Genomic DNA, 112,142 nt, shown 5'->3' with positions numbered 1-112,142 from the left:
GCCTGGTGGGGCAGCGCACGGCCGCTGCGGGGCAGGTAGTTTTCAATGCCATGGCTGCGCCGGCCGCGCTGCGCAGCGTGCGGGGCGAGCTGGGGCAACTGGGCTTCGCGGTGCGCGAGCTGGCCGTAGAGGGCACCAACACCCTGCTGCTGGCTAGCCGGCCAGCCGCGTAATTTCGCCTCATGACTGCTACTCTGCCCACCGCTCTCCTGCTCAACGGCCGCGAATACGCCTACGCCGCCATCCGCGAATACCCCGCCCATCTCAACGCGCCGGTGAATGGCTACGAGGCCAAGGTGCTGGATTTTATCCGGCAATGGCTGAACGGCACGCAGGAATTCACGCTCACCACTTCCGGCTCCACGGGCACGCCGGCGGCCATTACGCTGCGGCGGCGGCAGCTGGAAGCCTCGGCCCGGCGCACGGCCGATTTCTTCGACCTTGGGCCGGGCGACCGGGCGCTTGTCTGCCTCAACTGCGAGTACATTGGGGGCATGATGATGCTGGTGCGCGGGCTGGAGCGGAATATGCACCTGACCATTGTGGAGCCCCACGCCGACCCATTTGCCCACGTCGAAGCCGAGGCGGAATTTGACTTTTCGGCCTTCGTACCGCTGCAATTGAAGGCGGTGCTGGCGGCCGGCCGCGCCCCGCGCCTCAACCCGATGAAAAGCCTGCTGGTGGGCGGGGCCCCGGCCGATGCCGCGCTGCAACAGGAGCTGCAGCCCCTCACGGTGCCCGTGTGGCTGACGTATGGCATGACCGAAACCTGCTCGCACGTGGCGCTGCGGCGGCTGAACGGCCCGCAGGCCAGCGCCAGCTTCCGGGTGCTGCCGGGCATTGCGGCCGGGCAGGACGAGCGTGGCTGCCTGACCCTGCGCGGCGACGTGACCGACGGCCAGCTCATCGTCACCAACGACGTGGTGCGCCTGCTGGAGGGCCACACGTTTGAGTGGCTGGGGCGGGCCGATTTCGTGATAAACTCCGGCGGCGTGAAGGTGCCGGCTGAGAAAGTAGAGCTGGTGCTGGACGTGGCGCTGACCGAAATTGGGGCGGCGCGGCGCTGCTTCGTGGCCGGCCAGCCCGATGCGCGGCTGGGCCAGGCCGTGACGGCATTTATTGAAGGACCGCCGCTTTCGGCCGCCCAGGAAAAGCAGCTGCAAGCGCTGCTGGCCGCCCGGCTGGGCCGCTACGAGCAACCCAAACAGCTGCGCTACGTGCCCGAATTTCAAACCACCGCCGCAGGCAAGCTCGACCGGCCGGCCACGCTGCGCGGCTTGTAGCCGGCGGCGGTCAGGGCGCGCGCAACGGGCCTGGGGCAATTGCTTGCTAGTTTTGACGGGCCCGACGAACGGGTCCAATTCCCTGCCGGTTACTTCATGACGCAACGGCTTTTCTTTCGGCACCTGGCTGGTTTGCTGGGGCTGCTGTTTCTTTTCGCGGGGCAGGCGGCGCGGGCCCAAACCGACTCTACCGCCACGGATTCGCCCGATTCGACGGTGGTGAACAGCAGCGGCCTCACGCCACCCCCGGCCGGGCTGCCCTCGTCGGAGTTCGAAACCTATAACATTGACGGCACCGGCGTGCGCTACACCGCCGCCCTCACCGGCCTGCTCACCACGGGCACGGTGGAGCGGGCCTATTTCAACACCAGCCACACGGGCAGCTTCGCGGTGAAGCACTGGCAGTTTCCGGCGGCGGCCAGCTACAGCTACGGCCGGCAGAGCGGGTCGCTCCGCGAGCGGGAACTGCTGCTGCTGGCCACGCCCGACTACCGCATCGGCAAGTGGAAGTTTTACAGCCTGGGTGAGCTGGAAACCAGCAACCTGCGGGCCATCGACCGGCGCGTGATTGTGGGCGGCGGCGTGGGCTACCAGGTGTATGCCGACACCACCAACAGCGAAGTGGCCCTGAGCACGTTTCTGCTCGATGAAAACACCTACTACGACATCGAGCCGGCCCTGCACCGGCACCTGGCCCGCAACTCTACCCGCCTCAAGCTGCGCCTGAACCGGGGTGTGTTCAACGTGTCGGAGCTGCTGTTTTACCAGCCCGCCGTGCGCGACCCCGGCGGCGACTACCGCCTGAACAGCTCTACGGTGGTGGCTTTCAAAATTTACCAGCATTTAGCCCTGAACCTTGCCTACACTTTTTCCTACGAAAGCGTTGTAGTGCAGGAGCGTAGCCGGGCCAATGGCACCCTCTCGGTGGGCTTTGCCTACAGTTCCGGAAAATAGCTAAACGCGGTTCATTTATTATTCTTATCATTGCTAGATTTTGTATAGCTGTCTGCTATTCAAAACGAATTTATCTGCCCTCTTTTTTTAATATCCCTTTTCTCGTAGTTTAATGAAGAAACATTTTACTCCTGCCATGAGCGGCCTCTTACTGGGCTCCATGCTCGTGCAAAGCTGTGCCACCATCATTGCCACGCCCTTCCAGACGGTGCGCGTGGTGGGCGCCCCTGCCGGCAGCACGGTGTACGTCAACGACAAAGAAGTTAAAACCAAGCCCATTGCGGGCAGCGCCGACGTTAAGGTGCGGGTGCGCCGCAAGAAAAACGCCGAAATCAAAATCAAGCACGACGGCTATAAGGAGCACTCTGAAGTGCTGTACCCCGAAAAGAGCAACGGCCTGACCTACCTGAACTGGGTGCCGGTGCTGGCTACGTTCAAAGGCATCAGCACTGACGAAGATGGCCTTGAAAAATTCAACCCGCTGATTTATGGCTGGGCGGTGGGCATTGGCGGGTATTTGGTTGACGTGATTTCGGGCGCCGGCAAAAAGCTCAGCAAAAGCGAAATCAAGCCCGTGATGCCGGCCCTGCCCAAGGCGGTGGCCAGCAGCCAAACCATTCAGTGCGGCACGGTGAACGTGCGGCTGAAGGGCGGCGACAAAATGGGCAACTTCATCGTGGGCAAAGACAACACCGATATTCTTTACTTCGGCAAGTCGCTCGACGTGGACGCCGACCACCTGAAAACCAACGTCAACGCCTCGCTGAAGGACCTGGGCTACGCGGTGCCTTCGACGGAAGGCAAGAGCATTTTCTCGGTGGGCAGCAACTCGCGCTACACCCTCCAGGGCGAGATGCGCGACGTGAAGTATGACATCTACGCGTCCAACATTTACGAATACCGGGCCCACTACGAAACGCGCTGCGCCGTGGAAGTGACCTGGAAACTGCAAAACCAGAACCGGGTGACGGTTTTTGAGCACAAAGACGCCGGCTCAAGCGTGAAGTTTGAGAAAGGCGGCAGCGCGGCCTTCGAAGATGCCTTTGAGAACTCGCTCTACGCCTTCCTCTCCAGCAAGGAAGTGGCCACGGCCCTGGCCAAACCCGCCGGCACCGGCGCCACGGCCGCAGCCGATGCCGACAAGCAGGCGCCCATTTCGGTGCACCGGGCCGCGCTGAGCAAAATCACGGCCGATAACGGCGTGAGCACGGCCGCCAAAAGCGTGGTCATCGTGGAAACGTCGGACGGCCACGGCAGCGGCTGCATCATCTCCAACGACGGCTACATCGTGACCAATGCCCACGTGGTGGGCGACGAGGAGCAGGTGAAAGTGCTGATGGCCGACGGCCTCACGGCCAAGGGCCACGTGGTGCGGGTGAACCCCGAAATGGACCTGGCGCTCATCAAAATCGACACCGATGGCCTCACGGCTTTCCAGGTACCAAGCGCCAGCGGGGCCGAAATCGGTGCCGACGTATTCGCCATCGGCACCCCGGCGGATAAGGAATTGGGCCAGACCATTACGAAGGGCATCATCAGCGGCCGGCGCAAAATCGAAGGCCATGCGCTGCTGCAAACCGACGTGAGCATCAACGGCGGCAACAGCGGCGGCGCTTTGGTGAGCCGCTCGGGCCAGCTGCTGGGCATTGTGAACGCCAAGCTGGTGGGCCACGGCATCGAAGGCATCGGCTTCGCCATCCCGGCCGAGCAGGTGACCGAGGCGCTGCAATTGAAGTTTATCGACTAAGTCGTCGTTCAACAGCAAATGGGTTACTCGTTGTTGGTGATTGGTTGTTAGCCAGGATGTTGCTTTCCTACTAACAACGGGCAACCAGCAACTAACACCCTGTGCGTTTTCCTGGTCCGGACGGCCGGCTGCTCCCTGCGAGTGGCCGGCCGTTTTGCTTGATGCAAGCGGAGCGGAGCGCGGCCGCGACTGCTTCAAAAGCCTTCCTGGGTGAACAACGGCTCTTTGTGCTTCACCACCCGCAGCAATTCGCCCAAAAACAGGTTGGCGCGGAGGTAGAAGACGGGGCCGTTCAGCTCTTTCTGCACGGCAGCAGGCACAAACACGGGCTGCCGCCACCCCACGCCCGTGCCAAAGCCGCTCCAATGAAATAGCCGGTACTGCGCCGCCACGGAGGGCTCGGCTACGCCCAGGAAGTCGCGCGGCGTTTTGTCGAGGTCGCCATCGTCGTTTTCGTAGAGCACGTACACCGAGCCGAGGCCGAGTTGGAGGTTGGTGCTGAGCTCCCAGCGGCGGGTTTCAAGCAGCACGTAGCCGGCATAGGCGGCCAGGTAGCGAAAGCGGAGCTGGGCGTTGGCGTCTTCGGCGGCATTCTCGGGCTTGGCGCGGCGGGTGGGCACGCCGGTGCTGAGGAAGTAGATGGCCGCGCCGGTGCGGAAGCGGCTTTTAAATTCCAGGCCCAGCTTCAGGCCGTTGATGGTGGTGAAGTGGTGGTTGATGATGGAATAGCGCGAGTCGTACTGCGCCACGAAGCGGTTGTGGGGCAGCCGCGGAATGGCGCGCCGGCCCACCACCGTATCGGGCGGGGGCAGCACGACCGGTGGAGCTGCCCGCGCCGTGTGCGTGGCCAACAGCCCACCCAGTACATAAGAAAACAACGCCATGACGGGCCGGAATACGTGAGAACGGGCCACTGGTTGCGCCCGCTGGGCAAGCACAACCGCCGGCTCCTGTCCGAGGTTATTTCGCCAGCTCGGCGTTGAGGGCCGCCACGGTGGCCTCGCCGGCACTGGGGCGCGGGGCGGTGCGGGTGATGATGCGCCCGTCGCGCCCGATGAGCCAGTAGGTGGGGAAGCTGCTCACCTGGTAGCGGGTGGCCACATTGTCGTTTTCGGGGCTGCGCAGGTGCACGCTGTTGGGGCCGGTGAGGTGCTCGGCGGCCAGCACCTGCTGCCACTTGTCGGCCTTGTCGCCCACCGAGATGTAAACGAAAGCCACGTCGCGGCCTTCAAATGTCTTCTTCAGCTCGTTGCTGGCCGGCATTTCGCGCATGCACGGCCCGCACCAGGTGCCCCAGAAATCAAGGTAGACCACCTTGCCGCGCAGGTCGCTCAACGAAACCGATTTGCCCTCGCTATTGACCAGCGTGAAAGCCGGTGCGGGCAGCCCAACCTTCACCGCCAGCTGCCGGCCGATGAGCGTGCGCAGGTCGCGGGCGTAGGTAGAGTCGTGGTTGTGGGTGCGGAAGGTGGGGTAAGCGGCCAGCACGCCATCAAGGTTGTCGCCGAGCTTCCAGCTGTAGAGCTGAAACATGGTGCGGTCGAGCGTGGCGGAGCTGGGACCGAAATCGGCCGAAGCCTGGGCGTAGAGGCGGCCGGCCGTGGCGGGGTCGGTGCTGAGCTTGCCGCTGGGCACGAGGCGGTTGCTGTAGGCATTCAGCATCCGCATGACGGCCGTGTTGCCATCAATACCCCGGTCTTTGAGGTAGGGGTCGAACTGTTTCAGCGGCAACTCGCGCAGAAAATCGAAATACGTGGCGGGCAAGGCCGGTTCCTGTTTGGCAAGGTAGCGGTAGGTACCGGGGTATTCGAGCAGGGCAATGGCCCAGTTCAGGTCGATGTCGAGGGCGGAGTTGCGCTGGAAATCGGCCGGCAGCGGGTGCGCTTTGGCGTAGGTGACCAAAAAATTGCGCCGGGCCTGCCGGAACGCATCGGCCTGCTGCCGAATCTGGGCCGGCGTGGTGGTGGCGGTGGTGAGCGGATGCGGCACTTTCACATCCCAGGGGCCGTACTCGAATTTCCAGAGCGACTGCGCGAGGTAGTTGTTCACGTCGGCGCCGCGCCCGGTGTACTTCAGGGTTTCGTCGAATTTTGGAAAATCGAGGGCCAGCCGCACCTGGTCGCCGGGGCTGAGGCAGAGGCTGGTGTGCTGGCCGCCGTAGGCGAACAGGATGGGCGTGCCCCCTTTCAGGTCCGGCACCGTCACCGTGAAATCGCCGGTGGGGCTGAGCGCGGCACGCACCTGCTGGTGGCCGTAGTGGTGGCCGTATTGCAGACGCACGGAGTCGCCGGCCGGGGCGTGGTCGAGGTGGCCGCTGAGGATGGCGGTGGTGGGCGGGGCGGGGGCCAGCAGCCGGAGCGCGGTGCTGGCGGCGAGTACGGGTAGCGAAAGCAGCATGATGGAGTAGTTTTTGGTGGAATATTGGGAAGTCGGATTGGAAAGGTAGGATTCGGGCGGCGGCCAATTGGTTGCTTCACCTCCGGCCTGCGCCGGCTGACCCGGCTCAACGGACGGTTCGCCCCGTTTGGGCTGGCGGGCAAGGTACTGAAAAACGTAAATTTGACTCAGTTATTTCACCCAATCAGCCCCTTATGCCCACGCCCGACTTCCTGTTTTCGATTGCCAACCCCGTGGCCATGCTGGGCTGGGGCCTGCTGGTGCTGGCCCCGCGCTGGCGCGGCACCCGCGCCGTGGTGCTGAGCGGGGCCCTGCCCCTGCTGCTGGCCGCCGCCTACGCCGCGCTCATCACGGCGCACTACCTGGGGCCGCACGGCGGCGAAGGCGGTTTCGGCTCGCTGGCCGAGGTGGCGGCGCTGTTCCGCGACCCGTGGGCGCTGCTGGCCGGCTGGGTGCACTACCTCTGCTTCGACCTTTTCACGGGGGCCTGGGAAGTGCGTGACGCCCAGCAGCGCGGCCTGCCGCACTGGCTGGTGGTGCCGGCGCTGGCGCTCACGTTTCTGTTCGGGCCGGTGGGGCTGCTGCTGTATTTCGGCATCCGCCGGTTCTACCCGCAGCCCACGCTGGCTACTGGATTTTCGGTTTAATCCTTCCCTTTATTCCCGGACACCATGAAAACCGCCCTGCTTTCGCATTCCGATTTTTCGCCGGTTGAGGCTCCGACTCCCACCGAATCGCCGGTGCGGGCGGCCCTGCGCGTGCTGCACCGCGTGAACCCCGTGCTGTCCGGGACGGGCTGGGCGAATGTGGCGCTGGCGGTGCTGGCCCTGGCCCTGCTGCCCTTCGACCACCGCGTGGTGACCGGGGTGCTGGTCTGGATTAAGCCCCTGAAATTCTGCCTCTCCATCATCGCCTTCGCCTGGACGCTGGGCTGGCTGCTGGCCGATTTGCCCCTGGCCGCGCAACGTAGCGTGCGCCGCCTGAGCTGGGGCGTGGCCGTGAGCATGGTGGCGGAGCAGGGAGTGATTTTCGTGCAGGCGGCGCGGGGCACCACCTCGCACTACAACATTCGCTCGGCGTTCGATGGGGCACTGTTTTCGGTCATGGGCATTTTCATTGCCGTGAATACGGTGATGACCATCTGGGCCGTGTACCTGGCGTGGCGACACCGCCCGCACGGGCCGGCCGGCTACGTGTGGGGCCTGCGCCTGGGGCTGCTCTTGTTTCTGCTCGGGAGCGTGCTGGGCGGCATGATGATTCACAACATGCAGCACGCCGTGGGCGCGCCCGACGGCGGCCCCGGCCTGCCCGGCCTGGGCTGGAGCACCCGCGCCGGCGACCTGCGCACGGCGCATTTCGTGGGCATGCACGCCCTGCAAGCCCTGCCGCTGCTGGGCTGGGCCCTGAGCCGCCGGGTGCCGCGCCGCGCCGCGCTGCTGACGTGGGCCGGGGCGGCGCTGTATGCCGGCGCGGTGGGCGGGCTGTTTGCGCTGGCCATGCATGGAATTCCGCTGATTGCCGTGCGCTAGAAGCTTACGTGCGCTAGAAGCTTATCCGAATAGGCTCCCAAAGGAGCTGTCATGCTCATCCGGCGTCCGCGCAGCCGAAGCATCTCTACCACGCTACTAACTCAATCCACTGGATTACTATTGCGGTAGAGATGCTTCGACAGGCTCAGCATGACGGCCTATTGGTATAAGCGCTAAGTTCTTTTTTTCCTTGCTTCGCCCATGCAAACGCTCCATCAGCTCAACATCCTTGTGCACGTCGTCTTCGGGACGCTGGCGCTGCTGGCGGGGCTGGGGCCGATGCTCACGGCCAAGGGCGGCCCGCTGCACGTGCGGCTGGGCAACTGGTTTTTGGGGCTGGCCGTGGTGGTGCTGGTTTCGGCGGTGCTGGGGCTGGCGGTGTTCAACTTCCGCCCCTTTCTCACCGTGATTGTCATGCTGAGCGTGTACCAGGCCTACTCCGGCTCCCGCGCCATGCGCACCCGCGCCACCGGCCCGACCGGGCGCGACGGTCTTTTTTCGGCGGTGTTTCTGCTTGGCGGCCTGGCGTTTTTGGTGCTGCTGCCGCGCATCCGGCTGGGATGGTCGCCGGTGGTGATGTACAGCACCCTGGGCGTTCTGCTGGCCATGACGGTCTACGATTTGAGCCGGTTTGCCTGGCTGAATAGCTGGCGGCGCGGGGCCTGGCTCTACGAGCACATCTGGAAAATGATGAGCACCTACGCGGCGCTGCTCTCGGCCTTCACGGGCACGGTGCTGGCAGGCTACCAGCCGTACAGCCAGTTTCTGCCGTCGGTGCTGGGCTCGGTGGTGGCGTTGGGGTTTATGGCAGCGGCCTACCGGCGGCGGCACCGCCGGGCGGGCGCGGCTTTGCCGCTGGCCCGCGCCTGAAGCCCCGTACCTTGCCCGCTGCTATGAACGACCGCCGGTTTCGCCTGTGGGGCATCCCCACGCTGGCCCTGCTTATTACCCTGCTCAACGGGCCGTATGCGGGCGCTGATGCGGGCCCACGGTTCGTCATCAGCCTGGGGGTTTCCCTGTATTTCACCACCGGCTTCTGGATTGGGAGCCGGGCGCTGTGGGCGTGGCTGCTGCGCCGCCTGCCCCGCGTGGACCAAACCCCGCGACGCCTGTGGGCCCTGGCGGGGCTGTCGGTGGTGTTTACGGCGGTGGCCACGGTGCTGCTCACCCTGCCGCTGCACTGGTGGCGGCCCGCGTGGTTCCCGTTGCGGCCGGCCGTGCTGCTGCGCCAGGCCCGCTTCGATTTGCTACCCACGCTGGTGGTCCAGACGCTGTACGAAGCCATCTACTTTTTTCAGCAATGGGAGCAAAACGTGCGCCGCGCCAACCAGCTGGCCAGCGCCAGCACCCAGGCTCAGCTCGACGCCCTGCAAAGCCAGCTCGACCCGCACTTTCTGTTCAACTCGCTCAATACGTTGTCGGCCCTCATCGAACCCGAGAATGAGCCCGCGCAGCAGTTTGTGGAGCAGCTGGCCGACGTGTACCGCTACGTGCTGCTGGCCCAGGGCCGCCCCACCGTGCCGCTGGCCGAGGAGCTGGCCTTCATCGAAACCTACCTGGGGCTGCACAAAGCCCGGTTTCGGGACAATCTGGTGGTGCAAATCGATATTGCGCCCGGCCTCCTGGCGCGGCACGTCGCGCCCCTCAGCGTGCAGCTGCTGGTGGAGAATGCCCTGAAGCACAACGTGGCCTCGCGCGAGCACCCGCTGCACCTGCGCCTGGCCGCCACGGCCGACCACCCCGACATGCTGCTCGTCGAAAACACGCTGCGGCCCCGCACAGCCGGCCTCGCGCCCGGCACCGGCACGGGCCTGGCCAACGTGCGCCAGCGCTACCACCTGCTCGCCCCGGCCCGGCCCGTGGAAATCCAGCAGCCGGCCGGCAAATTTGTGGTAAAGCTGCCGCTGCTATAATTCAATTCCATGACCGTTCTCCTCCTCGAAGACGAGTACCCCGCCACCGAGCGCCTGCAACGCCTGCTGCTGCAAGCTGCGCCCGAAACCCGGGTGCTGGCCGTGCTCGACACCGTGAGTGCCGCCCTGGCCTGGCTGGCCAACAATCCCGCCCCCGACCTCATCCTGAGCGACATTCAGCTGGCCGATGGCCTGAGCCTCGAAATCTGGGAGCAGGCCGTGGTGCCCAGCCCGGTCATCTTCACTACGGCGTTTGATGCCTACGCCATCCGCGCCTTCCAGGCCAATAGCGTGGCCTATTTGCTGAAGCCCGTGAAGCTGGCCGAGCTGCAAGCCGCCCTGGCCAAGCTTCACGCCACGCGAGAAGCTTGGCTCAATGAGGGATTAAAAATGAGGAATGAAGGATTGAGGCCGACCTCCGGTAATTCTTCCTTCTTCGTTTCGCATTCCTCATTAAGCATCGAGCGTTTGCTCGATGCGTTGCCCCGGCCCTACAAAACCCGGTTTCTGGTGCGGCAGGGCGAGCAGCTGCTGCCCCTGCCGGTAGCGGAAGCGGCCTGGTTTCTCAGCCGCAACGAAACCGTGACGCTGGTGGCCACCGACGGCCGCCGGTTCGTGCTCGACTACACCCTGGAGCAGCTCGAAGCCTTGCTCGACCCCGCCCAGTTCTTCCGCCTCAACCGCCAAATCATTGCCCAATTACCGGCCGTGCGCCGCCTGCACCCGCATTTCAACGGCAAGCTGCTGGTCGAATTGCACCCCGCCGCCCCCGAAGAAGTGCTGGTGAGCCGCGAGAAAGCCCCCGCCGTGAAAACCTGGCTGGAAGGCTGACGAACCTAATGCGCTAGTGCGCCTTCCAGGGCGGCCGTGGCCTTTTCTGAGTCGCTGGGCCGGGGAGCGTTGCCTTGCACGATGCGGCCATCGCGGCCGATGAGCCAGTACGTGGGCACGCCGCGCACCTCGTAGGCGCGCAGCGAAGCGGCGTCAAACGTGTGCGGGTCAATGAGGTGGCGGGCATTCGGGGCGCGCAGGTTGAGGCGGTCGAGGGCTTTGCGCCAGGCAGCGGGCTGCTGGTCGATGGACACGGCCAGAAAAACCACCTCGCGCCCGGCAAACTGCTGGCGCAGGCGGGCGGTAGCGGGCACTTCGGCCACGCAGGGCCCGCACCAGCTGGCCCAGAAATCGAGGTACACGACTTTGCCCCGGAAGTCGTGCAGCGAAACCGGCTGGTCGGCTTCGTCGCGCAGGGTAAAATCGGGGGCCAGGCGGCCGGGTTGCAAGGGCAGCAGCCGGCGGTAGCGCCTGCGCACGGTGCGCACGAAGGCGGAGTCGTGGGCGTAGCGCTGGTAGGCCGGCAGCAGCGGGCCCACAAAACCAGGGCCGTCGGTTTCGAGCTTGTCGTAGAGCAGCTGGGCCACGGCGTAGTCGGCGCAGCGGCCGGGGCCCAGCCGGCGCACAATGGCCGCGAAAGGCGCGCCACCGGGCCGCAACAGGCTATCGGCCAAGTTGTGTTGGTGCAGGTAGCTGGCCAGGTAGCTCCGGTATGGCTCGTTGGCAAGGGCCGAGTCGTTGGCCAGCGGCAGCAGCGCCTGGAAATCGAAGTAGCTGGCGGGCAAGGGGGCCGGCGCGGCGGCGCGGCGCGCCCGCTGGTTGAGCATTTGTGCCATGGGGTACAGCTGCAAATCATTGGCCCAGCCGTAATCGATGGCGCGGCGGGCATACGCCCGAAACGCGGGCGGCAGGGGATGGCGGCGGGCGAAGCTGTCCAGAAACGCCGTTTGCCGGTGGCGGTAGGCATCGGTGTAAGCCCGCATTTGCCCGGCGGTGAAGCCGCTGGCTTTGGCCACGGGTGTGGCCTCGTAGACATCATCGTCCTCAAAACGCCGGTAGTGCTGCGCCAAGTAGTTGCTGGTGCTGGCCCCCACGCCAGTGTAGCGGATGGTTTCATCGAGGTAGCGGGCGTCGAAAATGAGGCGCGGCGCATCGCCTTTGGCCAGGTACAGTGGAGTGTATTCCTGCCCGTGGTAGAGCCACACGGCCCCCAGGGCGGCGGCCGGCACCGGCAAGCGGAACGCCCCGGTGGGCGTAAGCCGGGCCGCGAGGCGATGCGTCCCTTCCCCGCTGAGCCAGTCGGTGCCGTATTCGAGCACCACGGTGGCCGCCGTGGGATGCAAAATTCGCCCGGTGAGCAAGGCGGCAGCGGGCGGCGCAGGCCGGGGGCCGGGCTGGGCCCGCGCAGTAGCCAGAGCCACCGTGAGCGTTCCGGCAACGCCAGCTACCAGCAAAAAAAGCCAGCGCAAACGGTAGCAAGCATTCACCATACAGACTCCTAAAAAGGAAAGATGCCCAAACCTACGCCGTGCCGCCCCGATTTCCGGTTTACCTATCCAGCCAGCTCTTGAACACGTTCACCTTTTCGCGGCTCACGAGTACCTGAGCGTCGGGGGCGACGGGTTTGAGCACGGTTTGGAGGCGGGAGTTGGTGTAGTGGATGATGTCCTGGATGGCCGACTGCTGGGCCAGGTAGGCGCGGTTGAGGCGGAAGAAGCGGCGCGGGTCCAGCAGGGTTTCGAGCTGGTCCATGGTGTAGTCGACCACGAATTTGCGGCCCTCGGCGGTTTGCAGGAAGGTGGCTTTTTCGAGGCTGAAGAAGTAGGCAATCTGGTCGAGGGGCACCACTTTCAGGTGTTCGCCCACGCGCACCACAAACTGGGTTTTGTAGCTGGCGGCGGGCGGCGCCTGCTGCATCTGCTGCACCAGCTGGGCCAGCAGGGCGGGGTCGAAGGCGGGCGCGGACGCAGTGGCGGGCAGGCGGGCGCGCAGCTTGCGCAGGGCGGCGGTCAGTTCCTCCTCATCAATGGGCTTGAGCAGGTAATCGACGCTGTTGACCTTGAAGGCTTGCAGGGCGTACTGGTCGTAGGCGGTGGTAAAAATGACCGGGCAGCGCACTTCCGTTTGCTCGAAGATTTCGAAACTGAGGCCGTCGGCGAGGTGAATGTCGAGGAACAGCACGTCAGGCGCGGGGCCGGCTTCGAGCAGCTGCACGGCCTGGCTCACGGCCTCGGCCGTGCCGAGGACCTGCACGGGGTCGGGCTGGCGGGCCAGCATATCGGCGAGGCGGCGGGCGGCGAGGGGTTCGTCTTCGACGATGAGGGCGCGGAGGGGCATATTTTTCAGCAAGCGGGAGTGGTATGAAGAGCAAATGAACGTCATGCTGAGCGTAGCCGAAGCATCTCGCGTGCAATAGTATTCGCTACTTCAACGATTGAGTTACTACCACAAGCGAGATGCTTCGGCTACGCTCAGCATGACGTTTCCTGTACACCATTACAGCACCAGCAGCGGCAGCGTCACCACGAATTCGCCGGCCTCCTCCCCTATTGCCAGCGGCCGGTCGGTCATGAAGGCGTAGCGGGCAGCCAGGTTTTTCAGGCCCAGGCCGGAGGACTCGCCCGGCGCGAGGCGGCGGGGGCGCATGGCGTTGCGCACCGTCAGGGCGTGGGCGGCCGGGTCCAGGGTCACGCGCAGGTGCAGCGGGCTGGTTTGGAAAGCAGTGTTGTGCTTGATGACGTTTTCGAGGAGCAGCTGCAGGGCCAGGGGCGGCACGAAGTACGGGGCCAGCGCGGCGGGCGGCAGGTCCATGTCCACGGCCAGGGCGTCGCCGAGGCGGGTTTTCTGGAGGTATAAATAGCTTTCGGCGAAGCGCACTTCATCGGCCAGCGGCACCAGCTCCTGGCTTTCGCTGTCGAGCACGTAGCGGTAGACCTGCGAGAGCTGGCGGATGAAGCGCACAGCCCGGGCGGGGTCGTTTTCTTCCACCAAACTCGTCAGCGCGTTCAGCGAATTGAAGAGGAAGTGCGGGTCTACCTGCCGGCGCAGCGAATCGAGGCGGGCAATGGCCGTTTCCTTTTCGAGGCGCTCGACCCGCACCGTGGCCTCGCGCCAGCCCAGCAGAAACGAGCGGGAATGCATAAACAGCGAGATAATTACCGTCATCACCAGCGGGGTCACCATTTGCCCGGCCACGTTGTGCTGGAAAATAAAAGTTGGCGACTTATGCCAGAGCAGCAGCGTGATGGCCTCACCCAGCACCACAATCACGCTCAGCGAGGCGAGCAGCGAGGCGCCCACCGTGAGCAGCAGCCGGCGCACGGGCCGCTCGTTCCAGCCCTGGTAGCGGTTCAGCCAGTCGGAGGTGTAGCCGTTGGCCAGCCACAGCCCCACGAAATAGCCCAGCGAAATGGCAAAGCTGATGAGGTAGTTCACCGGGTGGAGCCAGGGCTGGTGCTCGTTGGAGAACGCGAAGCCGGCCGTGCCCAGCAGTATCCACCAGCGCCGCTCCCAGATGCTGCGCAGCTGCGACGGCTGGGTGGTGGTGACCCAGGGCTGGGCCAGGCCCACTTCAGCAGCAGCCGGCGATGGAAAAGAAGAACGGGGCAAGGCCACGGGCGAAGGCAGGTGAGTTTGCATCAAAGTAAAGGGGAAGTGGCGCAGTAGCGCGGACGACAAGTCCGCGCTACGATTCACCGGGGCTACTTGCTGGCGGCTACGCCGGCCATGGTTTGGGCCAGCATGGCGTCGTTCATTTTCTCGCCCCAGGTCGGGCTCAGGGGCGTGGCGGGCTGGAAGGTGGCGAACAGCTCCTTGGCTTTGAGGTAGAGGGGCTGGGCTTTGTCGGCCCCGCCGCCGAACATCTCGGGCGTGTGGAAGGCGTTGTTGCCGAGCAGCAGGTAGAGGCGCGGGTTGTTCGGGGCCAGGGCTTTGGCCTGGCCCAGGGCCTCGGCCACGCGGCCGGAGTACACCATGCCGCGCGTCATGGGCGCTACCATGATGCGGCCCTGAAAGATGTAGGCTTGCAGGATGAGCAGTTCGGCCTGGTCGGCGCCGGGCAGCTTTTTGGCCTGGTCGAGGGCAGTTTGGGCCTGGTCGAAGAGCTTGTCTTTCTGCTCGTCGTCCTTGCCGGCGAAGCCCAGTTTGAGGTAGCCGCGGGCCTGGTAGTAGCGGGGCTCCCAGGCGGTGGGCGCGGCGGCGGCGGCCCGCTCCAGCTTGGCGAGGTTGGCCTGCACGTCGGCGGGGCGGGTGGCGGCGTTTTGCTCGGCGATGGTGGCCACCATCATCGTGGTGAAGGCCGGGGCGGGCGCGGGGGCCGCCGTGACCGTGGCCGTGGGGTTGGACTGGGCGGCGGCACCAAACGAGGCGGCGGCCAGGGCGAGGAGGAGGATGGGGGCTTTCATGGGAGTTGGGAGTGATGAGGTGTTTTCCGGTTTCGATGAGTCAAAGGTGGCAGGGCACCGGGCCGGGGAAAAATCCCCGTTACCGAAGCGTCGATTGAGGCGGATGAAGCGTTGGATGCGGCGACCGATGGCGCGCGGGCCGCTTTTTCTGGTTACCGACCGGGGCAACGGTTGGCGGCGCGGGGGCATCATCCGGGCAGTTCTCTCCATTTTTCCCTTCTCACTTCCATGCCTTATTCCCGCTCAGCCTTCGGCCTGCTGCTCCTCTCGTCTCCCTTCCGGAGCTTCGCCCAAACCCCCGATGCCGCCCCGGTGGCTCCCCCCCAGTTCTACGTGAGCCTCGGTGCCTACAGCAGCTTTTTCCAGGGCCTGGGCAGCTGGCGGCAGGGCGATACCGGCTTCCGGGTGCCGGTGCAGCTCACCGCCGGCTACCAGCTGCGCCCGCGCCTGGCCCTGGAGCTGGGGGTGGCCTACAGCGGCCGCACCGACCTTTACGCCTACGACGGCTTCTACTACGATGCCGCCGGCAACGGCTTCTACAACCAATTCACCACCACCACCACGGAGCGCATCACCTCCGTTTCGGCCCTGGCCCGCTACGCCCTCACGCGCCAGCCCGCCCACCGCCCCCCACATGCCGCCCGGCTCGGCCATCATCGGCACCACTTCGGAGCAGGCCTACGACCCGTCCGCGAACCTCTACGACTACGCCCAGACGAAGGCCGCGACCATGAACTACGTGAAGTCGCTGGCCAAGCAGCTTGCGCCCAAAGGCATCCGGGTGAATGGCGTGGCGCCCGGCCCCATCTGGACGCCCCTGCAAGTCAGTGGCGGCTCGACGCAGGAAAACCTGAAAGAATTCGGTGCCAAAACTCCCCTGGGCCGCCCCGGGCAGCCCGCCGAACTGGCGTCCATCTACGCGCAGCTGGCCGCCAACGACGCCAGCTACGCCACCGGCCAAATCTATGGTGCCGGCGGCGGTGGCGGCCAGCCATAAGCCGCATACCCTGCGCCAAGTGGCGCGGCAGTACCGCGGCAGGCGAAAAGGCGTAACGCGTGGGGAGAAGTCCGGACCTTGGCAAGAATAAACGGGGTGGGGCCAGAATCCTTACTAACTGCTATTACACAGCGCCTTCGTTCGAGTGCTACTCCCTATTAAGTAACAGCAGTTTTTAATGTATTGCTGGCTGCTTCACCCTCCCCGACAACCGCCCTATGATTGCAGCGGGCCTACGTGCCGGTACGTGTTGAGGAGGATGCCCGTGGCCGTGGCCTGCGAGCTGACGAACGCAAGCTCGCGCGGGTCGCGGTCCGAAAACAAGCGTTTGCCCCGGCCCAGCAACACCGGGTACACCAGCAGCACCACCTCGTCGACCAGGCCCTGGTCGAGCAGCAGGGACGTGAGCGTGGAACTGCCGCAGACGAGCAGGTCCGGGCCGTCGGTGGCCTTCACGTTGCGAATCCCCGCCACGATGTCCGGGCCCAGGTCCGCCGCCGGGCCCCAGTCGAGGCCGGCCGGCCGGTGGGTGGCCACGTATTTCGTGGCCGCGTTCAGCCCGTTCGCCATCGGGCCATCCCCGGCCGTGGGCCAGAAGCCGGCCCAGGCGTCGTAGGTGCGGCGGCCCAGCAGCAAATCGAAGGAGCTGCCGTATACCTCGACCAGGGCCGCCAGCCCCGCCGGCGTGCGGTAGGGCGTCGTCCAGTTGCCGTGCGCGAAGCCGCCGTCGTCGTCGTGCTGGATGACGCCGTCCAGGGAGATGTGCTCCATGATTCTGACCTTTCTCATGTGGTTTGCCAGTAGGGTAAATGGTTGCACAAGGTTAAGGCAAACGGCGCACATGGAAAAGGGTCAATCGTGCCAAACAGGCGGGCCGTTTGCGGCCGCTTGCCGTTGTTTTGCTGCTGGCGCTCTGTGCTGCCGGCGCGCCGCCCGCTCCTAATCCGGCTTCTCGTTCAAGTCCACCTTGCTCGTCTTGTTAATCGAGATAAACACGCCCACGAACAACATGCGCGGGGCGGGCGGCGTCACGGCCACGCTGCGGAGCTGGCCGCTGGCATCGGGCTGGCCGGCGAAAGTGTAGCCGTAGACGTTGTTCCGGCCCAGCGCGTTGGAGGCCGAGACGTAGACGATGGTGAACTGCCCGAACCAGTGGGTGAGGTAGCTCACGTTCAGGCTCAGGTCCTGGTAGGCGGGCAGGCGGCTTTGGTTGTAGCCGGGCAGGTTGGGGTTGTTGTAGGCGCGGGGCGAGCCGTAGCTGTAGGTGAAGCCGACCTGGGTGTGGACTTTCTGCACCCAATACTTGCCCACCACGCTCAGGTTGTGCCGGGCGGCGAAGGTGGGCACGGCCGTCACGGGGTCGGTGCGGAACTGGCGGCGCGTATCCAGAAAGCCGTAGCTGACCCAGTAGTCGGCCTTTTTGAAGGTGGTGCGGTCGCGCCACAGCACATCTAAACCACGGGCGTAGCCGCCGCCGCCGTTCTGGTAGGCAGCCGGGTTGTAGAGGTTGTTGGGGTCGAAAGTGGTGAGCTGGGTGTAGTTCTTCTGGTAGATTTCGGCGCGCAGCGTGCGGTCCTTCACCATGCGCTGGTAGGTCAGCATGTAGTGCTCGGCGCGCTCAAACTGCAGGGCGTGGCTGATGCGCAGCAAATCGGTGGTGGGCGACTGGTAGAAGTAGCCCCAGGCGGCGGAGAGCTGGCTATACTCGCCGGTTTTGTAGGCCAGCCCCGCGCGCGGGGCGGCGTTGAAGCGCCCCAGCAGGGCCGAATATTCGGTGCGCAGGCCGGCGCGGGCGGCCAGCTTGCGGCTCAGCACCAGCTCGCTTTCGAAGAAGCCGGCGGCGCGCTGCTCGTTCACGCCAAGGGCCAGTATGGGGGCGTCGGCCGTGGGCTGGTACTGCTGGCGGTAGCGCTGGGCGTAGCCTTCGAGGCCCATTTTGAGGTTGAACCAAGTGCTGGCCGAGTCGTTGGTGAGCACGAGGCGGGCCACGGCGGAGCGGTCGAGGTCGTGCACAGACTGCACATCGGGGCGCACGAGGTTGTCGTCCTGGGTCAGGGCCAGGCCGGTGTTCAGGCTCCAGCCGTGCACCAGCGGGGCGCGGTAGGTGGCGTTGAGGTAGGCGTTGTCGTTGGCCAGGGCCACGGGATGGCCGGCGGCAAATTCCGGGTTGGCGTCGGGCTGGCTCAGGGCCAGGCGCTGGCGGCTGTAGGTGCCGTACACTTTCAGCATGCCGGCCTGCCCTGCTTTGTGGGCCAGCCTGAGCGAGCCGCCCAGGGCCAGCGGGGCTTTTTCCCAGCCCAGGCTTTGCGGCACAAGGTTGTAGTAGGGCGCGAGGTTGGTGTAGTCGGCGCTCACGGCCACCGAGGTGCGGTCCCAGCGCCGGGTGCGGGCCAGGCTGCCGCCCACGCTCATCAGCGACACGGCGGTCTGCGTCTCCGGCGCAAGGTCGGTGGAGTTCAGGGCCACCACCGCGCTCAGGGCCTGCCCAAACTCGGCCGAGTAGCCGCCGGTGCTGAACACGGTGCCCTTGAACAGGAACGGCGAAAACCGGCCCCGCGAGGCCACGTTGGGCACCGCGCCGCCGTAGGGCGTTTGCACGGGCAGGCCGTCGAGGTAGGTTTTGGTTTCCGAGGCGGCGCCGCCGCGCACGAACAGCTGGCCCGTTTCGCCCACCCGCGTGGTGCCGGGCAGGGCGTTCAGCGCCCCGGCGATGTCGCCCAGCGCGCCGGCCGTGGTCACAATATCCAGCGGCTTGAGCACCGAGCTGCGCTTGTCGTCGCTGGCTTCGAAGGCCCCGGCCGTCACCACCACGTCGCCGAGGGCGGCGCGGCTGGCTTTCAGCCGGATATTGGGCAGGCTGATGGGGCCTCCGCCCAGGGTCACCGGCAGCTCCTGCGGCTCGTAGCCGATGAAGGTGGCCACCAGCACCGCCGGTCCGGCCGCGTGCTCGGTGGCGAAGCTGAACCGGCCCAGCGAGTCGGTACTGGCCCCGTCGAAGGTGGTTTTCAGGAACACGTTCACGCCCGGCAGGGGCTGGCCGTTGGGGTCGCGCACGGTGCCTTTTAGGGAAGTTGGGGAGGTGAGAAGCTGGGAAGCTGGCGTCGGTGCAACGGTTTGGGCGAGGGCAGCGGGGGCGGCGCTCAGCAGCAGGAGCAGCGGGAGTAGCGAAGTTTTCATGGTGGGCCGGCGAGTAATTGATGGCTCAAAGGTGCCCGGTGCCCAATCCAGGCTCAACTTTGTGTTGCCGAAGCGACGAATGGCCCGGATGAAGCGTGGCCCGGCCGGATAAACCGCCGCCCGGCAACCACCGGCCCCCGCAAGTTCGTGGCCCTGGCCGGCAGCGGTCCGCCTCGCATATTTGCAAGCAAACCGGCCATTTCCATACAAATGGTCTGCCGTTCGGTTGTAGCCCCCGGAACTTCCTGCCACGCCGCAACTGGCTTTTTTTCGCCTTCACGGCATCATCATTCCCACCCGCCCAGCTTGCGGCATCATCCATTTCCCGTCTTCATGGCTGATTCTCCTTCCATCGATTACCACGCCCTGTTTCAGGCGCTGCCCGGCTCCTACCTGCTGCTGGCGCCCGATGGCACCGTGCTCGACAACTCCGACCAGCACGTGGCCGTGTCGCTGCTGCCGCGCGCGCAGGCCGTGGGCCGCGACATTTTCGCGGCCTACCCCTCGGCCCCCGAAAGCCAGCAGGAGCTGGCCGCCTCCCACGAGCAGGTGCGCCGCACCCTGCGCCCCGACACCATGCCCCTGCTGCGCTACGACCTGGAGCGCCCCGCCGAGCAGGGCGGCGGCACCGAGGAGCGCTACTGGCAAATCACCCACTACCCGTTGCTGGACGGGCACGGCCAGCTGCAGTACATCCTGCAAATGCCGCAGGACGTGACCGAGCAGCACCGCGCCGCCCTGCACGCCGCCCAGGTCCAGACCGATTTGGACGAAGCCCAGGACCGCACCCGCTTCATCCTCGAAAACCTGCCCGTGCTCATCTGGACCTCCGATGCCACCGGCGAGCGCGACTACCTCAACTCCCGCTGGCTGGCCTTCACCGGCAAGCCCCTGGGCCGGCAAACCGGCTGGCAGTGGACCGAAGACCTGCACCCCGAAGACCAGGCCCGCGTGCTCGAAGTCTGGCAGCATTCCCTCGCCACCGGCGACCTGTATCAGGTAGAATACCGCCTGCGTCGGCACGACGACCAGTACCGCTGGATATTGGTGCGCGCCGTGCCCCGGCGCGACGATGCCGGCCGCATTACCATGTGGGTGGGCGGGGCCACCGACATTCACGACCAGCGCCAGATGGTGCAGGAGCTGCTGGTGGCCAACGAGCAGCAGGCCGCCCTCTCCGACCAGGCCTACCAGCTCTACCAAAAGGCCGAAAGCCAGCGCGAAACCTACGAAAGCCTGTTTCAGCAGGCCCCGGCCATGATTTGTGTGTTGCGCGGGCCCGAGCACCACTACGAATTCGTGAACCCGCGCTACCAGCAGCTGTTTCCGCACCGCCAGCTGCTGGGCCGCACCGTGGCCGAGGCCGTGCCCGAAGTCAAAGACCAGGGCTTTATCGATATTCTCGACAACGTGTACCAGACCGGCGAAACCTTCCACGGCAACGAGCTAAAAATGCAGCTGGAGCGCGACGCCAGTGGGGTGCTCAAAGACACGTATTTTAATTTTATCTACCAGCGATTCCGCGAGAACGGCCAGCCCGCCGGCATCATGGTCTTTGCTTTTGAAGTCACCGATTTCGTGCGGGCCCGCCAGGTACTGGAGAAACTGCGCGACACCGCCGCCAACGCCATCGACGAAGCCACGGCCGGCTAAACCCGCTGTATCTTTGCGGTCTTCTTTGCTCCTCTTTTTTTAGCTCCCGGCATGGCCCTCTCTTCTTTCGACTTTCAGCAGGCCCGCGTCAAGCAGGTGCTGTTCAAGTCGCGGCTGCGCTCGGTGCTCTACGGCGTGCGAGCCGCCGAACCGGAGCTGTTTTCTCTGCGCGATAACCCCCTGGGCCAGTGGCTGCAAACCGCCGTAAAACCCACGCTCGGCGCCTACCCCGAAGTACGCGAGATTGAGCACACCCTGCAACAGATGCTCCAGACCGGCCAGGACCTGGCCGCCCGCTACGCCCGTGGCCACATCGAAGAATCGCGCGCCGGCCTCGACCAAATCAACGGCTACGCCGACCACATCGAGACGCTCCTGACCCGGTTGGAACAGGAAACCCGCCGGGCGGCCTAGCCCCTGGCTACAGATTGAACAGCGCGGCCGCGTTGCGCGTGGTGGCATCGGCCACTTCGGCCACGTCCTTGCCCAGCAGCTCGGCCACGCGGCGCAGCACCAGCGGCAGGTAGGCGGGCTCGTTGCGCTTGCCCCGGTGCGGCACGGGCGCCAGGTAGGGGCAGTCGGTTTCGAGCAGCAAGTGCTCCAGCCCAATGCCGGGCAACACCTTATCGGCCCCGCCGTTTTTGAACGTGGCCACCCCGCCAATGCCCAGCATAAAGCCCAGCCTGATGACCTGCTCCGCCTCCGCCGGCGTGCCCGAAAAGCAGTGAAACACGCCGCGCAGGGTGCCGTCCTGGGCCGCTTCCACCAGGGCCACGGTTTCGGCGAAGGCCTCGCGGGTGTGCAGCACGATGGGCAGGTTGTGCCTTTTAGCCAGGTTGAGCTGAATTTTCAGGGCTTCCTGCTGCTCGGCCAGCAGGGTTTTGTCCCAGTGCAGGTCCAGCCCCGCTTCGCCTACGGCGGCAAAGGGCCGGCGGCCCAGCCAGGTTTCCACCTCGTACAAATCCTGCTCGAAGCTGCGCGTGACCGAGCACGGGTGCAGGCCCATCATGGCGAAGCAGGTTTCCGGGGCCTGGGCCTCCAGCTCCATCATCGCGTCGATGCTGGAATGGTCCACGTTGGGCATCACAATGGTGCGCACCCCCGCCTCCTGGGCGCGGCGCAGCGCATCGAGCCGGTCGGGCTTGAACTGTTCAGAATAAAGGTGGGCGTGCGAATCGGTGATGTGCATAGGAACGCAAAACTACCACCCTGGTCCCAGTTACGCGCTGCGCGCTAAACGGTGGCCAGCGCCGAGTGCCAGGCCCGCTCACTCGTAGCGCCGCCCCTTCCACACCACCGCCCCACCAAACAGCTGAAACCCCAGAATTGCCACCGCCAACGCCAGGGTGTAAAGCTCGAACAGCGGCAACAGCCACCAGCGCAGCCGCAGGCCGGCCCGGCGGTGCGCAAAATATGCCAACACGGCCTGCACCAGCACTTTCGCACCCCAAAAAACAAGCGCCAGTCCTGGCCCTGCCAGCCACGCCAGCCCCAGCAGCGCGGGCCAAAACCCGCTGAAAAACAGCAGCTCCAGCCGCAGGCGCAGCGGCAGCCCCTCCACCCCGCGCAGCCAGCGGCGGCGCTGCTTCAGCAAGTCCGGCCAGGTGGGCATGGGCAGCGAATCGGCCCTTACTTCGGCGTTGAATACCTGCCGAAAACCGTAGCCCGCCGCCAGCACGGCCCGGAACAGGGCAAAATCCTCGGTCACGGAGAAGGGGAGCGCCTCGTAGCCGCCGGTGGCTTCGTAGGCGGCGCGGGTCACCAGCATGTTGTTGCCCATGGCCGTCACGGGCCGGTCCAGGTCGCTCACCACCTGCACCATGCTCAACGACAGCAGCCAGTCGATGCCCTGCAGCTGGTGAAACAGCCGCGGCCCCCGCACGGCCGTGATGCCCGTAACCGTGCCCATACCCGGCGCGGCCGGGGCCAGCAGGGCCGTAATCCAGGTCGCGGGCAAGCTGATGTCGGCGTCGGTGATGAAGAAAAAATCGGTGGTGGCCTGCCGGGCCAGGTGCGCCAGCACGTTGGCCTTGCCGCGGGCCTGGCCCAGCGTTTCGGAGATGGAAATGACCCGAAAAGAACCCGCAAACCCCTGCATAGCCGCCTCGGCCACGGCCGCCGTGCGGTCGGTGCTGGCATCGTCGCCAACCAGGATTTCCAGCAGCTCCTGCGGGTAATTCAAGGCCCGCAAGCTGGCTAAGCAGCGCGGCAGGGCTGCCTCTTCGTCGCGGGCGGCGATGAGCACGCTCACGCGGGGCAGTGGCGCGGGCAGCGGCGCAACAGGTTTGGTGCCTTGCCGGGTGGCGAAGCGCCAGGCAGTGTAAGCCATGCCCAGCAGCCAGAGCACCAGAAAGCCCGGCAGGAAAGCCAGCAGCAAGCCCCTCACAGCGTCGAGAACTGATACCCCCTTTCCACGAAGTGCGCCAACACCCGCGGCAGCACAAACCGCAGCCGCGCGCTGGCCTTCCGGCTGTCGTGAAACACCAGAATGTCGCCGGGTCGAACCGCCGCCAAGGTGAACTGCAAACAGTTTTCCGGGCTCAAATCCGGGTCGTAGTCCCGCGTCAGCACCGACCACATCACCAGCCGAAACTCCGGCCGCAGCGCCTGCAAAAGCGACCAGGTGAGCCGGCCATACGGCGGCCGGAAGAGCCGCTTCTGTGCCCCAGCAGCGCCGGCCGGGTCCACGCCCACTTCGGCTAGCACGGTCTGGCAATCGGCAATACCGTCCAGATACTCAGCGCGGGCGGAGGCCCAGGCGCTGCGGTGGTAGTGGGTGTGGTTGCCCAGCCGGTGGCCCGCGGCAAGGGCGGCGCGGGCAATTTCGGGGTAGCGCTCCAGGTTCTGGCCCACGCAAAAAAACGTGGCCTGGGCGTTGTAAAGAGCCAATTGCTCCAGCACCCAGGGCGTTTCTTCGGGAATGGGGCCGTCGTCGAAGGTGAGGTACAGCACCGGCGCGCCGGCGGGCGTGTGGCGCGGGCCGGTCCACTCGCAGCCGGGCAGCAGCGCGTGCAGCAACCGGGGCGGGCGGGTGAGCAGGGCCGCGTCGAGCCGGGCACGCATGGGCATCAGGAGCGCACGATGCGCATAAACGGCACGCTCGTATCGGGCAGCGGGCCGAGCACGGCCGCCAGCACTTCGAGGAACGTGTCGGCGGTATCGGGCTGGCCACCGGCGGGGCCGCGGCCCAGGTGGCGGTGCATGTCGCCGGCCCACTCCCCTACCACGGTGGGCGTGCCAGTGGGGCCATTCAGGCCCAAAGTGGCTTCCAGGGTGAAGTAGCGGGGCCGCGTTTCTTCGGCTTCGGTTTCGGCGGGCTCGTCGTCTTCCTCGTATACGAGGGCCGAAAAATGCGCTTCCATGGTGGCCTGGGGCGGCGGCAGGTGAAACAGGGCCGTGACGCGGCCGGCCACTTCGTGCCAGCTCAGGCGCAGGCCTTTGGGCACAACTTTCTCGGCGGCAGACAGGTTTTCGGCGGCTTTGTCCCACACGTAGTGCAGCAGCTCGCGGGCCAGGTAAGGGTCGCTCAGCTCGCGGCGCACCGAAACCGGACGGCGCCAGGCCAGCTGCGGCAGCAGCACGTGGGCAAAATTATACGGGTGCGAACGGGCCATAACGCAAAAGTAACGCCGGGCTCAATGCGGAACGACGAACGAGGAATGAAGAAACGCGAAAAAGGCCTGTTGAGCCAAAATTTCTCATCCCTCGTTCTACATTGCCTTCAACAGGGCCTGCCACAGCACCTCGGCACTAGCTGCCCAGGAAAACCGGCTGAGGTTGGCGTGGCCCTGGGCCACGAGCTGCTGGCGCAGCGCCGCATCGGCCCACAGCCGGGCGAGGCCGGCGGCAATACTGGCAGCCTCGTGCGGGTCGACGAGGAGCGCGCCGCCGGCGCCGGCTACTTCCGGCATCGAGCTGACGTTGGAAGTAAGCACCGGGCAGCTGCTGGCCTGGGCCTCGACGATGGGAATGCCAAATCCCTCGAAATAAGGCACGTACACCGTGGCCCGCGCGGCGGCATACAGGCCGGCCAGCTCGGCATCGGCCACGCGGCCAGTGAAATGCACCGCGTTTTGGTGGCGCATCTGCTGGTAGGCGTTGAGAATGGGGCCGGCTTTCCAGGCTTTGCGGCCCACGATGAGCAGCTGCGCGGCGGCCACGGTCGGGCCGCCGTCGGTTTTAAACGCATCGAAGGCTCGCAGCAGGTTGCCCAGGTTTTTGCGCGGCTGCAGGGCGCCCACAAACAAAAAATACGGCTGCCCGTGGCTGAAGCGTCGCCGGATTTCCCGTTGCGCGGCCTCGGGCTGGGGCCGAAACAGCTCGGCGGGCGCATTGTAGGCCACGCTGATTTTGGTGGGCGCGACGCCGTAGGTCTTGACGATATCGGCCTTGGTGGCTTCGGAAACGGCCACGAGCTGCTGCGAGGCGCGGGCGAAACGAGGCGTAAAAAAGAGGTAATACTTGCGCGTCAGCAGGCCCACGTCGAGCGGGAAATGCTCGAAGGCCAGGTCGTGCAGCACCGTCACGCGGGGCACACGGGTATTCAGCGTCGTGAAACCGTCGGGGCTGAGGAAGGCGGCCGGGCGGTGGCGCGCCAGCCACAGGGCCACCGCACCCTCAAACCACGCCAGGTACAGGAACGGGTGCCGCGCCGGCGGGGGCAGCACGTGCGGCACCACATTCGGCCCAAACAGGTAGCGCGGGTCGAAAGCGCGGTCGAACAGGAAGTGGAAGGTCACGTCCGGATGCTGAGCCACCAGCCGGCTCAGCGTTTCGAAGCTGAAGCGGCCGATGCCTTCCAGGTGGGCCCCCGGCAGCAGAAAACGGGTATTGACGGCGACGTGAAGGGCTGACATATGAATGATGGTGAACGTCATGCTGAGCCTGCCGAAGCATCTCTACCTCAACACTAATTAATTACTTGCGCGGTAGAGATGCTTCGGCTCCGCTCAGCATGACGTTCTTTTTAATTCTCAATTTTCAACTCGTCCTCTCGGCAGCAGCTGGTCGATTTCGCTGCCGCGCACCAGCCCGGTGCCCAGCACAATCAGCCCAAACACCACGGCCATGATGCCGGCTTCGACCCACCAGCGCAGGCCCAGGCCATACTGCAGCCCGTACCACGCCCCGCACAGCAGCCCAAACGCCAGCAGCAGCCGGGCCAGCAAGCCGAAGGGCACCCCCACGCTCGTGCGCCGCGCCACCAGCACCAGGTAGCCCACCGACACGGCCGCCGCGCAAATAAGTGTATCGACCGAAGCGGCCACGGCCCCGAAGCGCGGCAGAAACACCAGGTTCAGGCCGATGTTGAGGATGATGCTGCCGGCCACCAGCCAGCTCACGGCCCGCTCGTGGGTGGTGCTGGTGAGCAGCGTGCTGTAGATGGCGAAGAAGGCGTGCACCAGCACGTTAACGAACAATATCTTCAGGCAGAGCGTCATGCGGGCCACTTCGGCCGGGCTGCTGTGGCTGAACTGCCAGAACACCACCTCGCCCCGAAACAGCACGAAGGCCACCACAAACAGCAGCGGCAGCGTGAGCACGCGCTGCCCGAACCAGAGCAGCTGGCGCTGGGCCACCGCATCCTTCGGCACGCTGGCAAACTTGGCAAAAAACAGCGGCAGCACCGTCCAGGCGTACATCATCACGGCATCGACCCAGCGGTAGGCCCCGGCGTAGTAGCCGGCCTCGGTGGGTGAGGCCAGGCGTTCGAGCATCACCATGTCGATGCGCTCATTTACCCCGTAGAGCAGCGTCATGAGGGCGAAGGGCAGGCTGGCACGCAGGGCAGTGCGGGCCAGCGGGCCGTGCCAGCGGTACCGCACCCGGCCGAAAAAGCGCGTCATCAGCCCGTAGAGCAGGGCCGTGGAGAGGGCCGCCGCCGCCAGCCGCGCCCCCACGTAGTTGGGCAGCGTGAGGCCAATGGGAATGAGCACCAGCACGGCCCCGAGCAGCAGAAATTTCTCCACCACCGAGAGCACGGCGTCGGTATTGAATTTCTGGTGGGCCTGCAGGGTGCCGCGCAAAAACTGCCCGTACTGCGCCAGCAGCAGCGCCGCGCCCACGGCCAGCAGCAGCAGCAGCAGCTCGGAGCCGCGGTAGCCCAGCACCCAGCCCACGGCCAGCATGGCGGCCAGGGCCACAAAGTTGAGCGCCCCGCGCAGGGGCAGCAGCGTGGGGAAGGTTTCGGCCATGAAGCGGGGCTCGGCGGCCACCCGCTGCACGGAATAGGGCGTGAGGCCCAAATCGGAGATGGCGGCCACCACCAGCGTGAGGGCCGAAAGCGCCGTGATGAGCCCAAATGTGGCGTGCCCGAGCCGGTCCTGCACCAGGTTTTCGACCACCACCCAGCCGGGTTTCACCAGCAGGTTGAGCAGGACGACGAAGCTGATATTGCCGAAAAACCGTTTGATGCCGACGAGGGAGCTAGAGCCAGAGGAAAGACCAGAATTCGAAAACCGGCACCCGGTGCCAGTTTCGCAAAGCTACGCACCACGCCGGGGCAGCCGCAAAAACTACCGCACCGGGCCATTTTCCGGCTATCTTTGCCCGCCACTTTCCCGCTTCCCGCTCAATTAATTACACGTGCCGGGTTGAGTGGCGTTCCCTTCTGTATGTCTGCACCTTCTTTCTCGCTGGTGGGCCTCGGGCCCATTATCAACCGCTGGAAAAACCTCGTGGCCGGGGCCGTTGCCCTGGCCGCTCTCGTCAGCATTGTAGTCTCGCTGCTACTGCCCAACGTGTACCGGTCCACCGCTATTTTCATCCCCACCAACCCGCAAACCACTGACCCTGACCGGCTTGTGGAAGGCGGTAAGCTGGAGCTCGGCGGCCGGGCCGAAGATTTGGACCGGGCCATCACCATCGGTGAATCGCAGCCAGTGGCCGAGCTGGTCATCAAAAAATTCGACCTTTACAAGCACTATAAGGCCGGCGCGCCCGGCGACGATGCCACCGACAACTACGTGCTGAGCGAGTTTACCGGCAACCTGTCCATCGTGCACAACGAGCGCGACGCCATCGAGCTAACGTTCATCGACAAGGATAAAAAACTGGCCGCCCAGGTTGCCAACACGCTGGTGCAGGTCATCGACTCGGTGAACCAGCAGCTGACCTTGGAAAACCGCCGCCACGTGCTCGACCTCTACCGCCAGCGCTACGAATACCTGAGCACTAGCTTTGAGCGCAGCCGCCGCGAATTAGTTGGTGCCCGCCGCCACTACGGCATTTTTGGCCTCGAAATGCAGGGCCGCTACATGGTGAAGCAGCTCATCGAAACCGAAGCCGCGCTGCGCAAAGCCGAAGCCAGCGGCGGCGATGTGGCCGGCCTGAAACGCTCCCTGCGCGGCCTCACCCGCGCCGACGGCGGCAACCTCATCAACCTGGAAAGCTACGTGGCCGGCACCGACTCGCTGGCCATGTTCACGACCCGTGTGGCTGACCTGCAGAGCCGCCTCATCGGGGCCCGCTCGGCCTACGAATCGGCCGAGCTGAGCATCAAAGGGCGGATTTCGAGCGTATACCTGGTGCAGAAAGCCTACCCGGCCACCAAAAAATTCAAGCCCGTGCGCTCGCTCATCGTGCTGGGTTCCATGCTGCTCACGTTCGCGCTCTCGATAGTCGTTATCGCGCTGCTGGAGCTCTACCGCCACAACCGGCCCGCGGCCATCCGCCCCGCGTGAACCCCTCGCTGAACTCGCTGCTGCACCGGCTTCGGCAACGGTTCGACGGGCCGCAATTCCTCTTCATGGGGTTTGTGGGGCTGCTGCTGGTGGGCGGCGCGGCGGCGGCGCTGGCCCAGCTGCCGGCCCTGCTCCTGCCCGCCCTGCTGGCCGTGGGCCTGCTGGTAGCGCTGGTAGAATGGCGCTGGATATACTATCTGCTGTTTTTCATTCTGCCGTTCACCCAGGAAATCAGCCTCTTCGGCGGCCTGAGCATGGACGTGCCCTCCGAGCCCTTGATGCTGGCCCTCACGGCCTGCGTGGGGGGCGCGCTCATGCTGGGCGTGGGGCACCTGCCCCGCCGCGAATGGCTGCACCCGCTGGTAATCATTCTGGCCCTGATGCTGCTCTGGACGGCCGTCGACACGGTTTTTTCGGTCGATAAGGTGAAGTCCATCAAGTACCTGCTGGCCAAGGTGTGGTACATCGGGCCGTTTCTGGTGGGCACGCTGCTCATCGTGCGACGGCCCCAGGAGGCGTGGCGCTTCGCGGCGCTGTACGCGGCCGGGGCCTGTCTGAGCGTGTTTTACGTGGCCAGCCGCCACGCCACCAAGGGCTTCACCTTCGAGCAGATTAACTGGGCGCTGCATCCGTTTTTTCGCAACCACGTCATCTACGCCACCATGCTGGCGCTGCTGATTCCGTTTTGCTGGTTTGCCATGCAGGCCACGCGCCACATGGGCGCGCGGCTGGCCTGGCGGGTGGCGCTGGGCATTCTGCTGTTCGGCCTGCTCACGTCCTACACGCGGGCTTCCATTCTGTCGATTCCGATTGCGGGCTTGTTTTACCTGGTGATGCGCCTGCGGCTCACGCGGCTCGTGCTGCTGGCCGTGGCCGTGGGCACCTCGCTCACGGTGGTGTACTTCGTGAGCGGCGATAATTTCATGGAATACGCGCCCAACTACGAGCGCACGGTGTTCAACGGCCAAAATTTCGAGAAGCACCTCGAAGCCACCTACAAATTGCAGGACGTGTCGGGCATGGAGCGGGTGTACCGCTGGGTGGCCGCCGCCCGCATGATTGGCGACAAACCCCTGGTGGGCAGCGGCGCGGCCACTTTTTACCCCGAGTACAAGCGCTACACGGTAAAAAGCTTCCGCACCTACGTGAGCGACAACCCCGAAAAATCAACCACCCACAACTACTTCCTGCTCCAACTCGCCGAGCAGGGACTGCCCGGTTTTTTGCTTTTCGTCATTCTCATTGCCACGGCCCTGCTCCAGGCCGAACGCCTCTACCACCAGTCCCGCCACCGGCCCGATATCCGGCGCGTGGTGCTGGCCGCGGCCCTTTCGCTGGTGGTCATCGTCTTCCACCTCACGCTCAACGAGCTGGTGGAAGTCGACAAAATCGGGCCCGTATTTTTCGTGTGTCTGGCTTTGTTGATTCGGGCCAACTCGTGGCTGGCGGAAGCGGAACCCGGCACCGAATCTATCGGGGAAACTGCCGCGGCAAGCCCAGCGAATCAGGCTGCCAGCCCAGCTTAGCCCGGGCCTGACTTCGCACCGCCGTTTCCACTACTTGCTCATTGAGCATTGCTAAGCTACTGATGTGTAGCTCCCACCCTCGGGATTTGGGGTACGTCCGCTCGTACAGTATATACGTGCGGGCACCCAGCCAATAGTGCGTTTCAGCTTCCGCCGTATCGCGCTGAGAAGGGCCGTATTTCCGCTTCAGGGCTGCTAACACGGCATCGGCCTGAGCGAGCCCTACATCGATGGTTACGCCTTCAAAATGGTGGTTACGAAACCAGTAAGTAGGAACGACGGCCTGCCCACTAATCGTAACCGTATCAGATTGGCGTGTGAATAACTTGGTGGTACGCCACCGCTTGCCAATACCACTCGGAGTATGGGTTAATCTGGGCACCTGCGTATCCAGGCACCCAAAGCAAACACCGCCAAACCCGTTTTCCCGGTCCAACACAGCAATGCTTGGTTCTGAATCAGGGGATTGTGCAGCTATCAAGAACACAAATCCCGTTGTCCACACAACCCGATGGAACAGTGTCTTCATTTGAACCGGCAGCTGAGAATCGTCACGTCGTCGGCAAACTGGGCGTTGTGGGCGCTGAAGGCATTGATGCTGCGCAGCAGCTCCTGGTGCAGCTTGGGCAGCGGCAGGTAGCGGTTGCGGTGCAGCACGGCCAGCACGCCGTCTTCGCCAAACTCGTTGCTGTCGGCATCGAACACCTCGGTGAGGCCGTCGGTGTAGAGCAGCAGCAGCGAATGGGGCGGGATTTCGACCTCGCCTACCCGCAGCAAGGGCAGCTCTTCCATGATGCCGAGCATGACGGTGCCGTCCTTCAGCAGCTGCACGGTGCCGTTGTCAGCCAGCAGCAGCGGGTCGTTGTGGCCGGCATTAACGAACTGCAGACGGCGCGAGCAGCGGTTGTAGATGCCGAGGAAAGCGGTGATGAACTTCTCCCCGCCCGAGTTGCGAAACAGCAAATGGTTGAGCTCCGGCACGATGGTGGCCAGCTCCACGCCCTGGCGCAGCAGCGTGCGCAGCCCGGCCTGGAAGTTCGACATCAGCAGCGAGGCCGGCACGCCTTTGCCGCTCACGTCGGCCACGCACAGCAGCAGGCGGTCGGCATCGATGTCGACCACGTCGTAGTAGTCGCCGCCGATTTCGGTGTGGGGCACGTAGCTGCGCTCAATGGCCAGGTGGCCGTCGTTGGGCAGGGTGCGCGGAAAAAGCATGGCCTGCACCTCCTGCGCGATTTCGATTTCCTTGCGCACGGCCGCATCGGCAATGCGCTGGGCCTGCAGGCGGCGGTTTTCGACGGCCCCCATCAGGGTGTTGGCCAGCGAGGTGAGGAAGGGAATGAGCTGCTGGCGGTCGTAGTCGGAGCGCAGGCCGCCCACAAACACGTAGGCCACCACCTGCCGCAGGCGCAGAATGGGCAAAACCAGCTCGTACCGGTCCCAGGCGGGGCCCAGGCCCAGGTCTTCAACAGCCTGGGGTTCTCTCACTTCGGCATCGAGCAAGGCACGGGTGAGCTTGAGCTTTTCGGCGGTAGCCATGTCGCAACCCAGGGCCAGGCGCACGCGGAAATCCTGGCCCTCGTGGGCGAAAAGCAGCAGCTGCACCACGTTGCGCTGGCCCTGCAGGGTGAGGCGCAGCATGTGGTAGAGCTCATCCACCGAATGGTCGCGGGCCGTCATGTCGTGGGCCACCCCGAGCACGGTATCCAGCTCGAACTGCTTGAGCTGCAGCTGCCGCCGCAGCAGCTTGAGCTGCTCGTCGCGGGCGGCGATTTGGGCGGCCGAAGCGGCCGAAAGCTCAGCGGCAGAAAGAGGAACGGCAGAGGCCATGAGGTAAGGTAAGCAACGTGGATGGAACACGCGCCCGACGGTACAAACTTAACCCGCCACGGGGGTTTTCGGGTCGTAAGCATCGCGCAGGCCGTTACCCAGAAGATTGAAGCTGAGCACGAGCAGCGAAATGGCCGCGCCCGGCAGCAGCGTGAGCCACAGGCCGGCCTCGGTGCCAAGCAGGTCGTAGCCTTCCTTCACCATCAGGCCCCAGCTGGGCGCGGGCGGCTGCACCCCCAGCCCCAGGAAACTCAGGCCGGCTTCGAGCAGAATGGCGGCGGCAAAATTACTGGTGGCCAGCACAATGAGCGGCCCGCGCATGTTGGGCAGCAGGTGCCGCGCAATGAGGCGCGACGTGGGCAGCCCCAGCACCCGCCCGGCTTCCACGAAGGTGGCCGAACGCAGGCTCAGCATCTGGCCGCGCACCACGCGGGCCACGTCCACCCACATGGTCAGGCCCACGGCCACAAAGCTGACCCACACGCCCTTGCTATCCAGGGCCAGCGAAATGGCGATGACCAGCATGATGCCCGGAATGCTCCACACCACGGTCATCACGCCCAGCAGCACCGAATCGACCCAGCCGCCAAAATAGCCGGCCACGGCGCCCACGGCCATGCCCAGCACCAGCGAAATGAGCACCGCCACCAGCCCAATGCCCAGCGAAATGCGCGTGCCCAGCAGCAGGCGGCTCAGTTCGTCGCGCCCGGCTTTGTCGGTGCCCAGGGCGTAGGTGCGGGTTATCAGGTGGCTTTCTTTGGTAATACGTCGCAACTCGGCAGCGGGGCCCGCGTGGCCCACCACGGCCGCCAGCGCCACGCGCCGCAGCCGGCCCGCGTCGGCCGAATGCACGCCCAGAGGCTTCAGGATGATGGAGTCGCCCGCAAACTGGTAGCCGCCAATGGGCGTTTCCTGCACGGCGGGCTCGCGGCCATGCAGCCAGGTAGTGAAGATGTTATCCGCGTTTTGGCCGTTGCGGGCCGAGTCGGGCAGCGGCTGGCGCAGCAGCAGCACGCGCAGGCCGGGCCGCTCCTTTTGCACCTGCACGAAGCCGTGGTTGGCGTTGGGTGAATTGTCGGGCAGCACCCAGTAGCCGAGCAGCGCCACCAGCGTGCAGAGGGCAATAAAGGCCAGGCCGGCCACGGCGGGCCGGTTTTGCCACAGGCGCTGACGCACGTAGTACCCCGGCGGCCGGGCCGCGGCGGCGCTCACGGGCGCGGCCGGCGCTGCTGCCGAAACTGCCGTGGCCACGGCTAGCGGGTGTTGTGCTGCAGCAGGCCTTCCTTGGAGGCCAGGTACGAGGCATCGCGGGCAATGGCGCCGAAGGAGGTGGTTTCGTAGGCCAGCTCGGTATCGGGGTCGGGCCAGTAGCTGCGAATCAGGCCGTGCTCCAGCAGGTTGCGCAGCTGGTTTTCCAGGTCTGACGCGGGCAGGCCGGTTTTCTGGAGCAGCGTGCGGAAAGGGGTGACGAAATATAGTTCGTCGAGCAGGTCAAATTCGGGGTCGGTCACGGGAAAATGGAGCGCGTGGAGGTAGCGGGGCAAATGTAAGCCCGGTGGGCGGCATGATGGTCAACGGCCCTCCTGCATTACTACATTTATCGCAGCCGAGGGCAATAATGGCAATATTATCGGGCATATTCCGCCAAAACATCAATGAGCAAGTCCAAAGTCCTGCTTTTCATTGCCCTGACCGTTGCGCTGGTTGCGGGGCTGGTGGCCGTCGCCCACCAACTGGCCAACCGCCCGGCCTTCATCAGCTACCGCGTCGATTTGCGGCAGCAGCAACTCAAACTATATTGGAAAGATGACCGAAACCAGCGATTCAAAAGCCTGGAAGGCCTGAAAAAGTGGCTCCACGCGCACGGCCAGAACCTCGTTTTCGCCATGAATGCGGGCATGTTCAACCCCAATTACGCGCCCCAGGGGCTATTTATTCAGGCGCAAAAAACCGTCATGCCCCTGGATACCACCACCGGCCCCGGCAACTTCTACCTGAAACCCAACGGCGTTTTTTACCTCACAACGGAGGCCACCGCCCGCATTTGCAAAACGGAGGATTTCCGTAACGATGGCCGCGTGGCCTACGCCACCCAATCGGGCCCCATGCTGGTTATCGACGGCAAAATCCATCCCGCCTTCAGGCCGGGCTCCCCCAATTTGCAAATTCGCAATGGCGTGGGAATCCTACCCAATAACCAAGTGCTTCTGGCAATGTCGAGAACCAAAATAAGCTTCTACGACTTCGCTGATTACTTTAAAAAAGCCGGCTGCCGGCAGGCCCTGTACCTCGACGGGTTTGTGTCGCGGACCTATGAGCCAGCCGCCAGCTGGCCCCAGACCGACGGTGATTTTGGCGTAATAATCGGCGTTACCGCACCGCAGCCACCGCAGGCAAGGCCCCTTCCTGCGAATTGATATAGGCCACAATCGAAGCAATTTCCTGGTCTGAAAGGGCAAAGGAGGGCATTTGCTGCTTGTTGAATTTGTTGAACAGATTGGCGGCATACTCGTCGCCGCTGGCCACCACTTTGCTCGAATTCTTCACCCAGGGCAATATCCATGCGATGGGCCGGCGCCTGGTGATGCCGCCCAGGGCCGGGCCAACTACCTGCTCATCCACAGCGTGGCACTGGGCGCAATTATTTTTGAATAGGGCATCGCCCAAAGCTGCCAATTTAGCCTCGGCTGGTAGCAGGTTTACGACAGCATTGGCAGCCAGCGGTTTGTCAATAACCCCGCAACCTCCTTGCGCCTTTGCAACTTCAGCCTCATCGGCCGCGAAGCCAGCCAGGCCGGCCGCGCTCAACAAGGTGAAACCAAACAGCACGACGATTAAAGCCATACCAACCGAAAGGGCGAAACCAACTGAATTGAAGCGCATAAGTCCTTGGGCTTAGGTGGAATATATACGCGGCAAATTTACCTTCCAAGCCCGACGGCAGGTATTTTTTTTACCGCATCCCCCCCCCGCCCAGCTACCGCACCGCCCGGCCCTTCCACTCGTAGCCGCCGCGCCAGCCGGCCGTGCCCACGGCCAGCGCATACGGCGCGTACAGCACCTGCAGCGGCAGCAGGCCCCACAGCCACTTCCGCTGCCCAAAAAAGCGCAGCACCGGGCTCAGAAACCAGGCATCGGCGCCCAGCTTAATGGCCCAGGCCACCAGTATCCAGGGCCAAAGTGCGGGCCACAGCAGCGCCGCTCCTGCCCCGGCAGTCAGGGCCACGTTGGCCCCCAGCACCAGCAGGGCCAGGCGGCGTGGCGCGGGGCTTTGGTAGTGCCGCCATTTGCTGGCCCAGCGCACCCGCTGGCGCAGCAGCGTGCGCAGCGTGGACGGCGCGGCGGTGCACACGGTGGCGGCGGCATTAGCCAGGAAAAATGCGGAGCCGGGAAAAGCCGCGTGAATTTTGTGCAGCAGAAATTCGTCGTCGCCGCTGGCAATGTGGGCGTTATCGGCGAAACCACCCACGGCCTCGAAGGCGGCGCGGCGGTAGGCCAGGTTGGCGCCGTTGCACATGGTGGGCTGCTGGCGGACCAGGCAGGCCGCGCCCACGCCCACCAGCCCCGCGAATTCGAGCCCCACCAGCATGTGCAGGAACGTGGCCGGCCCCGTGAGCAGCACCGGCCCGCTGATAAAGTTGGCGTTTGGGCGTTGAGCCACTAGAGCCGCGTAGGCTGCCAGCCAGCCGGGTCCGAGGCGGCAGTCGGCATCGGTGCACACCAGCCACGGGGCGCGGGCGACTTGCAGGGCGGTGAGCAGGGCGGCTTTTTTACCGGTTTCGGCGGCGGGCAAGGAGATGAGCCGCAGGGAAAAACCAGTTTCCTGAGCCGCTGCGGTGACAAGCGCAGCCGTGGCATCGGTAGAATGGTCGTCGGCGATGAGGACTTCGAATTGCGCGGCGGGCAAGGTTTGGGCCGCCAAATCGCGGAGAAGCTGGGGCAGGCTTTCCGCCTCGTCGCGGGCGGCGATAAGGACGGAGAAAAGGGGAGCCTCGCCGCCCAGCGGCACCTCCCCCCCCAGCCCTCTCTCCAAAAAAGAGGGGGAGCCAGCCGACTCGTTTATACGTGCCGCAGTGGCTCCCCCCTCTTTTTTGGAGAGGGGGGCTGGGGGGGTGAGGTGACCAGGGAGGGCATCCCACCCGCCGCGCAGCCAGCCCATCAATCCCGCATACAACACGGGCAGCACCAGCAGGCTCATTCCGGCCAGCATCATCGGCCCGCCCGCTTTTCGCGCAGCACCCGCAGGCCCGGCACCAGCAGCAGCCCGGCCGCGCTGGGCAGGGCAATGTTGATGACCCACAGGCTCAGACTAGCGCTGAGTACGGGCAGCGCCGGCTGGCCCAGCAGGCCAAACAGGTGCGTGGCCGACAGTTCCCGCACGCCCACATCGGCCAGGGCATTGAGCGAGGGCACCAGCGATTTCAGCAGGAACGTGCCCGCCACCGCGGCCAGCCCCGGCCCCAGCGAGCCGCCCACGCCATACGCCGTGAGCAGCAGCATAAACTGCGCGCAAAACACCGCGTAGCGCAGCCCCGAAATGGCCAGTACCGCATGCAGCGCCCGCGCCGGATAGGTGGGCATGATGGCCAGCGCCGGCCGGAACCGCCGCAACGGCCGCCACACGCCCAGCGCCGCCAGCAGCAGCTGCGAGCGGTAGAGCGGCACCAGCACCAGCGCGCTAATCAGCACCGCCGACGCGGCCACGCCCACCCCGGCGGCCGGGTAGCCGTTCAGGTAAAATTTCAGCAGAAAATAGAGCAGGCCCGCCACGCCGGCCAGCACCGTGGCCACCAGCTGGCAGTAGCGCCCCAGGAAAACGGCCCCCAGCGCACTCACGCGGCGGCTTTTCAGTTCGATGATGCGGCCGGCGTAGTCGCCCACGCGGTTGGGGGTGGCAAAGCCCAGGGTGAGGCCCACCAGCACCGCCCGGAAGCTGCGCCCGAACGTGACGGGCTCCAGGTGCCGGGCCAGGCGGTACCACTTCCAGGCCTCTAGGCCCCAGTTCGCGGGCACCAGCGCCAGGGCCAGCAGCACCGGCCCGCGCCCCGCCCCGCCGAGGGTGGTGGCCAGCAGCTGCCGCCAGGCCGCCGCCGTGTCGGGCGCGGCGAAAATGGAGTTATAGAGCAGACCCAGCGTGAGCAGCGTGACCCCAATCTTGCCCCAGAACACCAGCCGGTTCCACTGCCGGACCCGGCGGTTTTCGGGTTCGGGAAGGCGCGAGTTCGGGTCGGCAGCAATTGGTAGCCCGGCGCCGGCTGCCGCTGAAGTAGCCGAGGCGGCGGCCTTGCCGGGGTCGTAGCTTTGTGCAAGATGCCTGCCCCCCTTCGCCCCCGCCCCGCTCCCGCCGTCGAGTTGCTGCCCAAAATCATCATGGGCGTCGACCCCGGCACCCAGATTATGGGCTACGCCCTGATTGAGGTGCGCGGCCAGCGGGTCGACGTGCTGTGCTACGACGTTATCAATATGAAGGCGCTGGGGTCGAATCACGCCGTAAAGCTAAAGCGGATTTTCGACCGCATGCTGGAGCTGATTGACGAGTACCTGCCCGATGAGCTGGCCATCGAAGCCCCGTTTTTCGGCGTCAACGTGCAGAGCATGCTCAAGCTGGGCCGGGCGCAGGGCGTGGCCATTGCCGCCGCCCTCTCCCGCCAGATTCCCTACGTGGAATACGCGCCCACCAAGGTGAAGCAGTCCGTAACCGGCTCGGGCGCAGCCACCAAGGAGCAGGTGGCGCACATGCTGCGCCAGACCCTCACGCTGCCCCCCGCCGCACAAGCCAGCACCTTTCTGGACGCCACCGATGCCCTGGCCGTGGCCCTGTGCCACCATTACCAAAAGGGCAATGCCGCCGGCGCCAGCGGCGGCAAAAGCTGGGGCAAATTTCTGGCCGAGAACCCTGAGCGGCTGGGGGCCAGCACGGCGACTAAGGCCAATAAAACCACCAGAACCGCTAGCGTTAAGGGGAAAAGCATTCCCAAATGATGGCCGTTCGCCCTGCCATGCTTCAACAGCTGTTCCCACCGATGCCGCTTTCTATTCGCCGTACCGCCAGCTAGAGTGCGGCAATGCCATCCAGTTGAACCAATCTCAACCCGCTAAAGCTACTCCAGCGGCTTGGGCCACACGTAGTTTTTCGACCATTCCTGAAACACCGCCACTTCGGCCGGGTGCGCGGTCAGCCACTGCTGTACTTCGGGCACGGTGGTTTGGGAGGAGTGGCTCAGGTAGGCGAAGGCGGGCGCGTAGCCTTTCTTTTCCATTTCCACAAAATAGGGCACGTAGTAATTCCAGGTGAAGCCCTTCTGCTTGTCGTTCAGTTCACCCAGGGTTTTGCACAAATGACCGAACTGGGTGCTGAACTGCTCTATTTCAGTGGGTACCGGGGCCCCGGCCGGCAGGTTCAGGACTGCCGCACCCGAAATGGACAGCAACAATTCTGCCGGGCCGAAATTATCCGGCCCGCTGCTCTTGCCATTGGTCCCGTTCAGCGCATCCTCCGAGATGTTGATTGTAACCGCGTTACTGCCCGTTTTGGACACTCCCTGCGTCATGGCCTGGTCTAGCAGCGGCAGCCGCTGGGTAGCGCGGGCACTGCGGGGCTCCAACACCAAAAACCGCCCCAGGGCTAGCACTGCTGGCACCCGGGCGCGGCTGCTTAGCTGCATCACACCCAGGCTCAGGTGCGAGCTGGCATGGCCGGGGTTCAGGGCCACGGCTTGCTGAAAGCTGGCGATGGCGGCCGGGGCCTGGCCGCTGGTGGCCTGGGCCACGCCCTGGTTGTAGTGCAGCGAGTACGAATTGGGGTAGCGCTTCAGGCCCTGTTCGTATACGCGGCTGGCTTCCTTGGTCTTTTTCAGCGCGTCGAGGCTGTTGCCGTAGGTCACGTACACGCTCTGGTCGGCGGCGGGGTTGGCTTTCAGCAGTTTCTCGCACAGCTTGGCGGCTTCGGCATCGCGGCCGAGAGCGTTGTAGGTGAGGGCCAATTCGCTGGTGGCCGTTTCGTCGCCGGGCGCGGCTTTTAGGGCCTGCTGGTACTTGGCCACGGCTTCGTCGTATTTGCCGGCGTCGTACAGCTTCACGCCTTCTTCTACCAGTGCGTGGGGGCTGGCGGCGCCGTTGTCTTGCGCCGCCGCCGCCCCGATGCTGCAGCCCCACAGCAGAAAAATCAATGCTTTCATCAAAGAAATCAGAATATAAATGCGGCTGCAAGGTAGCGGCCGCGCCAGTCAATTGGGGTAGCAGCCGAATGGTTAATTACCCCTTCCCGACCATAATCTCCCCCACCGAATACGTCACCGCGTAGCCGCTAATGTCCACCCGGCCGCCTTCGCGCAGCCGGCACCACAGGTCGCCGCCCCGGGGCGAAATCTGGCGGGCGCGCAGCTCCGATTTTCCCAGTTCGGTGGCCCAGAACGGGATGAGCGTGCTGTGGGCCGAGCCGGTGACGGGGTCTTCGGGCACGCCCACGCGGGGCGCAAAAAACCGGGACACGAAGTCGATTTCGCCCTCACCGGGTGCCGTGGCGATGAGGCCGACGTACTCGAACGCGGCGATGGCGGCAAAATCCGGGCGCAGCGCGGCCACTTCGGCTTCGGTGGCAAACACGGCCACCAGGTCGCGGGCCGCCAGCACGGCGTGGGGCACGCCGCCGAGGGCCGCGGCGAGGCCAGCCGGCATTTCGGGCAGCAGCTGGGGCGGGCGCGAAGGGAAATCGAGGGTGAGGCGGCCGGAGCCTTCGCGGGTGACGCGCAGCGGGCCGCTCTGGCTATGGAAAATGACTTCGGAGCCCGGCAAACCGAGGTGCGTGAACAGGACGTGGGCCGACGCCAGGGTGGCGTGGCCGCACAAGTCAATTTCGACGGTGGGCGTGAACCAACGGATGTCGTACTCGGCCGGCGCCCCGGCGTGGGGCACGAGAAAAGCGGTTTCGGCCAGGCTGTTTTCGGTGGCAATTTGCTGCATCAGGGCAGCGGGCAGCGCGGTTTCGAGTGGGCACACGCCGGCGGGATTGCCGGCAAAGGGGGTTTGGGCGAAGGCGTCGACGTGGAAATAGCGTATCACGGGCGGGGCGGTTGGCGTAGATTTTCGGGGCAAGAATACGGCGCGCGGGCAAACGATGCCGGCCGGGCTCCGCGCCCGCCCCCTGATGCGCCGGGGTCGGACCCCGGAATTCCGGGGTCCGACCCCGGCCTTCCGCCCAAAAAGACCGGAACCTCGGGCTTTTTGGGCGGAAGGCCGGGGTCGGACCCCGGAATTCCGGGGTCCGACCCCGGCCTTCCGCCCAAAAAGACCGGAACCTCGGGCTTTTTGGGCGGAAGGCCGGGCTTTTTAAGCGGCGCGCCGGGCTTTTTTGGTGGAAGACCGGGCTTTTTGAGCGGCGTGCCGGGCTTTTTGAGCGGCGTGCCGGGCTTTTTGGGCGGAATTCCGGGGTCAGCCCCCGGCGCTTCGCTGAAAAAGCCTGGCGGCCCGACCTTTTTGGGCGAAGCGCCGGGGCTGGCCGTCAATTTTTAAAATAAATTTGACTCCACGCAACCGGACGCGCCGGTGGCCGGTCAGGGCTGCACAAGGCCGGGCCGGTACCGCCCACCTGCTATCCCATTCCCTACCCTATGCCGCCACCCGTTGCCCCCGTCGATGAGGCCTTGCTGGCGGCGTGCCGGCGCGGCGAATCGGCGGCGCAGCACCGGCTTTATCAGCAGCTTGCTTATCGCCTGATGGGGGTGTGCCTGCGCTACTGCCCCAACCGGGCCGAGGCCGAGGACGCCCTGCAAAACACGTTCGTTAAAATTTTCACCCGCCTCGAGCAGTACCGGGGGCAGGGGCCGTTTGAGGCCTGGGCGCGGCGCATTGCCGTCACCACCTCGCTGCACGCCGTGGAGCAGCACCGCCTGCGCCACCCCGGCCCCGGCGGCGATGCCCTCGACGAAATGGCGGCCGACCTGCCCAGCGCCGAGCCCTCGGCGCTGGACCACCTGGCCACCGCCGACCTGCTGGCGCTGCTCGCCACGCTGCCGCCCGGCTACCGCACCGTCCTCAACCTGTACGCCGTGGAAGGCTACTCCCACCAGGAAATCGGCGAGCTGCTGGGCATCGCCGAGGGCACGTCCAAATCGCAGCTGGCGCGGGCCCGCCGGCTGCTCGAAACCCGCCTGGCGGCCCATCACTCCCCGCAATTACCATGACCGACCGCGAACCCGACGACTTATATGATGCCCTGCGCGACCGCCTGGCCGACCACGGCCAGGAGCCGCCCGCGCAGCTGTGGGCCGGCATTCGGGCGCAGCTGCCGCCCCCGGTGGCCCCGCCGCAGCTGCGGCGCCGCAAGCGCCGCGCCGCGCTGCTGGCCTTGCTGCTGCTGGTGGTGAGCACGGGCAGCTGGCAATGGTGGCGAATGGGCCAAAAAACCGGCTTGAATGGCTCTGAAACCACTATTACTTCTTCAACTTCACCCACTACTGCCTCTTCAGCCCCCACCAAGCAGCCCGCGAATTCTACGTCAGCGGCCCCGGCAAGCGCCGCAAATTCGTCTCATCCTGCCACCCAAGCAACTGCATCGGCCACCCTCGCTGCCGACGCAACCAAGCCTGACCTTACCGCTAACGCCAAAACCAACCAGCACGCCCCCGCAACGGCGGCCAGGCCCGGTTTTTCGGCTTCAGTGGGAAAATCTGCCGGTTTGAAAGCGGGCCCTCGGCCGGAAATACTGGCGGCCGCTCGCGTGGCCGGAGGTTCACGGCGGCGCAGCGGCCACTTGCTGGCGGCGTCGAATGAAGCGGTCAGCCGTGCCGGCCGGACCCAGGCAACCCGCCTAAATCAGCCGGCCGATAATGGTGCTGCCAAGGGAAAAAACAGTACCGCAACAGCTGCGCAAAGCTCCGATACCGTCGCTGTACTGGCCGGCCGACGCCATCATTTCAGCCATCGTAAAACGGCCATCGCTCCGTCCACCTCCACCGCCGGTCTCACCACGGCGGCCGGGGCGGCCCGTTATTCTTTGGCCCGCCAGGGCGCCTCCCGGCGCCACCAGCCGGAGGGGGCCCCGGCCGCCGCCACGCCCGACGCGGTAGCCCGTGCGGCCCAATCTCCGAAGGCATCAGTAGCTCCCGAAACGGCCACGCCCGGCGCCATTTCTTTTGCGGAATGGAGCCGGCCCGTGGCGCTGCGGCAACTGCCGTGGGCCACGCCGTTGGTGCAGGCCGTGGCCGATACCGCGCCGCACCTGCCGGCGGCGGATGCGCGCTGGAGCCTGCAGGTGCTCGCCGGCCCGGCCGTGACGTACCGCCTGCTTGGCTCGACGCTGCTGGCCGGCCGTTCGGCTGCTGCGAATTTGGCTTTTTACGACCAGTCGGGCGCAAGCACCTCCATTCCGGCCCAGGAACAGGCGGCCATCGGCTACGGCGCCCAGGTGCAGGTGCGCCGGGCCCTGAGCGGCCGCTGGGCCGTGAGCACCGGCCTGGGCTACTACGAATACGCCACCAGCCTCAACCTGAAAACCGTTGCGCTGCCGGCGGGCAGCAGCCCCATATTCACCAATGTTGGCACCATACTCCACGATTCGGGCCAGGTGCGCACCGTGCACTTGCGCGACACTTACCGCTTCCTGACGGTGCCGGTGCGCTTCAGCTACCAGCTGGGCGCGGGCGGGCGGCACCTGCGCTTGGGCCTGCTGGCCGGGGCCGACATGGCCTGGTACCTCGGCGGGGCCACCACCGAAGGCAGCGCCTGCGGCTGCGAAACCCACGCCTGGGGCCTCAGCGGCAGCCCCTACCGCCCCCTGAGCCTGGCCCTGAACCTGGGCGTGGACCTGCGCTACCGCCTCGCGCCGCGCTGGGAGCTGCTGGCCCAGCCCTCGGCCACGTTTTTTCTCACCTCGCTGGCCCGGCCCAACACCGGCTTTGAACCCCGGTACTTGCTGGGCGGCAGCACCCTGCTCGGCGTTTCCTACGGGCTGCACTAGCGGCGCTCCTCACACCACCCATTTTATTGCTTTTCATGAAACGATTCTTCCCGCTTTTGCTGGGGGCTGGCTGGCTGCTGGGTTGCCAGAACGACACCCTGCTGTTCGTGTCGCCTACTTCCGTTACCGAGCTTAATTCGCTGCTGCTGCCGAATGCGCCCGCTGTTCAAACGTTTGGCTTCACCCTGAGCCAGCCCCAGACGCTGCATACGGCGGCCGGAGCTACGCTCAGCTTTCCGGCCAATGCCTTCGTGCTGCCCAACGGCAGCGTGGCCACGGGCCGGGCCGAGCTGCGCGTGCGGGAGCTGCGCTCGGTGGGCGATATGGTGCTGGCCGGCCTGAACACCAACGTGGCGCTGGCGGCCAACCGGCTGCTGGTTTCGGCGGGCGAAGTCAACCTGCAGGTGTGGCAGGGCAGCACGCGCCTGCGCTGGAAGCCGGCCCTGGCCACGGGCCCCGCTCCGGCCGGGCCTTCCCTGGCCTTCCCCGTGCCCACCGGCGGGCTCGATACCACGCGCATGTTTTTGTGGAACCTGCCCGTGGCCGGCAATCCCGCCGCGGCCCCGGCCGATTCGATGGCCGGGTGGCAGCCCGCGCTGCTCACCGGCCAAAGCGCCTGGAGCCCGCTGCTGCAAGCCAATGGCTTCTACACGGCGGCCCTCCCGCTCGACACCATCAGCTGGATAAATTTTGACCAATACTGGCGCCCGGCCGCCGGCCCCGCCGCCCGCTGGACCTGGGCCCAGGTGCGCGTACCCGCCGGGGCCACCGAAACCCGGGTTTTCTTGCGGCCGGCCGGCTACACCAGCCTCTGCCGCACCTTCGGCACCCCCGGCGACCCTACGCTGTGGAGCAACCACTTCCCCGAAGGCACCGACGTGCAGGCCATTGTGCTGCAGGCCCGCGATGGCCAGCTCTACTTTGGCACCCAGCGCTACACCTGGCAGCAAAACGCGGTGATGGCCCCGCCCCTGCAAGCCCTCAGCGCCGCCGATATTGTGCAGCGCATCCGGCAGCTATGAGCAGTGAGCAGAAAGGGACGTCATGCTCATCTGGTGTCTGCACGGCCGTATCCGTTTGCTCCGGTCCGACCGCCCTAGGCGGTCTGACCGGTTGTCGTTCGCGCCGCCTCGTGCCGTCAAAAACCGGTCGGACCGCCTAGGGCGGTCCGACCGGAGCAGACGTTTCGGCTACCCTGCCGCCCCAGCGCCGCCTACTGCCCGCCGATAAACACGTCGCGCACCGGGTTTTCGCCCAGCCAATACGGGATTTCGGCCACGCTGCCCACATTTAGCACCAGGATATCGGCGCGCTTGCCGGGCTCCAGGCTGCCGCAATCGGGCTGCCGGGCAATGGCCCAGGCGGCATTGAGGGTGGCGGCGGCCACGGCTTCTTTGGGCGTGAAACCCATTTTGAGGCAGGCCACGGAAAGCGCCAGCCAGAGGTTTTTGCTGGGGCACGAGCCGGGGTTGAAATCGGTGCTCAGGGCCACGGGCAGGCCGTTATCGATGAATTCGCGGCCGGGCGCAAATTTTTCCTGCCGCAGAAAGAGCGGCACCAAGGGCAGCAGCACGGCCACGGTTTGCCCGGCAGTTTGCCGCGCAATGCGGGCGGCGGCGGCGGGCGTGAGGTAGTCGCAATGGTCCACGCTGGTAGCGCCCAGTTCGGCCGCCATCTCGCAGCCGCCGAGGTCGTGCAGCTGCTCGGCGTGAATTTTCAGGCCGAAGCCCATTTTGTGGGCCTGCTCCAGGTAGTAGCGCGAAACATCGAGCGGGAAAGCCCCCTGCTCGCAGAAAATATCCACGAACGCCGCCTCCCCTTTCAGGTCCGACAGCACCTCGCGCAGGATAAAATCGACGTAGGCGCGCGGCCCGGCCGCCTTGAATTCGGGCGGCACCACGTGCGCGCCCAGAAAGGTGGGCACCACCCGCACCGGCTGCTGGTGGCCGGCCGCACGGGCCACGCGCACGAGGCGCAGCTCGGTGTCGCGGTCGAGGCCGTAGCCGCTTTTGGCTTCCAGCGTGGTCACGCCGTAGCGCCGGAAACCGTCCAGGTGATGCAGGGCATTGGCCAATAGCTCGGCTTCGGAGGCGGCGCGGGTGGCCCGCACGGTGCTCAGGATGCCGCCGCCGCTGGCCAGAATGTCGAGGTAGGACTCGCCGCGCAGCTTGCGCTCGAACTCATCGGCGCGGTTGCCGCCGAACACGAGGTGGGTGTGGCATTCCACCAGGCCGGGCATCACCACGCAGCCAGTGGCGTCCACGAGGCGGGTTTCGGGGCCGAGGTGCGCCAGGTCCAGGCCATCCATTGGCCCCACGGCCACGATTTTATCGCCCACGCAAGCCACGTAGCCGCGCTCGATAATGGTCCAATTGCCGAGGTCGGCACCCGCCAGGGGCCGGTTGGTGGGGCCGCCGGCCAGGGTGAGGACCTGCGCGGCGTGCTGGATGACGAGGGTGTAGAGCAACATGAAGTAAAAGTAGGGCGGATGCCACGGAACCGGCCCTAAGCGCGGCCCCGGATATATTGCGCCGGCTCCGGCGCCCGGGCCGTGGTTTCCGTAACGAAATCCGCACCGCTTCTGCCCCGCCTCATGCTGCCCATTGCCCCGGCCCCGCTCATCCTCACCCTCACGCTCGACGCCGCGGCCCAGGCGCATTTCAACGCCCTGCGCCGCCGGCATTTTCCACCCAAAATCAACTACCTGGCCGCGCACCTCACGCTGTTTCACCACCTGCCCGGCCCCGAGCTGGCGGCCGTAAGCGAGCTGCTCCGGGCGCTTAGCCGGGCCCAGTTGCCGCTGCCGTTGCGGGTCACGGGCCTGCGCTCGCTGGGCCGGGGCGTGGCCTTCACCCTCGCCAACGACGAGCTGCGTGCCCTGCACCACCGGCTCCAAACGGCGTTTGCGCCGCACCTCACGCCCCAGGACCGGCAAAAGCTGCAGCCCCACGTCACCATTCAGAACAAGGTGGACCCGGCCGGGGCCCGGCAGCTGTTAGCCGAGCTTCAGGCTGATTTTGTGCCGTTTGAGGCCGTGGGCACGGGCCTGCACCTGTGGTCCTACCGCAACGGGCCGTGGGAAAGCGTGGCCGAATTCCCTTTCAGTACCTGAGGGCGTGGGCAGCCCGGTACCGGTTTAAGAGACTTGCACGAACTCGCCCAGCAAATCGGAAATGACCTGCTGGGCATCATAGGCGCGGGGTACCATAGTCGCCCAGTACCCCGGGTCGAGGTAGCCGATGAGCCGCGTGAGCGCAGCGGGCGACAGGTGGTTGAAATTCATGCTCCAGTTGGGGAACAGCCGCCGCGACACCTCCTCGTCGAGCAAGGTGGTGACATGAGAATGCCGCGGGTCCACGCAAATGCGGTCGTAGAGCTCTTCTACGGCGTTTTGCTCGCCTTCCAGGACTTGCAGAAACTGGAAACCCGAAAAAAACAGAATGCCCGTTATGCCCTGGCTTAAATTGAAAATACGCGCTTGCTGCACCAGACGCACCAACTCCTGCTCACTGAAGGAAGTGGCATTGGTGCTGCAATAAATTATCTGGTGATTAACCATATCGCACGCGCAAAAGTCTTACGAACAAGGGGTAACGTTAAACGGCCTTAGAAAGCCTACTCCGTACGTATCAATACGCATTGATGCGTAATACTACGTATCAATGCACTCCATTCGCAAATATAAAAGTCTTTCGATTACCTGACAATTGATAATTCATGAGAAAACTACGTACCCAGTAGAACCTGCTATGCTAGTGTTCAGGGCCTTCCCAGGCAGCGAGCGCGGCGCGCTGCTCCCGGCGGACCAGCGCCAGCACGGTGCTATCGGGCTGGAGGCCGATGATGATGGACGTGCCCTGCTCGCGGGCGTAGGGATTGGTGATGCCGCCGAACCGGCGGTAAGCGGCGAAATGCGGGGCCAGCTCGGGGTGGAACTCATCGTCGACAATGAGGATGGCCCGGCAGCCGTCCAGCGGCGAGTACCAGTAGATGAAGCTGCCGTTGAGGCTATTGGCCGGAGGCAGGCCCCGCCCGCGGTTGTAGTAGTTGATGGCGCTGGCCTGGCCGTAGTTGGCGCAGTGGATGAGGGTGTGGGACCGCACCGAATCGGGCAGGCTGCGGTAGGCGGCCCGGGTTTTGTCGGCCAGCTCGCGCCAGCCCAGCATGTCGGCATAGTCCTGGGGCAGGGCGTGGTCGCGGCCGTCTTCCCAGCGGTACACGCCCAACGGAGCATATTTGGGGCGTAAGGCAGCCATGGCGGCCGGGCTGTACACGGGAAACATCACCGGCAGCAACAGCAGGACGAATACCAGCGGCATGGCCACCAGAGCAGCCTGGAGGGCCACTGGCCAGTGCGGATGCCGCTGCCCAAGGCGCGCCAGCCGCGCCTCCCACCACACCGCCCCAAACGCGAACAGGACCGGATAGTAGCCCAGCGCATAGTAGTCTTTGCCGTGCAGCGCGGCCAGCAGGCCCACGCCCAGCACCGCCACCCAGCCCACCGCCCGGTACGGCCGAAACGCCGCGCTCAGCAGCAGGGCCAGCAGGCCGGGAACCCAGACCCAGACGGCCGCGACGCACATCCGCAGCTGAGCTTTCCAGAAATCAGCCACCTCGACGTGAACCAATTGCGAGTCGTGCAGCAGCTGCATGTGGTGCAGAAACGGGATGCCGTGGCGCAGCTGCCACAGCGCATTGGGCAGCCACACCAAGCCCGCCACGGCCATTGCGCCCCAGAAGTGGCGGCTGAGCAGCAGCGGGCGGCGGGAAGTGAGCAGCAGCCCTCCGCCCAGCGCGGCAATGAAAAACAGCGTGGTGTACTTATTCAGCAAGCCCATTCCCAGCCCCAGGCCCAGCAGGTAGAGGTAGCGCGGCCGCTCCTCCCGGCAGTAGCGCACCAGCCAGTACAGGCAGAACACGAAGCCGAATACCTCGAACGAGTTGGGCTGAAACAGCAGGTTGAGCCGGGCGAAAGCCGTGCCCAGGTAACAGGTGCCCGCCAGCGCCGTGGCAAACCAGCCGCCGCCCAGCCGCTGCGCCAGCCGCATCACCAGGTACACCGTGGCGGCGCCCCACAGAAACGGCCAGAATTTCACCCAGAGAAACCCGCCGCCCAGCGCCATGCTCAGCCAGCCCTGCGCGGCAATGAGCGGGGGCACTTCGAGGTAGCCCCAGGCCAGGTGCAGGCCCTGGTTGAGGTAGAGGTATTCGTCGCGCTGGAAGTCGTAGGCCGGGTTGATGAGCAGGAAGCAGGACCCAAACTTGAGCAGTGCGAAGGCAAGCGGCAGGAGGCGTTTCATGCGGGGCAAGGTAGTGGCGCAGAAGCTTTGGGGGCGTGAGCAGACAAAAAAGCCGGGCAAATCCGGCATTTTTTGCGCGCCGGAAATTGGTCGGCCCAGCCGGCGGCGCTACATTTAGCTTTTGTCCCAACCCCTTGCCTATTACCCAACGCCTACGCCCACATGGTTATTTACGGAATAAAAAGCTCGCACCTGCGCACGGAGCCCCTGCTGGGCGTGGCCTGCCCGTCCTGCTCAGCCCCCAAAGCCATGCAGCTGAGCGTGTTCAGCCGCTACGCCCATGCGTACTGGATTCCCTTTTTTCCCTTCGCCAAAGCCGCCGTGGCCCACTGCACCCATTGCCAGCTGACCCTGGATGGCAAGGCCATGCCCGAGGCGGCGCGCGAACAAGCCCGCGACCTCAAGCAGCAGACCCGGCTGCCGCTCTGGACGTGGTCGGGTGTTGGGCTGGTGGCGGCCGGGCTGGCCTGGGCCGCCGTGGCCGGCACCCAGAACGCCCGCGCCAACAAGGCCTACCTGGCCGCGCCCCGCGCCGGCGACATCTACACCATTCACTCGACGGGCGACAGCACCCAATACTCGCTCCTGAAAGTGGTGAGCGCCAAGGGCAACACCGTGGAAGTGGTGGCCAATGAGTACGAAATCGACAACAGCCACCCCATCGACGAGCTGAACGCCCCAACCAAATACGGCAGCAAGTCCTTTTCGCTGACCCAGTTTGAGCTGCAAATCATGCAGAACAAAGGCCAGCTGACCGACGTGGACCGGCTGGCGGAGTGAGCATCGGCTAGGGCCTGGGCCACAGTCCGGCCCAGCGCAGGAAGTCTTCCCCCACCGCGTCCCAGTAAAAATCGTCGTAGTCAATCCGGCCGTTTTTGACGCCGAAGAAGTTGTGCTCGCGGCCCGGGTACTCGCGGAAGGTGAAGTTGATTTTGTGCTGCCGGATGGTTTCCAGGCGCAGGTAGTCGTCGCCGGCCACGCCCCGGTCCTGCGTGCCGAAGCCCACGAACACTGGCACCGTGGTGCGCAGCAGCACCGGCAGCAGCGGCGCCGAAAACGAGTACACGTTGCGGTTGTCGTCGCCCACGCAGTCGGTGAGCGCGGGGTTGGCCACCACGGTTTGCCAGCGGCGGAACGTGCCCGCGACCTCGGCCGTGTCGTCGGCAAGCCGGGCCTGGGCCTGCATCGACATCAGCCGGCCCAGCGGGTTGCCGCTCAGGTACACGGCCCGGCTCACCAGGCCCGGCACGGCGGCCAGATGCGCGGCGATGGTGCTGCCTTCGGAATGGCCGGCCACCACCACGTGCGCTTTATCAACCCAGGGCTGCTTTTTGAGATAGCGCAGCACGGCCTGGTCGCGCCGCACGTAGTAGTCGAGGTAGTTGCGCTGGCAGTAGTACGGCGGGGGCGGGCCTTCGCCAAACATGCGGTTGGGGTTCTTGCCTTCCACATTGGCCACCAGCGCAATGCCCGGCTTGCTGATGATGGCCAGGTGGCAATTCTTCAGCACCGCTTTGGGATGGAAGGGAAAAACCGGAAAGGCCCCGCGCTGGTCGTAAAGCACCAGCGGAGTGGGCAGCGAGCCCTGCACCCACAGCAGCAGCGGCTTTTTCACGGCGGCCTCGCCCGGCTGCGAGAGCACCAGCACGTTCACGCTGTCGCGGCCAAACATCACCACCAGGTGCCGGTAGCCAAACTCCTCGGGGCCACGCCGGCCGGCCGGAATTTGGGCCATAGCGGGCCCCTGAAAAGCCCAAAGCAACAGCAGCAAATACCCCAGAACACGCATTATTTGCTCACGCCAAAACCAACCGGCGTGGTTGCCGGGGCGGCGCAAGGACTTTAGAGGCCGGTGGGCAGTTGCACCAGCCGGAGGTAATCGCTGAGCCCCGCGGGCTTCTGGAAAACGTGGATGAAGAGGATGGGCTCTTCGCCGCGGCTGCGCCAGGTTTCGGCGTAGAACCCTTCGATGGCATACAGGGCGAGGTCGAAGCTGTCTTCCTGGCGCTCGGCCAGGCGGGTGCCGTGCCGGGCAAGGTGCTCGGCCTGGTGGCGCTGGTGCAGGGCTTTGAAGGCAGTGAAGGTCATGAGGCGGCAACAAAACAAGGCACAAAAGAACGTCATGCTCGTCTGGCGTCCGCTTATCGAAGCATCTCTGCTGCGAGAGTAATTGATTTACTTCCCCGGTAGAGATGCTTCGACAAGCTCGGCATGACGTTCTTTTGTTCCCTCGTTCCCTATTCACTGCAATGACTTCTTTCCGCTTTCCTCATCCGCTGGTGCTGCTGGTGGGCTTTATCATTCTGGCGGCAGCGCTGAGCTACGTGCTGCCCGCCGGCCAGTTTGCCCGCCAAAAGAATGCCGCCACCGGCCGCGAGGTGGTGGTGCCCGGCTCCTACCAGCGCGTGAAATCCACCCCGGTGAGCCCGCTCGATATGCTGGTGGACATCCCCAAGGGCATGGCCGACGCAGCGGGTGTCATCTTCCTGATTTTCCTGGCCGGCGGGGCCTTCACCGTGCTCGACCAGACCGGCGCCCTGCGCCACGGCGTGGACTGGCTGCTGGCCCGCGCCCACGGCCGCGAGGTGCTGGTGATACCCGTGGTGAGCATCCTGTTTGCCACCATGGGCGCTTTGGAGAACATGGGCGAGGAAATTGTGCCCCTCGTGCCGGTGCTGCTGGTGCTGATGCGCCGGCTGGGCTACCCGGTGCTCACGGCCGTGTCGGCCAGCATCGGGGCGGCCATTGTGGGAGCGGCTTTTAGCCCGATAAACCCGTTTCAGGTGGGCATTGCGCAGAAGCTGGCGCAGCTGCCGCTGCTTTCGGGCGGGGGCTACCGGCTGGTGCTGCTGGTGCCGGCCGTGGCCCTCTGGATTGCGGGCACCATGCGCCACGCCATCCGGAACCGGGTGACGCCGGAGGTGACGGCCGCCGACGTGGCCGCCGATGCCACCGGGGCCGGCCGCCACGGGCTGGTGCTGCTGTTGCTGCTGGTCATGTTCAGCATTTTTGGCTACGGCGTGGTGGCCCTGGGCTGGGATTTCGACCAGATGGGGGCCGTGTTTTTCGTGCTGGGCGTGGGGGCCGGCTTGCTGGGCGGCCTGGGCCTGTCGGGCACGGCCGAGGGCTTCGTGACCGGCTTCCGCGACATTGCCTTTTCGGCCCTGCTGATTGGGTTTGCCCGCGCCATTTTCGTGGTCCTGGAGCAAGGCCACATCGTCGATACCATCGTGCAGGGGCTCTCGGCCCCGCTGGCGCATTTGCCGGTCACTCTGTCGGCGCTGGGCATGATGGTGGTGCAAACCGCGCTGCACCTGCCCGTGCCCAGCGTGAGCGGGCAGGCCACGCTCACCATGCCGCTGTTTGCGCCGCTGGCCGATTTGATTGGCCTGTCGCGCCAGGTGGTGGTGCTCTGCTTTCAGTACGCGGCCGGGCTCTGCGAGCTGATTACGCCCACCAATGGCGCCCTCCTAGCCATGCTGGCCATCTGCGGCGTGCGGTTCGATGAGTGGCTGAAGTTCGTGTGGCCGCTGTATGCGCTGCTGCTGGGGCTGGGCGTGGTGGGCGTGGTGGCGGCTATTTGGCTGGGCGTGTAATCCGGCACATCTTGCTGAAATCAGAACGTCATGCTCATCTGGCGTCCGCTTGCCGAAGCATCTCTGCCGGGTAAATAATCAGCTACTACTGTGGTAGAGATGCTTCGGCAAGCGGATGCCAGATGAGCACGACGTTCTGTTAATCAATTATTTTCTAGTTAATCAGCCCGCAGCTCGCTGGCCTGAAACACCCTCGGCAGCTTACGCTTGCGCTCCACAATCTGAAAGGAAGCCGTGTCGGTGGCCTCGTCCCAGAACACGTCGGAGATGAGGCCGAAGTGGCGGTATTCGCCCGGCGCGGGAGTCACCTCCTCCACCGAATCGCCGAAGCTGAACTTCGGCTTGTGATAGATTTCCTTGAACAGTTCGGGACGCACGAGGAACTGCTGCTCGTCGTAGCGAATGGTTATCCATTCCCCTTCGTCGTCTTCGGCTATCTTCTCAAATAGCTTGCCCACGGGCTCCAGCAGCTCAAAAGCGCGGCGGTTGGCGGGGTGAATGTAGCGGAAGCCAAAATCGGGCGACCAGCCATACAGGCCAAAAATTACGGGTTTGGGACGGCGCACGGGTAGCGGGTTGGGACGAAAACGAAAACACAAAGTAAGCCCCGCTCCTGCTAATGGCAGAAGGCAGCGCAAAGCCCGGCTCAGGCAGTGCCTGCCGGGGCAACAATTTTATTAAATAGTAAAATATTATTATTTATTCTTAGCATTGCGGACTATTCACCTCCTTACCGGCCCGAAACGATGGACGTTAACAGTGAAATTGCCGCCCGTGCCACGGCCGTGCTCACCCTGCTGCAGGACTGGCTGGCGGGCCCCCCGCCGTCGCCCTCCGGCCGCGCCACCGCCTACCCGATTACGGTGCGGGACTTTGGCCAAACGCCTTGCGCCGAGGTGCTGCACTACCCGGCCGGCCCCGAGCTGTGCCGCCGCGCCCAGGAGCTGGTGCCCGAAACCGCAGCCGGCCTCACGCCGCCCGAAGCCTGGACCCTGCTGCTGCAACAGGCGCACGAGCTGGTGGGCTACCTGCTGCGCCTGCGCCGGCAGCTGCCCGGCGAAATGGCCTCCGTGCTGGACCCCGAGCCCCTTTTGACCGAAGACAGCAGCCTGGCCGCGCTGCTGGACGCCCCCCAGCCCAGCCTGCCGGCCGCCTGGCGGCAGCACCTGCGCCGCGCCCTGAACGGCTACCCCCGGCTGCGCCGCCACTTTGCTGCCGCGCTGGGGTTTGAGCCCCTGCTGCTGCGGGCGCTGCTGGCCGAGCCCGCGCTAGCCGAGCACTACGCCCCGGTGAAGGAACACATCGAAATGACGCGGGATTTCACGCCTTTTGAGGTGCGCCGGCCCTGGCGGCTGCTGCCCGCCGCCGCCCTGATTCAGCCCGCCGAGGCCATCGCGCCGGTGCCCGCTCCCGACGCCGACCCGGTGCGGGCCGCCCGCCTGGCCGCCCTGCTCGACGACCCCGAGCTAGTGGCGGCCCTGCTGGACGCCACGCTCGCGGCCGTGCCCTTCAGCCACGTGCAGGGCCGGGAGCTGGAAGACATTACGGCCCGCCGGGCGGCGCTGTACCCCACCCCGGTGGGCAAGGCCGAGGCCGGGCCGGAGCTGCACCCGTTTGCGCCGGGGCCGGGACCGACGGTGATGGCCGGCCGCGCCGAGCTGCTAGGCCTGGCGCTGTCGGGCGGGGGCATTCGGAGCGCCACGTTCTGTTTGGGCGTGGTGCAGGCCCTGGCCCAGCGCGGCTGGCTGCCCCGGCTCGACTACCTGAGCACGGTGTCGGGCGGGGGCTACCTGGGGAGCTGGCTGGTGGCGTGGGTGCAGCGCGCCGGCTCGGTGCGCAAGGTGGCGCAGCGCCTCTCGCCGCTCACGGCCCCCAACCCGCGCGGCGAAGAAACGCGGCCCATTCGCTGGCTGCGCAGTTTTAGCAACTACCTCGCGCCTTCCGTCAGCGCCCTCTCCGTGGATGTGTGGACGGTGGGCCTCACCTGGTTTCGCAATGCCGTGCTCAACCAGGTAATTCTGCTGCTGATGCTGAGCGCGGGGCTGGGGGTGGCGTTCTGGCTGCGGCAGGCCTGGCCCTGGCTGGGCTACCACATTCTGCAGCCGCTGCCGCTGTGGCTGGCGAGCAATTTTTCGGCCTTTCAAAGCTTTACGCCGGAGGCCACGGGGCGGTACACCGAGTACCTGGGGCTGGCGCTGGCTACGGCGCTGCTGCTGTACAGCGCCCTGATTACTGGCAGGAGGCAGGGCGAATACCAGCTGCACCGGCGGGGCCTGGCTCCCGGCGGCAAGCCCTACCGCTGGCTCACTTCCACCAGTTGGCTGGCCTGGCTGCTGGCGGCGCTGTTCGGGGCCGGGGTGCTGCTCAGCTCCTACGCTTTTTTTCACGAGCCCGAATTGCGCAGCAGCCCCGCGCCGTGGCTGCAAGTGGGCGTGCCGCTGCTGCTGGCCCTGCTGCTGGTGGCCGCCCTGGGCCGCTACGACCTGTGCTACGAGCACCCCGAGCCCCGCCGCTGGCACCGCTTCCGGTCGGTGGTATTGGTGCTGCTGTTTTCGGCCCTGGCCGCCCTGGCGGGCACTATTGTGCTGCTGGCGGGCTGGCGCTTTCTGTGGCAGCAGCAGGAGCGCAGCGTGGCCCTGGTGCTGGGCCCGGCCGGGCTGGTCGAAACCCTGGGGCTGCTGGCCCTGGTGCGACTGGGCCTGCTGGGCCGCAACTTTCCCGACGAGCGCCGCGAGTGGTGGGGCCGCCTTGGCGCGCAGGCCCAGCTGGCCGCCATTGGCTGGGTGGTGGGGCTGAGCCTGGTGCTGCTGGGGCCGCTGGCCATCGATGCGCTGGCTTGCCAGCTGGAAAACTGGTGGCCGGCCGTGGCCACGGGCCTGGCGGCCAGCTGGCTCACCATCGTGGGCAAGGGCGTGGCCCTGGCCGGCAGCGCCGCCACGCCCGCGCAGCCCACGGCCAACAGCCCCGCCGCTCCCGCCGACTGGCGCAGCCGGCTGGTGCAGGCGGTGCCCTACGTCTTCATCATCGGGCTGCTGCTGAGTTTGTCCTACGGCGTGCGCCACCTGCTGCGCCACCTGCCCGAATGGCTGCCGGAGCAGCGTTTCAGGTGGCTTCAGCACTCGTTCACCCACCCGGCGTGGGCGGCGCTGTTTGCCATCGTGGTGCTGGGCGGGCTGGCCTGGCTGCTGGCCCGCCGCCTCGGGGTAAATGAGTTTTCGATGCACCATTTCTACAAAAACCGCTTGCTGCGGGCCTACCTCGGGGCCTCGCGCCGCCGCGCCGAGCGCCAGGCCAACCCCTTCACCGATTTCGACGGCGAGGACGACCTCAAGCTGTGCCGCCTGCGGCCCGACGACCCGCTGCGCGACCCCGCCGACCCGCCCTACCTCGGCCCCCTGCCCCTGCTGAACACCGCCCTGAACGTGACCCGCGGCGGCGAGCAGGCCCACCAGGACCGCATGGCCGAGTCCTTCACCTTCACGCCGCGCTACTGCGGGTTCGACTTTGCCCGCACCATGCCCGTGCAGCCCGCCGACGCCACCAGCGCCGAATACGCCTACCGTCCCACCGCGCACTACGCCTACCCGGCCGATAACGGCCCCGGCATTGGCACGGTCATGGCCATTTCGGGGGCCGCCGCCAACCCCAACATGGGCTACCATTCCTCGCCCGTCACGGCGTTTCTGCTCACCCTGTTCAACGTGCGGCTGGGCTGGTGGATGGGCAACCCCCGCCAGGCCACCTGGCAGGATGCCGACCCGCGCAACGGCCTGCTGTACCTGCTGCGCGACCTGGCCGGCCGCGCCAAAGCCACCGACCCCTACGTGTGCCTCTCCGACGGCGGCCACTTCGACAACATGGGCCTGTACGAGTTGGTGCGCCGCCGCTGCCGCTACGTGGTGCTCTGCGACGCCGAAGAGGATGCCCACCTGCGCTTCGAAGGCATTGCCAACGCCATCCGGCGCGTGCGGGTTGATTTTGGGGTCGAAATTGAGCTGAACCTCACGCCGCTGGTGCCGCCCGCCGGCGAGCGGTACGCGGCCGCCAGCGCCGTGCGGGGCATTATCCGCTACCCCGACCAGCCCGCCGACCAGCCCGGATACCTGCTCTACATCAAAGCCACGCTCACGGGCAAAGAGCCGGTGGACGTGCGCGAATACGCCCACCAGAACACCACGTTCCCCCACCAAAGCACCGGCGACCAGTTCTTTTCCGAGCCGCAGTTTGAGAGCTACCGCCGGCTGGGCTACTGCACGGGGCTGGCGGCGCTGCCCGAGGTGCCCACCGGGCCGGGCCTGCCCAGCCCCGCCGCCCTATTCCCCGCGGAGCCCGACCCCGGCCTCGCCGCTGCCGTCGCCCAGCAGGCCAGTACGCGCGTGGTCCAGCAGCCGGTCGCGGTGAACGGCACCCTCGTGTAAGTCAGCGAAGGAAATGCGGTGGGTCTGGCCGTCGTGGCGGCGCACCAGCACCTCGGTGGGGCCGGCGGGCTCCATGGCAGCTATATCGGCCCAGCGCAGCTCCTGCGGCGGGCCCAGGCGCGTGGTACGCACGGCAAAGCCGTCGGGGTGCAGGTGCAGGAACCGGCGGCCATCCAGCTGCTTCATCCGGAAAGCCAGCACGATGTACACCACGGCCAGCGCCGCGTATACCCACGGCAGCGTGTGCACGCGGTGCGGCCCACCGGCCAGCTCGGCCAGGTGGTGGCGGTGCCAGATGTGGTAGCTTTCGAGGGCCAGAATGGCGGCGGCGGCCAGCTCCAGCCACGCCACCGGCTCGCGGTGAAAGGGGTTGTGGCGCAGGTGGCGGATTTCGCGCACCATCAGCACGAGGTAGGCCGCGCCCACCGCAAACTCCAGCACCACCGACCAGGTGAACGGCTCAGCGCCCGCCACAATGGGCCCGATGGCCAGCAGCAGCACCACCGCCGGCCCCACGTGCCCCAGGGTTTTGGCGAACTGCTGCCTGGCGTGGCGGCGATGATAGAGGGTGGCGGGCCCCCCGGCGGCGGGTGAAGTCACGGTATCCATGGCGGGAAAATCGGCAGAAATTTGATGACTTGGCAAATGCCCGCTGCTTAGCTGGCAAGCCGGAACGGGCCGGCAGCCGATGGCAATTGGCCAAAAGGTAGCTGATTCCGTATAGTTGGCTTACCTGCTGTTCGGCACCGGTCGCATTTTCGACTGCCCGGGCAGTCGGCAGTCTTTTTTTCAATGCCTTACGCTTCCGCTCCGAAACCCGCTTCCCGCGCTACGGCCGGGCCCAAAACTTCAACCCAAAAAGCCCCGGCCAAAGCCCCTGCGCCCGCCGCCCGGCCCGCACCCACTTCTACGTTGCAGCCCGGCATGGGCGCCGTGCCCCACGCCGGCGGCACCACCTTCCGGGTGTGGGCGCCCAATGCGGAATCAGTCGCCGTCATCGGCACTTTCAACGAGTGGAGTGCCGATAAAAACCCGCTCCAACACGAGGAAAACGGCTATTGGGCCGCCGACGTAGCCGGTGCCAAGCCCGGCGACGAGTACAAATTCCACCTGATTAATCAGGGCAACCCCATTGACCGCAACGACCCCTACGCCCGCCAGATGACCAATTCGGCCGGCACGTCGGTGGTGCACGACCCGAATTTTGACTGGGGCGACGACCATTTCCAGATGCCGGCCTGGAACGAGCTGGTGATTTACGAGCTGCACGTCGGCACCTTCAACGCCCCCGATGCGGACCACGTCGGCACCTTCCTCAGCGTGGCCGAGAAGTTCCCGTACCTGCGCGATTTGGGCATCAATTGCATCGAGCTGCTGCCCGCCACCGAGTTTCCGGGCAGCCGCTCCTGGGGCTACAACCCGGCCAACCCGTTTGCGCTGGAAAGCGACTACGGCGGGCCGGTGGCCTTCAAGGAAATGGTGAAGCAGGCCCACCAGCACGGCATCGCGGTGGTGCTCGACGTGGTATACAACCATTTCGGCCCCGGCGACCTCGACCTCTGGCAGTTCGATGGCTGGAGCGAGAACGATGGCGGCGGCGGCATCTACTTCTACAACGACTGGCGGGCCAAAACGCCCTGGGGCAACAACCGCCCCGACTACGGCCGCCCCGAAGTGCGCCAGTACATCCGCGACAATGCCCTGATGTGGCTGCAGGAATACCGTTGCGACGGCCTCCGCGCCGATGCCATTGCCTTTATCCGCAACGTGAAAGGGGAGGAAAACCCCGGCGACGACCTGCCCGACGGCTGGAGCCTGATGCGCTGGATTAACGAGGAAATCGACCAGACCATGCCCTGGAAAATCACCATCGCTGAGGACATGCGCGGCAACTGCGCCATCACCGAAAGCGTGGCCAACGGCGGCCAGGGTTTCGACTCGCAGTGGGACAGCTCGTTCGTGTACCCCATCCGCGAAGCGCTGACGACCCCGAACGACGCCGACCGCAACATGGCCGCCGTGGCCGAAGCCCTCACCCAGCTCTACAACGACAACGCCTTCCGCCGCGTCATCTACACCGAAAGCCACGACGAAGTGGCCAACGGCAAGAGCCGCGTGGCCGAGGAAATCATGCCCGGCGAGGCCGATGGCTACTTTTCCAAGAAGCGCACCACCCTGGGCGCGGCCCTGGTCCTCACCGCCCCCGGCATCCCCATGCTGTTTCAGGGCCAGGAGTTTCTGGCCCTCGGGGCCTTCAACGACGCCGAGCCGCTGGAGTGGCAGGACGTGGCCGCGCACCCCGGCATGGTGCAGCTCTACCGCGACCTCATTGGCCTGCGCCGCAACCTGAGCGGCCACACCCGGGGCCTGGGCGGGCAGCACACCCACGTGTTCCACGTCAACAACGACGCCAAGCTGGTGGCCTTCGCCCGCTGGGCCGACGGCGACGGCGGCCCCAACGACACCACCGTCGTGCTCGCCAACTTTGCCAATCAAACCTACGAGCACTACACCATCGGCCTGCCCGGCCCCGGCCGCTGGAAAGTGCGGTTCAATAGCGACTGGAAGGGCTACGACGGCGATTTCGGCGATTTCGACAGCCTCGGCATGGAAGCCGAAGAAGGCGAATACGACGGCTACGCCTGGCACGGCAGCATTGGGCTGGCCCCGTACGCGGTGCTGATTTTGTCGCAGGAAGGCTAGGCGGCTTGTTCCAGGGAACGAAAAAGAACGTCATGCCGCGCTTGCCGCAGCATGACGTTCTTTGTTTTTAGTGACTTTTTGCCGCTTCTGAGCGATGAACACATAACGACTTTGCTATGACAACTCCCGCCACTTCCATCAACAGTCCCAATTCCGAACTGCAAAATGCCGTTTTTATTACTGCCGGCGTGCTTTCGGCGGCCTTCGGCCTGAAGGCTTTTCTGCTGTCCAGCCACTTCATCGACGGCGGCGTCACTGGGGTGTCCATGCTGCTGGCAGCGGCCCTGAAGCTGCCCCTGGCCGCCCTCATTCTGGTCATCAACCTGCCGTTTGTGGCCCTTGGCTACCAGCAATTGGGCCGGCGCTTTGCGGTGCGCAGCGCCATTGGCATCGGCGGGCTAGCCCTGGCGTTGGCCGTGGTGCCCTTCCCCGACGTCACCCACGACTTGCTGCTGACGGCCGTGTTTGGCGGCGTGTTCATTGGGGCGGGCATTGGGCTGGCCATGCGCGGCGGGGCCGTGCTCGACGGCACCGAAATTGCCGCCCTGCTCGTGAGCCGGCACTTGGTGCTGTTCAAAGTCAGCGACATTATTCTGATACTGAACGTGGTGATTTTTGGCGTGGCCGTGTGGGTGCTGGGCACCGAGCAGGCCCTGTATTCCATGCTCACGTACTTCGCCGCCGCCCGCGTCATGGAGTTCGTCCTCAACGGCATCGAGCAGTACACGGGCGTCACCATCGTCTCGGAGCACAGCGAAGCCATCCGCAAGGTCATCACCGAGCAACTGGGCCGGGGCGTGACGATGTACCAGGGCAAATCGGGCTACGGCCAGCGCGGCGAGCAGGGCGTGGAGCGCGACATCGTATTCACCGTGGTTACCCGGCTGGAGCTGCCCGGCCTGCGCACCGCCGTCAAGGGAATCGACCCCCGGGCGTTCATCGTGCAATACCGCATCGACGACGCGCAGGGCGGCATCATTAAAAAGCGGGCGCTGCATTAGCCCGATGCCGTACCAGCACTGGTGGCGTTACGGCCCAATACCAAGCCATGTGCTCCTGCAAACGGCCTGTTTGTAGGAGCGAACAGCCTGTTCGCAGGAGCAAACAGACCGTTTGCAGGAGCAAACAGGCCGTTTACTCCTGCAAACGCCGGGATTTGCCATCACGCCTGCGCCACCGCTGTTGAAGGTTTTACACGTTGGTTGCGTCGAACTGTTCATTGGCCGGTGTGGGCCAGGCGCCTTCAAACAGGAACTCGGCCAGCGGCTTGCGAACGCGGGGCGCTTCCTCGCGCTCCCGCAGCGGGTCGGGCAGCGCGGAAGCAGGGCCGGGGTAGCCCAGCGTGAACACCACCACCGGCTCAAAGCCCTCCGGAATGCTGAATGCCGCGCGCAGGGCGTCGGGCGAGAACCCGGCCATCTGGTGGATTTGCAGGCCCAGCTCGGTGGCCTCGATGGCCAGCGTGGCGGTGGCCTGGCCTACGTCGTACTTGGCCCAGCCGTTGGGGTTGCCGTCGTGCGAGAAAGCCAGCTTGGCCACGCCCACGGCCAGCACGCCGGCTTTCTTGGCCCACGGCTGGTTGAACCCCAGCAGGCCGCCCAGAATTTTCTGGAACGCCTCGGGGCTGGTCGATTGGCTGCCCACGATGTAGCGCCACGGCTGCTCGCCAAAGCAGGACGCGGACGAGGAGGCAGCGGCAAAAATCTGGTGCACCACTTCGGCCGGCACGGGCTGGTCGGTGTAGGCGCGGGGGCTGCGGCGCTGGGTCAGCACCGGCAAAATGGGGTATTCGAGGGCGAGAACGTTGGTGGTATCAGCCATGGGTTGAGTTGATGAATTGGTGATTTCAGTGCGGGTAACCGCTACCGTGGCGCGAAGTTTTGGCGCCGGCCAAGTGGCTGCTCGCGGCATTCATTCGAAAAAATGCGCCGCGTAGTGGCATCTGAAGCCCAATCGGCTTACCTTTCGCCACGTTCATTTCTCTTCCTTACCCGTCCCCACCCGTATGCAGCCCACGCCCCACGCCCCCGACGCCCTGTTTCCTGACTCCTTGCTGGTGGAAGTAGCCTGGGAAGTTTGCAACCAGGTGGGCGGCATCTACACCGTGATTCGCAGCAAGGTACCGGCCACCGTGCCGGCCTGGGGCGACCGGTACTGCCTGCTGGGCCCCTATTTCCCCAACATGGCCCAGGGCGAGTTCGAAAGCTTCGACGACCTGACCGTGCACACCGCCGACGACCCGTTCGGGGCCGCCGTGCGCACCATGCGCGCCCTGGGCTACGACGTGTGCTATGGCACCTGGCTGGTCACGGGCCGGCCCCGCGTGGTGCTCATCAACCCGTTTCAGGCCTACAACCGGTTGGGCCAGCTCAAAACCGACCTGTGGCAGAGCCACAGCATCCCGGCCCCCGACACCGACGATTTGCTCCACCAGGTCATCGCCTTCGGGCACCTCACCACCATTTTCTTTCAGCACGTAGCCGCCCAGCTGGCGGAAGAGCAGCGCCTGCTGGGCCACTTCCACGAGTGGATGACCGGCGTGGCCATTCCGGAGCTGCGCCGCCTGCAAGTGCCCGTGCACCTGCTCTTCACCACCCACGCCACGCTGCTCGGCCGCTACCTGGCCATGAACGACCCCAACTTCTACGACCACCTCATGTGGGTGAACTGGGAAGCGGAGGCCAAGAAATTCAACATCGAGCCGGCCGTGCGCATGGAGCGCGCCGCCGCCCACGGCAGCCACGTGTTCACCACGGTGAGCGAGCTGACGGTGCGCGAATGCATCTATTTGCTCGACAGAATTCCGGACGCGGTGCTGCCCAACGGCCTCAACATTGAGCGGTTTGTGGCCCTGCACGAGTTCCAGAACCTGCACCAGCAGTACAAGGCCAAGATTCACGAATTCGTAATGGCCCACTTCTTCCAGTCGTACGCTTTCGACCTGGACAAGACGCTGTATTTCTTCACCTCGGGCCGCTACGAGTACCACAACAAAGGCTTCGACCTCACCCTCGAAGCCCTGGCCCGCCTCAACTACCGCCTGCAAGCCAGCGGGTTGGAAGGCCAGGTAGTCATGTTCTTCATCACCAAGCGGCCCTTCACCAGCATCAACCCGCAGGTGCTGGAGCGCCGCGCCATGCTGGACGAAGTGCACGAAACCTGCCGCGCCATCGAGCGCCAGGTGGGCGAGCGGCTGTTCTACGCCGCCGCCGCCAGCCAGGACCACAAGCTGCCCGAGCTTGGCGCGATGGTGGACGACTACTGGAAGCTGCGCTACCGCCGCACCCTGCAAAGCTGGAAAACCAACGCCCTGCCGCCCGTCATCACCCACAACCTGGTGAACGACGGCGACGACGACATCCTGAACTTCCTGCGCCGCGCCAACCTGCTCAACCACAAGCACGACCGGGTGAAGATGGTGTACCACCCCGATTTCGTGTCGCCCTCCTCGCCCCTGCTCGGCATGGAGTACGGCCAGTTTGTGCGCGGCTGCCACATGGGCGTGTTCCCGAGCTACTACGAGCCCTGGGGCTACACCCCGCTCGAATGCGTGGCCCGCGGCGTGCCCGCCATCACCTCCGACCTTTCCGGCTTCGGCGACTACGCCCTGCAAAACGTGCCCGACCCCGAATCGAAAGGAATTTTCGTGGTGCACCGCCAGGAAAAATCCTTCGACGAATCGGCCGAGGAGCTTTGCGACATGCTCTGGCAATTCGTGCAGCTCAGCCGCCGCGACCGCATCATGCAGCGCAACGCCGTGGAAAGTTCCGCCGAGCTGTTCGACTGGAAAAACCTGCGCGTGTACTACGACCGGGCCTACGCCCTGGCGCTGGAGCGGAAGTAAGATGATGTGTTGCTTATGAGATTAACCGTTAGTGATAAACTTGAAATAATGTTGCGGGAAGGCAGCTTGCTAATAGGCGCTGGTGTCTTACTAGTCGCATTACTGAGCCTAATGGTTCAGTTATCCGATTTAGCTTATTCACAAGTGGAGCTATTGGTCTTTGCTGCATTAATCGTTTTAGGGCTATTCTTAATCTATCATAGCATTGACAAACATAAAGTACTGTGGGCACTTGCTGCCGACGCCAGTCTCGTTACCGGCAGACTTGAAGAATCCCGCACAACGACCAAGGAAATTGACGGCACAACCTTTTACCGCGTGGCTTATAGCTACCACTTTGAGAAGCTAACCTATATACACTGCGTAGAGACAGGCTACCCTGAAAAATATGGTAGCCAAGAACTCATTTTCATTCAACGTCTACGACCGGTAAACGCCGTATTCGCCACCGACTTACCCAGCGTAATACGAGAGAAACTACTGTCAGCAATTGCTACCTGATTCCATGCACAGTAGAGTAAACGTTCTGGCAGTAAATGTCTTCATTCTCATTTCCACCGCCGCCCTCGCCCACGAGTTTTGGCTGGAAGCCCCACGCTTCCGCCTGCAGCCGGGCCAGACGGTGAACGTGCACACCTTCATCGGTGCCGATTTCAAGGGCGAGCCCTGGACCACCAAAGCCGCCAAAATTCAGCGCCTCGTGCGCTACGGCCCCACCCCGGCCGATAGCACCACCCTCACGCCAGCCGCCGGCTTTGCCGAAACCGACACTTTCCGCACGGCTTTCTTCTTCGCGCATCCCGGCACCCACGTTGTGCTGCTGCGCTCCACCAACTCCTTTATTGAGCTGCCGGCCGCCCAATTCACCGCCTACCTGCGCGAAGAAGGCCTCGACTACGCCCTGAAGCTGCGCCAGGAAAACGACCAGGAAGCCCAGCCCGGCCGCGAAACCTACCGCCGCTGCGCCAAAACGCTGATTCAGGTGGGCGAGGCCGCCGCCACCACTGCTGCCTCAGACAGCGCCTGCCGCCGCGTCTACGGCCTGCCGCTGGAGCTGGTGCCCGAGCAAAACCCCTACCGCCTGGCCGCCGACAAAGCCCTAACCGTGCTGGTATTACGCGCCGGAAAGCCCGCTTTTGGCGCGGCAGTGCAGGTGTGGCAGCGCCAGCCGGGCGGCCTGCCCACGACTCATTTCACCACCCGCGCCAACCAAAACGGCCGTGTGCTGTTACGATTGTCCGGCCCCGGCCCGTACCTGCTGGCGGCCGTGGATATGACGGCGGCACCGGTCAAGCTGCGCGACCGCGCCGACTGGCAATCAACCTGGGCCTCACTCACCTTTGCCGGCCCACCCGCCACCGTGCGGCCTTCCGCAAAACATTAGTCGACTTCACCCAAAATTTTGGGTTTTTTCTTTACCTTCGCCGTTCTCTTACCCTCCTTGCTTACGCTGTATGAAGTACACGATTGATAAAAAAGAAAGCTACACCATTATCACGATTGAGGAGAAGAAGCTCGACACCACCGTTGCGCCCGACCTCAAATCGGAGTTCGTGAAGCTGAACGCTGAAGGCATTAACAACCTGATTCTGGACCTCACTAACGTGAAGTACACGGATTCGTCGGGCCTCAGCTCCATCCTGATTGCCAACCGGCTCTGCAACTCCACGGGCGGCCTGCTGGTCCTCACCGGCCTGCAAGACCATGTGCTGAAACTCATCACTATCAGCAAGCTCGAATCGGTTTTGCACATCCTGCCCACGGTCGAAGAAGGCATTGACCGGGTATTTTTGCACGCCATCGAGCGCGACCTGACGGACAAAGAGTAGTTTTTTGGCCCTTCGGCGGCTGCCTTGATGCGGCACTTGGCTGTTAGCTGTTGGTTTTCGGGCTGACAGCTAACAGCTTTTTTTTATCTCTTCAATGCCCGGCTTCGGCGTGGGCGTTGCGCTCCTCTCGCCCCATTTCATCCGCCGCCTGTTTTGACTTTTGAGCTGAAGATTTTAGGCTCGGCCTCCGCCACGCCGGTCCTGGCCCGCCACCCCACGGCGCAGGTGCTCACGGTGGGCGCATCCAATTACCTGATTGACTGCGGCGAAGGCACCCAGTGGCAGATGCTGGAATACCGCGTGCGTCCCCACCACGTCCGGGCCATCTTCATCTCGCACCTGCACGGCGACCATTACTTTGGCCTCTTCGGCCTGCTGGGCACCATGCACTTGCAGGGCCGCACTCAGGCGCTGGAAATCATCGGCCCGCCCGGCCTCGACGAGGTGCTCGTGACCCAGGCCCGGGTTTCCAACATGCAGTTGGGCTTCGCCATGACCTTCACGGCCGTGGACACGGAAGTCCACGCCGTGGTTTATGAAGACGAGCAAATCACGGTGGCCGTGCTGCCCATGCGTCACCGCATTCCGTGCGCCGGCTACCTGTTCTCGGAGAAGCCACGCCGCGCCAACCTCCTGAAAGAGAAGCTGCCCGCCGGCCTGAGCCCGCAGCAGCTGGCCCGCCTCGCCCAGGGCGAAGACCTGGAAGCCGACGACCAGCAGCCCGGCCTGCGCCACGCCGATGTATCGGTACCGGCGCCCCCGCCGCGCCGCTACGCCTTCTTCTCCGACACGCTCTACACGCCCGCCCTCGCCGACCTCATTCGCGGAGCCGACCTGCTTTACCACGAAGCCACTTTTCTGGAAGACCTCAAGGAGCGTGCTGCCCAAACCTACCACAGCACCGCCCGCCAAGCCGCCCACATTGCCCGCGACGCCGGCGTGAAACGACTGTTGCTCGGCCACTTTTCAAGCCGCTACAAGGCCCTGGAGCCGCTGCTGCACGAAGCCCAGGCCGTATTCCCCAGCGTTGGGCTGGCCACGGAAGGCTTGGTGGTGAGCATGTAATCAATTTTGCCATGTCCCGCTTTGCCCTCAAAAAACAGCAGCTTTACCTCGTTCTCAGCGGTATTTTTCTGGTGAATGCACTGCTGGCCGAAATCATCGGCGTTAAGATTTTCTCGGCCGATAAGCTCATGGGCCTGCCCGGCAATCTCACGGCGGGCGTGCTCATCTGGCCGGTCGTGTTTGTGACCACCGACATCATCAACGAGTATTTTGGCAAGGCCGGCGTGTTGCGCATCAGCTACCTCACGGTGGTCCTCATCCTGTTTGCATTCGGGGTTATCTACCTCACCACCAAGCTCCCGCCCGCTGATTTTTGGCTTGATGTGAACAAAGCCGATAACCTCGGCCGGCCATTCAACATTGATTTTGCCTACCAGAGCATTTTCCGGCAGGGGCTGGGCATAATTACCGGCTCCATTGTGGCCTTCGCGGTGGGCCAGGTGCTCGATGCCACCATTTTCTCGGCCATTCGCAAGGCCACGGGCGGCCGCTACATCTGGCTGCGGGCCACGGGCTCCACGCTGATTTCGCAGCTCGTTGATTCCTTTGTGGTGCTGTACGTGGCCTTTTATGTGTTCGGCAACTGGACCATGGACCAGGTTATCAGCGTGGCCAACACCAACTATTGGTACAAGTTCGCGGCCGCCATTTTGCTCACGCCGGTGCTGTACCTGGCCCATTTCCTGATTGACCGCTACCTGGGCCCCGCAGAAACCGCCGAGTTGCAGGAAGAAGCAGCCGTCAACACATCCGTTTAATTGCCCCATACCCGTTTCCCAACCCTTTTTCTTCCCATGCGTTTTTTGTTTTTACTGCTGATGGCGGCATTTTCCCCGCTGCTGGGCCTGGCCCAAACCGATTTTGTGCCGGGCACCTACGAGCTGGCCGATGGCACCAAGGGCACCGGCCTGCTGAGCTACGAGAACGGGGCCAAAGCCACGCTGCTGCTGAAAGACCTCAAAGCCGACCCCACCACCAAAGCCGGTAAAAAAGGCCAGGAATTTCCGGCCGGCAAAGTGCGCTCGTTCACCGTTGCCGGCGACCATTACGTGATGCTGCACAGCGTCAAGCTTGATTCGGGCATGCCTTTTTCCACGATGTCGCTCAAAAACAACTTCGGGAAAGTATTGCTGGACGGCAAGCTGGAGCTCACCGAGTTTGACCTCACGGAGATGCTGCACACCAGCCACTCGCGCGACCAATTTGGCAGTAACAACTCCCCCCGGCAGGCCGTCAACTCGAAAGCCTATTTGCTGCGCCGCCAGGGCGAAGACGAAGCCTTTTCAATTCCGGTGGTTGGCAAAAAATACCGCGAGGTGCTGACCTCCTTCCTGGCTGGTCGGCCCGACCTGATTAAAAAAGTAGGTTCTAAGCCAACCACGCAAGAGGACCTCCTCGACTTGATTAAAGCCTACAACGCCGGGCAATAGCCTGACCGCCATTCTGCCTACTTGCCGGAAGAAGCCATGGAAAACGTGAGCGTGTAACTTTTTTCGCCCACCATCCTTTCACCGCCATGCGACTTTTCCATTTCCTGCTGACGGCCGGGGCCCTGCTGTTGCCCGCCATGGCCCGCGCCCAATTCAACTTCGCCCCCGGCAATTACGAGCTCACCAACGGCTCCAAAGGCGAAGCTTCGCTGAAGCTGGCCTTAGCCGAAAACGGCAGCCCGACGATGATGGTGGGCGTGAAAAACGGCAAAGAGCGCAAATTCCGGGCCGCCGAAGTCACGGCCTTCACCATCGAAAACCACCGGTTTCTGCGGGTAAATGACTTTCGTTTCCTCAGCGGCACCGATGCCGATTTCAAGGAGCCCACGCTGCTGGAAATCCTCGAAACCGGCCCGGTCGAGCTGTTTTACTACTACTACCAGGTTGATATGGGGCCCAATTTTAAGGCTCACGTCACGCTGCCGGTGCTGCGCAAAGCCGGCACGAGTACGTTCTTTGCGTACAGCCCCGGCCACACGCCGGGGTTCGACCAGAAACTTGCCCCCGGAGCCTTCGTAGCGGCCCTCTTCCCCGCCGACCAGGCGCTCCAGCGGCAATTTGCTACCAATGCCGTCAGCCGGGCCCACCTCGCTGCCATTGTGCACGCCTACGACCAGGGCGTGCGTTTAACTCACTAATTACCCACATGTCCCGCATTCTCACTGGCATTCAGAGCACCGGCCGGCCGCACCTCGGCAACCTGCTTGGCGCCATCCTCCCGGCCATCGAGCTATCGAAAAACCCGGCCAACGACTCGCTTTATTTCATCGCCGATTTGCACTCGCTCACCACCGTGCGCGACCCCGAATTGCTGCGCGCCAACACCTACGCCGTAGCCGCCGCGTGGCTGGCCTGCGGCTTCGACACCGAGAAAAACCTGTTCTACCGGCAGTCCGACGTGCCGCAGGTTACGGAGCTGACGTGGTATCTGAGCTGCTTCACGCCTTTCCCGATGCTGGCCAACGCGCACTCGTTCAAGGACAAGTCGGACAAACTTTCGGACGTGAACGCCGGCCTCTTCACCTATCCGGTGCTGATGGCGGCCGACATTCTGCTGTACGACGCCGAAATCGTGCCCGTGGGCAAGGACCAGATTCAGCACCTCGAAATTGCCCGCGACATTGCCACCGCCTTCAACAACCGCTACGGCGAAACGCTGGTGCTGCCCCAGGCCCGCGCCGATGAGCAGCTGATGACCATTCCCGGCACCGACGGCGCGAAGATGAGCAAGAGCTACGGCAATATCATCGACGTATTCGCGACCGAAAAAGAGCTGCTGAAAGCCGTTAAAACCATTATTTCGGATAGCACCCCGCTGGAGGCCCCCAAGAATCCGGACACGGACGTCACCTTCAAGCTGTACTCGCTGCTGGCCTCACCAAGCGAAATCGAAACCATGCGCGCCAATTATGTGGCCGGTGGCTACGGCTATGGCCACGCCAAAAAGGAGTTGTACGAGCTGATTTTACGCCGCTTTGCCACCGAGCGCGAGCAGTTCAACTTCTACATGAACAACCTGCCGGAGCTGGATGCCCAACTGGCAATCGGCGCTAAGCGGGCACAGGAATACGGCGCGGGCGTGCTGGCCAAAGTGCGGCAAAAAGTGGGCTATGGCAAGTAGTTGCTCGTTGCTCGTTGTTAGTTGTTAGCTCGCATTCGACTGAAATCCCCAATCGACCAACAACTGACAACGAGCAGCTGACAACTAATACAGCTGCTCGTGCGAGAAGCTGAAGCCGACTTTGCTGCCGCGGCTCACCTGCTGGTTTTCCAGTTTTTGCTTGACGCTGATTTTCTGGATTTCGGGCAGCGGCGGGGCGATGAGGTCGTTGTTGACGGCGGCAATCATGGCGCTTTCCACGAACAGGCGCATGGCGTCGGTGGTAATCAGGTTGTCCGACATGTCGTTGTCGGGCAGCTCCAGCTGCTGCACGCCTTCGAGGAAATAATGGTTGTCGATGTTGACGAGCAGGCGGCCCACGAGGTAGCCAGGGTCGTTCAGGCGCTGGTATTTGATGCTGTCGGCCATGAAGTTATAGGCCATGATGTGGCCGAAGAAGCGCCGCCGAAAATCTTCGCTGACGTAGGCGCTGGGCATGGGGCCGTAATCGTCGGCGAAGGTGACGACGTTGGAGTGCATGACGAACACCAGCAAATCGCCCGAAAACCGGATGTGAAACTCCATGTCGTTGATGGAGCGGTACTCAATCACCACGCTCGAATCGAAGGGCGTGAGCTTGCGGGTGAGTTCCACCACCAGCTCCTGCGACACCAGGCGCAGGCAGTCGAACGCCGCCTTCGTATTGCGAAAAATGGCCTGCTTGGCCGTGGACTTTTGCTTCAGGCCCTCGAAAATCTGGTCGAGGCGGTCGGCCGGAGCCTTAGTGGGCGAGCCGGCCTCGGCGGTGGGATGGTCGTTGGTGGCGGTGGCTCCGGTGTGAATGGCATCTTGCGCCACCAGCACCGCGGCGCCGGCCACGGCTTTATCAATCTTGCTGACACGAGCCGGCTTGCCGGTTTTGGGCGCTTTCGGCTTTTGCCTGGCAGGCGCAGGCTCCGTTGGTGGCGCGGGTGCGGGGACGGGCGCTGTTTCGGCGGGCACAAACAGCTCGGGCACCGCATTCTTTTTGGTGGAGGACTTAGCCATGCAATGAGAGAATAATGCCCCCAGCAAATGGCGGCGCGAAATAGAAGAACGGCGAGAAGCGCGGCCTCAGCCACTGACCCGACGGGGCAGTCACGAAACCGGAGACACGAAATTAAGCGGGGCCCTAGTTTCAGCCGCGGCAGCAGGGTTATCAGCCGGAGTTTTTTCCAGCATTTGGCCGAGGGCGGGTGGGGCATCAAGCCGGGCCACCACGGCCCACTGCGAGCTGCGAAACGCCACCGTGCGCAGCCCGCCGCGCAGGTGGCCGGCCGCCGGCAGCAGCATGGGCCGGGCCGAGGGCTGGGCCAGCGCCTCCCCCACCGTGCGCACGGCCCCGGCCGGCACCGCCCGGCGCGCCAGCTCCGCCAGCAGCGCGTCGCCGTCCACGGCCGCGATGCGCTCGGTGAGCAGGGCCTCCAGCTCGGCCCGGTGCGCCACACGGGCCGCGTTGGTTTGGAAGCGGGCCTCCGTGGCCCAATCGGCTTGCTCTAACGCCGCGCACAGGTGCCGGAACTGGCCATCGGAGCCCACGGCCAGCACCAGCTGGCGGCCATTGGCGGCGCGGTACACGGTGCCGTAGGGCACAATGCTGGGATGGCCCGAACCCAAGGGCTGCGGGTCGTGCCCGGCCACCAGATAGGTACCGGCCTGGTTGGCAAGGGCGGCCAGGGCGCTGTCCAGCAGGCTGACTTGTACCAATGCCCCGCGCCCGGTGCGCTCCCGCTGAAATAGCGCAGTGAGCAGGCCTTCTTTCAGCTGATGCGCGGCCAGCAGGTCCACCATCGCCACGGGCATTTTCTGGGCCGGCTGGCCCGGGCCGGCGGCGTTGAGGTACATGAAGCCGGCTTCGGCCTGGAGCACGGCATCGTAGCCGGCGCGGGCCGTATCGGGGCCGTAGCCGGTGAGGTGGCCGTAAATCAGGCGCGGATTCTCCCTGGTCAGCGTGGCATAGTCGGCGCCCAGCTTCTCGGCGTCGCCGGGCTTGTAGCTGGTGAGGATGATATCAGCGGAGGCGGCCAGGCGGTGCAGGATGCCCTGGTCGGCAGCCGTGGTCAGGTCCAGAATCTGCGACTTTTTACCCCAGTTGGAAGCGGCGAAATAGGCCGAAACCGACGTTTCTTCCGCCGCGGCAGAAGCGTGGGTTTCGGCAGTCGTTTTCCAGGTGCGCGTGACGTCGCCGGCCGGGCTTTCCAGCTTCAGCACTTCGGCTCCTAATTCCGCGAAAAACTGGCCCACCTGCGGGCCGGCCAGCACCGAGGCCAGTTCTAAAATGCGGAGGTGCGCAAAGGGTGGTTGGGTGGACATCGTGATGGTTTTACGCAACTGGAATCAGCAAAGACCAATAAAAGCTCAGGTAGCCAGGTAGCCGTAGTCGCGCAATTCGGCGCGAGGGTCGGCGCCCAGCTTCAGCAGGCGGCCTTGGTGCAGCAAATAAACCACGTCGCACAGCGGCAACACTTCGGCGTAGCGGTGGTCAGTAATCAGCAAGCCTTTGCGCTGCTTCGCCCGCAGCAGCCCGGCGGCCAGGGTTTCAATATGCACGGGCATGACGCCGGTGAAAGGCTCATCGAACAACGAAAAAACCGTGTTGGCGTGCAGCAGCAGCAATACCTGCATCAGGCGCAGCGTTCCGCCCGACAGCTCTTCAGGCCTTGAATTAAGCTGCAAACGTAGCTCTGGAAAGGCGGCCGTGGCTTCATCCAAATCGACGCGTAGCAGCCGGGCGGCCTGGCGCAACGACAGCTGCGCGGGTAGTAGCTGGGCCTGGGGCAGGTAGTTGAGCAGGCCCGCCGTTTGGAAGGCGGGCACGGCCCGGCGGCCATTCACGCGCACCGAGGCATCGGGCACGACGCGGGCCCCGAAAATGGTCTGGAGCAGCGTGGATTTGCCACTGCCGTTGCGCCCCAGCAAGCCGGCAATTTGCCCGGTTTGCACCCGCAGGTATACATCGGTCAGGATTTTCCGGCCATCAAAAGCCAGCTGAATGCCGTCGGCTTCGAGGACCTGGATGCCATCGGGGTAAGAATCCGGGCGCATACTCATGCGAAAAAAGCCTGGATGGCCACCGTTACGCCCACGAAAATTGCCCCATCCAGCACGGCCACCCCTGCCCATAAGCGCCCGCGCGACACGCCCAGATTGTAGAAAAACCAATACTGATTCGGGCGCATTTGCTCGGCCAGGTACCACACCACCGGGCCGGTCAGCAGCTTGGCCAAAGCCAGCGCGGGCAACCTCCCACTGGCCTGGCCGTCGTGTAGCAGCGGCACCAACACGAACCCGGCGAGCAACCCCGTGATGCCCAACATGAAAGGCGCCACGCTGCGGTAAAACAGCAACAGCGCGCGCAACTGAGTAAGTAATGCCGTCATTAAAACAATGGGAACAATGGGAATGTGCCGCTCCAAACGTGCTTCGGGCCCGATTATTCTACCCGCCCCGCCCGTGCGAAAACCGGGAATGTTACCTCTCGCTCGCCTTCGCCCCAAAGCGTAGTTACTGCCGCTGCAATCAGGGCCACGGCATCCTTGCCCCGCGCCTGCTGGTACTTCACCACGCTCGACCAGGTGCGCAGGTACTGCAAAAACCACTCGGCCGACCACTGCCGCCGCACCGCGAAATGAGCCCGTTGCACGTTTGCGAATGGAAACGGAATGCGGGCAAATTCATCGTCGATGTGCCAGCGGTTGGCGTCCCAATAAGGGCCCATAGTATCGCGGTAAAAGTGCTGGACAACCGGGTCAATGTCTGGGTTTATCTGCACCAGGCCGTAGCCCCATTCGGCCAATACTGCCCCCGGCAGGGCCACGCGGCGCACTTCCCGGTGATAAGCTTCGGGCTCGAACCAATGCACTGCCTGCGCCACGGTGATGAGGTCGTAGCGCTGGTCAGGAAACAGGGTATGTTCAGCACGAGCCGTTTGGTAGTGAATGTTGGGGCGCGCAGTGGCTTGCACGAGCTGGCTGGCACTCAGGTCGGTGGCATCCACCCGGATGAAATAATCGGCTAGCACGGCCGCCACCTGGCCGTTGCCGGTGGCGCAGTCCCAGGCCCGCTCGCGGCCGGGCACCTGGGGCAGCAGCCAGTCGTAGAGCGCGCCGGGGTAGTCGATGCGGTAACGGGCGTAGTCGGCGGCTTGGGCGGAAAAACGGTCGAGGGCGGGCATGGGACGGGATTGGGACTAAAGGATGGTAAAGAACGTCCTGCCGGGCGCTGCCGAGGCATCCCGCGTGCAGTAGTAATCGATGCCGTTGCAACGAAGCGGGCGAGATGCCTCGGCGGCGCCCGGCAGGACGTTCCTTCCCGACCATTCCACCCCACTTCGCAACACCCGCGGTTCGCCGTATCTTTACCTCAAATCAAGCGGTTTGCTGGCCAAGGCATCAAGGTCAGCCCTTTACCAACTTTTACTAGCTGAACCTTGACATTTCACGAATTTAACCTCCACGACGACCTTCTGGCCGGCGTGGACGCCATGAACTACCAGCAGGCCACTCCCATTCAGGAGCAGGCCATCCCCAAAATCCTCGACGGCAAAGACCTCATTGCCTGTGCCCAGACCGGCACCGGCAAAACCGCCGCCTACCTGCTGCCGCTGCTCGACAAGATTTCGCACGCCAAGCACGGCCACACCACCACCCTCATTCTGGTGCCCACCCGCGAGCTCGCCACCCAGATTGACGAGCAGGTGATGGGCTTCGGCTACTACGTGGAAGCCAGCAGCATCGCCATCTACGGCGGCGGCAAATCGGAGAACTGGGAGCAGCAGAAACGCGCCCTCACCAGCGGGGCCGACATCATCATCGCCACGCCCGGCCGCCTCATCGCGCACCTGCAAATGGGCTACGTGAAGTTCGACCAAATCAAGTACCTGGTGCTGGATGAGGCCGACAAGATGATGGACATGGGCTTCAGCGATGACATCTTCAACATCGTGCGCCAGCTGCCCAAGGAGCGCCAGACACTGCTGTTCTCGGCCACCATGCCCAGCAAAATCCGCGACTTCTCGCAGCAGATTCTCAACAACCCCGAAGAAATTCGCCTGGCTGTTTCGAAGCCCGCCGCCGGCATCGACCAGCAGCTCTACATGGCCTACGACCGCCAGAAAATCTACGTCCTTGAGCACATCATCAAAACTCAGGACGTGCAGAGCATGGTGCTCTTCACCAGCCAGAAAGCGGCCGTGGGCGGCATCGTGAAAGCCGTGAATAAGCTCGGTATCGAAGCCCGTGGCATCAGTTCTGACCGCACCCAGGAAGAGCGTGAGGAAATCATGCGCGCCTTCAAAAACAAGCAGTTCCCCATCCTGGTCGCCACCGACGTGCTCAGCCGCGGCATCGACATCGACTCCCTGAGCCACGTTGTGAATTATGATATTCCAAGAGCGGCCGAAGATTACGTGCACCGAATAGGTCGTACTGCTAGAGCCGCCACCAAAGGCACGGCCATCACCTTCATCTCCGACCAGGACCAGGACCGGGTGCTGAAGATTGAAAAGCTCATCGAGCGCGACCTCGAAAAGCGCGCCATCACCGAGGAGCTGGGCCTGGGCCCCGCCCCGGAATTCGACCCCAAGCGCTTCGCCGGCCTGGGTGGCAAAATTGGTGGCCGCCCGGCCCGTGCCGGCCACGGCAGCAGCGGTGGCGGTGGCCGCAGCGGTGGTTTTGGTGGCGGCGGAGGCCGCGATGGCGGCCCGCGCCGCGAAGGTGGCGATGGCGGCCGCGACGGTGGCCGCCCGCCCCGCCGCGACGCCCCCGACCCCAAAGACCCCAAGCACCTGGAGCGCCTGGCCAATGCCAAAAATGCCCTCGCCGCCCTTGATGCCGGCCATGCGCCGGCCGTGCCCTACCAGCGCCCGCCGCGTGAAGACGGCGATGCCCGCCCCGAGCGCCGCCCCCGCCCGGAAGGCGAAAACCGCCCACCCCGCACGCCCCGCGCCCCGCGCCCGGAAGGTGAAGCCCGCCCGCCCCGTGAGCCCCGCGCCGATGGCGAACAGCGCCCGCCCCGCGAACCTCGCGCCGACGGTGAGGCCCACCCACCCCGGCCCGAAGGTGAGCGCCGCGGCAACCGGGGTGGTCGCAATCGCGGCGGCCGGGGTCCTCGGCCGGAAGGCTCCACGGCTCCGGCTACTGGTGAAGCACCAGCCACTCCTGCTGCCAGTGAATAATGAATCAGCAATTTATTGACACAAAAAAGGCGGCTTGGTTAAGCCGCCTTTTTTGTGTCAATAAAAATAAATGGGGAAATCAGAATTTACACCCCGAAATTCTTCTGAATCATGGCGGCAAAGTCCGCTTCGCTCATCTGGGCTTTCGCACCGAGAATGCTTTTGGCATCATCGCCCGCAATGTAGCGGAGTTGCGAGGTGCCATCGGTGGCGGCGGTGTAGATAACTTCGGCAATCTGCTCGGACGTGGAGGCCGCGCCGCCGCGCTCGTTGAAGGCGGCCAGCACACTGCGCACCTGGCCGGCGTAGGGGTCGGCATCGTTGGCCGGGTCAATGGTCATTTGGAGGGAGCGGGTGGCGAAATCAGTGGCCACGCCGCCGGGTGCCACCACTTTTACGTGGATGCCAAACGGGACCAACTCATACCACAACGACTCGGAGAAGCCATCGAGGCCGAATTTGGTGGCGTGGTAGAGCGAGTTCATCGGGAAAGCCGTGCGGCCGCCCACGGAGGTGATATTGATGATGACACCGGATTTTTGCTCGCGCAAAATCGGCAGCGCCGCCCGCGTCACGGCAAACACGCCGAACACGTTGGTGGCAAACTGCTGCTGGATTTGCTCGTCGGTAGCCGCCTCGAACGGACCAACCAAGCCATAACCGGCATTATTGATGATGACGTCGAGGCCGCCAAAATCGGCGTGGGCCTGCTGGATGGCGCGGGGTGCAGCAGCGGCATCGGTCACGTCGAGGGCGTAGACGCGCACATTGGGCAGGTCGTCGAATTTGGCATCGGCGGGGTTGCGCATGGTGGCGGCCACCTGCCAGCCATGTTGAGCAAAGAGGCGCACGGCGGCCGCGCCGATGCCGGTAGAAGTACCGGTGATGAAAACAGTTTTGGGCATGGTGAAATCGGTTTTGATGAGCAGATAGTGCGGCAGACGAACGACCAGCCCTTATACTTTACCCACCTCGACTGACTCGACTAACTCAAATAACTGCCCCAGCAGCGGCGTGGGTAACACCAGGCAATCGGCCTGCTCCCTTCCAAACCGGTATTTTTCGATAACGGCCAGCCCAAACCAAAGCCCAAAATGCTCAAATACGCGCAGGCCATAGCACGACAGCAGCTGCTCGGCGGGGGTATGCCAGGCCGTGCCCGGCAAATCGGCCAACAGGAATGGAAAAGCCTGCTGGTATTTGTCGGCATAGAATTGAAGCGGACGGGCTTCGGCCCCAAACTTCAGCAGCAGCAAGAGGGTGTAGGCCCAGCCGGTTTGCCCCACCGTAGGCGCATCATAGCCGTCGTGGTACGCCCAATTGAACTTTTCGCCAAACGTGGCGAATACGCGTTGCATTAGCTCGGTCCGGCGGGCGGGCGGCCGCAGGCGCTCGCCGTTCTTCGTCAGCATCAGCTTGCCGTGGACTTTCCGGAGCAGGCCTGCCAGCACCGCATTGTGGTGAACAGTAGACAGGCCAGGAGCATCGATTTCGCGGTGCAGCTTGGTGTGGCCGGCTTCAATGGAGGATTCCGTAATAAAGCCGAACCCATACAGCTCGTGCAGATACTTTCCCGGCAAAGCCCCTAAGGCGGTAAGTTTGATGGAAACGTCGCGGTTTACAATGCGCAGCAATTCCTCCGTCAGCCGCAGAAAGGGTATCTGGTCCAGCACATCGGTCGGCATTTCGGGACGCAAGCGCAGTGGCGATTCCGGCCCCCAAGGGTCGTAAAGTAACTGGTGCATCTGCGAGGGCGTGAGGCCACCGAATGCCGTTAGTGGCGTGTCGTTGTAACGCCGGAAATGCACGGCTGGCTGGGCAGATTGGTCGGGGTTCATACGGCAATCAAAAAACAAGTTTCAGAACTTCGCGCACCCACGATACGCGCCTACCCCACCACCTGCCCCACCCCAAACAGCACCGTAAACACCAGCGTGCTCAGCGCCATCTGCTTCAGCAGCGGGTCGAGCTGCATCGACTCCTTCCGCTGCCACACCTGGATGGCATTGAAGGCAAACAGCGGCGTGGCCAGCGCAAACAGCCACTGCCACGGCGAGTGGTAATTAAGCGCCACGAATACCGTAGCGCAGCCCAACCCGAATAGCAGCAGCAACCAGTGGTAACGGCGCGCATAGATTGGCCCCAACCGCACGGGAATGGTGATTTTGCCGGCCAGCACATCGGAGTTGATGTCGCGGATATTGTTCACGTTCAGCACCGCCGTTGCGAAGCAGCCGAGCGCGGCAGCGGGCAGCAGCACTTGCAGCGGCAGCGTCCGGGTTTGCAAAAAATAGGTGCCACACACGCCCACCAGCCCAAAGAACAGGAACACTGAGATGTCGCCAAAGCCCGCGTAGCCGTAGGGATTGGCGCCGGCCGTGTAGTTTACCGCTGCCCAAATGGCTGCCAAACCCAACGCCACGAACGCCAGAAACAGCCCCAGCCCCGCCGAGCCCAGCGCCACCCACAGCAGCGCGAGGCCGCTGGCCAACGCCAGCAGGCCGCAAATCCACATGCCGCGCTTCATTTGGGCGGGAGTGATGGCGCCGCTCTGCACGGCGCGCTGCGGGCCCTGGCGGTGCACGCTGTCGGCCCCGTTCTGGGAGTCGCCGTAGTCGTTGGCGAGGTTGCTAAGGATTTGGAGCAGGATGGTGGTGAGGGCCGCCAGACCCACTACCAAGCCGTTGAAATGGCCGGTGGCCGCAGCTAAAAAAGCGCCCGTGAGGATGCTGGCCAGGGCTAGCGGCAGGGTGCGGGGGCGGAATGCAGATATCCAGGGTGACATGGGCAACGGAGAAATCAAACAGCAAAAAGAACGTCATGCTGAGCGCAGTCGAAGCTTCTCGCGTGCAATACTAAATCGAATTAGTTGCGCGGTAGAGATGCTTCGGCTGCGCTCAGCATGACGTTCTGGATAAATCAGAAACGGCAAAAACTACTTCGTGATATCGGCCACCAGCTCGGGGCTCAGGGGCGTCACTTTCGAGTTGTAGAACTTCACGACGTGGCCTTTTTCATCGACCAGGTACTTGCAGAAATTCCAGCTCGGGGCATCGGATACCGCGCCGTTTTTGGTTTTATCCGACAAGTATTTGTAGAGTGGTGTGGCGTCGTCGCCCTTCACCGCAACGGTTTCGAACAGCGGGAACGTCACGCCGAAGTTCTTCTCGCAGAACGTGGCTACTTCGGCGTTCGAAGCCAGCTCCTGGTTGAAGCTGTTGGACGGAAAACCCAGCACGGTCACCTTGTTGCCGTATTTTTTCGACAACTCCTCCAGCTCCTTGTACTGCGGGGTGAAGCCGCACTTGGAGGCGGTGTTCACAATCAGCAGCTTTTTGCCTTTGTACTGGCTCAGTTTCACTTCCTTGCCGTCGATGGATTTCACGGTGAAATCGTAGACGGAAACGGGCGCGGCGGCGGTTTGGCTTGCGCCTTCCTTCGGTTCAGTGGGCGTGTTCATGGCGGTGGACGTTGCGGGTTTGGCGGCGATGAAGACTACAGCCGTGGCGGCGGTAGCCAGCGTGAGGAGAAGGGAATTTTTCATGGTTCGAAGGTAAGAGTTGCGCAGTTGAATGCGTAACCATGCAAAGGCCAGCAGGGTTTTGGACTGTCTGTTTAGTTGTCACTTATTTGTTGTCAGGCAGTTCTGTGAGCTAACAACTGACAACTGACAACTGAAAATCAGGTGGTGGGCGGGGTGAGCCACTTTTCCAGCTGCACCGGTTTATAAGCCGCCATCTGCGCCAGTACGTCGAGCGGGTCGGCCGATTGCAGGAGCTGGGCGCGGTTTTCGGCGCGGAGCAGGTAGTCGTCGCGCATGCGGTCGAGGGCCAGGAGCAGGTGGTCGTAGTAGCCATCTACGTTTAGCAGGGCCACGGGCTTCTGGTGCAGGCCGAGCTGGCCCCAGGTCAGCACTTCGAACAGCTCTTCGAGCGTGCCGTAGCCGCCGGGCATGGCAATGAAGCCATCGGCGCGGTCGGCCATCATCAGCTTGCGCTCGTGCATGGATTTCACGACGTGTAGTTCCGTGCAGCCTTTATGGGCCAGCTCCCGGGCATCCAGAAAGTCGGGAATCACGCCGATTACCTGGCCGCCCTGGGCCAGCACGGCATCGGCGATGGTGCCCATCAGGCCCACGCGGCCGCCGCCGTACACCAGCGTGAGGCCCTGGGCCACCATGGCCGCGCCCAGAGCTTGCGCCTGGGCAATGTAATTCGGGTTGGTTCCGGCGCTGGAACCACAGTAAACGGCAATGCTTTTCATATTGAACTTGTAGGAACGCGCCACGGCGTGTTCAATCGTTTGGTTGGATAACCATGTGAGGAACAATGTCCACGGCGCGCCCATCGAACGCGCCGTGGCGCGTTCCTACATGCGCTCGGGCACCTGCATGCCCAGCAGGCCTAACGACTGCTTAATCTGCTCGCCTACACGGGCCGAAAGGGCCAGCCGGAAGCTGCTCTTGGCCGCATCGGCGGCTTGGAAAATCGAAACTTCCGCGAAGAACCGGTTGTAGGCCTTAGCCAAATCGTAAGCGTACTGCGCAACCAAAGCTGGCGAGAGAGTCCGAGCAGCATCAGCTACCACCGAATCGTAGCGCGCTAGCTCCTGAATCAACTCACGCTCGGTAACGGCGAGCTCGGTTATGGTCGTCCAATCCACATTGATGTCCATTTGCAATCCAGCAGCCTTCCGACGAATGGCCGCAGTACGAGCGTAGGAATACTGGATAAAGGGCCCCGTGTGCCCTTCCAAGCTCACCGACTCTTCGGGGTTGAAGAGCATGCGCTTCTTGGGGTCCACTTTTAGCAGATAATATTTCAGCGCGCCCAGGCCCAGCATGTGGTACAGCTCCTCCAGCTCGGCATCGCTGAGGCCTTCGGTTTTGCCTTTTTCGAGGGTGGCGGCTTTGGCGGCGGCCACTACGTCGCGCACCAGCTCGTCGGCATCGACCACGGTGCCTTCGCGCGATTTCATCTTGCCGGAGGGCAGGTCCACCATGCCGTAGCTGAGGTGGTGGATGGCGTCGGCGTAGGGCTTGCCCAGCTTGCTGAGCGTGGCTTGCAGCACCTGCATGTGGTAGTTCTGCTCGTCGGCGATGACGTAGATGCTGCTGTCGTAGCCGAAATCCTGGTATTTGAGTTCGGCCGTGCCCAGGTCCTGGGTGATGTAGACGCTGGTGCCGTCGGCGCGGAGCAGGAGCTTTTCGTCGAGGCCCTCGGCCTGCAAATCGACCCACACCGAGCCGTTTTCCTTCCTGAAGAACACGCCTTTCGCGAGGCCTTCTTCTACCCGCTCCTTGCCCAGCAGGTAGGTTTCGGACTCGTAGTAATACTGGTCGAAATCGACGCCGATGTTCTTATAGGTTTCATCGAAGCCTTCGTACACCCAGCCGTTCATCTGGCTCCAGAGGGCTTTCACGGCCGGGTCGCCGGCTTCCCAGGCTTGCAGCATCTGCTGGGCCTCGGTCATGAGGGGGGCTTGCTTTTTGGCGATGTCGGAGGCCACGCCTTCGGCTTCGAGCTGCTTGATTTCTTCGCGGTAGTGCTTCTCAAACAGCACGTAGTATTTGCCGGCGAGGTGGTCGCCCTTCATCCCGGCGCTGGCGGGGGTTTCGCCCTGGCCGAAGTGCTGGTAGGCAATCATCGACTTGCAGATGTGGATGCCGCGGTCGTTCACCAGGTTGGCTTTGGTGACGGTGGCGCCGGTGGCTTTCAGAATCTCGGCCACCGAGTAGCCCAGGAAGTTGTTGCGCAGGTGGCCCAGGTGCAGGGGCTTGTTGGTGTTGGGCGAGGAGTATTCCACCACCACGTTGCGCGGGCCGCCGTCGGTGGCTACTGGCGCGGTGGCGGGCCGGGCGCGCAGCTGCCCGAACACGGTCAGCCACTCCGAATCGGCGATTTCGAGGTTCAGGAAGCCTTTCACCACGTTGTAGCCGCTCACGCGGGGCTCGTGGGCTTTCAGCCACTCGCCCAGGGCCTGGCCGATTTGCTCGGGGCCTTTGCCAAACACTTTGGTGAGCGGGAAGGTGACGAGGGTGAAGCTGCCGGCAAACTCCTTGCGCGTGGGCTGGAGCGTGAGGCTGGCGGCGGGGATTTCTACGCCGAATACGGCCTGCGCGGCGGTTTGCAGGGCGGTTTTGAGGGAGTTTTCTAACTGTTGCACGGGGCAAAGGTACGGGCTGACCGGAACCTCACCCCCTTTTCAACCAGTGGGGACCTGATGGCGGGTAACTACGCTTTGCCGCCAGCTAGAAAGCGACCGATGGCGCGCACATAACCTTCCGCAAAAAACTTTTCGGTTAGTTTCTCCTGTGCCCCCAAGTGTCCACAGTCCACGGCCAGTAACTGACGACGTTGCTTCCGGCGAGCAGCCTGCACTACTGCCGACGAGTCGGTTAAGGGCGTGTTCTTGTCCTGGGTGCCGGCGATGAACAGCCACGGGCAGCGCACATGGGCCGCCACTGCTGGATAAGCAGCAGCCTCGGCGGGGAGGGTAATGGTTTTGTTTTTAGCCGCCTTTTGGTAAGCAACGATGCCGGGCAGGTTGCCGGGGTAGCCTTCGGTAATAAGAAAATCGGGGCGGGCACGGGCCGCAACTTCCGACCCGACAATGGCCCCCATTGATAAGCCCAGAATACCCACCCGGTCGCGGGGTGCCAAATGCCGCGCCTTGGCCAGCGCAGCGCTAAGGTCAATGGCAAATTCCTCGTAATACAGCCGTTGCGGGTCGATGGCGAAGGCCTGGCTGTGGCCAAACCCCCGGTAATCGAACAGCAGCGAACGGTAGCCCGCATCGGCCAGCGCCCAGGCTGTGTAGATGCTGCTGGACATATTGTAGGCGTCGCCCCCGGCTACCACCATTGTGGTGTGCTGGTCAGGGGCTTTGGCAGAGGGTTCAATTAGCCAGGCTACCAGCTTCACATTATCGGCCGTGGTAATTTCCAACTGTTGGTATTTCAAGCCCAGGGTATCGGGTTTGGCCCACCATTCGGCCACTGGGCGGATGGCAAAAGCGGGGCCGGCTACCAACAGCGCCAGACAAAAGAGCAGGATGCGTACCATGTAAAAAGCGGAAAAATTAGAAGCCCAAGTATTGTTCTCAGGTCGTTGATAGACTGGTTCCGCCAACGAACGTTGCTCCGCTAGCTGCATGCGTTTTCTGCGGTTCACGATGCCGTTCCGCAAGAAAGTACGCGCCTTCTTTTCAATCAAAAAGCTTCCCAGGCGGCCCCGCCCGCCGGACGAATAGCCCCCCGAAACTTGCAGCAACCAAAAGCCCCGTCAGTGGCTGGTGGGGATACTTACAGGCGTGGACTTGTTCAATCCCACTACATTCGTGGCCCATCTTTTCTACCGTCCGGCGCAATGCATCTCAATACGTATGTTACCCATGAAGGCCAGCGGTATGAGATTTATTGGACGACCGACGCGGCTACGCACATCCTGAAAAACTACGTGGGTGACCAAAGTGGCGGCGTCCACCACGGCCTCGACCCCAGCATCATTTCGCAGCTGCTGCGACGGACGCGGTTTATTGTGCCGCTGCTGGATGACAAACGGCCGCATCTCCACGTTTGCCTGACTGGCCGGGCGGGCAAAGTGTATGAAACGTATGCGTATCTTGTTCCTGAACTTGACCACCGCCCCCCACGTTGCGTGGTAGTTACCTGCTACCGCAGCAACAAGCAGCAATACCGCGAATTATTCGCCTCTTAACTCTTTATCGCCATGACGCAGCTTCGCAAAAAGCCTTCCGATACGGCCCAACGCAGCTACTCCGGCCCTACCCCCGCCGCCACCAGCGCTACCCGGAAAGCAGCCCGCCCCCACCAGGCCGCCTTCGCTCCCGAAGTATTTGCCAGCGCCGCCGAGTACGACCAATCCGTAGCCAGCGTGGTAGCCCGCATCCAAAGCGGCCAGGCTCCGCCGCGCCCGCCGGACGAATAGCCCCCCGAAACTTGAAGCAACGAAAAGCCCCGCCAGTGTCTGGCGGGGCTTTTCGTTGCTCACCCTCTCAGAGCGTCATTTATTCCCCTGCCGTTAAGAATGTCGTGGGTGCATTTTTCAATTCGGGCCGCTCGGGTGTTGGATTGCTTGGGGGCCGAAAAATGCAGCAGGTAGGCCCGTTGGCGGCCCGGCGTCAGGGCCGTAAACGCGGTTTTCAGGGCCGGATTTTCGGTTAGTTTACGTTGCCACTCTTCCGGTGAGGTGAATTCATCGGGCTTTTTGAACGCCACTTTTGCCCCGCTTTTTTCCAATTCCAGCGCTTCCTGGATGTAGGTTTTCAGGACGGGCTCCCGCTCCACTACTTCCCGAACGGTGGTGAACCGCAGCTGGCGCGCGGCCTGCACGTTCGCCGTTTGCTGCACCAACAGGCCCTGCGCATCCCGCAGCAACGCCCCTTTAAAGAACAGCACGGCGCAGTAGTCCTTGAAGACGTGCAGCAACAGGATGTTGCGGTTCTGAAAGGTGTAGCAGGGCACGCCCCACTTCAGTTCTTCCGTCAGGCCGCAGGCCAGCACCACCGTTCTTACCTGCTCCAGCTCTTCCAGCCACCGGTGGGCTTTATGGAAATAGAAATCAACCTTGGGATTCATGCTCATCTTAGTTGAGGGGTTGTGGCTGGGTTTGTACTGGCGCGAAGTCGGCAGCAGACCGGACGGTGCCTAAGGTATGGGTTGGGGCCGCGAGAGTTGGCGCGAGGACCAGCCGGCGGCTGGCGGGGCGCAGCTGCCAGGAGGCTACCGTGAGGCAGGCGAAAACAAACGGCGCCAGCGCCGCGAGGGGCCCTTCGCCGCTGGCCAGGTGCGACACGACGGCACCCGTGAGCAGGAAGAAAAAGCCCGCGTAGGCCCATTCCTTGGCCAGCCGCCAGCCCGGCAGCAGGAGCACCAGCACCCCGGCCACCTTCCACACGCCTACCAGCGTCAGCACGTAGAGCGGGTAGCCCAGGTGCCGCATGCCGTCGACGTTAATTTGGGCGCGCAGCAGCTGGGCCGTGGCGCCGGCCAGCATGCCAAAGGCCAGCAGGCCGGTTACCAGCCAGAACAAGACCGGGCGGGAGCGTGGTGTTTCCATGGGGAATAGCGGTTAGATGAAGTTTGCACCAAAGCTACCCGCCGGTATTTCCCGGCTATTTATCAAATGATAAAAAAGCTACTGCCCGGCTCGGATGCGGCTCAGCGACACTTGCGTGATGCCCAGGTAGGCCGCCAAATCGCCCAGGCTGATGCGCTGCAGCAAGGGGGCTTTCTCCTGCACAAACAGGCGGTAGCGCACGGTGGCGTTTTCCTCCAGCATTTCGCTGATGCGCTTCATCATGCCCACGGAAGCAAACGCCAGCAGCTGCTTGAACAAGGTTTCGATGGCGTGGTGCTGGCGGCAGAGGCGCTCGATGTCCGGCCGCGCAATGCGGTATCCCGTGGTCGGCTCCAGGGCCAGCAGCTGGTATTTGGAGGGGGCGCTGGTCAGGTAGCTGTTGATTTCAGTGAACAGGATGGGCTCCTTGAAGAAATTCATGATAAACTCCTTGTCCTCTTTGTAGAACGACGACTTCACCAGGCCGTGCTCGATGAAGTGGTAGTGCTGGCTCGTTTGCCCGGCCCGCAGCAGGCAAGCGCCTTTCGGGAATTCCTGCGGCACAAAGGCGCGCAGCAGCTCGTCGCGGGCCGGCGGTTCGAGCCGCACGATTCGGTCGGTGTAAGTCAGAACAGGGTGCATAGGGGCAAATGTGGCAGAATCGTCGCTATGCTGCTCCCAAAACGCCGCCTACTGGCCCGGCAGTGAAACGCCTGGTGAAGGAGTAAGCACCGCCGCTTGAGCAACAAAGAGCCCCGCTAGTGTCTGGCGGGGCTTTTTGTTAGAACAATATCATTTCATACCATAATATTCCTTTACCTTGTGCAGCAAAACAGCCTGCAAACTAAAAAGGCGTTATTCCATTCACTTAACTCAAGGTTCTACTATGGCATCAAGAGCTGCTGACGCTACCATCAAAGGTTATTATTATCAATTTGATACTTCTATATTAAAATTACTCAAGCTTCCTAATAATGCAGATTCTATAGTAGTAGAAGGAATTGAAGACATTGACATCAGAACGGCAACAGATTTAACAACAGTACAATGCAAGTATCTGTCAAAGCCTAACTACATACCTTCTGCTGTTCGAGAACCGATTTCACTGATGCTTTCGCATTTTATGGAAAACAAGACCTCAAATCCGCTGAATTATGTACTTTATGCACACTTTACAAATGAGCAAGCTGGAACTATAAAAACCATTGATAGAAATGCGCTAAAATCGATACTAACTTATAAGGTTGCAAAAAGCCAGAAAGAGTTTCATACCGATAATAATATCACAGATGCTGACTTAGACAAATTTCTTTCAAAATTCAAGTTTGAATTCGGCTATGAATTTGTCGAACAACAAAAATATGTAATTGGAAAAATTCAAAAATACTTCAGCTGTAACGCCTTCGAAGCAGAAACAATATACTACAATAACTCATTGAAAATCATTATAGACAAGTCTATAAAAAAATCCGAAAAGGACAGGACAATTACGAAGTTAGAGATAAGTAATTTAGCCAATATTAAGACAATTCTTTACAACGAATGGTACATTAAGACACTTACCAAGGATAAGTATTTAATAACAATTCAAAAATATTTAAAGTCAATGAATGCGCTCCTTCCAAGCAAGGAGAAATATTTTCTAATTGGCGAATCAATATTAAATAACTCTACTACTAACCTTAAAATCAGCAAATTTATTGAAAACCTTATTGATAAATACTATAATCAAGGACGCGCATTACGTAACGCAAAACCGGTCACAGTAATACTAGAATGTGATGATAATTTTATAAAAGAGGTAAAAATAAATTTGATAGACAACGAAATCAATTTCAATGATGGGTATGAATCATTGAAGTTCTCCCCAAACCTCTTTTCAAAAGCCCCACTTATTCAAGTTTCTGCATCAGGAAAGATAATTAACTCAACTTACCGAGTAAGAGTAATAAATAAAAAAACATTTGATTCAAATACTATAATAGCCAAAAAGTCAGATGCGTTTCTCAGTTTCTCCAAAAACAACGTAAGTTTCAATGGACAAGACCCGAAACAATTTTTCAACATTCAATATTGTGAAACAATCGAAGACATTTTTAAAATCTTAAATTAAAATCAGATGCAAATTCAAAACACCATAAGTTCAGACATTTTTAAAATATTAACCGTCGCCCCAAGCTTAATTCAAATTGAAGTATTGGACGCAGACAAGTTCAAACAGGCAGCACATGCATTTACTATTGGTAGCTATTTAAAAATATCAGACGAAGATGATGCATCAATTATTGCGCTTGTACAAAGCTACAGGATTAAAGAGCCTTCGCTCAAACTTCCTGTGCATGAGAATGAAAGTACGGAAGTAGCTTCTTTATCATTTATTCTAGATGCACAGCCAATTGGTTTTTTAGATAAAGATGGCCAATTCAAAAGAGGAGGCCAGCAGATTGCAATTCCTCCAAATCACGTAGAAATCGCCGATGTAGAACTATTAAAGAGAATTTACAGCAATGTAAATGAGGATAGGAAATTAATATTTTCAACCCTAGCACAAAACTCAGAAGTGGAAATAGCAGTTGATGGCGACAAATTTTTCAGTAAGCATATCGCTATTTTCGGTTCAACCGGCTCTGGGAAATCAGGCACTGTTGCAAAAATTCTTCAAGAAGGAATTCAATCTTCAGAGCAACAAACCAAATTAAGCGCCCTAAACAATTCACACATATTGCTTTTTGACTTACACGGCGAGTACAATTCCGCATTTCCTAAAGCAAGAAGAATCAGCATCGAAAATATGGTATTACCATATTGGTTAATGAATTCGGAGGAATTAGAAGAACTATTTATAGAGAGTAGTGAAAGCAACTCTCACAATCAACTATCACAGTTCAAGGCTGCCGTCACACTAAACAAGAAGAGACACAACGAAAAATTACCAAAGGTCACTTACGACACACCCGTTTACTTTAGTATTGAGGAAGTGTTTAAATACATATCAAATCAGAATATAGCAACTAAAGATTTTAAAACTGGGGTTTATAGAATAAAGGAAATTAAAGAGGGTGTTGAGGATAAATATCAATTATTTGAAAATATTGAATTCGATGACAAGGCTCAAGGAAAGGTTAATGGAGCTCCTTACAATGGCGAATTTGACAGATTCATCCCGCGGCTGGAAACAAAAATTAATGATGAAAGACTTTCATTTCTTTTTAAACCAAAAAAATTAGATGGCACTGAATGCAAAACTGAAGACCTTGCAGAAATACTTCATCAATTCATCTGCTATTCTGATGAGCACAAAGCCAACATATCAATAATTGATTTAAGCGGTATACCTTTCGAAGTCCTCAGCGTTGTTGTCTCATTAATAAGCAGAATGATATTTGATTTTTGTTTTTATTATAAATCTATCAAGGAAACAACTGCGGAAATTCCTTTTCTAATTGTATTAGAAGAGGCACACAATTATATCCCGCAGAACGAAGCAGCCAAATATCAATCAGTAAAGAAATCCATTGAGAGAATTGCTAAAGAGGGTCGCAAATACGGTTTATCATTAATGATTGTTAGCCAAAGGCCATCTGAAATATCAGAAACAATATTCTCTCAGTGCAGCAACTTCGTTGCTATGCGACTCACAAACCCATCAGACCAACAATATGTCAAACGCTTGCTACCGGACAATGTATCTGCAATCACGGATACTCTTCCAGTGCTTGAACAACAAGAAGCCATAATTATTGGGGATTCAATAGCTGTCCCAACAATTGTCAGAATTCATGACATCACAGAGAAGCCAAACTCAAACGATATTGGTTTTCGAACTGAGTGGAAAAAAGACTGGTGCGAAATTGCTTTTGACAAAATGATTGCCAAGATGACAAAAGAGGCTTAGTCCAATTTGAGACAACTCCAGCTACAAGAAAAGCCCCGCCGGCTACTGGCGGGGCTTTCTGTTTCTGTAGCGGCGCGGGCTTACGGCTGCTTGGGCGTCGTGTCGCCTTTCGGGCCGCCCCCGCCGAGGACGATGAGCTTGGTGTAGCCCTGGAAGCGCAGCCAGACCTCGTGCTTGGTGGGCGAGTTCTGGTAGGCCTTGAGCTGGGTACGCATTTCCTTGATGAGGTTGGTGTTGCGGCGCAACAGGGCGATGAGGGTTTTGCGGTCGGTGCTGCCGTCCACGGTGGTCAGGCGCTGGCTGGCGTGCTTCTGCTCGAAGCGGGCCAGCAGGCGGGTGGCCTCGGCCAGGTCGGCGGCCGTGAACTCGCGCTTGGCCAGCGGGGCGGCCAGGGGCTGGGCCTCCTTTAGCAGCGCCCCGACGATGGTGGCAAAGCTGGCATCGCCGGCCTTCGCAATTTCGGAGCGGCCGTAGCGCACGCGGCCGGCCAGGTCCTCGTCCTGGTTGGTTTTGCTGGCGGCGTAGCCTTGCAGGGCGGCGGCCAGGCGGAAGGCCAGAGGCTTGAGCAGGGCTTTGGCGCTGGTTTTTTGCTCGGTGGCGGTGCCGCTCTCGTCGCCCATCACGGCGTCTTCCAGCAGGCGGGCCTGGGCCAGGTTGGCGGCGTGCTCGGTGCGCAGGGGCGCGAGGTCGTCTTCCAGGGCGGTGTAGTGGTCCAGGTCGGCTTGCAGGCCGTTGGCGGTGGCGGTGTCGCGCCGCAGTTGGGCGTCGAGCTTGTTGTTGTCCATGTCGCTGAGCGTTAGGGGTAGATGTATGCGTCAAACGTAGCGAATATTTCGGTATTGTCGGGCTTATGGGGGCTTTCCGGGGCCGGCTACTGCCGTCGGCACGGCTGCCCGGGGCTGCGCACGCCCGCCAGGGGCTTCGGCAGCCTCGCCAACCGTTGCGCACCGCCCGCCCACGGCTGCGCACCACCACCCAACGGCTTCGACAGCCCCGCCCCGGCTTGCGCACGGCCGCCAGCGGTTGCGCACCACCCGCCAACGGCTTCGGCACAACATTCCTTCGCTCCGCAGCCCAAACCTTTCCTCCGCACCACAAACCTTCCCGCCGCAGCGCGGGCCCGCGTTCCGCAGCCCAAACCTTCAGGCTCCTCCCCGGCCTTCTGTCTTCGCCGCAGCGCACGGTTATTCCACCTCACCTCGGCTAGCCCCTAAAAAGACGAAACCCTGGCCGGTGACACGGTCAGGGTTTCAAAGAAGAAGGTGGTATGAACACCTAACTTCTCTTGGCAAATGAGAAATAAGCGCGTGTTAAAACTAGTTCAAATGGCTGGTAAAGCTGTTTTGACAGATGAAAGTTTATTCATCTCCTGACTAAGCAAAGGGATTTTTCCAATCATATAGCACATCAGCATCCAGCATATATAAATTTAAAAACTCCACTAACGATGCGGAGATTACCTTGAATTCATTGCCAGATGCCAAAATACCTATTCGGTAACCTTCTCCACTCTCATTTGGCATAAACCCGTATTCCCAACAGCTTATCAGATAATCAACAAATATTACGGCTGTAGCAAATTCCACTGTTGCGGCTTCTGCCGTTATCACAACCCACTCCTTTTGGACGGGGCGTAACTGTTCAATTGGCCAGAAAGCGTATCCCTCACTGTCCATGTCATGTGGAGCAATAGCAGGCATTCCATTTAATGAGCAATAAAACTGCTCAAAATCAGCTGGCAGTTTTATTCCTTTTTCCTGAGATACTGCTCGCACATACTGTAATTCTGATGCGGGCGATACAATGGATTGATTTAGCCAAAACTGGGATAGCACGCTGAGCACTTCGGCTAATTTGTTGTTGAAATCTTGCATTTCAAAGGAACCATCAACCTTATGTGATTCGAAGGTATGCCAATGGCCGGCTTTTTTGCTTCCACGCGCTACCGACTCACCACCTCATCCAACCGCAGCCGCCGCTCAATGGCCTCGGTAGCCTTTTCCAGAATATTAAAGGCATTCTTCGCCATCGTATTCCCGTTATCCAGCGTGGGGTTGATTTCGACCATCTCGAAGCACACCACCCGGTCGTTTTCCAGCAGGTCCTGGCACAGGTTTTCGGCTTCGGAGAGGTAGAGGCCGTCCTCCACGGGCGTGCCCGTGCCGATGCTGAAGCTCGAATCGAGGCTGTCGACATCGAAGGAAATGTACACCAAATCGCAAAAGCGCAGGTGCTCGTAAATCTCGCGGCTGAGTTGGCGCGAGCCTTTTTCCTTGATTTCGGGCAGCTTTACCCACTTAATGCCCAGCTCGGCGATGATGGCGTCTTCCTCCTCCTCGGTGTCGCGCACCACCACGTACACCAGGTGCTCGGGCAGCAGCTTGGGGCCGGGCTCGGCCAGGTTCTGGAGGCGGCGCCAGAAGAAGACGGTTTCCGCGTCGGGGATATTGCGCTGGTGGGCCAGGTTGTCGAGGCCCAGCGCGGCGGCCAGGGGCATGCCGTGCACGTTGCCGCTGGGCGTGGTGTAGGGCGAATGAATGTCGGCGTGGGCATCAATCCAAATCACGCCCAGGGTTTTCTGCGGATACGCGGCCTTGATGCCGGCAATGGTGGCGTTGGCGCTGCTGTGGTCGCCGGCCAGCACAATGGGGAACTCGCCGAAGCGCAGCGTCTGCTCCACGGTGCTGGCAATGCCCTTTTGCACCGTGTAAATGGCGTCGATGTGCTTGGCGAAGGGAAAGGGCGTTTTGTCGAACAGGACGTGGTTCAAATCGGGCACAACCACGGAGTTGAACCGGCGGAAATAGTCGGAGCCCTTGTTGAGGCAGGCCACGCGCAGGGCGTCGATGCCCATGCCGGCCCCGCGGGTACCCGCCCCCAGCTCGGAGCGGACTTCCAGTAATTTGATGCGTTTCATCGGCGGGTGGGAATTGGGGATAGCAGGTTGGCGGCATCGTTCCAAATTCTTCAGTTAGCAGTTAGCAGTTAGTAGTTAGCAGTTGGCTCACGGGGAGTATGGCTGTTAACTGTTCACTGATAACTGTTCACTGAAAAACTTCGAGCGCTGCCTTGCGGCAGAAGATTCTGCCGTAGCCAAGTCGCTACCTATTCCATCGTCACGATGCAGGGCGAGGTAATGCAGGAACAACGAACGGTTCCCGGCCAATATCCTAACCCCGGCGGTACTTTTGTCCCGCCCGCCGTAAAGGTCGGGGATTTCTGTTAGTTGTTGGTTGCTCGTTGTCAGTTGTTGGACATTTTTCTCGTCCGGCGGCAACAACCGCACCTAACAGCTGACAACTAGCAACTGACAACCACTTATGGATACGTACCACGACCTCATTTCCCAAACCTTCGATTTTCCCACGGCCGATTTCACCGTCCAGGCCCACGAGCTCCGCTTCCACGACATCGACTTAATGAGTCTCGTGGAGAAATACGGCACCCCGCTCCGCCTCACCTACCTCCCCAAAATCAGCTCCCAGATTCAGCGGGCCAAGCAATGGTTTGCCGACGGCATCCAGGAAACCGGCTACACCGGGGCCTACTCCTACGCCTACTGCACCAAGTCGTCGCACTTCCGCTTCGTGCTCGAAGAGGCCCTGAAAAACGACATCCACCTCGAAACCTCGTCGTGGTTCGACATCAGCATCATCCGCAACCTGCACGCCCAGGGCAAGGTCGACAAGCAGAAGCACATCATCTGCAACGGCTTCAAGCCCGAGGCTTACAAGAAGGAGATTGCCGACCTGATTAACGACGGGTTCGTGAACTGCATGCCCATCATCGATTCGCCTAACGAAATCGACTATTACCACGACCACGTGCGCGAAAACGTGAACATGGGCATGCGTCTGGCTTCGGACGAGGAACCGCGCTTCCAGTTCTACACCTCGCGCCTGGGCGTGCGCTACGCCGACGCCGTCCCCATCTACGAGCAGCGCATCAAGGACGACCCGCGCTTCACGCTCACCATGCTGCACTACTTCATCAGCACGGGCATCAAGGACACGTCCTATTACTGGTCCGAGCTGAGCCGCTTCGTGCACAAGTACTGCGAGCTGCGCAAGGTGTGCCCCACCCTCACCACCATCGACATCGGCGGCGGGCTGCCCATCCAAACCAGCATCCAGGCCGAGTACGACTACCCCTACATGGTGGCCGAAATCCTGCGCACCATCCAGCGCATCTGCGCCCAGGAAGGCGTGCCCGAGCCCCACATCTTCACCGAGTTCGGCATCTTCACGGTGGGCGAAAGCGGGGCCACCATCTACAGCATTCTCGACGAGAAGCTGCAAAACGACAAGGAGCTCTGGTACATGATTGACGGCTCGTTCATCACCAACCTGCCCGACACCTGGGCCCTGAACCAGCGCTTCATCATGCTGGCCCTCAACGGCTGGGAGAAGCAATACAAAAAGATTCAGCTCGGCGGCCTCACCTGCGACTCGCAGGACTACTACAACTCCGAGAAGCACATCTACCAGACCTTCCTGCCCGAGCGAAAGCCCGCCGATGCCCAGCCGCTCTACGTGGGCTTCTTCCACACCGGCGCCTACCAGGAGAGCCTGAGCGGCTACGGCGGCATCAAGCACTGCCTCATCCCCGCCCCCCAGCACATCATCCTCGACCGCGCCGCCGACGGCACGCTGACGGATACGGTATTTGCGCCGCAGCAGGAAGCCGCCAGCATGATGAAAATCCTTGGATACCAATAATCCAATTTCAGCGTTTGGTAGTGTAGCAAAATATAGGGCCAGTTGCTTATCTTTGAAGCCCAACCCCCGTAACCCCTCACCCGTTTTTATATAAATTATGAAAAAGTTTGTTCTGCTCGCCGCCGCCGGTGCTGCCCTCACGCTCGGCGCCTGCAACCGCCAGAAGTGCCCCGCCTACAGCAGCACCAAGGAAGCCAACCGTGTTTCCTCGCCCATCACGGCCAGCACGGCCGCGCCGGCTCCGCGCCAGTAGCGCATTCGGGTTTTGAAATAGAAAGGCCGGCCTCCCACGCGGGAGCCCGGCCTTTTTTTGTGTCCATCATGCCGAGCGCAGCCGAGGCATGACGGCTAAATAAGTTTTACACAACTTCCCGAACGGCTACTATGGCCGCTTAATTTGATAGCGCTTGATAAAGCCCGTATTATCAGTGGCATTCGGGCCAAAAACGGACACCTCGGTATAAGCTGGGAATCGGCGATAAGTGGTGATGTTTTCGCTGCCAGCTTCTTTCACCACCGAATCACCCACCTGAATGTATTGCTGCCCGGCGGTGGTCAGAGCCAGCGCCTGCGTTTCGCCAGTGGCCAGCTTCACCTTCTGAATGCCACGGGAATAGGACAGGACTTTATCTACGCGGCCGGCTATTTGCAGGGCTTTGTAGCGTTCGATTTCGCGCTTGCTATTGGCCGTGGTGGTGAAATAAAACACTGCCTGCCCCAGGATAATACACGCTATCAGGAACAAGGTGTTGCGGTTCCAGGCTATCCATTTCGGCTTGTTTTCGGTGGCTGTCATTGGCCTAAGATAACAGCCGTGGCCGCCCGCAAGTCTGCCACATGCGGCGCGAAATCCACCCCCTCCTCCTCTCCCACCAGAATACCGCGTACGCCGGCATTGGCCCCGGCTTCCATGTCGCGCAGCCGGTCGCCCACTATCCAGCACTGATTTACGTCGAGGTTGAAGCGGGCGGTGGCTTTTTCCAACATGCCCGATTCGGGTTTGCGCAGGATGGAGTCGCTCACGCTGGGGTGCGCATCGCTGAAATAGAGCGCGTCGATGGCATCGTCGCAGGCAGCTTGCAGCTTGGCGTGGCAGGCGCGGACTTCGGTAGCCGTGTAGAGCTTTTTGGCGATACCGGCCTGGTTAGTGACGACGATGAGCAGGTAGCCAGCCGCTTTGAGGCGGGCCAGGCTTTCGGGCACGCCGGGGCAGATGATGAATTTCGCGGGCTCCCAGACGTAGGTTCCGATTTCCTCGTTCAGCACGCCGTCGCGGTCCAGAAAAACGGCTTTGTTTTTTGTTGTCATTGCAGCAAAGCTACGGGCGGCCCGCAGGACGGCGAAACTAACTTTGCAGCCCCACTCGCGCATCGACTTTATGAAAATTGCCATCATCGGCGGCGGCATCAGCGGCCTCACCCTGGCCTGGTACCTGCAACAGGCGGGCGTGGCCTACGACTTATTTGAGGCCGACGCCCGGCCCGGCGGCAACCTGCGCAGCTGGGCCACGCCGGAAGGCTACCTGCTCGAAACCGGCCCCAACTCCCTGCAACTAAGCTCCGAGCTGGCCGAGCTGCTGGCCGACCTCGGCCTGAGCGACCAGATTCAGGACGCCGCCGCCGTGAGCCAGCACCGCTACGTGCTGCGCGACGGCCGCTACCAGATTATGCCCAGCTCGCCCCCCAGCCTGCTCACCAACGGCTTTTTCAGCCTGAAAGCCAAGTGGCAGCTGCTGAAAGAATTCCGCAAACCCGCCGAACCCATTGACCCCACGGAAACCGTGGCGCATTTTTTCCGCCGCCGCTTCGGCCCCGAAATCTTGGACTACGCCGTGAACCCGTTCATGGCCGGCATCTACGCCGGCGACCCGGAGCAGCTGCTCATCAACAAAACCTTTCCGCAGCTGCCGGCGCTGGAGCAGCAGTACGGCTCGGTGCTGCGCGGCTTTGCCAAGACGAGCAAAGGGGCCGCGCGCCGCCGCATCATCACGCTCAAAACCGGCATTCAAACCATCACCGACACGCTGGCGGCCAAGCTCACGAACTACCAGGCGGGCGCGGCCGTCAGCGCCATTTCCCGCGCCGCTGACGGCACGTATCAGGTAGAACTCACCGAGCGGCAGGGCCTGGAAGCGGCTCCGGGTTACACTCATTTGGCCCTGGCCCTGCCCGCCTATGCCGCCGCTCCCCTGCTGGAAACCTTGTTTCCGCAAGCGGCAACTGCTTTGGCGGCCGTGCAGTACCCGCCGATGAGCGCCGTGTATTCGGCCTACGACCGGACCGCCGTGGCGCACCCGCTCAATGGTTTTGGGGCGCTCAATCCCAAGGTGGAGGGCACCTACGCGGCCGGCTCCATCTGGACCAGCAGCATTTACCCGGAGCGGGTGCCGGCCGGGCAGGTGCTGTTCACCACGTTTGTGGGCGGGGCGCAATACGCGGAAGCCGCCCGCGAATCCGAAGCCGCGCAAAAAGCCGCCGTGCACGCCGAATTGAGCCGTTTCTACGGCATCGCCGGCGCGCCGCGCTGGCAGGGACGCTTCGCGTGGTCCCACAGCATTCCGCAGTTCGACGCGCACATAACGGGGGCACACCACGCGGCCGAAGCCCTGGCCGGGGCCAACATCGTGACGGTGGCCAACTGGCGGGCCGGCGTGAGCGTGCCCGACTGCGTGCGCTACGCCCGGCAAACGGCCGAAACCTTAGCCGCTGGGCGTTAGGCTTTTCACAAACAGCGTCCTTGGCAGTGGAATAGTAGAATATTCTTATCAATCGAGAAAATACTCATCCGCGACCCCGGGCCGCCGTGCAGCTTCGGGCCCCGAAACCCTATCTTTGGGCCCAATATTCTATTCCATGAGTGAAGGCCTCGTCCTGATTCCTACCTACAACGAGCGCGAAAATGCGGAGCTGATTATCCGCAAGGTGATGTCGCTGGCACGGGCGTTCGACGTGCTGATTATTGACGACAGCTCGCCCGATGGCACGGCGGCCATCGTGCGGGGGCTGCAGGCCGAGTTTCCGGGCCGCTTGTTTCTGGAGGAACGCAGCGGCAAGCAAGGGCTGGGCACGGCTTACCTGCACGGCTTTCGCTGGGCGCTGGCCCACGGCTACGAGTACGTGTTTGAGATGGACGCCGACTTCTCGCACAACCCCGAAGACCTGCTGCGCCTGCACGATGCCTGCGCCGTGGACGGCTACGACCTGGCTATTGGTTCGCGCTACATTCAGGGCGTGAACGTGGTGAACTGGCCCATGTCGCGGGTGCTGATGTCGTACTTCGCCTCCTGGTACGTGCGCCTGATAACGGGCATGCCCATCAGCGACGCCACGGCCGGCTTCAAGTGCTACTCGGCGCGGGTGCTGCGGGCCATCGACTTGGCCAACATTCACTTCGTGGGTTACGCCTTTCAGATTGAGATGAAATGGCTGGCCTACCAGCTGGGCTTTCGGATTATTGAAGTGCCCATCATCTTCACCGACCGCACCCGCGGCACCTCCAAAATGTCGAAAGGCATCTTCCAGGAAGCCTTTTTTGGCGTGCTGCAAATGAAAGCCAGCAGCTGGCTGCACCCGCTGAAACCGGTGGCCCGGTAGCGCGGCTCCTTACCGGGACCGTGGGCGCCGCACCGGACTAGCGGACGCCCGAAGTTAGCGCCGCGTGCCCAACCGGCACCCGGCCCCGGCGTATCTTGCTAGTACGCATGGAAAACACTCCCCTGTTCTGGCTTGGCTTCGTGGCTTTCGTTATCGGGCTGCTGCTGCTCGATTTGTTGGTATTCAACCGCCAGGCCCACGAAATAAAGCTGCGGGAAGCCCTGGGCTGGAGCGTCTTTTGGGTGGCGCTTTCGCTGGGCTTCAACCTGCTGGTGTACCGCACCATGGGCCCCCAGGCCGGGCTGCAATGGCTCACGGGCTACCTCGTGGAGAAGGCCCTGAGCGTGGACAATCTGTTTGTTTTCCTGCTCATCTTCAGCTATTTTAAGGTACCGGCGCAGTACCAGCACCGCATCCTGTTCTGGGGCGTACTGGGGGCGCTGGTGCTGCGGGCGGTGTTCATCCTGGCGGGGGCGGCGCTGCTGGCCCGGTTCCACTTCCTGCTGTACCTGCTCGGGGCTTTTCTGGTGTACACGGGCATCCGGATGGGCCTGAGCAACAACGACCCCGAAATCGACCCCGAGCACAACCCCGTGGTGCGGTTCCTGAGCCGGCACCTGCCCATTACGCGGCAGCTGGAAGGTGGCAGGTTTTTCATCAGGAAAGACGGCCTGCGCTTTGCCACGCCCCTTTTTGTGGTGCTGGTGATGGTGGAAACGACCGACGTGGTGTTCGCTGCCGACTCCATTCCGGCCATTCTGGCCATCACGCGCGACACGTTTGTGGTGTTCACCTCCAACGTGTTTGCCCTGCTGGGCCTGCGGGCCATGTACTTCGCCCTGGCCAGCATGATGCGCCTGTTTCACTACCTGCACTACGGCCTCTCGCTGATTCTGGTGTTCATCGGGACCAAGATTCTGCTCGAAAACGTGCTGCCCATTGCCATGCCGATGGCCCTGTGCGTAGTGGGCGGCCTGCTGGCGCTGAGCGTGCTGGCCTCGGTGCTGTGGCCGAAAAGGGAACTGTAAACTCACTTATACTCATCACGAAGTGAGTTGCGAGAACGAGGTAGAAACGCAAAATAGTGCGTCTCTACACCTGCTTCCTTTTCGAAACGAGTATAAAAGGGAAAAGGGCAGCGTTAAAAGCCATCATACTTTTAACGCTGCCCTTTTCCCTCCTTTACTTCGGTGCTTTGGCGGGCTCCTCTTCGGCGGCACCGGAGTTTACGCCGGCATCGGGGGCGGCGGCCCCGGTGTTGAGCAGGTCAATCAGGTTGAGGGGCTCAAACTGGCTGGAATCGGCCTGGGCGGTGGTGCGGGTGGTATCGGGGCGGGGCGAGAAGTGCATGTACTGGCGGGCCGGACCGGTGAGGGCCAGGGCGTAGGGCAGGTTTTCGCGGTCGGAACCGGTGATGAGGCCGCGGGTGACCATGATGTCGGCAATCAGGCGGAAGAAGTAGCGGGTGCTGCGGCGCAGGTCGCCGTAGGAGTCGAAGGAGTAGCGCGAGAACTTCGGCTTGGGAATGATGCTGGCCAGGTAGAGGCTTTCGGGCAGGTTGAGCTCGCTGGGGCGCTTGCCGTAGTAGAACAGCGCGGCATCCTTCACGCCGTACACGCCGCGCTTGCCGCTGGGCCAGCGGTACTTGCTGGGGCCCCACTCGATGATGTTCAGATACACCTCAAACATGCGCTGCTTGCTGGCCAGGTGGGTGTTTTCGAGCAGCCACACGATGAGGGCTTCCTCCACCTTGCGGGCCACGGTTTTCTGGCGGGTCAGGAATACGTTCTTGACCAGCTGCATGGAAATGGTGCTGCCGCCGCGAGCAAAGCGGTGCTCCTTGATGTTCTGAATGGCCGACTTCACAAAGGCCTTCTCCATAAAGCCGTGGTGCGAGAAAAAGCGCGGGTCCTCGGCCGTGGTGATGGCGTGGATGAGGTAGGGCGACACCTCGTTGTAGGGCACAAAATCGGGGTTGGGCGGGCCCACGGCGAAGGTGCGCACCGAGTCGCCTTTGTCATTGTACACCGTGTGCTGGAAGGGCGTGTTCAGCTTGTTCAGGTTCTCGTCGCCGAAGCTGGTGAGCTGGAAATTCTTGCCCCGCAGGCTGGAATCGAATTTCAGGCTGTCCACCCGAGCCATGTCGAGGCTGCCGCTCATGCGGTAGGTGAGCGTGCCGGTGCCCTGGGTGCCGCGCACCTCGTCGAAGATGCCGGTGGGCAGCGACGAGAAGAAGTCGTTGGCCTGGGTTTCGGCCGAAGTCACGCTGATGTTCACGGCCCGGCTGGGCTTCATCCGCACGCTGATTTCGGGGTAGAGCACGAGTTTATTCACCGTCACCTGGCTGCCTTTTTCCAGGGCTACCGTGCCCCGGCCCAGCGTGGCCACGAAATCCAGCGCGCCTTTTTTCACTTCAATCTCGTCGGCGGCCAGCTTGGGGTGGTAGAGGCTGAAGTTGCGGGCCCCCAGCGAGCCGCGCACCGTGAGGTGGCCGCCGGTGTCGTCGTCGTCAAAATCCTTGCTATCGAGCCGCACCAATACGGTATCGAAGCTCACCAGCGCCCCGAAGCGGCGCGGCACGTAGGGCAGCTGCACCGAGCCGCCCACCCCAAACACCCGCGCCGAGAGGGCGTAGTCGCCCGGCTCGATGTGCCCGCTGATGCCCAGCTCGTTCACCACCGAATCGATGTTGGCCGTGAGGCGGCCCGAAATGTCGCCGTCCTGAATCTTCAGCTCCGGCAGGCGCAGCAGCGCCGTGTGGCGCGGCCCCAGGTAGCTCACGTAAAAGTCCTTGAAGCTGGCCTCGCCGGGCACGTTGTCGAATACCGTTTCCAGGGCCTGGTTCAGTAGCAGGCCGTAGTTGGTGCCCTTGGTGGTGTCGCGGGGGACGGTGGTGGCTTTCTGCTTTTTGATGAGGAAGCCGTAGTTGTCGGAAGTGGCGGTTTTGCGGGCCGTGAGGCGGGCCGTCGTGATTTCGAGGCCACTGAACACCGGCCGGCCGGCAAACAGCGAGCGCACGCTCAGGCTGGCCTCCAGGCGCTTGGCGGTGAGCAGCGTGTCGGTGGGCGTGGCCCTGGGCACGAGGCTCATGCCCACGATTTCCACGGTTTTGAATCCGGCAAACCGGGCGGGCCCCAGCGTGAGAATAACCGGGTATTTGAGCTCAATTTTGGCCTTGACTTTCTCCAGCGCATACGTCAGCAGCTGCTGGCGCTTCCACTGAAACACGGCGAATGCCAGCAACAGAAGCGCCGCCAGGCTGCTCGCAATGCCGATGAGAAGTCGTTTGGTGGAGGGGGATATGCGCACGGAACTCAATAGGGTGGGCGGGTTAGCCAACGTCAAAGGTAAGAAAAACGAGGCGGCGACTGCCTCACCTTGCGCAAGTAGCCCCGAAAGGTGGGTATAGCGAAAAAACGGGGAAAGGTTGTTTGGGTCTGAAATTCGGCGGCTTCCTTTCGTCCCGGTGCGGGCCAAAGCAGGGGCTGCGCCCGTACTTTTGCCCCATGCCCAGTCCCCTCACCGCCCTCTCGCCCCTCGACGGGCGCTACGCCCGTGCCACCGCCCCCCTGGCCACGCGCTTCTCCGAAATGGCCCTCATCCGCTACCGCGTGCTGGTCGAAATCGAATATTTCATCGCCCTGGCCGAGCTGCCGCTGCCCCAGCTCGCAGACGTTTCGCCCGCGGTTTTCCCGCAGCTGCGCCAGCTCTACGAAGGGTTTTCGGAAGCCGATGCCGAGGCCGTGAAGGCCCACGAAGCCGTGACCAACCACGACGTGAAAGCCGTGGAATACTGGCTGCGCGACCAGTTCACGGCCCTTGGCCTGGGCAGTTTCCTGGAGTTCATTCACTTCGGCCTCACCTCGCAGGACATCAACAACACCGCCATCCCGCTGAGCTTCCGCGATGCGCTGGTGGGCGTGCTGCTGCCTGCCTACGCCGAGGTGCGCAACCAGCTGGCCGCCCGCGCCCAGCAGTGGGAAGCCGTGCCCATGCTGGCCCGCACCCACGGCCAGCCGGCCTCCCCCACCCGGCTGGGCAAGGAGATTGAGGTGTTCGTGGCCCGGCTCGATGCCCAGGTGGCGCTGCTGGCCCAGGTGCCGTTCGGGGCGAAGTTTGGCGGGGCCACCGGCAACTTCAACGCGCACTACGTCGCCTACCCGGCCACCGACTGGCACGGCTTCGCGGCCACGTTCGTGAACGACCGGCTGGGCCTGCACCGCTCCTTCCCCACCACCCAGATTGAGCACTACGACCACCTCGCGGCCCATTGCGACGCCCTCAAGCGCCTCAACACCATCCTGCTCGACCTGGCCCGCGACGTGTGGCAGTACATCTCGCTCGGCTACTTCAAGCAGACCATCAAGGCCGGCGAGGTGGGCTCCTCGGCCATGCCGCACAAGGTCAACCCCATCGATTTCGAGAACGCGGAGGGCAACTTCGGCGTGGCCAACGCCCTGCTCGAACACTTCGCCGCCAAGCTGCCCATCTCCCGCCTCCAGCGCGACCTCACCGACTCGACGGTCCTCCGCAACCTGGGCGTGCCGCTCGGCCACATCCTCATTGCGTTGGGGGCTTTGCAGCGCGGCCTGGGCAAGCTCGCCCTCGATGAAACCGCCCTGCACCGCGACCTCGAAGCCAACTGGGCCGTGGTGGCCGAAGGCATCCAGACCATATTAAGAAGAGAAGCCTACCCCGACCCCTACAACGCCCTCAAAGCCCTCACCCGCACGGGCGAGGCCATTTCGGCGGCCAGCATCGGGGAGTTTATCGACGGCCTGGATGTGAGCGAATCGGTGCGGGCGGAGCTGCGCGGCATCACCCCACATAGCTACGTGGGGCGGTAGGCAATGAGGAAGGCCCTCTTAAAGACCGGGCACTAGTGTATGCTGGAATTCGAAGGTTAGCGGATACTATATTCGGATGCAATCCGTTCAGCAGCTATCAATAAATAAAATCGCCCATTTATTTACCTGTTTGCTGCGTTTATGCAAAACATTTCCACACGCTTTATACCCCTTCGCACCGGAATAATAGCCTGCTTGCTCTGGCTGCTGGCAGCACACGCGCACGCACAAGTCCAGCGCTTTGTGTGGGCGGCGGGCGTCCGCCATGCCACCCTCCAGGCTATTTCGCCGCTAACGCAGGTTGCAACCGATGCCGCCGGTAATACCTACGTGTCCGGCCTGCTATCGGAAATAGCCTTTATGGGCCGCACCCGGCTGATTGGCACGTCGGCGAGCATGTTTTCCATCTATGATGCGTACGTGGCCAAACTCAGTCCCGACGGGCAGTGGCTATGGGCCGCGCAGCTGCACAGCACCACTGTCGCCAATGCGATGGCCTTGAAAATCGACCCGCAGGGGCGGCCCACGCTGGCCGGTTATTACCGCGGCACCACCCAGCTGCTGCATGCCGACAGCACCGCCGGCCCGGTGCTGCCCAATACGGGCCACTACGAGCTATTCACGGCCCAGCTCGATGCCAATGACGGCCATTGGCTGTGGGCGGCCAGCTCCACCACCACCGGAACTGTCGCGGCCATACCTGCTGCCACCGCTAGCCTGGGGCTGGCATTTGATGCCACCGGCCGGCCACTGGTCGTCGGCACCACGGACGGCACGACCGTCTTCGGGGCTTTTGGGCTGGTGGCACCGGCAAATGCGGCTTCGTATTTCGTGGCCTCCCTGGCAAATGGCACTTGGAATAGCCTGCTGCCACTGCCCACCATTACCGGCCCACGAACCGATGGCCTCCGTCCTTTCCTGGCAAGTACCGGGGAGTTGACCGTGGTCGGCAGAGCTAATGGACCGTTGGCATTTGGCCCCCTGGCCGTGCCGGCTGCGCTACCCGCCGGCACGGCCGTGGTGGCCCATGCCACGGCGACGGGCAGCTGGCAATGGGCTGCCACGGCTTTGAGCACCAGTTCAATTACCGCCAATGCATCGACCACCGATGCGGCCGGCTCCACCTGGGTGGGCGGCAGTTTTAGCGGCACGATAACCTTGGGCACTTATTCAGCCACCAGTGTGGGGCAGGAAGATGCCTGGGTGGGCCGGCTCGACGCGGCCGGCAACTGGCAAGGCCTGACCACTGCCGGCAGCCCGGCCAACGATGCCATCCAAGCCTTGGCGGCCCGGCCGGGCGGCGGCCTGATTGCCACCGGCGATTTAGGTGGCCCGGCTACTTTCGGTACCATCGCCGTAGCCCAGCCGCGTGCCTATGGCGGATTTGTGGCTTCCCTGGCCGTTACCGGGGCTTGGGAAAGTGCGGTGCCGATGGCCGGCGCGCTTGGCATCGCTACCGCCCTGCTGCCCACGGGGCGCGTGGTGGTAGCCGGCTCCTTCGTCTCCACCGCCACGCTGGGTTCCTTCCAGCTAAGTACCATAGGAACGTCGAATGCGGGATTCTGTGCCGCCCTCGACCTGGTCCAGCCCACGGCCGTTCGAACCAGCCTGGCCGCAGCGGCCATTGCCCTGTATCCATCGCCAGCCCACGGCCACGCAACCCTTGCGCTACCGGCAGCCGCAGCCACGCTCGTGACCCTGCTCGATGCCTTGGGCCGCCCCGCCCGCACCTACCCCATCCCCGCCCACGCCCCCACCGCCACCCTCGACCTCACCGGCCTCGCCCCCGGCCTGTACGTGGTGCGTTGTGGCCCGGCCTCGGGCAAGCTCGTGGTGGAGTAGGGCCCCAACCTGCTGAAAAGCCCGCCGCCGCACTCCCAGAGCCCCCCGAACGACCATCGGCAGCCCCCGAACGACCATCGGCAGCCCCCGAACGATTATCGGCAGGCCCCAACGGGTATTCGGTGGCCTTCGCGGGGTGGGCGGTGGCCCCCAACGGGTATTTGGCAGACCTTGCCGGGGCGGCGGCGGGCTCCGGGAATGCAGCGGAGCCCTACGGACCAGATTATTTCCCTAACTTCCTGACGTCGCAGGTCCCGCCGGCCGGTAAGGCTGTGCTGTGGGTGCCGCCTGCGGGCCACAGTTCCACTTCTACCCCCTTCCCGTCATGAAAGACCAGGAACCCCAGCGCAACGGCAGCTTCGCCGATGCCGACCTCGCCACCGAGTGCACCGCCAAGCTCGCGGCCCTCACCGACAACCTGAAGGCCCTGGCCGACGAAGGCCTCACCCCGGCCATGCTCACCGCTTTCGAAAAGCAGATTACCGCCTTTCAGGCCCTGCCCACCGACGAGAACCTGCTCTATACCGTTGTGAAGAGTACCGCGAAGCGCGACGCCGCCCTCGAGGCCGCCCGCACCGGCTTGCGGCAGGTGTCGCAGCCCATTGCACGGGCCTACGGCAACGAATCGCCGGAATACCGCAGCCTGGCCATTGGCGAAGTCACCCGCAAAACGGTGCCCGAAACGCTGCAAGTGCTGCTCACGGCTCCTGGGGTGGGGACGGTTTTCGTGGACGATAAGCAGGCCCAGGACCAGGGGTTTTCGGCGGCCCGCCTCGCGGCCCTGGCCCCGCTCTACGCCGACTTGTTTGCGTGCGAAGGCAAGATGCACGCCGCCGAAACCGCCCGCACCGGCGCCACCCGCAGCCGGGTGCTGGCCTACAATGCCCTCAACACCGAGTGCAGCAGCCAGTGCGCCCGCGGCTACGACCATTTCGTGGAGCTTGATGCCTCAAAGGCCCGGCTCTTCGTGCGCAACCTTGCCGGCCACGCCGATACGGCCCCGCCCACCCCCAATACCCAAGCCTGACGCCTTGGGTATTGGGGCGCTTTGCGCCCTATATTTGTTTAACATGGCCCGGTGAGTGCCGGCCGCTTTTTCTTTTTCCCCCTTTCTTTTTATGATGTTTTCTTTCCGTTCTCTTCGCGTCGCTACTACCGTAATGGCCCTGGCTACCCTGGCCGCCTGCTCGAAGAAAGATGATGCCACCCCCGCCCCCGCCCCTAACCCCGAAGGCATGAGCTGGACGGTGGACGGCAACAATGTAACGGCTACTACCGCCGTATCGCAAGCCGCCTCGGGCACCCTCGTTACCCTGGCCGGAGCCACCAGCAGCACCGGCGGCGTGTTCCTCGATGTTCCCAAAGTGGTGGGCACGTACCCCGTCACCAGCACCAGCGACGCCTCGGCCAGCTACGTGGTGACGCCCAGCACGGGCAGCAGCCAGTTCTATGACGCTACTACCGGCACCATCGTCGTGAGCGCGGTTTCGGCCACCAGCATCAGCGGCACCTTCACCTTCACGGGCGCGGGCACGGGCGCTGCCACCAAAACGCTGACCAACGGCAAATTCAACGTGAAGCTGTAAAGCCCGCACCGCCCGGAAAAGCCGTCGTTGCCTATTGGGCAGCGGCGGCTTTTTTTATGGGCCCCACCGCCTGCTACTTTTACGGCTTCATTTCCCTTGCTTTCGCCGTGCCCCACCAGCTCAATTCCGTCGCCGTTCACCCCGATTGCCGCCACTTTCGCGGCGACCTCCCCTGCCGCCCCAACAAAACCCACGGCTACGTCTGCGAAGGCTGTCCGGTGTATTCCCCCGTCACCCAGCGGATTCTCATCATCAAGCTCGGGGCCATCGGCGACGTGATTCGGACCACGCCGCTGCTGCGGCGGCTGCGCACGGAGCGGCCCGGCTGCGCCATCACCTGGCTCACGCTCACGCCCGCCATCCTGCCCCAGGCCGAGATTGAGGAGATTCTGAAATTCGATTTCGCCAGCGCCCTGCAGCTCCAGGCCCGGCAGTTTGATGTGGTCATCAACCTCGACAAGGAGAAGGAAGCCTGCGCCCTGCTGAACACCATCGAGGCCAGGGAGAAATTCGGCTACGCCCTGCGCCCGCACGACGGCGTGGCCTGGCCCGTGAACGAGCTGGCCAATCACAAGTACCTCACCGGCGTGTTCGACCAAATCAGCCAGGCCAACACCAAGCCCTACGTGCAGGAAATCTTCGAGCTCTGCGGTCTCGATTTCCGGGGCGAAGAATACGTCTTCGACACCCACGACGACAAAGGCTTCGACTGGAGCCAGCTCCCCGCCGCCCGCCCCCGCATCGGCCTCAACACCGGCTGCGGCGACCGCTGGACCACCCGTCTCTGGAGCACCGAAAAGTGGATTGAGTTGATAAGCGGCCTGCACGCCGCCGGCTACACGCCCATCCTGCTCGGCGGCGAGGCCGAAGACGCCCGCAACCGCGAGCTGCACGCCGCCACCGGCGCGGCCTACCCCGGCACCTTCCCCCTCCCCCAGTTCATCAACCTGATGCACCAGATGGACGGCATCGTGACGCAGGTGACCATGGGCATGCACATCAGCATCGCCCTGCGCAAGCCCACCATTTTGATGAATAATATCTTCAACCCCCACGAATTCGACCTCTACGGCCGGGGCCAAATCGTGCAGCCCAACAAGGACTGCATCTGCTTCTACCGGGGCAGCTGCAAATTGGGCACCAGCTGCATGGAAGACCTGCCCGCCGAAAAAGTGTTGCAGGCCGTGCGCGAAAGCGTGCCGCTGACCAGGCCAGTGGCTTAGTCTTTTTTGCGGGGCGCACTTCGCCGCGCCTGCATTATGGCCAGATAATCGGCCAGGGACGTGGCGGCGATTACCTGCCCCAGCATGTCCAGCGGCAATTCTGCTACTTCTTTGAAATTCACGCAGCCTTTGCCCATCTTCAGCGTGGGCGCGGCCGCCGCCAGCTGCTCCTGCAAGGCCGGCCTCAGGTACATCGGCACCAGGTGCAGGCTCAGGTAGTTTTTCTGATTGGTCAGCCCAACGCACATGTCCGCGCCCGCCCGAAACTCCAGGTACTTCGGGCCAATGTGCTCGGTGTAGCCCCCCGGCACGGCCTGGCGCACCAGCTGCCACACTTGTGCGGCTGGCTGCTGCCGCTCGGCGGGCAGCGCCGCAATAAAATCGTCAAAGGCCATTCCGTTCGTCGTGCTCATGAGTAAGTGCCGGTTAAGTAGTCAAGCAAAAGTAACCGTCATGCAGAGCGCAGCGAAGCAGCTCGCTCACATCGTTTAACGATTGATTTACTACCACAAGCGAGATGCTTCGCTGCGCTCTGCATGACATTCTGTTATTCGTTTACTTTTGCACGAGTACTTAAGTTGGGCCGCAAATTACTGGCCGGGAGCCTACTGCGGCTTCCCTCCCGCCACTTCCTTCAGCGCGGCCACCATCATCGGCCACGAAAACTGCTTCTTCTGCTCCCGCACCCCGGCCGCGAAAGCCGCTTCCCGCTGCTGCGCATAAAAATCCACCACCGCATCGGCAATGGCCGCCGGCGTGGGCGGCACCACGTAGCCCACCACGCCGTCCGGAATCAGCTCGGCCAGCCCGCCCACGTCCGTCACCAGCATGGGCCGCTCGAAATGATACGCTATTTGCGACACCCCGCTTTGCGTTGCATTCTTATAAGGCTGCACCACCAAATCGGCCGCGCAGAAATAATTAACCACCTGCTCATTGGGAATAAAATCGGTGGCCCGAATTATTCGGTCTTCTAATTTATAGCGCTTAATTAATTCCTCATACGGCGCGGCTTCTTCATAAAATTCACCCGCGATAATTAATTTAACGGGCAATGCCGCAATGCGCGTATCCGCCATTGCCTCCAGCATAATATCCAGCCCCTTATACGCCCGGATAAACCCAAAAAACAGCAGATACCCCGTGGTTTCCGGCAGTTTCAGCGCCGCTAATGCTTCGCCTTTTGGCTTTATCGGCCCGAAATTATCGTACAGCGGATGCGGCCGGTACAGCGCCGGCTTCGTGCCAAAACCCAGCCCCCGCAAATCCTGCAACACGCTCCGGCTCATGGTCACAAACCCATCGCAGGCACTCAGAAAATAGCGCGTAAACGGCCCATCGCCCGGCCGCTTCTCGTGCGGAATTACATTGTCCGTAATCGCCACCACGCGGGTGTGCCCATTGCCGCGCACCAGCCGCGCCACCGTGCCCAGCGCCGGCCCCATAAACGGCAGCCAAAACCGAAAAACCACCAAATCCGGCCGCTCCGCCCGCAATTTCCGCCCCACCGCCAGCCACGACCACGGATTCACCGAGTTCAAGCTGACCTCAATAGCCAAATCGGCCGGCCCCGCCTCGGTGCTGAACTGCGTTTGCCCCGGAAACAAAAAGCCCGGGTATTGCAGCGAAAACGTCACGATGCGCACCGCATCCCCCGCCTCCTGAAATGCCCGCGCCAGCCGCTCATTATACGTCGCCAAACCGCCCCGCAACGGATACGCCGGCCCAATTATCACAACCTTCATTCTTTTCCAGTTAACATGTATCCATAAACATTTAACAGCCGCTCTAGCAGTCTAAACGACTGTCAAATGTTCATGGATACATGTTAAATAAATCTAATTAAGCGTTTCCCGCACGAGGTAATCATTGCGTCGGGGCCCGTTCAGCTGCACCATTTCCGCCAGAAAGCCCGCCAAAAATAATTGCACCCCCACAATTACCGCCACCAGCGCCATAAAGAACAGCGGCTGGTCGGTCACATTGCGCGCCCGTAGATTCTGGAGCGACAAATACACTTTCTCGCCCGTCAGCCACAGCGTTATCAGTATCCCCACCAGGAACGAAAGGCTCCCCAGCGTCCCGAAGAAGTGCATCGGCCGCCGCCGGAACCGGCTCACAAACGTGATGCTGGCCAAATCCAGGAACCCGTAAACAAACCGCTCCAGCCCAAACTTCGTCACGCCGTATTTGCGCTCCTGGTGCTGCACCACTTTCTCCCCAATCTTCCGAAATCCGTTCCATTTCGCAATCACCGGAATGTAGCGGTGCATTTCGCCGTACACCTCAATGCTTTTCACCACGCGCTGGTCATACGACTTCAGCCCGCAGTTAAAATCGTGCAGCTGAATACCCGAAATCACACGCGTCGCGCCATTAAACAACTTGGTCGGAACGGTTTTCGACAACGGGTCAAACCGCTTTTGTTTCCAGCCGCTCACGAGGTCGAATTTGTCCTCCACAATCATGCGGTACAGTTCCGGCAGTTCCTCCGGCGAGTCCTGCAAGTCGGCATCCATGGTGCACACCACGCGGCCCCGCGCCGCCTCAAACCCCACATTCAGCGCCGCCGATTTGCCGTAGTTCCGGTTGAAACGAATGCCGCGCAACGTAGCATCCTCTGCTCCCAGGGTTTCAATCACGCTCCACGAATCATCCGTCGAGCCGTCATCAATCAGGATTACCTCGTAGGAAAGCCCGTGCGCCTCCAGTACCCGCGCAATCCAGCGCGTCAGTTCCGGCAGCGACTCTGCTTCATTCAGCAGCGGAATAACGATGGAAATTTCCACCGGGAAAATAGCAGGTGACTTATTCAAACTCAGGTTTGGGATTTTTAGTAATTGCCGAAACTACCAACGCGATTAAAAAGCCGAACAATAATGAAACAACTATACCTATTAAAATTCCCCAGCCTCCGGAACTATACTTTTGCATCGCGCCCAGAAATTGGTCAATTTGTTCGTCGGTCATCCCTCCCTTTTCTTCCATTTTGGCACGAGCAGCGTCCATGGCGCGGCTCATGTATTCAGGGTCGACAAATTTTACGTAGATGAAATTGAACGCGGTAGAAATAACACCGGAAACAAGGCTCAGTAATGTCCCAATGCCTAAGCCTTCGGAGTAATTCATGAATCCATTGTTGGCCTGCATGTATGTTTTGTGCGCCATCACCATTCCGCCAATCAAAATACCCAACCCTAACCAACGTATTGGAGACTGGTCAGTATGCGTCACGAAAAGGATAAATGTAAAGATGATGTTCACCAAGCCAGTCAGCAAGCCAAAGCGCAAGCTCACTGCTGTAGTTGTAACCGGAGTAGCATTTGTTTCCATGGCGTTTGAATGGGTGAATTGAACCGAAAGGTAAACCGAATTATTCCCGAAAAAATATCCCGCCCGGCAGCCCCAGCACCAATCCAAACAGCACCACCACCGTGAAATTGCTCTTGACCAAATCCATCACCGTCAGGTGAGAAACGTTTTGCAGCTGCTGCTGTATTTCCTGCTCGCTCCGCTTCACTTTAGGATTCTCCCGCACTTGCGCCCGCACAATCTCCGCCACTTCGGCCCGGTTCCGGGCTAGCGCCGGCTCACCTGCCCCATAAGCCAGTCCCAGCACGCCGCCCGCCGAAATCACCGCCGCAAGGAGTACTGTGAGCATTCCCACACCCAACGACCGGCCCAAGCCGGGCTTTAGGGGAGCTAGCTGCCGTCGCAGCAGCCACTCACTCGCCACTGCGGCCAATGGCACCAGCAGTTGGGCCAATATCTGCTTCGGGCCAAAGCCGTTGCTGCCAGTCACCTGCAGCGCCACCATCCACAGCACGCACGCCAGCCCCGCTCCCGCTCCAAACTGCAGCCCCAGCCGCTTCACCAGTCCTGCCGCTGAATCGGTTTCGGGCACCTGTGGTTCAATTGAGGAAACAGCCATAAACAACGCGTCAATTAAAGCTGCAAGTTACGTCTTTGGCAACATCAACCGGACGCAATAGTCTACAATGGATGCCTCAGGCGGTTACTGCCACCTTATTCACCACGGCGCGCCGGGCACCAAAACGAACTAACAGCACTTCGGCCAGCAGCGCCAGCAGCGCTAGCGCCAGGAAGTACCGCCACAGCGGCCGGGCCGTCTGTTCAGCCCGAAATTTCGCCAGACTGGCGCCATCATCCCCGCCATCCACTACCCGAATGTTGGGCCGGTCCGGGCCAATCATCCGCCGCAAGTCGTCCGCCGAATATGCCGCCAGTTCCGACTCCCGTTTGTCCTGGTTAAAGGCTACTGTAGTCAGCACTTTGCCACGCCGCTGCACTTGGTAAAACCCTGGCGTATCCATACCAGCTGGGACATCCAGATGCACCTGCTGCCCCACTACCCGCTGCACCGGAATCAAGGTCAGACTATCCTTTACAAACCGAAATCCTGCTTCATCGGCCCGGTCAGTCGGATTTATTGCCGCATCCGCCCCAGTTGGCAGTTGCAGCAACACGGCCCCCTGTGCGAGGCGATAAGCGGGTAGTTGCTCATTGCGGTAGCTCAGCATTGCCATGCGGTACATCACCGGCACAAACAACGCATGCGATACAAAATCAGAATACTCTTTTGCAAAAGGCGCTGAAAATACATAAACCCGCCCCGCCCCACTGGCAAAGTCCGCTAAATAGCTTTCCCCATCCCGCAACCGCAAAATATCGGTCCCGGTCCGTGACCACCGCAACACCGGGGCCACTCGTGGCATTGTTACGACCCGCTTCTGTGCCCCAAATACGTCCCGAAAGAAAGGCTCCCGCACACTTGGCATTGCTACCTCGCGCAGTTCCGGCACTGCCGTCTTCGCTTCCCATTGCACCGCTCCCAACCCCAAATCCCTGAAAAGTTGCTGATAAGAGACATGCCCAGCTTCTTGCGCCACAGGTACCACTACCACACTGCCCCCTCGCTTCACCACCGCGCGCAAGCCATCCCGCAATCCGGCATCAACTTCACCTACTTCATGTAGCAGCACCAGGTTTGCTTGCCGCATAGCTCCATAATCCACGTTTCGGGGCTTGGCGAATGAATAAACAAATAACGGTTCATTTCCATAAAGCTGCCGCGCCACGGGTTCCGCTCCAATTTCCAGTATCCGAATAGCTGCCGCTGGCTGCAATGTAAAATAATACGTGTTATCAAAAGTCACTGGCACATCTTCCGTCACCACCCTTCCTAACGCCATCGCATCATCGTTTATCTGTACCTGCACTACCGAGGCCACCGTTTGTTCCGGCCCCACAGTAATCCGAAAGGCCGCAACCTGCTTTGCACCTAAAAATATCTTAACCGGACAGTCATTAGCAACCAAATTGCCCCCATTCCGCAAACGTACGTGCAACCCCACATTTGTACGTACTCGAACAAAAGCATCGTCAAGCCACACACTATCAACATAAACATTACTCGTACGCTGGCCCGCAAGTGGGACTAGCACCACTTGCCGGTTTGTTCCCAGATTATTTAAAAGCAACCCAGTGAATGTATCCTTTTGAAAGTCTGAAAACAGATACAATAAATTCTTTTCCCCACTCTCGTTTTTATTAATTGCGCCCACTTTAGCAAAAGGACTAAGAGTAGAAAGCTTCAATCCGTCCAGTTTACTTTGATAGCTAGGCTGGGACATTGCAATCCCACCGCTGTTCAATAGCTTAATTCTAGTACCTGCCACCGTCGATTGGCCTAACTTTCTCGCTTGCATTACGGCCATTCCAAATAATTCCTGCACTGCGCCCTGTTGTTGCATGCTAAGGGAATTATCTACTAATACGTCAAGACTCGTTGTGCTAAACCCACCAATATTCCTTCCAACAATAAAAAAAGGCTGACAGAAAACGAATACCAAGGACACAACCGCTAATGCTCGTGCCATTAAAATAAGCAATTGCTGCACCTTTCGGTGACGCACCGTGACCAACTCCACTTGTTTTATAAACGAAGTGTTGGTAAACAAAACACGTTGCGGCCGGCGTAACTGCAACAGATGAATTACAATAGGAATGGCAACCGCCAACAGCCCAACCAAGAACCACGGATACATCAATTGCATACAGGAATTTTATTAATTAGTCGACAAAACCTCTGCAAAACAACTACCACAAAGAGCAAGTAAGAAAACAGAAGTTGCTCCAGAGTGTGTCAATCCATACTCTATCACAATAATCAGTAATAACACACTGCAGGGGTAGAAAAGCAAAACGCCTGCCGCTGGGAAAAGCGGCAGGCGTTACAAAAAAAGGTTGGCGGCGACCGACTCTCCCACCGGTGAAGGCAGTACCATAGGCGCACCGGGGCTTAACGGCTCTGTTCGGAATGGGAAGAGGTGAACACCCGGGCTAAAGCCACCATTGCTGGCGGGGGTTGCGGCGTTCTGATGCCCTGCTCGCGCAGGA

107 protein-coding genes and 1 rRNA gene (1 of these 108 running past the window's edge) are annotated in these 112,142 nt (G+C 62.4%); 49 read left to right on the top strand and 59 right to left on the bottom strand.

What is annotated here, in order from left to right; translation table 11 throughout:
- From J4G38_RS13545 to J4G38_RS13530, 4 genes are all read left to right on the top strand, one after another.
- Positions 1–173, top strand: partial view of a spermidine synthase gene (locus J4G38_RS13545; protein WP_210517429.1) — the 3' end only. 493 nt of this gene lie to the left of the window's left edge; only the last 173 of its 666 coding nucleotides appear in the window; the start codon falls outside the window, past its left edge; it ends in the stop codon at positions 171–173.
- A gap of 9 nt (positions 174–182) precedes the next feature.
- Positions 183–1,283: an AMP-binding protein gene (locus J4G38_RS13540; protein WP_210517432.1), complete on the top strand. Its 1,101-nt coding sequence runs from the start codon at positions 183–185 to the stop codon at positions 1,281–1,283.
- Positions 1,284–1,379: 96 nt separating this feature from the next.
- A complete protein-coding gene (locus J4G38_RS13535; RefSeq protein ID WP_210517435.1) occupies positions 1,380–2,237 on the top strand; it encodes a DUF481 domain-containing protein in 858 nt (285 codons plus the stop codon).
- 136 nt (positions 2,238–2,373) lie between these two features.
- Positions 2,374–3,984 carry a S1C family serine protease gene (locus tag J4G38_RS13530; protein WP_210517438.1) on the top strand — a complete coding sequence of 537 codons (1,611 nt, stop codon included), beginning with the start codon at positions 2,374–2,376 and terminating at the stop codon, positions 3,982–3,984.
- A 194-nt stretch (positions 3,985–4,178) separates the two neighbouring features.
- Here J4G38_RS13530 and J4G38_RS13525 read toward each other — a convergent pair whose 3' ends face one another.
- Positions 4,179–4,868 (bottom strand): hypothetical protein, encoded by a 690-nt coding sequence (locus tag J4G38_RS13525; RefSeq protein ID WP_210517441.1) that lies wholly within the window; start codon positions 4,866–4,868, stop codon positions 4,179–4,181.
- A 76-nt stretch (positions 4,869–4,944) separates the two neighbouring features.
- Complete coding sequence (locus tag J4G38_RS13520; RefSeq protein WP_226163397.1) at positions 4,945–6,381, bottom strand: TlpA family protein disulfide reductase; 1,437 nt, start codon at positions 6,379–6,381, stop codon at positions 4,945–4,947.
- 194 nt (positions 6,382–6,575) lie between these two features.
- On the opposite strand from J4G38_RS13520, the gene J4G38_RS13515 reads away from it, so the two are divergent.
- The 5 genes from J4G38_RS13515 (at position 6,576) to J4G38_RS13495 (ending at position 10,654) form a co-directional block, all read left to right on the top strand.
- Entirely contained in the window at positions 6,576–7,028 is a 453-nt protein-coding gene (locus tag J4G38_RS13515) for an ABA4-like family protein (protein WP_210517444.1), read from the top strand.
- 24 nt (positions 7,029–7,052) lie between these two features.
- Positions 7,053–7,910 carry a hypothetical protein gene (locus J4G38_RS13510; RefSeq protein ID WP_210517448.1) on the top strand — a complete coding sequence of 286 codons (858 nt, stop codon included), beginning with the start codon at positions 7,053–7,055 and terminating at the stop codon, positions 7,908–7,910.
- 201 nt (positions 7,911–8,111) lie between these two features.
- Positions 8,112–8,780, top strand: coding sequence for a hypothetical protein (locus tag J4G38_RS13505; protein WP_210517451.1), 669 nt, complete (start codon positions 8,112–8,114; stop codon positions 8,778–8,780).
- A 23-nt stretch (positions 8,781–8,803) separates the two neighbouring features.
- Positions 8,804–9,823: a sensor histidine kinase gene (locus J4G38_RS13500; RefSeq protein WP_210517454.1), complete on the top strand. Its 1,020-nt coding sequence runs from the start codon at positions 8,804–8,806 to the stop codon at positions 9,821–9,823.
- A gap of 9 nt (positions 9,824–9,832) precedes the next feature.
- Positions 9,833–10,654, top strand: coding sequence for a LytR/AlgR family response regulator transcription factor (locus J4G38_RS13495; RefSeq protein ID WP_210517457.1), 822 nt, complete (start codon positions 9,833–9,835; stop codon positions 10,652–10,654).
- A 5-nt stretch (positions 10,655–10,659) separates the two neighbouring features.
- On the opposite strand, the gene J4G38_RS13490 is transcribed toward J4G38_RS13495, so the two are convergent.
- From J4G38_RS13490 to J4G38_RS13470, 5 genes are all read right to left on the bottom strand, one after another.
- On the bottom strand, positions 10,660–12,123 hold the full coding sequence (locus J4G38_RS13490) for a TlpA family protein disulfide reductase (RefSeq protein ID WP_210517460.1): 1,464 nt from the start codon (positions 12,121–12,123) through the stop codon (positions 10,660–10,662).
- A 79-nt stretch (positions 12,124–12,202) separates the two neighbouring features.
- Positions 12,203–12,991 carry a LytR/AlgR family response regulator transcription factor gene (locus J4G38_RS13485; RefSeq protein ID WP_210517463.1) on the bottom strand — a complete coding sequence of 263 codons (789 nt, stop codon included), beginning with the start codon at positions 12,989–12,991 and terminating at the stop codon, positions 12,203–12,205.
- A 159-nt stretch (positions 12,992–13,150) separates the two neighbouring features.
- Complete coding sequence (locus J4G38_RS13480; RefSeq protein WP_210517465.1) at positions 13,151–14,293, bottom strand: sensor histidine kinase; 1,143 nt, start codon at positions 14,291–14,293, stop codon at positions 13,151–13,153.
- Positions 14,294–14,355: 62 nt separating this feature from the next.
- The gene (locus tag J4G38_RS13475) at positions 14,356–15,057 is read right to left on the bottom strand and encodes a hypothetical protein (RefSeq protein WP_210517467.1); all 702 of its coding nucleotides are present in this window, start codon (positions 15,055–15,057) and stop codon (positions 14,356–14,358) included.
- Positions 15,058–15,300: 243 nt separating this feature from the next.
- On the bottom strand, positions 15,301–15,714 hold the full coding sequence (locus tag J4G38_RS13470; RefSeq protein WP_210517720.1) for a hypothetical protein: 414 nt from the start codon (positions 15,712–15,714) through the stop codon (positions 15,301–15,303).
- Here J4G38_RS13470 and J4G38_RS13465 point away from each other — a divergent pair.
- Positions 15,692–16,054, top strand: coding sequence for an SDR family oxidoreductase (locus J4G38_RS13465; RefSeq protein ID WP_226163395.1), 363 nt, complete (start codon positions 15,692–15,694; stop codon positions 16,052–16,054). The two genes, J4G38_RS13470 and J4G38_RS13465, sit on opposite strands and share 23 nt — an antisense overlap.
- 216 nt (positions 16,055–16,270) lie before the next feature.
- Here the strand turns inward: J4G38_RS13465 and J4G38_RS13460 are convergent, their stop codons facing one another.
- Positions 16,271–16,843 (bottom strand): dihydrofolate reductase family protein, encoded by a 573-nt coding sequence (locus J4G38_RS13460; protein WP_226163393.1) that lies wholly within the window; start codon positions 16,841–16,843, stop codon positions 16,271–16,273.
- A gap of 150 nt (positions 16,844–16,993) precedes the next feature.
- Positions 16,994–19,231 (bottom strand): TonB-dependent receptor, encoded by a 2,238-nt coding sequence (locus J4G38_RS13455; RefSeq protein ID WP_210517469.1) that lies wholly within the window; start codon positions 19,229–19,231, stop codon positions 16,994–16,996.
- 333 nt (positions 19,232–19,564) lie between these two features.
- On the opposite strand from J4G38_RS13455, the gene J4G38_RS13450 reads away from it, so the two are divergent.
- Together J4G38_RS13450 and J4G38_RS13445 are read left to right on the top strand one after the other, a co-directional pair.
- Positions 19,565–20,884, top strand: a complete 1,320-nt coding sequence (locus J4G38_RS13450) for a PAS domain-containing protein (protein ID WP_210517470.1) — start codon at positions 19,565–19,567, stop codon at positions 20,882–20,884.
- A 51-nt stretch (positions 20,885–20,935) separates the two neighbouring features.
- On the top strand, positions 20,936–21,298 hold the full coding sequence (locus tag J4G38_RS13445; RefSeq protein ID WP_210517472.1) for a hypothetical protein: 363 nt from the start codon (positions 20,936–20,938) through the stop codon (positions 21,296–21,298).
- Between the two features lie 7 nt (positions 21,299–21,305).
- Here the strand turns inward: J4G38_RS13445 and J4G38_RS13440 are convergent, their stop codons facing one another.
- The 6 genes from J4G38_RS13440 to J4G38_RS28975 all read right to left on the bottom strand — a co-directional run bounded on the left by J4G38_RS13440 (position 21,306) and on the right by J4G38_RS28975 (position 27,276).
- Complete coding sequence (locus J4G38_RS13440) at positions 21,306–22,073, bottom strand: TatD family hydrolase (protein WP_210517475.1); 768 nt, start codon at positions 22,071–22,073, stop codon at positions 21,306–21,308.
- A 78-nt stretch (positions 22,074–22,151) separates the two neighbouring features.
- A complete protein-coding gene (locus J4G38_RS13435; protein WP_210517477.1) occupies positions 22,152–23,270 on the bottom strand; it encodes a glycosyltransferase in 1,119 nt (372 codons plus the stop codon).
- Positions 23,267–23,953 (bottom strand): polysaccharide deacetylase family protein, encoded by a 687-nt coding sequence (locus J4G38_RS13430; RefSeq protein ID WP_226163391.1) that lies wholly within the window; start codon positions 23,951–23,953, stop codon positions 23,267–23,269. Before J4G38_RS13430 ends, J4G38_RS13435 begins: the two co-directional genes overlap by 4 nt.
- Positions 23,953–24,498 carry a hypothetical protein gene (locus tag J4G38_RS13425; protein ID WP_210517480.1) on the bottom strand — a complete coding sequence of 182 codons (546 nt, stop codon included), beginning with the start codon at positions 24,496–24,498 and terminating at the stop codon, positions 23,953–23,955. Before J4G38_RS13425 ends, J4G38_RS13430 begins: the two co-directional genes overlap by 1 nt.
- Positions 24,499–24,594: 96 nt before the next feature.
- Positions 24,595–25,740 carry a glycosyltransferase family 4 protein gene (locus tag J4G38_RS13420; protein ID WP_210517482.1) on the bottom strand — a complete coding sequence of 382 codons (1,146 nt, stop codon included), beginning with the start codon at positions 25,738–25,740 and terminating at the stop codon, positions 24,595–24,597.
- Between the two features lie 117 nt (positions 25,741–25,857).
- The gene (locus J4G38_RS28975) at positions 25,858–27,276 is read right to left on the bottom strand and encodes an oligosaccharide flippase family protein (RefSeq protein ID WP_226163413.1); all 1,419 of its coding nucleotides are present in this window, start codon (positions 27,274–27,276) and stop codon (positions 25,858–25,860) included.
- 222 nt (positions 27,277–27,498) lie between these two features.
- Here J4G38_RS28975 and J4G38_RS13410 point away from each other — a divergent pair, with 222 nt between their 5' ends.
- Positions 27,499–28,566 carry a GumC domain-containing protein gene (locus J4G38_RS13410; protein WP_210517485.1) on the top strand — a complete coding sequence of 356 codons (1,068 nt, stop codon included), beginning with the start codon at positions 27,499–27,501 and terminating at the stop codon, positions 28,564–28,566.
- Complete coding sequence (locus J4G38_RS28970; RefSeq protein ID WP_210517487.1) at positions 28,563–30,092, top strand: O-antigen ligase family protein; 1,530 nt, start codon at positions 28,563–28,565, stop codon at positions 30,090–30,092. Before J4G38_RS13410 ends, J4G38_RS28970 begins: the two co-directional genes overlap by 4 nt.
- Positions 30,093–30,617: 525 nt before the next feature.
- Here the strand turns inward: J4G38_RS28970 and J4G38_RS13400 are convergent.
- The 3 genes from J4G38_RS13400 to J4G38_RS13390 are packed head-to-tail and all read right to left on the bottom strand — an operon-like array spanning position 30,618 to position 33,433.
- Positions 30,618–31,922 carry a PP2C family protein-serine/threonine phosphatase gene (locus J4G38_RS13400; protein ID WP_210517489.1) on the bottom strand — a complete coding sequence of 435 codons (1,305 nt, stop codon included), beginning with the start codon at positions 31,920–31,922 and terminating at the stop codon, positions 30,618–30,620.
- A gap of 48 nt (positions 31,923–31,970) precedes the next feature.
- Positions 31,971–33,173 (bottom strand): ABC transporter permease, encoded by a 1,203-nt coding sequence (locus J4G38_RS13395; RefSeq protein WP_210517490.1) that lies wholly within the window; start codon positions 33,171–33,173, stop codon positions 31,971–31,973.
- Positions 33,174–33,175: 2 nt separating this feature from the next.
- Positions 33,176–33,433: a hypothetical protein gene (locus J4G38_RS13390; RefSeq protein WP_210517491.1), complete on the bottom strand. Its 258-nt coding sequence runs from the start codon at positions 33,431–33,433 to the stop codon at positions 33,176–33,178.
- A 144-nt stretch (positions 33,434–33,577) separates the two neighbouring features.
- On the opposite strand from J4G38_RS13390, the gene J4G38_RS13385 reads away from it, so the two are divergent.
- Complete coding sequence (locus J4G38_RS13385) at positions 33,578–34,339, top strand: phosphodiester glycosidase family protein (protein ID WP_210517492.1); 762 nt, start codon at positions 33,578–33,580, stop codon at positions 34,337–34,339.
- On the opposite strand, the gene J4G38_RS13380 is transcribed toward J4G38_RS13385, so the two are convergent.
- The 3 genes from J4G38_RS13380 to J4G38_RS13370 all read right to left on the bottom strand — a co-directional run bounded on the left by J4G38_RS13380 (position 34,293) and on the right by J4G38_RS13370 (position 37,091).
- On the bottom strand, positions 34,293–34,805 hold the full coding sequence (locus tag J4G38_RS13380; protein ID WP_226163389.1) for a c-type cytochrome: 513 nt from the start codon (positions 34,803–34,805) through the stop codon (positions 34,293–34,295). The genes J4G38_RS13385 and J4G38_RS13380 overlap by 47 nt on opposite strands.
- A gap of 94 nt (positions 34,806–34,899) precedes the next feature.
- Positions 34,900–35,955 (bottom strand): glycosyltransferase, encoded by a 1,056-nt coding sequence (locus tag J4G38_RS13375; RefSeq protein ID WP_210517495.1) that lies wholly within the window; start codon positions 35,953–35,955, stop codon positions 34,900–34,902.
- A gap of 176 nt (positions 35,956–36,131) precedes the next feature.
- A complete protein-coding gene (locus tag J4G38_RS13370; RefSeq protein WP_210517498.1) occupies positions 36,132–37,091 on the bottom strand; it encodes a lysylphosphatidylglycerol synthase domain-containing protein in 960 nt (319 codons plus the stop codon).
- Between the two features lie 141 nt (positions 37,092–37,232).
- Between J4G38_RS13370 and ruvC the strand changes: the two genes are divergently transcribed.
- Positions 37,233–37,904: a crossover junction endodeoxyribonuclease RuvC gene (gene ruvC / locus J4G38_RS13365; protein WP_210517501.1), complete on the top strand. Its 672-nt coding sequence runs from the start codon at positions 37,233–37,235 to the stop codon at positions 37,902–37,904.
- Positions 37,905–38,023: 119 nt separating this feature from the next.
- Here the strand turns inward: ruvC and J4G38_RS13360 are convergent, their stop codons facing one another.
- Positions 38,024–39,100 carry a tetratricopeptide repeat protein gene (locus J4G38_RS13360; protein ID WP_210517503.1) on the bottom strand — a complete coding sequence of 359 codons (1,077 nt, stop codon included), beginning with the start codon at positions 39,098–39,100 and terminating at the stop codon, positions 38,024–38,026.
- A 76-nt stretch (positions 39,101–39,176) separates the two neighbouring features.
- The gene (locus J4G38_RS13355; RefSeq protein ID WP_317198201.1) at positions 39,177–39,983 is read right to left on the bottom strand and encodes a PhzF family phenazine biosynthesis protein; all 807 of its coding nucleotides are present in this window, start codon (positions 39,981–39,983) and stop codon (positions 39,177–39,179) included.
- A gap of 548 nt (positions 39,984–40,531) precedes the next feature.
- Between J4G38_RS13355 and J4G38_RS13350 the strand changes: the two genes are divergently transcribed.
- From J4G38_RS13350 to J4G38_RS13340, 3 genes are read left to right on the top strand one after another with little or no spacing between them, the layout of a single operon-like run.
- Positions 40,532–41,104: an RNA polymerase sigma factor gene (locus J4G38_RS13350; protein WP_210517505.1), complete on the top strand. Its 573-nt coding sequence runs from the start codon at positions 40,532–40,534 to the stop codon at positions 41,102–41,104.
- The gene (locus tag J4G38_RS13345) at positions 41,101–42,879 is read left to right on the top strand and encodes a hypothetical protein (protein ID WP_210517508.1); all 1,779 of its coding nucleotides are present in this window, start codon (positions 41,101–41,103) and stop codon (positions 42,877–42,879) included. Before J4G38_RS13350 ends, J4G38_RS13345 begins: the two co-directional genes overlap by 4 nt.
- A 35-nt stretch (positions 42,880–42,914) precedes the next feature.
- Positions 42,915–43,901, top strand: coding sequence for a hypothetical protein (locus tag J4G38_RS13340; protein ID WP_210517511.1), 987 nt, complete (start codon positions 42,915–42,917; stop codon positions 43,899–43,901).
- A gap of 191 nt (positions 43,902–44,092) precedes the next feature.
- Here J4G38_RS13340 and hutI read toward each other — a convergent pair whose 3' ends face one another.
- A complete protein-coding gene (hutI, locus tag J4G38_RS13335; protein WP_210517514.1) occupies positions 44,093–45,349 on the bottom strand; it encodes an imidazolonepropionase in 1,257 nt (418 codons plus the stop codon).
- A gap of 123 nt (positions 45,350–45,472) precedes the next feature.
- On the opposite strand from hutI, the gene J4G38_RS13330 reads away from it, so the two are divergent.
- Positions 45,473–45,991 (top strand): 2'-5' RNA ligase family protein, encoded by a 519-nt coding sequence (locus J4G38_RS13330; protein ID WP_210517517.1) that lies wholly within the window; start codon positions 45,473–45,475, stop codon positions 45,989–45,991.
- A 24-nt stretch (positions 45,992–46,015) separates the two neighbouring features.
- Here the strand turns inward: J4G38_RS13330 and J4G38_RS13325 are convergent, their stop codons facing one another.
- Positions 46,016–46,438, bottom strand: coding sequence for a BLUF domain-containing protein (locus J4G38_RS13325; RefSeq protein ID WP_210517520.1), 423 nt, complete (start codon positions 46,436–46,438; stop codon positions 46,016–46,018).
- A gap of 193 nt (positions 46,439–46,631) precedes the next feature.
- Positions 46,632–48,179 (bottom strand): glycosyltransferase family 39 protein, encoded by a 1,548-nt coding sequence (locus J4G38_RS13320; RefSeq protein ID WP_210517523.1) that lies wholly within the window; start codon positions 48,177–48,179, stop codon positions 46,632–46,634.
- 162 nt (positions 48,180–48,341) lie between these two features.
- Here J4G38_RS13320 and J4G38_RS13315 point away from each other — a divergent pair, with 162 nt between their 5' ends.
- Positions 48,342–48,959 carry a hypothetical protein gene (locus tag J4G38_RS13315; protein ID WP_210517527.1) on the top strand — a complete coding sequence of 206 codons (618 nt, stop codon included), beginning with the start codon at positions 48,342–48,344 and terminating at the stop codon, positions 48,957–48,959.
- A gap of 7 nt (positions 48,960–48,966) precedes the next feature.
- Here the strand turns inward: J4G38_RS13315 and J4G38_RS13310 are convergent, their stop codons facing one another.
- Together J4G38_RS13310 and J4G38_RS13305 are read right to left on the bottom strand one after the other, a co-directional pair.
- Positions 48,967–49,914 carry an alpha/beta hydrolase family protein gene (locus tag J4G38_RS13310; protein WP_210517530.1) on the bottom strand — a complete coding sequence of 316 codons (948 nt, stop codon included), beginning with the start codon at positions 49,912–49,914 and terminating at the stop codon, positions 48,967–48,969.
- A 107-nt stretch (positions 49,915–50,021) separates the two neighbouring features.
- Positions 50,022–50,267 (bottom strand): hypothetical protein, encoded by a 246-nt coding sequence (locus J4G38_RS13305; protein WP_210517533.1) that lies wholly within the window; start codon positions 50,265–50,267, stop codon positions 50,022–50,024.
- A 161-nt stretch (positions 50,268–50,428) separates the two neighbouring features.
- Between J4G38_RS13305 and J4G38_RS13300 the strand changes: the two genes are divergently transcribed.
- Complete coding sequence (locus tag J4G38_RS13300) at positions 50,429–51,775, top strand: YfcC family protein (RefSeq protein ID WP_210517536.1); 1,347 nt, start codon at positions 50,429–50,431, stop codon at positions 51,773–51,775.
- A 158-nt stretch (positions 51,776–51,933) separates the two neighbouring features.
- On the opposite strand, the gene J4G38_RS13295 is transcribed toward J4G38_RS13300, so the two are convergent.
- Positions 51,934–52,341 (bottom strand): DUF6960 family protein, encoded by a 408-nt coding sequence (locus J4G38_RS13295; RefSeq protein WP_210517539.1) that lies wholly within the window; start codon positions 52,339–52,341, stop codon positions 51,934–51,936.
- Between the two features lie 180 nt (positions 52,342–52,521).
- Here J4G38_RS13295 and J4G38_RS13290 point away from each other — a divergent pair, with 180 nt between their 5' ends.
- Complete coding sequence (locus J4G38_RS13290; RefSeq protein WP_210517542.1) at positions 52,522–56,193, top strand: patatin-like phospholipase family protein; 3,672 nt, start codon at positions 52,522–52,524, stop codon at positions 56,191–56,193.
- On the opposite strand, the gene J4G38_RS13285 is transcribed toward J4G38_RS13290, so the two are convergent.
- Positions 56,089–56,802: a hypothetical protein gene (locus J4G38_RS13285; protein WP_210517545.1), complete on the bottom strand. Its 714-nt coding sequence runs from the start codon at positions 56,800–56,802 to the stop codon at positions 56,089–56,091. The genes J4G38_RS13290 and J4G38_RS13285 overlap by 105 nt on opposite strands.
- A gap of 183 nt (positions 56,803–56,985) precedes the next feature.
- On the opposite strand from J4G38_RS13285, the gene J4G38_RS13280 reads away from it, so the two are divergent.
- Complete coding sequence (locus tag J4G38_RS13280; protein ID WP_262906050.1) at positions 56,986–58,896, top strand: alpha-amylase family glycosyl hydrolase; 1,911 nt, start codon at positions 56,986–56,988, stop codon at positions 58,894–58,896.
- 116 nt (positions 58,897–59,012) lie between these two features.
- Positions 59,013–59,897: a YitT family protein gene (locus J4G38_RS13265; RefSeq protein WP_210517548.1), complete on the top strand. Its 885-nt coding sequence runs from the start codon at positions 59,013–59,015 to the stop codon at positions 59,895–59,897.
- A gap of 190 nt (positions 59,898–60,087) precedes the next feature.
- Here J4G38_RS13265 and J4G38_RS13260 read toward each other — a convergent pair whose 3' ends face one another.
- A complete protein-coding gene (locus J4G38_RS13260) occupies positions 60,088–60,717 on the bottom strand; it encodes a nitroreductase family protein (protein WP_210517551.1) in 630 nt (209 codons plus the stop codon).
- Between the two features lie 184 nt (positions 60,718–60,901).
- Between J4G38_RS13260 and J4G38_RS13255 the strand changes: the two genes are divergently transcribed.
- From J4G38_RS13255 to trpS, 9 genes are all read left to right on the top strand, one after another.
- Positions 60,902–62,740 carry a glycosyltransferase gene (locus tag J4G38_RS13255; protein ID WP_210517553.1) on the top strand — a complete coding sequence of 613 codons (1,839 nt, stop codon included), beginning with the start codon at positions 60,902–60,904 and terminating at the stop codon, positions 62,738–62,740.
- Between the two features lie 111 nt (positions 62,741–62,851).
- A complete protein-coding gene (locus J4G38_RS13250) occupies positions 62,852–63,241 on the top strand; it encodes a hypothetical protein (protein ID WP_226163388.1) in 390 nt (129 codons plus the stop codon).
- A gap of 4 nt (positions 63,242–63,245) precedes the next feature.
- Positions 63,246–64,124 carry a DUF4198 domain-containing protein gene (locus J4G38_RS13245; protein WP_210517558.1) on the top strand — a complete coding sequence of 293 codons (879 nt, stop codon included), beginning with the start codon at positions 63,246–63,248 and terminating at the stop codon, positions 64,122–64,124.
- 70 nt (positions 64,125–64,194) lie between these two features.
- Entirely contained in the window at positions 64,195–64,569 is a 375-nt protein-coding gene (locus J4G38_RS13240; RefSeq protein ID WP_046246220.1) for an STAS domain-containing protein, read from the top strand.
- 153 nt (positions 64,570–64,722) lie between these two features.
- Positions 64,723–65,634, top strand: coding sequence for a ribonuclease Z (locus J4G38_RS13235; protein WP_210517561.1), 912 nt, complete (start codon positions 64,723–64,725; stop codon positions 65,632–65,634).
- An 11-nt stretch (positions 65,635–65,645) separates the two neighbouring features.
- Entirely contained in the window at positions 65,646–66,392 is a 747-nt protein-coding gene (locus J4G38_RS13230; protein WP_210517564.1) for a queuosine precursor transporter, read from the top strand.
- Positions 66,393–66,428: 36 nt separating this feature from the next.
- Positions 66,429–67,064, top strand: coding sequence for a hypothetical protein (locus J4G38_RS13225; RefSeq protein ID WP_210517567.1), 636 nt, complete (start codon positions 66,429–66,431; stop codon positions 67,062–67,064).
- An 86-nt stretch (positions 67,065–67,150) separates the two neighbouring features.
- On the top strand, positions 67,151–67,762 hold the full coding sequence (locus J4G38_RS13220) for a hypothetical protein (protein WP_210517570.1): 612 nt from the start codon (positions 67,151–67,153) through the stop codon (positions 67,760–67,762).
- Between the two features lie 8 nt (positions 67,763–67,770).
- The gene (trpS, locus tag J4G38_RS13215; protein WP_210517573.1) at positions 67,771–68,745 is read left to right on the top strand and encodes a tryptophan--tRNA ligase; all 975 of its coding nucleotides are present in this window, start codon (positions 67,771–67,773) and stop codon (positions 68,743–68,745) included.
- Between the two features lie 84 nt (positions 68,746–68,829).
- Here trpS and J4G38_RS13210 read toward each other — a convergent pair whose 3' ends face one another.
- The 5 genes from J4G38_RS13210 to J4G38_RS13190 all read right to left on the bottom strand — a co-directional run bounded on the left by J4G38_RS13210 (position 68,830) and on the right by J4G38_RS13190 (position 72,937).
- Positions 68,830–69,771 (bottom strand): hypothetical protein, encoded by a 942-nt coding sequence (locus J4G38_RS13210; RefSeq protein ID WP_226163386.1) that lies wholly within the window; start codon positions 69,769–69,771, stop codon positions 68,830–68,832.
- A 90-nt stretch (positions 69,772–69,861) separates the two neighbouring features.
- Entirely contained in the window at positions 69,862–71,076 is a 1,215-nt protein-coding gene (locus J4G38_RS13205) for a CaiB/BaiF CoA transferase family protein (protein WP_210517575.1), read from the bottom strand.
- 45 nt (positions 71,077–71,121) lie between these two features.
- Positions 71,122–71,808 carry an ATP-binding cassette domain-containing protein gene (locus J4G38_RS13200; protein ID WP_210517578.1) on the bottom strand — a complete coding sequence of 229 codons (687 nt, stop codon included), beginning with the start codon at positions 71,806–71,808 and terminating at the stop codon, positions 71,122–71,124.
- Between the two features lie 2 nt (positions 71,809–71,810).
- Positions 71,811–72,143 carry a hypothetical protein gene (locus tag J4G38_RS13195; RefSeq protein ID WP_210517580.1) on the bottom strand — a complete coding sequence of 111 codons (333 nt, stop codon included), beginning with the start codon at positions 72,141–72,143 and terminating at the stop codon, positions 71,811–71,813.
- A gap of 53 nt (positions 72,144–72,196) precedes the next feature.
- Positions 72,197–72,937 (bottom strand): class I SAM-dependent methyltransferase, encoded by a 741-nt coding sequence (locus J4G38_RS13190; RefSeq protein ID WP_210517583.1) that lies wholly within the window; start codon positions 72,935–72,937, stop codon positions 72,197–72,199.
- Between the two features lie 309 nt (positions 72,938–73,246).
- Between J4G38_RS13190 and J4G38_RS13185 the strand changes: the two genes are divergently transcribed.
- Positions 73,247–74,938, top strand: a complete 1,692-nt coding sequence (locus J4G38_RS13185; protein WP_210517715.1) for a DEAD/DEAH box helicase — start codon at positions 73,247–73,249, stop codon at positions 74,936–74,938.
- An 86-nt stretch (positions 74,939–75,024) separates the two neighbouring features.
- Here the strand turns inward: J4G38_RS13185 and J4G38_RS13180 are convergent, their stop codons facing one another.
- From J4G38_RS13180 to J4G38_RS13150, 7 genes are all read right to left on the bottom strand, one after another.
- Positions 75,025–75,843: an SDR family oxidoreductase gene (locus tag J4G38_RS13180; protein WP_210517586.1), complete on the bottom strand. Its 819-nt coding sequence runs from the start codon at positions 75,841–75,843 to the stop codon at positions 75,025–75,027.
- A 51-nt stretch (positions 75,844–75,894) separates the two neighbouring features.
- The gene (locus J4G38_RS13175) at positions 75,895–76,776 is read right to left on the bottom strand and encodes a hypothetical protein (protein ID WP_210517588.1); all 882 of its coding nucleotides are present in this window, start codon (positions 76,774–76,776) and stop codon (positions 75,895–75,897) included.
- A gap of 50 nt (positions 76,777–76,826) precedes the next feature.
- Positions 76,827–77,723 (bottom strand): 1,4-dihydroxy-2-naphthoate polyprenyltransferase, encoded by an 897-nt coding sequence (locus tag J4G38_RS13170; protein WP_210517590.1) that lies wholly within the window; start codon positions 77,721–77,723, stop codon positions 76,827–76,829.
- 150 nt (positions 77,724–77,873) lie between these two features.
- Entirely contained in the window at positions 77,874–78,482 is a 609-nt protein-coding gene (locus tag J4G38_RS13165) for a glutathione peroxidase (protein ID WP_210517593.1), read from the bottom strand.
- Positions 78,483–78,619: 137 nt separating this feature from the next.
- The gene (locus J4G38_RS13160) at positions 78,620–79,201 is read right to left on the bottom strand and encodes an LOG family protein (RefSeq protein ID WP_210517596.1); all 582 of its coding nucleotides are present in this window, start codon (positions 79,199–79,201) and stop codon (positions 78,620–78,622) included.
- A 105-nt stretch (positions 79,202–79,306) separates the two neighbouring features.
- Positions 79,307–81,103: an arginine--tRNA ligase gene (argS, locus tag J4G38_RS13155; protein ID WP_210517599.1), complete on the bottom strand. Its 1,797-nt coding sequence runs from the start codon at positions 81,101–81,103 to the stop codon at positions 79,307–79,309.
- A gap of 68 nt (positions 81,104–81,171) precedes the next feature.
- The gene (locus tag J4G38_RS13150; protein WP_210517602.1) at positions 81,172–82,002 is read right to left on the bottom strand and encodes an alpha/beta hydrolase; all 831 of its coding nucleotides are present in this window, start codon (positions 82,000–82,002) and stop codon (positions 81,172–81,174) included.
- Between the two features lie 303 nt (positions 82,003–82,305).
- On the opposite strand from J4G38_RS13150, the gene J4G38_RS13145 reads away from it, so the two are divergent.
- Entirely contained in the window at positions 82,306–82,656 is a 351-nt protein-coding gene (locus J4G38_RS13145) for a hypothetical protein (RefSeq protein WP_210517604.1), read from the top strand.
- Positions 82,657–82,668: 12 nt separating this feature from the next.
- A complete protein-coding gene (locus J4G38_RS13140; RefSeq protein WP_210517606.1) occupies positions 82,669–82,887 on the top strand; it encodes a hypothetical protein in 219 nt (72 codons plus the stop codon).
- Positions 82,888–82,946: 59 nt separating this feature from the next.
- Here the strand turns inward: J4G38_RS13140 and J4G38_RS13135 are convergent, their stop codons facing one another.
- The 3 genes from J4G38_RS13135 to J4G38_RS13125 form a co-directional block, all read right to left on the bottom strand.
- Positions 82,947–83,537 (bottom strand): YdeI/OmpD-associated family protein, encoded by a 591-nt coding sequence (locus J4G38_RS13135; protein ID WP_210517608.1) that lies wholly within the window; start codon positions 83,535–83,537, stop codon positions 82,947–82,949.
- 7 nt (positions 83,538–83,544) lie between these two features.
- Positions 83,545–84,018 carry a DoxX family protein gene (locus tag J4G38_RS13130; RefSeq protein ID WP_210517611.1) on the bottom strand — a complete coding sequence of 158 codons (474 nt, stop codon included), beginning with the start codon at positions 84,016–84,018 and terminating at the stop codon, positions 83,545–83,547.
- 78 nt (positions 84,019–84,096) lie between these two features.
- Complete coding sequence (locus J4G38_RS13125; protein ID WP_210517614.1) at positions 84,097–84,660, bottom strand: Crp/Fnr family transcriptional regulator; 564 nt, start codon at positions 84,658–84,660, stop codon at positions 84,097–84,099.
- Positions 84,661–84,838: 178 nt separating this feature from the next.
- Between J4G38_RS13125 and J4G38_RS13120 the strand changes: the two genes are divergently transcribed.
- A complete protein-coding gene (locus tag J4G38_RS13120) occupies positions 84,839–86,131 on the top strand; it encodes a DUF4297 family anti-phage-associated protein (protein WP_210517617.1) in 1,293 nt (430 codons plus the stop codon).
- A gap of 6 nt (positions 86,132–86,137) precedes the next feature.
- On the top strand, positions 86,138–87,913 hold the full coding sequence (locus J4G38_RS13115; protein WP_210517620.1) for an ATP-binding protein: 1,776 nt from the start codon (positions 86,138–86,140) through the stop codon (positions 87,911–87,913).
- 80 nt (positions 87,914–87,993) lie between these two features.
- Here the strand turns inward: J4G38_RS13115 and J4G38_RS13110 are convergent, their stop codons facing one another.
- From J4G38_RS13110 to J4G38_RS13100, 3 genes are all read right to left on the bottom strand, one after another.
- On the bottom strand, positions 87,994–88,698 hold the full coding sequence (locus J4G38_RS13110; protein WP_210517622.1) for a hypothetical protein: 705 nt from the start codon (positions 88,696–88,698) through the stop codon (positions 87,994–87,996).
- A 588-nt stretch (positions 88,699–89,286) separates the two neighbouring features.
- The gene (locus J4G38_RS13105; RefSeq protein ID WP_210517625.1) at positions 89,287–89,787 is read right to left on the bottom strand and encodes an SMI1/KNR4 family protein; all 501 of its coding nucleotides are present in this window, start codon (positions 89,785–89,787) and stop codon (positions 89,287–89,289) included.
- Between the two features lie 68 nt (positions 89,788–89,855).
- Positions 89,856–90,830 carry an arginase gene (locus J4G38_RS13100; RefSeq protein WP_210517628.1) on the bottom strand — a complete coding sequence of 325 codons (975 nt, stop codon included), beginning with the start codon at positions 90,828–90,830 and terminating at the stop codon, positions 89,856–89,858.
- A 403-nt stretch (positions 90,831–91,233) separates the two neighbouring features.
- Here J4G38_RS13100 and J4G38_RS13095 point away from each other — a divergent pair, with 403 nt between their 5' ends.
- Together J4G38_RS13095 and J4G38_RS13090 are read left to right on the top strand one after the other, a co-directional pair.
- Entirely contained in the window at positions 91,234–92,631 is a 1,398-nt protein-coding gene (locus tag J4G38_RS13095) for a type III PLP-dependent enzyme domain-containing protein (RefSeq protein WP_210517630.1), read from the top strand.
- Between the two features lie 97 nt (positions 92,632–92,728).
- Positions 92,729–92,884 (top strand): hypothetical protein, encoded by a 156-nt coding sequence (locus J4G38_RS13090; protein ID WP_210517633.1) that lies wholly within the window; start codon positions 92,729–92,731, stop codon positions 92,882–92,884.
- Positions 92,885–93,013: 129 nt separating this feature from the next.
- On the opposite strand, the gene J4G38_RS13085 is transcribed toward J4G38_RS13090, so the two are convergent.
- Positions 93,014–93,427, bottom strand: a complete 414-nt coding sequence (locus J4G38_RS13085) for a hypothetical protein (RefSeq protein ID WP_210517635.1) — start codon at positions 93,425–93,427, stop codon at positions 93,014–93,016.
- Entirely contained in the window at positions 93,424–93,939 is a 516-nt protein-coding gene (locus J4G38_RS13080; protein ID WP_210517637.1) for a D-glycero-alpha-D-manno-heptose-1,7-bisphosphate 7-phosphatase, read from the bottom strand. Before J4G38_RS13080 ends, J4G38_RS13085 begins: the two co-directional genes overlap by 4 nt.
- A gap of 70 nt (positions 93,940–94,009) precedes the next feature.
- On the opposite strand from J4G38_RS13080, the gene hemG reads away from it, so the two are divergent.
- The 3 genes from hemG (at position 94,010) to J4G38_RS13065 (ending at position 97,252) form a co-directional block, all read left to right on the top strand.
- Complete coding sequence (hemG, locus tag J4G38_RS13075) at positions 94,010–95,347, top strand: protoporphyrinogen oxidase (protein ID WP_210517638.1); 1,338 nt, start codon at positions 94,010–94,012, stop codon at positions 95,345–95,347.
- 136 nt (positions 95,348–95,483) lie between these two features.
- The gene (locus tag J4G38_RS13070; RefSeq protein ID WP_210517639.1) at positions 95,484–96,224 is read left to right on the top strand and encodes a polyprenol monophosphomannose synthase; all 741 of its coding nucleotides are present in this window, start codon (positions 95,484–95,486) and stop codon (positions 96,222–96,224) included.
- 107 nt (positions 96,225–96,331) lie between these two features.
- Positions 96,332–97,252 (top strand): TerC family protein, encoded by a 921-nt coding sequence (locus tag J4G38_RS13065; protein ID WP_210517641.1) that lies wholly within the window; start codon positions 96,332–96,334, stop codon positions 97,250–97,252.
- 154 nt (positions 97,253–97,406) lie between these two features.
- On the opposite strand, the gene J4G38_RS28965 is transcribed toward J4G38_RS13065, so the two are convergent.
- Complete coding sequence (locus tag J4G38_RS28965; protein ID WP_210517643.1) at positions 97,407–99,533, bottom strand: transglycosylase domain-containing protein; 2,127 nt, start codon at positions 99,531–99,533, stop codon at positions 97,407–97,409.
- 197 nt (positions 99,534–99,730) lie between these two features.
- Here J4G38_RS28965 and purB point away from each other — a divergent pair, with 197 nt between their 5' ends.
- From purB to J4G38_RS13035, 5 genes are all read left to right on the top strand, one after another.
- Positions 99,731–101,071: an adenylosuccinate lyase gene (purB, locus tag J4G38_RS13055; RefSeq protein WP_210517645.1), complete on the top strand. Its 1,341-nt coding sequence runs from the start codon at positions 99,731–99,733 to the stop codon at positions 101,069–101,071.
- Between the two features lie 195 nt (positions 101,072–101,266).
- A complete protein-coding gene (locus J4G38_RS13050) occupies positions 101,267–102,913 on the top strand; it encodes a hypothetical protein (RefSeq protein ID WP_210517647.1) in 1,647 nt (548 codons plus the stop codon).
- Positions 102,914–103,238: 325 nt separating this feature from the next.
- On the top strand, positions 103,239–103,940 hold the full coding sequence (locus J4G38_RS13045; protein WP_210517649.1) for a hypothetical protein: 702 nt from the start codon (positions 103,239–103,241) through the stop codon (positions 103,938–103,940).
- Positions 103,941–104,031: 91 nt separating this feature from the next.
- Complete coding sequence (locus tag J4G38_RS13040; protein WP_210517652.1) at positions 104,032–104,499, top strand: DUF6252 family protein; 468 nt, start codon at positions 104,032–104,034, stop codon at positions 104,497–104,499.
- Positions 104,500–104,555: 56 nt separating this feature from the next.
- Entirely contained in the window at positions 104,556–105,722 is a 1,167-nt protein-coding gene (locus J4G38_RS13035) for a glycosyltransferase family 9 protein (protein WP_210517655.1), read from the top strand.
- Here the strand turns inward: J4G38_RS13035 and J4G38_RS13030 are convergent.
- The 7 genes from J4G38_RS13030 to rrf all read right to left on the bottom strand — a co-directional run bounded on the left by J4G38_RS13030 (position 105,719) and on the right by rrf (position 112,099).
- Positions 105,719–106,135, bottom strand: coding sequence for a DUF1801 domain-containing protein (locus J4G38_RS13030; protein WP_210517658.1), 417 nt, complete (start codon positions 106,133–106,135; stop codon positions 105,719–105,721). The genes J4G38_RS13035 and J4G38_RS13030 overlap by 4 nt on opposite strands.
- Before the next feature lie 192 nt (positions 106,136–106,327).
- Positions 106,328–107,467, bottom strand: coding sequence for a glycosyltransferase (locus tag J4G38_RS13025; protein ID WP_210517661.1), 1,140 nt, complete (start codon positions 107,465–107,467; stop codon positions 106,328–106,330).
- A 93-nt stretch (positions 107,468–107,560) separates the two neighbouring features.
- Complete coding sequence (locus J4G38_RS13020; RefSeq protein WP_394371038.1) at positions 107,561–108,511, bottom strand: glycosyltransferase family 2 protein; 951 nt, start codon at positions 108,509–108,511, stop codon at positions 107,561–107,563.
- A 19-nt stretch (positions 108,512–108,530) separates the two neighbouring features.
- Positions 108,531–109,055, bottom strand: coding sequence for a DUF4199 domain-containing protein (locus J4G38_RS13015; protein WP_210517663.1), 525 nt, complete (start codon positions 109,053–109,055; stop codon positions 108,531–108,533).
- Between the two features lie 40 nt (positions 109,056–109,095).
- Positions 109,096–109,653 (bottom strand): DUF4199 domain-containing protein, encoded by a 558-nt coding sequence (locus J4G38_RS13010; protein ID WP_210517665.1) that lies wholly within the window; start codon positions 109,651–109,653, stop codon positions 109,096–109,098.
- Between the two features lie 76 nt (positions 109,654–109,729).
- Positions 109,730–111,799, bottom strand: a complete 2,070-nt coding sequence (locus J4G38_RS13005; protein WP_210517667.1) for a BatA domain-containing protein — start codon at positions 111,797–111,799, stop codon at positions 109,730–109,732.
- 188 nt (positions 111,800–111,987) lie between these two features.
- Positions 111,988–112,099 (bottom strand): 5S ribosomal RNA (gene rrf, locus J4G38_RS13000).
- Positions 112,100–112,142 lie beyond the last annotated feature (43 nt).

It is taken from the genome of Hymenobacter terricola (genome assembly GCF_017921975.2).
Classification (GTDB): domain Bacteria; phylum Bacteroidota; class Bacteroidia; order Cytophagales; family Hymenobacteraceae; genus Hymenobacter; species Hymenobacter terricola.
This window is presented reverse-complemented; position numbering and strand designations above follow the sequence as displayed.

Excerpts from the sequence above, each read along its gene's own strand:
- J4G38_RS13380 (WP_226163389.1), bottom strand. The coding sequence starts at position 34,805 with ATGCGCTTCAATTCAGTTGGTTTCGCCCTTTCGGTTGGTATGGCTTTA.
- J4G38_RS13100 (WP_210517628.1), bottom strand. The coding sequence starts at position 90,830 with ATGAAACGCATCAAATTACTGGAAGTCCGCTCCGAGCTGGGGGCGGGT.
- J4G38_RS13160 (WP_210517596.1), bottom strand. The coding sequence starts at position 79,201 with ATGAAAAGCATTGCCGTTTACTGTGGTTCCAGCGCCGGAACCAACCCG.
- J4G38_RS13150 (WP_210517602.1), bottom strand. The coding sequence starts at position 82,002 with ATGGTACGCATCCTGCTCTTTTGTCTGGCGCTGTTGGTAGCCGGCCCC.
- J4G38_RS13265 (WP_210517548.1), top strand. The coding sequence starts at position 59,013 with ATGACAACTCCCGCCACTTCCATCAACAGTCCCAATTCCGAACTGCAA.
- J4G38_RS13110 (WP_210517622.1), bottom strand. The coding sequence starts at position 88,698 with ATGGACAACAACAAGCTCGACGCCCAACTGCGGCGCGACACCGCCACC.
- J4G38_RS13290 (WP_210517542.1), top strand. The coding sequence starts at position 52,522 with ATGGACGTTAACAGTGAAATTGCCGCCCGTGCCACGGCCGTGCTCACC.
- J4G38_RS13540 (WP_210517432.1), top strand. The coding sequence starts at position 183 with ATGACTGCTACTCTGCCCACCGCTCTCCTGCTCAACGGCCGCGAATAC.
- J4G38_RS13225 (WP_210517567.1), top strand. The coding sequence starts at position 66,429 with ATGCGTTTTTTGTTTTTACTGCTGATGGCGGCATTTTCCCCGCTGCTG.
- J4G38_RS13310 (WP_210517530.1), bottom strand. The coding sequence starts at position 49,914 with ATGGCCCAAATTCCGGCCGGCCGGCGTGGCCCCGAGGAGTTTGGCTAC.
- J4G38_RS13470 (WP_210517720.1), bottom strand. The coding sequence starts at position 15,714 with ATGATGGCCGAGCCGGGCGGCATGTGGGGGGCGGTGGGCGGGCTGGCG.
- J4G38_RS13245 (WP_210517558.1), top strand. The coding sequence starts at position 63,246 with ATGCACAGTAGAGTAAACGTTCTGGCAGTAAATGTCTTCATTCTCATT.
- J4G38_RS13340 (WP_210517511.1), top strand. The coding sequence starts at position 42,915 with ATGAAACGATTCTTCCCGCTTTTGCTGGGGGCTGGCTGGCTGCTGGGT.
- J4G38_RS13065 (WP_210517641.1), top strand. The coding sequence starts at position 96,332 with ATGGAAAACACTCCCCTGTTCTGGCTTGGCTTCGTGGCTTTCGTTATC.
- J4G38_RS13345 (WP_210517508.1), top strand. The coding sequence starts at position 41,101 with ATGACCGACCGCGAACCCGACGACTTATATGATGCCCTGCGCGACCGC.
- J4G38_RS13360 (WP_210517503.1), bottom strand. The coding sequence starts at position 39,100 with ATGAAAGCATTGATTTTTCTGCTGTGGGGCTGCAGCATCGGGGCGGCG.
- hemG (WP_210517638.1), top strand. The coding sequence starts at position 94,010 with ATGAAAATTGCCATCATCGGCGGCGGCATCAGCGGCCTCACCCTGGCC.
- hutI (WP_210517514.1), bottom strand. The coding sequence starts at position 45,349 with ATGTTGCTCTACACCCTCGTCATCCAGCACGCCGCGCAGGTCCTCACC.
- J4G38_RS13230 (WP_210517564.1), top strand. The coding sequence starts at position 65,646 with ATGTCCCGCTTTGCCCTCAAAAAACAGCAGCTTTACCTCGTTCTCAGC.
- J4G38_RS13350 (WP_210517505.1), top strand. The coding sequence starts at position 40,532 with ATGCCGCCACCCGTTGCCCCCGTCGATGAGGCCTTGCTGGCGGCGTGC.
- J4G38_RS13505 (WP_210517451.1), top strand. The coding sequence starts at position 8,112 with ATGCAAACGCTCCATCAGCTCAACATCCTTGTGCACGTCGTCTTCGGG.
- trpS (WP_210517573.1), top strand. The coding sequence starts at position 67,771 with ATGTCCCGCATTCTCACTGGCATTCAGAGCACCGGCCGGCCGCACCTC.
- J4G38_RS13135 (WP_210517608.1), bottom strand. The coding sequence starts at position 83,537 with ATGAATCCCAAGGTTGATTTCTATTTCCATAAAGCCCACCGGTGGCTG.
- J4G38_RS13400 (WP_210517489.1), bottom strand. The coding sequence starts at position 31,922 with ATGGCCTCTGCCGTTCCTCTTTCTGCCGCTGAGCTTTCGGCCGCTTCG.
- J4G38_RS13015 (WP_210517663.1), bottom strand. The coding sequence starts at position 109,055 with ATGGAAACAAATGCTACTCCGGTTACAACTACAGCAGTGAGCTTGCGC.
- J4G38_RS13095 (WP_210517630.1), top strand. The coding sequence starts at position 91,234 with ATGGATACGTACCACGACCTCATTTCCCAAACCTTCGATTTTCCCACG.
- J4G38_RS13520 (WP_226163397.1), bottom strand. The coding sequence starts at position 6,381 with ATGCTGCTTTCGCTACCCGTACTCGCCGCCAGCACCGCGCTCCGGCTG.
- J4G38_RS13440 (WP_210517475.1), bottom strand. The coding sequence starts at position 22,073 with ATGCACATCACCGATTCGCACGCCCACCTTTATTCTGAACAGTTCAAG.
- J4G38_RS13480 (WP_210517465.1), bottom strand. The coding sequence starts at position 14,293 with ATGCAAACTCACCTGCCTTCGCCCGTGGCCTTGCCCCGTTCTTCTTTT.
- J4G38_RS13195 (WP_210517580.1), bottom strand. The coding sequence starts at position 72,143 with ATGACGGCATTACTTACTCAGTTGCGCGCGCTGTTGCTGTTTTACCGC.
- J4G38_RS13420 (WP_210517482.1), bottom strand. The coding sequence starts at position 25,740 with ATGTCAGCCCTTCACGTCGCCGTCAATACCCGTTTTCTGCTGCCGGGG.
- J4G38_RS13320 (WP_210517523.1), bottom strand. The coding sequence starts at position 48,179 with ATGAAACGCCTCCTGCCGCTTGCCTTCGCACTGCTCAAGTTTGGGTCC.
- J4G38_RS13200 (WP_210517578.1), bottom strand. The coding sequence starts at position 71,808 with ATGCGCCCGGATTCTTACCCCGATGGCATCCAGGTCCTCGAAGCCGAC.
- J4G38_RS13070 (WP_210517639.1), top strand. The coding sequence starts at position 95,484 with ATGAGTGAAGGCCTCGTCCTGATTCCTACCTACAACGAGCGCGAAAAT.
- J4G38_RS13165 (WP_210517593.1), bottom strand. The coding sequence starts at position 78,482 with ATGAAAAATTCCCTTCTCCTCACGCTGGCTACCGCCGCCACGGCTGTA.
- J4G38_RS13140 (WP_210517606.1), top strand. The coding sequence starts at position 82,669 with ATGACGCAGCTTCGCAAAAAGCCTTCCGATACGGCCCAACGCAGCTAC.
- J4G38_RS13510 (WP_210517448.1), top strand. The coding sequence starts at position 7,053 with ATGAAAACCGCCCTGCTTTCGCATTCCGATTTTTCGCCGGTTGAGGCT.
- J4G38_RS13145 (WP_210517604.1), top strand. The coding sequence starts at position 82,306 with ATGCATCTCAATACGTATGTTACCCATGAAGGCCAGCGGTATGAGATT.
- J4G38_RS13530 (WP_210517438.1), top strand. The coding sequence starts at position 2,374 with ATGAGCGGCCTCTTACTGGGCTCCATGCTCGTGCAAAGCTGTGCCACC.
- J4G38_RS13115 (WP_210517620.1), top strand. The coding sequence starts at position 86,138 with ATGCAAATTCAAAACACCATAAGTTCAGACATTTTTAAAATATTAACC.
- J4G38_RS13085 (WP_210517635.1), bottom strand. The coding sequence starts at position 93,427 with ATGACAGCCACCGAAAACAAGCCGAAATGGATAGCCTGGAACCGCAAC.
- J4G38_RS13485 (WP_210517463.1), bottom strand. The coding sequence starts at position 12,991 with ATGCCCCTCCGCGCCCTCATCGTCGAAGACGAACCCCTCGCCGCCCGC.
- J4G38_RS13125 (WP_210517614.1), bottom strand. The coding sequence starts at position 84,660 with ATGCACCCTGTTCTGACTTACACCGACCGAATCGTGCGGCTCGAACCG.
- J4G38_RS13525 (WP_210517441.1), bottom strand. The coding sequence starts at position 4,868 with ATGGCGTTGTTTTCTTATGTACTGGGTGGGCTGTTGGCCACGCACACG.
- J4G38_RS13455 (WP_210517469.1), bottom strand. The coding sequence starts at position 19,231 with ATGAAAACTTCGCTACTCCCGCTGCTCCTGCTGCTGAGCGCCGCCCCC.
- J4G38_RS13080 (WP_210517637.1), bottom strand. The coding sequence starts at position 93,939 with ATGACAACAAAAAACAAAGCCGTTTTTCTGGACCGCGACGGCGTGCTG.
- J4G38_RS13170 (WP_210517590.1), bottom strand. The coding sequence starts at position 77,723 with ATGTCACCCTGGATATCTGCATTCCGCCCCCGCACCCTGCCGCTAGCC.
- J4G38_RS13220 (WP_210517570.1), top strand. The coding sequence starts at position 67,151 with ATGCGACTTTTCCATTTCCTGCTGACGGCCGGGGCCCTGCTGTTGCCC.
- J4G38_RS13240 (WP_046246220.1), top strand. The coding sequence starts at position 64,195 with ATGAAGTACACGATTGATAAAAAAGAAAGCTACACCATTATCACGATT.
- J4G38_RS13010 (WP_210517665.1), bottom strand. The coding sequence starts at position 109,653 with ATGGCTGTTTCCTCAATTGAACCACAGGTGCCCGAAACCGATTCAGCG.
- J4G38_RS13450 (WP_210517470.1), top strand. The coding sequence starts at position 19,565 with ATGGCTGATTCTCCTTCCATCGATTACCACGCCCTGTTTCAGGCGCTG.
- J4G38_RS13425 (WP_210517480.1), bottom strand. The coding sequence starts at position 24,498 with ATGGCCCGTTCGCACCCGTATAATTTTGCCCACGTGCTGCTGCCGCAG.
- J4G38_RS13030 (WP_210517658.1), bottom strand. The coding sequence starts at position 106,135 with ATGAGCACGACGAACGGAATGGCCTTTGACGATTTTATTGCGGCGCTG.
- J4G38_RS13025 (WP_210517661.1), bottom strand. The coding sequence starts at position 107,467 with ATGAAGGTTGTGATAATTGGGCCGGCGTATCCGTTGCGGGGCGGTTTG.
- J4G38_RS13035 (WP_210517655.1), top strand. The coding sequence starts at position 104,556 with ATGGGCCCCACCGCCTGCTACTTTTACGGCTTCATTTCCCTTGCTTTC.
- ruvC (WP_210517501.1), top strand. The coding sequence starts at position 37,233 with ATGCCTGCCCCCCTTCGCCCCCGCCCCGCTCCCGCCGTCGAGTTGCTG.
- J4G38_RS13255 (WP_210517553.1), top strand. The coding sequence starts at position 60,902 with ATGCAGCCCACGCCCCACGCCCCCGACGCCCTGTTTCCTGACTCCTTG.
- J4G38_RS13410 (WP_210517485.1), top strand. The coding sequence starts at position 27,499 with ATGTCTGCACCTTCTTTCTCGCTGGTGGGCCTCGGGCCCATTATCAAC.
- J4G38_RS13495 (WP_210517457.1), top strand. The coding sequence starts at position 9,833 with ATGACCGTTCTCCTCCTCGAAGACGAGTACCCCGCCACCGAGCGCCTG.
- J4G38_RS13105 (WP_210517625.1), bottom strand. The coding sequence starts at position 89,787 with ATGCAAGATTTCAACAACAAATTAGCCGAAGTGCTCAGCGTGCTATCC.
- J4G38_RS13005 (WP_210517667.1), bottom strand. The coding sequence starts at position 111,799 with ATGCAATTGATGTATCCGTGGTTCTTGGTTGGGCTGTTGGCGGTTGCC.
- purB (WP_210517645.1), top strand. The coding sequence starts at position 99,731 with ATGCCCAGTCCCCTCACCGCCCTCTCGCCCCTCGACGGGCGCTACGCC.
- J4G38_RS13515 (WP_210517444.1), top strand. The coding sequence starts at position 6,576 with ATGCCCACGCCCGACTTCCTGTTTTCGATTGCCAACCCCGTGGCCATG.
- J4G38_RS13185 (WP_210517715.1), top strand. The coding sequence starts at position 73,247 with ATGAACTACCAGCAGGCCACTCCCATTCAGGAGCAGGCCATCCCCAAA.
- J4G38_RS13250 (WP_226163388.1), top strand. The coding sequence starts at position 62,852 with ATGGTTCAGTTATCCGATTTAGCTTATTCACAAGTGGAGCTATTGGTC.
- J4G38_RS13205 (WP_210517575.1), bottom strand. The coding sequence starts at position 71,076 with ATGTCCACCCAACCACCCTTTGCGCACCTCCGCATTTTAGAACTGGCC.
- J4G38_RS13045 (WP_210517649.1), top strand. The coding sequence starts at position 103,239 with ATGAAAGACCAGGAACCCCAGCGCAACGGCAGCTTCGCCGATGCCGAC.
- J4G38_RS13315 (WP_210517527.1), top strand. The coding sequence starts at position 48,342 with ATGGTTATTTACGGAATAAAAAGCTCGCACCTGCGCACGGAGCCCCTG.
- J4G38_RS13535 (WP_210517435.1), top strand. The coding sequence starts at position 1,380 with ATGACGCAACGGCTTTTCTTTCGGCACCTGGCTGGTTTGCTGGGGCTG.
- J4G38_RS13305 (WP_210517533.1), bottom strand. The coding sequence starts at position 50,267 with ATGACCTTCACTGCCTTCAAAGCCCTGCACCAGCGCCACCAGGCCGAG.
- J4G38_RS13175 (WP_210517588.1), bottom strand. The coding sequence starts at position 76,776 with ATGAACCCCGACCAATCTGCCCAGCCAGCCGTGCATTTCCGGCGTTAC.
- J4G38_RS13385 (WP_210517492.1), top strand. The coding sequence starts at position 33,578 with ATGAGCAAGTCCAAAGTCCTGCTTTTCATTGCCCTGACCGTTGCGCTG.
- J4G38_RS13430 (WP_226163391.1), bottom strand. The coding sequence starts at position 23,953 with ATGCCCATGCGTGCCCGGCTCGACGCGGCCCTGCTCACCCGCCCGCCC.
- J4G38_RS13330 (WP_210517517.1), top strand. The coding sequence starts at position 45,473 with ATGCTGCCCATTGCCCCGGCCCCGCTCATCCTCACCCTCACGCTCGAC.
- J4G38_RS13210 (WP_226163386.1), bottom strand. The coding sequence starts at position 69,771 with ATGGCTAAGTCCTCCACCAAAAAGAATGCGGTGCCCGAGCTGTTTGTG.
- J4G38_RS13300 (WP_210517536.1), top strand. The coding sequence starts at position 50,429 with ATGACTTCTTTCCGCTTTCCTCATCCGCTGGTGCTGCTGGTGGGCTTT.
- J4G38_RS13500 (WP_210517454.1), top strand. The coding sequence starts at position 8,804 with ATGAACGACCGCCGGTTTCGCCTGTGGGGCATCCCCACGCTGGCCCTG.
- J4G38_RS13190 (WP_210517583.1), bottom strand. The coding sequence starts at position 72,937 with ATGCCCGCCCTCGACCGTTTTTCCGCCCAAGCCGCCGACTACGCCCGT.
- J4G38_RS13325 (WP_210517520.1), bottom strand. The coding sequence starts at position 46,438 with ATGGTTAATCACCAGATAATTTATTGCAGCACCAATGCCACTTCCTTC.
- J4G38_RS13475 (WP_210517467.1), bottom strand. The coding sequence starts at position 15,057 with ATGAAAGCCCCCATCCTCCTCCTCGCCCTGGCCGCCGCCTCGTTTGGT.
- J4G38_RS13130 (WP_210517611.1), bottom strand. The coding sequence starts at position 84,018 with ATGGAAACACCACGCTCCCGCCCGGTCTTGTTCTGGCTGGTAACCGGC.
- J4G38_RS13040 (WP_210517652.1), top strand. The coding sequence starts at position 104,032 with ATGATGTTTTCTTTCCGTTCTCTTCGCGTCGCTACTACCGTAATGGCC.
- J4G38_RS13460 (WP_226163393.1), bottom strand. The coding sequence starts at position 16,843 with ATGAGAAAGGTCAGAATCATGGAGCACATCTCCCTGGACGGCGTCATC.
- J4G38_RS13260 (WP_210517551.1), bottom strand. The coding sequence starts at position 60,717 with ATGGCTGATACCACCAACGTTCTCGCCCTCGAATACCCCATTTTGCCG.
- J4G38_RS13090 (WP_210517633.1), top strand. The coding sequence starts at position 92,729 with ATGAAAAAGTTTGTTCTGCTCGCCGCCGCCGGTGCTGCCCTCACGCTC.
- J4G38_RS13445 (WP_210517472.1), top strand. The coding sequence starts at position 20,936 with ATGGCCCTCTCTTCTTTCGACTTTCAGCAGGCCCGCGTCAAGCAGGTG.
- J4G38_RS13280 (WP_262906050.1), top strand. The coding sequence starts at position 56,986 with ATGCCTTACGCTTCCGCTCCGAAACCCGCTTCCCGCGCTACGGCCGGG.
- J4G38_RS13465 (WP_226163395.1), top strand. The coding sequence starts at position 15,692 with ATGCCGCCCGGCTCGGCCATCATCGGCACCACTTCGGAGCAGGCCTAC.
- J4G38_RS13180 (WP_210517586.1), bottom strand. The coding sequence starts at position 75,843 with ATGCCCAAAACTGTTTTCATCACCGGTACTTCTACCGGCATCGGCGCG.
- J4G38_RS13285 (WP_210517545.1), bottom strand. The coding sequence starts at position 56,802 with ATGGATACCGTGACTTCACCCGCCGCCGGGGGGCCCGCCACCCTCTAT.